Origin of the sequence: Aeromonas sp. s3 (assembly GCF_040907805.1) — a bacterium.
GTDB classification, from domain to species: Bacteria; Pseudomonadota; Gammaproteobacteria; order Enterobacterales; family Aeromonadaceae; genus Aeromonas; species Aeromonas dhakensis.
Map to the genome: position 1 here is coordinate 248289 of NZ_JBFOCQ010000028.1, position 115343 is coordinate 363631.

96 protein-coding genes, 1 other RNA gene and 2 pseudogenes (2 of these 99 cut by a window edge) are annotated in these 115343 nt (G+C 58.8%); 64 read left to right on the forward strand and 35 right to left on the reverse strand.

Translation table 11 applies throughout. The features are described 5' to 3' along the window. From malF to AB5Y98_RS16245, 3 genes are all read left to right on the forward strand, one after another. A protein-coding gene (gene malF / locus AB5Y98_RS16235) for a maltose ABC transporter permease MalF (RefSeq protein WP_368232280.1) crosses the window boundary here: on the forward strand, positions 1–243 show its 3' portion. The gene continues 1410 nt to the left of window position 1, outside the view; the window shows 243 of its 1653 coding nt (coding positions 1411–1653); its start codon lies beyond the left edge, outside the window; its stop codon occupies positions 241–243. A 12-nt stretch (positions 244–255) separates the two neighbouring features. Continuing rightward, positions 256–1146: a maltose ABC transporter permease MalG gene (malG, locus tag AB5Y98_RS16240; RefSeq protein ID WP_005299600.1), complete on the forward strand. Its 891-nt coding sequence runs from the start codon at positions 256–258 to the stop codon at positions 1144–1146. Between the two features lie 71 nt (positions 1147–1217). Further along, a complete protein-coding gene (locus tag AB5Y98_RS16245; protein WP_258116462.1) occupies positions 1218–2354 on the forward strand; it encodes an ABC transporter ATP-binding protein in 1137 nt (378 codons plus the stop codon). 115 nt (positions 2355–2469) lie between these two features. Here the strand turns inward: AB5Y98_RS16245 and ppk2 are convergent, their stop codons facing one another. Continuing rightward, complete coding sequence (gene ppk2, locus AB5Y98_RS16250; protein WP_319870677.1) at positions 2470–3285, reverse strand: polyphosphate kinase 2; 816 nt, start codon at positions 3283–3285, stop codon at positions 2470–2472. A 171-nt stretch (positions 3286–3456) separates the two neighbouring features. Here ppk2 and AB5Y98_RS16255 point away from each other — a divergent pair, with 171 nt between their 5' ends. Further along, on the forward strand, positions 3457–4257 hold the full coding sequence (locus tag AB5Y98_RS16255; protein ID WP_026459091.1) for an alpha/beta fold hydrolase: 801 nt from the start codon (positions 3457–3459) through the stop codon (positions 4255–4257). Between the two features lie 71 nt (positions 4258–4328). Here AB5Y98_RS16255 and AB5Y98_RS16260 read toward each other — a convergent pair whose 3' ends face one another. From AB5Y98_RS16260 to AB5Y98_RS16270, 3 genes are read right to left on the reverse strand one after another with little or no spacing between them, the layout of a single operon-like run. Next, positions 4329–5117, reverse strand: coding sequence for a MipA/OmpV family protein (locus tag AB5Y98_RS16260; RefSeq protein WP_368232318.1), 789 nt, complete (start codon positions 5115–5117; stop codon positions 4329–4331). 56 nt (positions 5118–5173) lie between these two features. Next, the gene (locus tag AB5Y98_RS16265) at positions 5174–6244 is read right to left on the reverse strand and encodes an AI-2E family transporter (RefSeq protein WP_017786655.1); all 1071 of its coding nucleotides are present in this window, start codon (positions 6242–6244) and stop codon (positions 5174–5176) included. A 16-nt stretch (positions 6245–6260) separates the two neighbouring features. Then, complete coding sequence (locus AB5Y98_RS16270) at positions 6261–6503, reverse strand: sulfurtransferase TusA family protein (protein ID WP_017779381.1); 243 nt, start codon at positions 6501–6503, stop codon at positions 6261–6263. A 129-nt stretch (positions 6504–6632) separates the two neighbouring features. Here AB5Y98_RS16270 and AB5Y98_RS16275 point away from each other — a divergent pair, with 129 nt between their 5' ends. After that, complete coding sequence (locus tag AB5Y98_RS16275) at positions 6633–8087, forward strand: M48 family metalloprotease (RefSeq protein WP_010634365.1); 1455 nt, start codon at positions 6633–6635, stop codon at positions 8085–8087. Positions 8088–8217: 130 nt separating this feature from the next. Here AB5Y98_RS16275 and AB5Y98_RS16280 read toward each other — a convergent pair whose 3' ends face one another. Continuing rightward, complete coding sequence (locus AB5Y98_RS16280) at positions 8218–8700, reverse strand: TlpA family protein disulfide reductase (RefSeq protein ID WP_368232281.1); 483 nt, start codon at positions 8698–8700, stop codon at positions 8218–8220. Positions 8701–8760: 60 nt separating this feature from the next. On the opposite strand from AB5Y98_RS16280, the gene arsC reads away from it, so the two are divergent. Then, positions 8761–9111 (forward strand): arsenate reductase (glutaredoxin), encoded by a 351-nt coding sequence (arsC, locus tag AB5Y98_RS16285; RefSeq protein WP_024942181.1) that lies wholly within the window; start codon positions 8761–8763, stop codon positions 9109–9111. Next, positions 9108–9491: a DUF2069 domain-containing protein gene (locus AB5Y98_RS16290; RefSeq protein ID WP_213343181.1), complete on the forward strand. Its 384-nt coding sequence runs from the start codon at positions 9108–9110 to the stop codon at positions 9489–9491. The genes arsC and AB5Y98_RS16290 overlap by 4 nt, the downstream gene beginning before the upstream one ends. Positions 9492–9635: 144 nt before the next feature. Here the strand turns inward: AB5Y98_RS16290 and AB5Y98_RS16295 are convergent, their stop codons facing one another. Then, the gene (locus AB5Y98_RS16295; protein WP_368232319.1) at positions 9636–11924 is read right to left on the reverse strand and encodes a hypothetical protein; all 2289 of its coding nucleotides are present in this window, start codon (positions 11922–11924) and stop codon (positions 9636–9638) included. A gap of 844 nt (positions 11925–12768) precedes the next feature. Further along, positions 12769–13383 (reverse strand): ACP phosphodiesterase, encoded by a 615-nt coding sequence (locus tag AB5Y98_RS16300; protein WP_368232282.1) that lies wholly within the window; start codon positions 13381–13383, stop codon positions 12769–12771. A 174-nt stretch (positions 13384–13557) separates the two neighbouring features. Here AB5Y98_RS16300 and AB5Y98_RS16305 point away from each other — a divergent pair. Continuing rightward, a pseudogene (locus tag AB5Y98_RS16305) lies at positions 13558–14608 on the forward strand (amidohydrolase family protein). A 111-nt stretch (positions 14609–14719) separates the two neighbouring features. Here the strand turns inward: AB5Y98_RS16305 and AB5Y98_RS16310 are convergent. Then, the gene (locus AB5Y98_RS16310; RefSeq protein WP_010634358.1) at positions 14720–15622 is read right to left on the reverse strand and encodes a lysine exporter LysO family protein; all 903 of its coding nucleotides are present in this window, start codon (positions 15620–15622) and stop codon (positions 14720–14722) included. A 533-nt stretch (positions 15623–16155) separates the two neighbouring features. Between AB5Y98_RS16310 and AB5Y98_RS16315 the strand changes: the two genes are divergently transcribed. The 4 genes from AB5Y98_RS16315 to AB5Y98_RS16330 all read left to right on the forward strand — a co-directional run bounded on the left by AB5Y98_RS16315 (position 16156) and on the right by AB5Y98_RS16330 (position 19340). Continuing rightward, positions 16156–16926: an ABC transporter ATP-binding protein gene (locus AB5Y98_RS16315; RefSeq protein WP_005299631.1), complete on the forward strand. Its 771-nt coding sequence runs from the start codon at positions 16156–16158 to the stop codon at positions 16924–16926. 64 nt (positions 16927–16990) lie between these two features. Next, complete coding sequence (locus AB5Y98_RS16320; RefSeq protein WP_017765964.1) at positions 16991–17764, forward strand: ABC transporter substrate-binding protein; 774 nt, start codon at positions 16991–16993, stop codon at positions 17762–17764. Positions 17765–17903: 139 nt separating this feature from the next. After that, on the forward strand, positions 17904–18644 hold the full coding sequence (locus AB5Y98_RS16325; protein WP_005299635.1) for an ABC transporter permease: 741 nt from the start codon (positions 17904–17906) through the stop codon (positions 18642–18644). 3 nt (positions 18645–18647) lie between these two features. Further along, the gene (locus tag AB5Y98_RS16330; RefSeq protein WP_005299639.1) at positions 18648–19340 is read left to right on the forward strand and encodes an ABC transporter permease; all 693 of its coding nucleotides are present in this window, start codon (positions 18648–18650) and stop codon (positions 19338–19340) included. Positions 19341–19391: 51 nt separating this feature from the next. Here the strand turns inward: AB5Y98_RS16330 and AB5Y98_RS16335 are convergent, their stop codons facing one another. The 3 genes from AB5Y98_RS16335 to AB5Y98_RS16345 form a co-directional block, all read right to left on the reverse strand. Further along, positions 19392–20033, reverse strand: coding sequence for an energy-coupling factor ABC transporter permease (locus tag AB5Y98_RS16335; RefSeq protein ID WP_368232283.1), 642 nt, complete (start codon positions 20031–20033; stop codon positions 19392–19394). A gap of 86 nt (positions 20034–20119) precedes the next feature. After that, the gene (gene pflA / locus AB5Y98_RS16340) at positions 20120–20938 is read right to left on the reverse strand and encodes a pyruvate formate lyase 1-activating protein (protein WP_017765948.1); all 819 of its coding nucleotides are present in this window, start codon (positions 20936–20938) and stop codon (positions 20120–20122) included. A gap of 65 nt (positions 20939–21003) precedes the next feature. Further along, entirely contained in the window at positions 21004–23943 is a 2940-nt protein-coding gene (locus AB5Y98_RS16345; protein WP_368232284.1) for an EAL domain-containing protein, read from the reverse strand. A 134-nt stretch (positions 23944–24077) separates the two neighbouring features. Between AB5Y98_RS16345 and AB5Y98_RS16350 the strand changes: the two genes are divergently transcribed. The 3 genes from AB5Y98_RS16350 (at position 24078) to pbpC (ending at position 33234) form a co-directional block, all read left to right on the forward strand. Beyond that, the gene (locus AB5Y98_RS16350) at positions 24078–25766 is read left to right on the forward strand and encodes an FAD-dependent oxidoreductase (protein ID WP_095592979.1); all 1689 of its coding nucleotides are present in this window, start codon (positions 24078–24080) and stop codon (positions 25764–25766) included. A 165-nt stretch (positions 25767–25931) separates the two neighbouring features. Next, complete coding sequence (locus tag AB5Y98_RS16355) at positions 25932–30824, forward strand: alpha-2-macroglobulin (protein ID WP_368232285.1); 4893 nt, start codon at positions 25932–25934, stop codon at positions 30822–30824. A gap of 10 nt (positions 30825–30834) precedes the next feature. Continuing rightward, the gene (gene pbpC, locus AB5Y98_RS16360; RefSeq protein WP_368232286.1) at positions 30835–33234 is read left to right on the forward strand and encodes a penicillin-binding protein 1C; all 2400 of its coding nucleotides are present in this window, start codon (positions 30835–30837) and stop codon (positions 33232–33234) included. A 103-nt stretch (positions 33235–33337) separates the two neighbouring features. On the opposite strand, the gene AB5Y98_RS16365 is transcribed toward pbpC, so the two are convergent. Continuing rightward, the gene (locus AB5Y98_RS16365; protein ID WP_019840379.1) at positions 33338–34297 is read right to left on the reverse strand and encodes a hypothetical protein; all 960 of its coding nucleotides are present in this window, start codon (positions 34295–34297) and stop codon (positions 33338–33340) included. A gap of 178 nt (positions 34298–34475) precedes the next feature. On the opposite strand from AB5Y98_RS16365, the gene thiI reads away from it, so the two are divergent. Further along, complete coding sequence (thiI, locus tag AB5Y98_RS16370) at positions 34476–35924, forward strand: tRNA uracil 4-sulfurtransferase ThiI (protein WP_005299656.1); 1449 nt, start codon at positions 34476–34478, stop codon at positions 35922–35924. 73 nt (positions 35925–35997) lie between these two features. On the opposite strand, the gene AB5Y98_RS16375 is transcribed toward thiI, so the two are convergent. Further along, the gene (locus AB5Y98_RS16375; RefSeq protein WP_005299659.1) at positions 35998–36390 is read right to left on the reverse strand and encodes a hypothetical protein; all 393 of its coding nucleotides are present in this window, start codon (positions 36388–36390) and stop codon (positions 35998–36000) included. Between the two features lie 100 nt (positions 36391–36490). Then, entirely contained in the window at positions 36491–37123 is a 633-nt protein-coding gene (locus tag AB5Y98_RS16380; protein ID WP_011705587.1) for a trimeric intracellular cation channel family protein, read from the reverse strand. 415 nt (positions 37124–37538) lie between these two features. On the opposite strand from AB5Y98_RS16380, the gene flaA reads away from it, so the two are divergent. From flaA to AB5Y98_RS16415, 7 genes are all read left to right on the forward strand, one after another. Next, positions 37539–38450 carry a flagellin A gene (flaA, locus tag AB5Y98_RS16385; RefSeq protein ID WP_010634334.1) on the forward strand — a complete coding sequence of 304 codons (912 nt, stop codon included), beginning with the start codon at positions 37539–37541 and terminating at the stop codon, positions 38448–38450. Between the two features lie 579 nt (positions 38451–39029). Continuing rightward, positions 39030–39935 carry a flagellin B gene (gene flaB, locus AB5Y98_RS16390; RefSeq protein ID WP_005299664.1) on the forward strand — a complete coding sequence of 302 codons (906 nt, stop codon included), beginning with the start codon at positions 39030–39032 and terminating at the stop codon, positions 39933–39935. 38 nt (positions 39936–39973) lie between these two features. Beyond that, on the forward strand, positions 39974–40417 hold the full coding sequence (locus AB5Y98_RS16395) for a flagellar protein FlaG (RefSeq protein ID WP_017786670.1): 444 nt from the start codon (positions 39974–39976) through the stop codon (positions 40415–40417). A gap of 27 nt (positions 40418–40444) precedes the next feature. Next, the gene (gene fliD / locus AB5Y98_RS16400; RefSeq protein WP_017765940.1) at positions 40445–41854 is read left to right on the forward strand and encodes a flagellar filament capping protein FliD; all 1410 of its coding nucleotides are present in this window, start codon (positions 40445–40447) and stop codon (positions 41852–41854) included. Between the two features lie 25 nt (positions 41855–41879). Further along, the gene (gene fliS, locus AB5Y98_RS16405) at positions 41880–42302 is read left to right on the forward strand and encodes a flagellar export chaperone FliS (protein WP_094697281.1); all 423 of its coding nucleotides are present in this window, start codon (positions 41880–41882) and stop codon (positions 42300–42302) included. Continuing rightward, a complete protein-coding gene (locus tag AB5Y98_RS16410) occupies positions 42299–42598 on the forward strand; it encodes a hypothetical protein (protein ID WP_010634330.1) in 300 nt (99 codons plus the stop codon). Before fliS ends, AB5Y98_RS16410 begins: the two co-directional genes overlap by 4 nt. 7 nt (positions 42599–42605) lie before the next feature. Beyond that, on the forward strand, positions 42606–44693 hold the full coding sequence (locus AB5Y98_RS16415) for a 6-hydroxymethylpterin diphosphokinase MptE-like protein (RefSeq protein WP_368232287.1): 2088 nt from the start codon (positions 42606–42608) through the stop codon (positions 44691–44693). A 99-nt stretch (positions 44694–44792) separates the two neighbouring features. On the opposite strand, the gene AB5Y98_RS16420 is transcribed toward AB5Y98_RS16415, so the two are convergent. The 5 genes from AB5Y98_RS16420 to AB5Y98_RS16440 all read right to left on the reverse strand — a co-directional run bounded on the left by AB5Y98_RS16420 (position 44793) and on the right by AB5Y98_RS16440 (position 49127). After that, positions 44793–45602, reverse strand: a complete 810-nt coding sequence (locus AB5Y98_RS16420; RefSeq protein WP_368232288.1) for a cobalamin-binding protein — start codon at positions 45600–45602, stop codon at positions 44793–44795. Beyond that, positions 45595–46545 carry a cobalamin biosynthesis protein gene (locus AB5Y98_RS16425; protein ID WP_162513163.1) on the reverse strand — a complete coding sequence of 317 codons (951 nt, stop codon included), beginning with the start codon at positions 46543–46545 and terminating at the stop codon, positions 45595–45597. Before AB5Y98_RS16425 ends, AB5Y98_RS16420 begins: the two co-directional genes overlap by 8 nt. Next, a complete protein-coding gene (mtnN, locus tag AB5Y98_RS16430) occupies positions 46542–47234 on the reverse strand; it encodes a 5'-methylthioadenosine/S-adenosylhomocysteine nucleosidase (protein WP_019840396.1) in 693 nt (230 codons plus the stop codon). The genes AB5Y98_RS16425 and mtnN overlap by 4 nt, the downstream gene beginning before the upstream one ends. A gap of 107 nt (positions 47235–47341) precedes the next feature. After that, on the reverse strand, positions 47342–48100 hold the full coding sequence (locus AB5Y98_RS16435; RefSeq protein WP_095592970.1) for an ABC transporter substrate-binding protein: 759 nt from the start codon (positions 48098–48100) through the stop codon (positions 47342–47344). 94 nt (positions 48101–48194) lie between these two features. After that, positions 48195–49127, reverse strand: coding sequence for a ZIP family metal transporter (locus AB5Y98_RS16440; protein ID WP_368232289.1), 933 nt, complete (start codon positions 49125–49127; stop codon positions 48195–48197). 377 nt (positions 49128–49504) lie between these two features. Between AB5Y98_RS16440 and AB5Y98_RS16445 the strand changes: the two genes are divergently transcribed. Further along, a complete protein-coding gene (locus tag AB5Y98_RS16445; protein WP_368232290.1) occupies positions 49505–51136 on the forward strand; it encodes a methyl-accepting chemotaxis protein in 1632 nt (543 codons plus the stop codon). 356 nt (positions 51137–51492) lie between these two features. Here AB5Y98_RS16445 and suhB read toward each other — a convergent pair whose 3' ends face one another. Then, on the reverse strand, positions 51493–52296 hold the full coding sequence (gene suhB / locus AB5Y98_RS16450; protein WP_005299686.1) for an inositol-1-monophosphatase: 804 nt from the start codon (positions 52294–52296) through the stop codon (positions 51493–51495). Between the two features lie 202 nt (positions 52297–52498). On the opposite strand from suhB, the gene AB5Y98_RS16455 reads away from it, so the two are divergent. From AB5Y98_RS16455 to emrD, 3 genes are all read left to right on the forward strand, one after another. Continuing rightward, positions 52499–52954 (forward strand): hypothetical protein, encoded by a 456-nt coding sequence (locus AB5Y98_RS16455; RefSeq protein ID WP_017765933.1) that lies wholly within the window; start codon positions 52499–52501, stop codon positions 52952–52954. A 186-nt stretch (positions 52955–53140) separates the two neighbouring features. Then, entirely contained in the window at positions 53141–53803 is a 663-nt protein-coding gene (locus AB5Y98_RS16460; RefSeq protein ID WP_368232320.1) for a glutathione S-transferase family protein, read from the forward strand. Positions 53804–54052: 249 nt separating this feature from the next. Then, positions 54053–55252, forward strand: coding sequence for a multidrug efflux MFS transporter EmrD (gene emrD, locus AB5Y98_RS16465; RefSeq protein WP_005299692.1), 1200 nt, complete (start codon positions 54053–54055; stop codon positions 55250–55252). 149 nt (positions 55253–55401) lie between these two features. On the opposite strand, the gene ssrS is transcribed toward emrD, so the two are convergent. After that, positions 55402–55584: non-coding RNA, 6S RNA (ssrS, locus tag AB5Y98_RS16470), on the reverse strand. Between the two features lie 16 nt (positions 55585–55600). Beyond that, positions 55601–55933 (reverse strand): cell division protein ZapA, encoded by a 333-nt coding sequence (zapA, locus tag AB5Y98_RS16475; protein ID WP_005299694.1) that lies wholly within the window; start codon positions 55931–55933, stop codon positions 55601–55603. A gap of 173 nt (positions 55934–56106) precedes the next feature. Here zapA and AB5Y98_RS16480 point away from each other — a divergent pair, with 173 nt between their 5' ends. From AB5Y98_RS16480 to AB5Y98_RS16520, 9 genes and pseudogenes are all read left to right on the forward strand, one after another. Then, positions 56107–56676, forward strand: coding sequence for a UPF0149 family protein (locus AB5Y98_RS16480; RefSeq protein ID WP_005299696.1), 570 nt, complete (start codon positions 56107–56109; stop codon positions 56674–56676). Positions 56677–56859: 183 nt separating this feature from the next. Further along, the gene (ubiH, locus tag AB5Y98_RS16485) at positions 56860–58077 is read left to right on the forward strand and encodes a 2-octaprenyl-6-methoxyphenyl hydroxylase (RefSeq protein ID WP_368232291.1); all 1218 of its coding nucleotides are present in this window, start codon (positions 56860–56862) and stop codon (positions 58075–58077) included. An 88-nt stretch (positions 58078–58165) separates the two neighbouring features. Further along, positions 58166–59401 carry an FAD-dependent 2-octaprenylphenol hydroxylase gene (locus AB5Y98_RS16490; RefSeq protein ID WP_025201845.1) on the forward strand — a complete coding sequence of 412 codons (1236 nt, stop codon included), beginning with the start codon at positions 58166–58168 and terminating at the stop codon, positions 59399–59401. A 479-nt stretch (positions 59402–59880) separates the two neighbouring features. Continuing rightward, positions 59881–60978: a glycine cleavage system aminomethyltransferase GcvT gene (gene gcvT / locus AB5Y98_RS16495; protein ID WP_017786684.1), complete on the forward strand. Its 1098-nt coding sequence runs from the start codon at positions 59881–59883 to the stop codon at positions 60976–60978. Positions 60979–61085: 107 nt separating this feature from the next. Continuing rightward, on the forward strand, positions 61086–61475 hold the full coding sequence (gene gcvH, locus AB5Y98_RS16500; protein ID WP_010634317.1) for a glycine cleavage system protein GcvH: 390 nt from the start codon (positions 61086–61088) through the stop codon (positions 61473–61475). 253 nt (positions 61476–61728) lie between these two features. After that, positions 61729–64605 carry an aminomethyl-transferring glycine dehydrogenase gene (gcvP, locus tag AB5Y98_RS16505; RefSeq protein ID WP_368232292.1) on the forward strand — a complete coding sequence of 959 codons (2877 nt, stop codon included), beginning with the start codon at positions 61729–61731 and terminating at the stop codon, positions 64603–64605. Positions 64606–64847: 242 nt separating this feature from the next. Beyond that, positions 64848–65109 (forward strand): annotated as a pseudogene (locus AB5Y98_RS16510) (transposase); the annotation flags it as partial. Between the two features lie 144 nt (positions 65110–65253). Beyond that, on the forward strand, positions 65254–69351 hold the full coding sequence (locus tag AB5Y98_RS16515) for a hypothetical protein (RefSeq protein WP_162628372.1): 4098 nt from the start codon (positions 65254–65256) through the stop codon (positions 69349–69351). Beyond that, positions 69344–71218 (forward strand): hypothetical protein, encoded by a 1875-nt coding sequence (locus tag AB5Y98_RS16520; protein ID WP_103251526.1) that lies wholly within the window; start codon positions 69344–69346, stop codon positions 71216–71218. The genes AB5Y98_RS16515 and AB5Y98_RS16520 overlap by 8 nt, the downstream gene beginning before the upstream one ends. Before the next feature lie 140 nt (positions 71219–71358). Here the strand turns inward: AB5Y98_RS16520 and AB5Y98_RS16525 are convergent, their stop codons facing one another. Then, on the reverse strand, positions 71359–72384 hold the full coding sequence (locus tag AB5Y98_RS16525) for an IS481 family transposase (RefSeq protein WP_103251527.1): 1026 nt from the start codon (positions 72382–72384) through the stop codon (positions 71359–71361). A 507-nt stretch (positions 72385–72891) separates the two neighbouring features. On the opposite strand from AB5Y98_RS16525, the gene AB5Y98_RS16530 reads away from it, so the two are divergent. The 6 genes from AB5Y98_RS16530 to AB5Y98_RS16555 are packed head-to-tail and all read left to right on the forward strand — an operon-like array spanning position 72892 to position 80294. Then, positions 72892–73764 carry a TnsA endonuclease N-terminal domain-containing protein gene (locus tag AB5Y98_RS16530; protein ID WP_103251528.1) on the forward strand — a complete coding sequence of 291 codons (873 nt, stop codon included), beginning with the start codon at positions 72892–72894 and terminating at the stop codon, positions 73762–73764. Continuing rightward, on the forward strand, positions 73754–75910 hold the full coding sequence (locus AB5Y98_RS16535; protein WP_103251529.1) for a transposase: 2157 nt from the start codon (positions 73754–73756) through the stop codon (positions 75908–75910). The genes AB5Y98_RS16530 and AB5Y98_RS16535 overlap by 11 nt, the downstream gene beginning before the upstream one ends. Positions 75911–75912: 2 nt before the next feature. Further along, positions 75913–77352 (forward strand): AAA family ATPase, encoded by a 1440-nt coding sequence (locus AB5Y98_RS16540; RefSeq protein ID WP_077097817.1) that lies wholly within the window; start codon positions 75913–75915, stop codon positions 77350–77352. Continuing rightward, on the forward strand, positions 77349–78308 hold the full coding sequence (locus AB5Y98_RS16545) for a TniQ family protein (protein WP_103251530.1): 960 nt from the start codon (positions 77349–77351) through the stop codon (positions 78306–78308). The genes AB5Y98_RS16540 and AB5Y98_RS16545 overlap by 4 nt, the downstream gene beginning before the upstream one ends. A gap of 3 nt (positions 78309–78311) precedes the next feature. Then, entirely contained in the window at positions 78312–79934 is a 1623-nt protein-coding gene (locus tag AB5Y98_RS16550) for a TnsD family Tn7-like transposition protein (protein ID WP_235655439.1), read from the forward strand. 60 nt (positions 79935–79994) lie between these two features. Continuing rightward, positions 79995–80294 carry a hypothetical protein gene (locus AB5Y98_RS16555; protein WP_024941359.1) on the forward strand — a complete coding sequence of 100 codons (300 nt, stop codon included), beginning with the start codon at positions 79995–79997 and terminating at the stop codon, positions 80292–80294. Between the two features lie 210 nt (positions 80295–80504). Here the strand turns inward: AB5Y98_RS16555 and AB5Y98_RS16560 are convergent, their stop codons facing one another. Further along, a complete protein-coding gene (locus AB5Y98_RS16560) occupies positions 80505–81002 on the reverse strand; it encodes an antitoxin Xre/MbcA/ParS toxin-binding domain-containing protein (protein ID WP_307772448.1) in 498 nt (165 codons plus the stop codon). 887 nt (positions 81003–81889) lie between these two features. Next, entirely contained in the window at positions 81890–83107 is a 1218-nt protein-coding gene (gene tet(E) / locus AB5Y98_RS16565) for a tetracycline efflux MFS transporter Tet(E) (RefSeq protein ID WP_011899270.1), read from the reverse strand. Between the two features lie 80 nt (positions 83108–83187). Here tet(E) and AB5Y98_RS16570 point away from each other — a divergent pair, with 80 nt between their 5' ends. Continuing rightward, positions 83188–83820: a tetracycline resistance transcriptional repressor TetR(E) gene (locus tag AB5Y98_RS16570; protein WP_011899269.1), complete on the forward strand. Its 633-nt coding sequence runs from the start codon at positions 83188–83190 to the stop codon at positions 83818–83820. Between the two features lie 610 nt (positions 83821–84430). Here AB5Y98_RS16570 and AB5Y98_RS16575 read toward each other — a convergent pair. Both AB5Y98_RS16575 and AB5Y98_RS16580 read right to left on the reverse strand, forming a co-directional pair. Then, positions 84431–85729 (reverse strand): anaerobic sulfatase maturase, encoded by a 1299-nt coding sequence (locus AB5Y98_RS16575; protein ID WP_368232293.1) that lies wholly within the window; start codon positions 85727–85729, stop codon positions 84431–84433. A 112-nt stretch (positions 85730–85841) separates the two neighbouring features. Continuing rightward, positions 85842–87383 carry an arylsulfatase gene (locus AB5Y98_RS16580; protein WP_117404154.1) on the reverse strand — a complete coding sequence of 514 codons (1542 nt, stop codon included), beginning with the start codon at positions 87381–87383 and terminating at the stop codon, positions 85842–85844. Positions 87384–87842: 459 nt separating this feature from the next. Between AB5Y98_RS16580 and AB5Y98_RS16585 the strand changes: the two genes are divergently transcribed. Continuing rightward, on the forward strand, positions 87843–88592 hold the full coding sequence (locus AB5Y98_RS16585; RefSeq protein WP_368232294.1) for a class I SAM-dependent methyltransferase: 750 nt from the start codon (positions 87843–87845) through the stop codon (positions 88590–88592). Between the two features lie 91 nt (positions 88593–88683). Here the strand turns inward: AB5Y98_RS16585 and AB5Y98_RS16590 are convergent, their stop codons facing one another. Further along, positions 88684–88929, reverse strand: a complete 246-nt coding sequence (locus AB5Y98_RS16590) for a hypothetical protein (RefSeq protein WP_005299713.1) — start codon at positions 88927–88929, stop codon at positions 88684–88686. Positions 88930–89039: 110 nt separating this feature from the next. Then, a complete protein-coding gene (locus tag AB5Y98_RS16595) occupies positions 89040–90371 on the reverse strand; it encodes an ATP-binding protein (RefSeq protein ID WP_368232295.1) in 1332 nt (443 codons plus the stop codon). Between the two features lie 171 nt (positions 90372–90542). Here AB5Y98_RS16595 and AB5Y98_RS16600 point away from each other — a divergent pair, with 171 nt between their 5' ends. Next, on the forward strand, positions 90543–91835 hold the full coding sequence (locus AB5Y98_RS16600; RefSeq protein WP_139751911.1) for an MFS transporter: 1293 nt from the start codon (positions 90543–90545) through the stop codon (positions 91833–91835). Positions 91836–91897: 62 nt separating this feature from the next. Here the strand turns inward: AB5Y98_RS16600 and ahpF are convergent, their stop codons facing one another. The 3 genes from ahpF to AB5Y98_RS16615 all read right to left on the reverse strand — a co-directional run bounded on the left by ahpF (position 91898) and on the right by AB5Y98_RS16615 (position 95284). After that, positions 91898–93484: an alkyl hydroperoxide reductase subunit F gene (gene ahpF / locus AB5Y98_RS16605; RefSeq protein WP_319909878.1), complete on the reverse strand. Its 1587-nt coding sequence runs from the start codon at positions 93482–93484 to the stop codon at positions 91898–91900. A gap of 125 nt (positions 93485–93609) precedes the next feature. Continuing rightward, positions 93610–94176, reverse strand: coding sequence for an alkyl hydroperoxide reductase subunit C (gene ahpC / locus AB5Y98_RS16610; RefSeq protein WP_005299724.1), 567 nt, complete (start codon positions 94174–94176; stop codon positions 93610–93612). A 661-nt stretch (positions 94177–94837) separates the two neighbouring features. Further along, positions 94838–95284 carry a CBS domain-containing protein gene (locus tag AB5Y98_RS16615; protein WP_017765922.1) on the reverse strand — a complete coding sequence of 149 codons (447 nt, stop codon included), beginning with the start codon at positions 95282–95284 and terminating at the stop codon, positions 94838–94840. A gap of 211 nt (positions 95285–95495) precedes the next feature. Between AB5Y98_RS16615 and queA the strand changes: the two genes are divergently transcribed. The 7 genes from queA (at position 95496) to nlpI (ending at position 102542) form a co-directional block, all read left to right on the forward strand. Continuing rightward, the gene (gene queA / locus AB5Y98_RS16620; RefSeq protein ID WP_368232296.1) at positions 95496–96563 is read left to right on the forward strand and encodes a tRNA preQ1(34) S-adenosylmethionine ribosyltransferase-isomerase QueA; all 1068 of its coding nucleotides are present in this window, start codon (positions 95496–95498) and stop codon (positions 96561–96563) included. A gap of 121 nt (positions 96564–96684) precedes the next feature. Next, positions 96685–97821: a tRNA guanosine(34) transglycosylase Tgt gene (gene tgt / locus AB5Y98_RS16625; protein WP_010634306.1), complete on the forward strand. Its 1137-nt coding sequence runs from the start codon at positions 96685–96687 to the stop codon at positions 97819–97821. A gap of 50 nt (positions 97822–97871) precedes the next feature. Further along, complete coding sequence (gene yajC, locus AB5Y98_RS16630; RefSeq protein ID WP_005299732.1) at positions 97872–98207, forward strand: preprotein translocase subunit YajC; 336 nt, start codon at positions 97872–97874, stop codon at positions 98205–98207. Positions 98208–98225: 18 nt separating this feature from the next. Further along, complete coding sequence (gene secD / locus AB5Y98_RS16635; protein WP_005299734.1) at positions 98226–100079, forward strand: protein translocase subunit SecD; 1854 nt, start codon at positions 98226–98228, stop codon at positions 100077–100079. A gap of 9 nt (positions 100080–100088) precedes the next feature. After that, positions 100089–101036 carry a protein translocase subunit SecF gene (gene secF / locus AB5Y98_RS16640; protein ID WP_010634305.1) on the forward strand — a complete coding sequence of 316 codons (948 nt, stop codon included), beginning with the start codon at positions 100089–100091 and terminating at the stop codon, positions 101034–101036. A 99-nt stretch (positions 101037–101135) separates the two neighbouring features. Then, the gene (locus AB5Y98_RS16645; RefSeq protein ID WP_017765920.1) at positions 101136–101504 is read left to right on the forward strand and encodes a rhodanese-like domain-containing protein; all 369 of its coding nucleotides are present in this window, start codon (positions 101136–101138) and stop codon (positions 101502–101504) included. A gap of 132 nt (positions 101505–101636) precedes the next feature. After that, entirely contained in the window at positions 101637–102542 is a 906-nt protein-coding gene (nlpI, locus tag AB5Y98_RS16650) for a lipoprotein NlpI (protein WP_017765919.1), read from the forward strand. 132 nt (positions 102543–102674) lie between these two features. On the opposite strand, the gene AB5Y98_RS16655 is transcribed toward nlpI, so the two are convergent. Together AB5Y98_RS16655 and AB5Y98_RS16660 are read right to left on the reverse strand one after the other, a co-directional pair. After that, entirely contained in the window at positions 102675–103547 is an 873-nt protein-coding gene (locus AB5Y98_RS16655) for a U32 family peptidase (protein ID WP_368232297.1), read from the reverse strand. 12 nt (positions 103548–103559) lie between these two features. Beyond that, positions 103560–104555, reverse strand: coding sequence for a peptidase U32 family protein (locus AB5Y98_RS16660; protein WP_368232298.1), 996 nt, complete (start codon positions 104553–104555; stop codon positions 103560–103562). A gap of 190 nt (positions 104556–104745) precedes the next feature. Here AB5Y98_RS16660 and AB5Y98_RS16665 point away from each other — a divergent pair, with 190 nt between their 5' ends. Next, on the forward strand, positions 104746–105285 hold the full coding sequence (locus AB5Y98_RS16665) for an SCP2 domain-containing protein (RefSeq protein WP_025201837.1): 540 nt from the start codon (positions 104746–104748) through the stop codon (positions 105283–105285). Here AB5Y98_RS16665 and AB5Y98_RS16670 read toward each other — a convergent pair. Further along, a complete protein-coding gene (locus AB5Y98_RS16670) occupies positions 105232–105648 on the reverse strand; it encodes a hypothetical protein (protein WP_017787219.1) in 417 nt (138 codons plus the stop codon). The two genes, AB5Y98_RS16665 and AB5Y98_RS16670, sit on opposite strands and share 54 nt — an antisense overlap. A gap of 180 nt (positions 105649–105828) precedes the next feature. On the opposite strand from AB5Y98_RS16670, the gene trmJ reads away from it, so the two are divergent. From trmJ to ndk, 11 genes are all read left to right on the forward strand, one after another. After that, the gene (trmJ, locus tag AB5Y98_RS16675; RefSeq protein WP_017765915.1) at positions 105829–106557 is read left to right on the forward strand and encodes a tRNA (cytosine(32)/uridine(32)-2'-O)-methyltransferase TrmJ; all 729 of its coding nucleotides are present in this window, start codon (positions 105829–105831) and stop codon (positions 106555–106557) included. A gap of 93 nt (positions 106558–106650) precedes the next feature. Continuing rightward, positions 106651–107154, forward strand: coding sequence for a Fe-S cluster assembly transcriptional regulator IscR (gene iscR, locus AB5Y98_RS16680; RefSeq protein ID WP_011705634.1), 504 nt, complete (start codon positions 106651–106653; stop codon positions 107152–107154). 57 nt (positions 107155–107211) lie between these two features. Continuing rightward, a complete protein-coding gene (locus AB5Y98_RS16685; RefSeq protein WP_368232299.1) occupies positions 107212–108426 on the forward strand; it encodes an IscS subfamily cysteine desulfurase in 1215 nt (404 codons plus the stop codon). Between the two features lie 54 nt (positions 108427–108480). Next, positions 108481–108864, forward strand: coding sequence for a Fe-S cluster assembly scaffold IscU (iscU, locus tag AB5Y98_RS16690; protein WP_005299770.1), 384 nt, complete (start codon positions 108481–108483; stop codon positions 108862–108864). A gap of 15 nt (positions 108865–108879) precedes the next feature. Next, positions 108880–109203, forward strand: coding sequence for an iron-sulfur cluster assembly protein IscA (gene iscA / locus AB5Y98_RS16695; protein WP_005299772.1), 324 nt, complete (start codon positions 108880–108882; stop codon positions 109201–109203). A gap of 121 nt (positions 109204–109324) precedes the next feature. Beyond that, positions 109325–109843 carry a co-chaperone HscB gene (gene hscB, locus AB5Y98_RS16700; RefSeq protein ID WP_368232300.1) on the forward strand — a complete coding sequence of 173 codons (519 nt, stop codon included), beginning with the start codon at positions 109325–109327 and terminating at the stop codon, positions 109841–109843. 28 nt (positions 109844–109871) lie between these two features. Then, positions 109872–111719, forward strand: a complete 1848-nt coding sequence (gene hscA, locus AB5Y98_RS16705) for a Fe-S protein assembly chaperone HscA (protein WP_368232301.1) — start codon at positions 109872–109874, stop codon at positions 111717–111719. Position 111720: 1 nt separating this feature from the next. Beyond that, complete coding sequence (fdx, locus tag AB5Y98_RS16710) at positions 111721–112059, forward strand: ISC system 2Fe-2S type ferredoxin (protein WP_005299781.1); 339 nt, start codon at positions 111721–111723, stop codon at positions 112057–112059. A 157-nt stretch (positions 112060–112216) separates the two neighbouring features. After that, positions 112217–113521 (forward strand): aminopeptidase PepB, encoded by a 1305-nt coding sequence (pepB, locus tag AB5Y98_RS16715; protein ID WP_368232302.1) that lies wholly within the window; start codon positions 112217–112219, stop codon positions 113519–113521. A gap of 103 nt (positions 113522–113624) precedes the next feature. After that, positions 113625–114908, forward strand: coding sequence for an aminopeptidase PepB (pepB, locus tag AB5Y98_RS16720; protein WP_065018563.1), 1284 nt, complete (start codon positions 113625–113627; stop codon positions 114906–114908). A 272-nt stretch (positions 114909–115180) separates the two neighbouring features. Next, positions 115181–115343, forward strand: the 5' portion of a protein-coding gene (gene ndk / locus AB5Y98_RS16725) for a nucleoside-diphosphate kinase (RefSeq protein WP_005299787.1). It continues 266 nt past the right edge of the window; only the first 163 of its 429 coding nucleotides appear in the window; its start codon is at positions 115181–115183; its stop codon lies off the right edge, out of view.

A 115343-nucleotide genomic window follows, 5' to 3' on the forward strand; every position in this document is an offset into this window, starting at 1 on the left:
TTCAACTTCAACAACTTCGTGCTCATCCAGTTGTTGACCAACGGCGCGCCGGACATCATTGGCGCCAGCACCCCGGCCGGGACCACCGACCTGCTGGTGAGCTACACCTACCGGATCGCGTTCCAGGGCTCGGGTGGTCAGGACTACGGTCTGGCCAGTGCCATCGCCACCGCCATCTTCCTCATCGTGGGTGCGCTGGCCTTGCTCAACCTGAAATTGTCCAAAGCCGACAAGCAACTGTAAGGAGGCTTCAACATGGCAATCGTACAACCCAAATCAGTCAAATACCGGGTGTGGGCAACCCACCTGGTGATGTGGGGCTTCCTGGCACTGATCATCTTCCCGCTGATCATGGTCATCGCCATCTCGTTTAGAAACGGCAACTTCGCGGTAGGGGAGATCATCCCCTCCAACCCGACCCTGGATCACTGGAAGCTGGCGCTGGGCATGTCCATCACCAACGCCGACGGCAGCATCACGCCGCCGCCATTCCCGGTGCTGACCTGGTTGTGGAACTCCATCAAGATCGCGGGCATCACCGCCCTGATGATCGTGGTGCTCTCCACCACCTGTGCCTACGCCTTCGCCCGCCTGCGGTTCCGTGGCAAGTCCACCATCCTGCAGGGCATGCTGATCTTCCAGATGTTCCCGGCGGTGCTGGCACTGGTGGCCATCTATGCGCTGTTCAACAAGATTGGTGACTACATCCCCTGGCTGGGTCTCAACACCCACGGCGGCCTGATCCTAGCCTACATGGGCGGCATCGCCCTGCATGTCTGGACCATCAAGGGCTACTTCGAGACCATCGACTCCTCCCTGGAGGAGGCGGCGGCCATCGACGGTGCCACCCCGTGGCAGGCATTCCGGTTGATCCTGCTGCCGCTGTCGGTGCCCATCCTGGCGGTGGTGTTCATCCTGGCCTTCATCGGTTCCATTACCGAGGTGCCCATGGCCTCTATCCTGCTGCAGGATGTGAACAATCTGACCCTGGCGGTCGGGGCCCAGCAGTACCTCTATCCGCAGAACTACCTGTGGGGTGACTTCGCCGCGGCCGCCGTGCTGTCGGGCTTCCCCATCACGGTCGTCTTCCTGCTCGCCCAGCGCTGGCTGGTGGGTGGTCTCACTGCCGGCGGCGTGAAAGGTTAACGGTTCATGGCCGGGGGGAGCCGACTCCCCCCGCCATCACGATTTGCAAAGATTCAAGAGCGGAGCTCGACATGGCTGAAGTAGTACTCAACAACGTTCGCAAAAATTACGACCCGGCTGTCCACAAGGACACCCTGCGCAATATCAACCTGGCCATCAAGGAAGGGGAGTTCATCGTCTTCGTCGGCCCGTCCGGTTGCGGCAAGTCCACCCTGCTGCGGATGATCGCCGGTCTGGAAGACATCACCAGCGGCGAGCTGACCATCGGCGGTCGCTACATGAACGACGTGCCGCCGGTAGAGCGCAACGTGGGCATGGTGTTCCAGTCCTACGCCCTCTACCCGCACATGAACATCTACGAGAACATGGCCTTCGGCCTCAAGCTCAAGAAGATGGACAAGGAGAACATCCACAAGCGGGTGATGCGCGCCGCCGAGATCCTGGGTCTCGAGCCGCTGCTGGACCGCAAGCCCAAGGCGCTCTCCGGCGGTCAACGCCAGCGGGTCGCCATCGGCCGCTCCATCGTCCAGCAGCCGCAGGTGTTCCTGTTTGACGAACCCCTGTCGAACCTCGACGCCGCCCTGCGGGTCAAGATGCGTATCGAGATCGCCAAGCTGCACAAGGAGCTCAACTCCACCATCATCTACGTGACCCACGACCAGGTGGAGGCCATGACCCTGGCCAACCGCATCGTGGTACTGAGCCCGCTCAAGGCGGATGCGACCACCAACCTGGAACAGTTCGGCACCCCGCTCGAGCTCTACCACAACCCGGACAACAAGTTCGTGGCGGGCTTCATCGGCTCCCCCAAGATGAACTTCCTGGCCGGCGAGCTGGTGGAGATTGGCGAGCAGGAGTGCCTGGTCAAGCTGACCACGGGCGACAGCGTGCGGGTGCGGGTCGATGCCCGCCGCGGCGCGGTTGGCGACAAGGTGGAGCTGGGGATTCGCCCCGAGCATTTGGTGCCGCTCGCTCACGCCCATGCCGACAGCCGCGTGAGCGGCGTGGTGCAGGTGGCTGAACACCTGGGGGCGGAATCCTTCGTCTACATGGACGTGGGCGGCCACGACTTCACCGTCAAGGCGAGCTCCGACGTGGACGTGGCCACCGGCCAGGAGTACAGCGTCGGCATCCCGGCCGAGGCGTGCTACCTGTTCGATGCCAAGGAGCAGGCGTTCCCGCGCACGGCCAAATACATCCGCACCTGACAAGGGGCGGCTGCCGAGGTTTCCTTTTCTTTATATTCAATGCCTTTTTGCCGGTCGCAAGACCGGCTTTTTATTGCCTGCCGTTTGGTGAGCACGGCAGGCGAGGTAGCAGAGATCAGGCCTCGAGCGCGGCTGTGATGTCCGGCACGAAGTGCTGGCTGGTGAGCGGCGGGCGCTCGTAACCTTCGGTGTTGATGGGGGGCAGGGTGATGGGCTCGTAGTGGATCGCCTCGTAGGGCACCTTGCCCAGCAGGTGTGAGATGCAGTTGAGGCGGGCGCGGCGCTTGTCGTCTGCCTCCACCACGAACCAGGGGCAGTCCTCGGTGTCGGTGTAGGTGAACATGTCGTCCTTGGCGCGGGAGTACTCCACCCAGCGCGAGCGGGACTGCAGATCCATCGGGCTGAACTTCCAGCGCTTGATGGGGGTGTTGATCCGCTCCTTGAAGCGCTTCTCCTGCTCCTCGTCGCTGACCGAGAACCAGTACTTGATGAGGGTGATGCCTGAGCGAGTCAGCATCCGCTCGAACTCGGGGCAGGCGCGCAGAAACTCGCGATACTCGTTGTCGCTGCAAAAGCCCATCACCCGCTCGACCCCGGCCCGGTTGTACCAAGAGCGGTCGAACAGCACCATCTCGCCGGCGGCGGGCAGGTGGGTCACGTAGCGCTGAAAGTACCACTGGGAGCGTTCCCGGTCAGAGGGAGCTGGCAGGGCGGTGACCCGGCAGACCCGGGGGTTGAGGGGCTCGGTGATCGCCTTGATGACGCCCCCCTTGCCGGCGGCGTCGCGGCCCTCGAACAGCACCACCACCTTCAGCCCCTCCTGCTTGACCCACTCCTGCAGCTTGACCAGCTCCTCCTGCAGATGGGACAGGTGGTGCTCGTAGGTCTTCTTGTCCAGGCGCGGGCGCTTCTTGCTCTTGTCCTTCGGCATGATTGTCTCCTTATTGAGTCCTTTCCAGATTGCACCAGGCGGGCGTCACTGCCAAGGGGGTCGTGTTACACTGCCGCCTCACGAGCCGCCGGCGGGCAATAAAAAACATGACGCCAGTGATGGCGATGTGCACTGCCGTCTCATCACCGGCTGTTGGCAACAGGAGAAAACATGAAGCAAGTTATGGAGATAGCGGGCCGCCAGATGGCCTATCTGGACGAGGGGCAGGGCCCGGTCGTGCTGTTTGGTCACAGCTACCTGTGGGACAGCGCCATGTGGGCGCCCCAGGTCGAAGCCCTCAAGGGGCAGTACCGTTGCATCGTGCCCGAACTGTGGGGCCACGGTGATTCCGATGCGCTGCCCGAGGGGGGCTGCACCCTGGCGACCCTGGCCCGCGATCACCTGGCCCTGCTCGATGCGCTCGGCATCGACGAGTTCGTACTGGTGGGTCTCTCCATCGGCGGCATGTGGGGCGTGGAGCTGGCGCGCATGGCGCCTGCGCGCCTCAAGGGTCTGGTGCTGATGGACAGCTTCGTCGGCCTCGAGCCCCAGATCACCTGCGAGCGCTATCTCGGCATGCTGGCCATGATCGAGCAGCTTGGCACCATCCCGGCTCCCATCGTCGAGCAGGTGGCGCCGCTGTTTTTTGCCGACCAGCCGGATGCCGCCCTGATGAGCGGTTTCAAGGCGCGCCTCGCCGCCTGGCCGGCCGACAAGGTGGCCGCCATGGTGGCGGTGGGTCGCAGCTTCGTGACCCGTGAAGATCGCATCGAGTGGCTGGAAGAGATGAGGCTGCCTGCGCTGGTGATGACCGGTTGCCAGGACAAGGCCCGCCCTGTGCTGGAGGGCTACCTGATGGCCGAGGTGCTGGGCTGCCCGTTCAAGGAGATCCCGGCGGCCGGCCACATTGCCTCGCTGGAGAACCCCGCCTTCGTCAACGACGCACTGGCCGAGTTTCTGGCCCGCCTGTGACAGTGTTCTCTGCCGGATAACAAGAAAAGGAGCCATAGGCTCCTTTTCTCTTTGGCGTGGTAGCCGGGGTGTTACCAGATATAGCCGAGCCCCAGCCCGGCATAGAGTTCCCCCGGATGCTGGACGAGGGGGCTGTCCGCGATGTCGCCGTCATAGCGTTCGTAGTTGATGCCAAAGCCGCCGATCCAGTTGGCGTTGAAGCGATAGCTGCCGATGAGGGAGACCATGGGGGAGAGGGTGGTGCCGGTGTTCCACGCCGGCCTGTCGGCCCTCGCTTCATCTTGCGAGACACCGCCGAAGTAGTAGTTGGCGAGGTTGTGGCTGCGCAGCATGACGCCGGCCCCCGGCATCAGCAGCAGCGGGCCGCGGATGATGGGGAAGTTGGCCCACAGCATCAGCTCCTGGCCATTGCTGGTGCCGGTCACGTCGCTGGTGGCCCGCACGCTCCAGAGGGCATAGGGGGTGATGAGATCGGCCCCGATCCCGGCCTCGAACTCACCCTTGCGCTTGTCGAGGCCGTGCAGGAAGGGATCATCGTCCGGATCCAGATTGCCAAAGCGCATCCGGCCGAAGGCGTAGGTGGAGAGGCCGCCATTGCGGCTCAGGTAGTAGCGGGCCCGATCCCCCAGGTACATGAGGTTGTCGCCAAAGTAGAGAGCACCCGGGATCGGCAGCAGGGTGTCATCCTGGTGCTGGTAACGGGCCTGACCGCCGATGACGGCCCCGCCCAGCACCAACCCCTTGGGAATGGGGCTGTCGGGGCTGTCGCTGGAGAAGGCGCTGAGCGCCCCGATATCGAGATCGGCCCGGGCCGGCAGGGTGGTCAGGAGCAGGGCCGCCAGCCCCGTCCGTGTGAGCATGTTCAATATCTTCATGGGCACTCCGTTGTCATCGATGGCCAGGCACGACTATCGCATTATTTGGGCACGGCGGGCAGCTCTTCGCGCTTGGGCCAGGCATTGAGCACCGCCTTGACCAGGGTGGCGAGGGGGATGGCGAAGAAGACCCCCCAGAAGCCCCACAGGCCGCCAAACACCAGCACGGCAACGATGATGGCCACCGGATGCAGGTTGACCGCCTCGGAGAAGAGCAGAGGTACCAGCAGATTGCCGTCGAGGGCCTGGATCACCAGATAGGCCACCATCAGCCAGGTGAACTCGGGGGTCAGCCCCCACTGGAACAGGGCCACCATGGCCACCGGCACCGTCACCGCGGCGGCGCCTATGTAGGGGATCAGCACCGAGAAGCCCACCGCTACCGCCAACAGCGCCGAGTAGCGCAGCCCCATCAGGGCGAATGGGATATAGGTCGCGACCCCGACGATGAGGATCTCGATCACCTTGCCACGGATGTAGTTGAGGATCTGCTCGTTCATCTCCACCCAGACCCGGTTGACCAGGGTGCGGTTGCGCGGCAGGAAGCGGCGCAGCCCCCCCATCAATATCTCTTTGTCCTTGAGCATGAAGAAGACCATCAAGGGCACCAGGATGGCGTAGATGAGGATGGCCACCACGTTGATGAGGGAGCCGAGGGAGGCGGTCACCAGCTGCTCGCCCCCGCTCAGGATACGCTGGCGCATGTTGTCGATGACGGTCTCCACCAGGCTGACATCGACCAGCTCGGGGTACTGCTCCGGCAGGGTGCGCACATAGTCCTGGGCATGGGAGAGCATGGCCGGGGACTCCTTGGCCAGGTTCAGCCCCTGGCTTGCCAGGGTCGGGATGAGGCCGAGAAACGCCATGGCGGTGAGGGCGATGAACAGCAGCAGGATGAGGCTGGTGGCCAGGGTGCGGGAGAGTCCGGCCCGCTGCAGCCGGCTCACCGGCCACTCCAGCAGGTAGGCCATCACCAGCGCGACCAACAGTGGCGCCAGCAGATCGCCAAACAACCAGAGCACGGCGAAACAGGCCGCCAGCAGCAGAAACAGGGTGACGGCATCGGGATCGGAGAAGCGGGTCTGATACCAGCGCTTGATGACTTCTAACATGGCGACATCCTTTACGTTACTGGGGCTGGCTGTGGTGCCTGGCCCCGACCACCAACTGCAAAGAGAGGGTATTGTCCGGCGCCTCCTGCAAGGTGAAGGGGTGACCCTGGCGCTGCAGATAGGCGGGAATGTCCTGCCGGGAGCCGGCATCGGCCAGCCGGATGGCGAGGGCTTGACCGGTTTTGGCCTGGCGCAACCAGAGCTTGAGCCGGATCAGCGGCTCGGGGCAACGCCAGGGGGTCAGGTCGAGGTATTCCATGGAGGCTCCATCGCGCGTGATGGCGGCTATTATGGCCGTGATGAGAGCGCGAAACAACGCTTGTAGCCCTTGATGGGCAAGGGTATTCTGCCGGTGTCCCGGTAGGGTCTGATTGGAGATAGAGATAACGTGGCACGCTTTTCCCCCCTGATGGCATCGCTCCCCCTGCTGGCTTCCCTGATGGGCGCCACTTTCCATGCCCAGGCCAGCAACCAGCTTCCCGATATCGGCACCGCCGGGGTGGCCGCTCTGCCCATCGAGCAGGAGGTGCGCTACGGCAACGCCTTCATGCGCTTTGCCCGGGCCGGTTTGCCGATCATCGATGATCCCGTGTTGAGCCAGTACATCGACGATCTGGGCCAGCGGCTGCTCTCCAACGCCGACGGGGTGCGCTTCCCCTTTACCTTTTTCCTCATCAACGACCCCAGCATCAACGCGGCCGCCTTCCTCGGCGGGCGGGTCAAGGTGCACACCGGCCTGTTTCTCTATGCCGACAGCGAGAGCGAGCTCGCCTCGGTACTGGCCCACGAAATCACCCACGTGACCCAGCGCCACATCGCCCGCTATATGGAAGCGCAGGCGAGCAGCTCCGCCATGACCCTGGCCGGCCTGGTGGGCTCCATTGCGCTGGCGGTGATCAACCCCACCGCAGGGATCGCTGCGCTGCAGACCACGCTGGGTCTCTCCATGCAGTCGGCCATCAACTACACCCGCGACAACGAATACGAAGCGGACCGGATCGGCATGAAGACGCTGTATGACGCCGGTTTCGATCCCATGGGCATGGCCAACTTCTTCCAGAAGCTGGCGGCCGAGTATCGCTACGCCAGCAAGCCCCCTGAGATGCTGCTGACTCACCCGCTGCCGGAGACCCGGATCAGCGAGGCGCGCGCCCGGGCGGGCAGTTATGGCCGTCGCAATCTGCCACCCAGCCTCGACTTCTGGCTGGCCAAGGTGCGCATTCAGGTGCGTTTTGGCACCGAGAGCCCGCAGGCCCTGCTCACCTATTTCGACAACCGGTTGCAGAAGGGGGACTACCCGCTCAAGGATGCGGCCATCTACGGCAAGGCGCTGGCGCTGCTGCAGCTCAAGCGCACCGACGAGGCCGACGCCCTGATGCAGGAGCTGGCGACTCGCCACCCGGAAGATCTGTTCGTGGTGGACGCCCTCACCGACATCGATCTGGCCAAGGGGCGCAGCGCCCAGGCCATCGCCCGGCTCGAGAAGTTCCGCACCCGCATGCCGGACAACGAAGTGGTGGTGGTGAACCTCGGCAACGCCTACCTGGAAGGGGGCAACTACAAGAAGTCCATCGCCATTCTCGACCCCTATGCCCGCGAGCACGAAGAGAACAACCTGGCCTGGAGCCTGCTCTCCGATGCTTATCGCAAGGCGGGCAGGATGACCGAGCTGCACATGGCACGGGCCGAGATGCTCTCCCTGCGCGGTGACTACCAGGCGGCCATCGACGAGCTGATCGTGGCGCGTGGCACCACCAACGACAAGTTGACCCTGGCAAGGCTTGAGGCGCGCATCACCGAGCTGGAGCGGGCCAAGAAGGACCTCGACAGCCTCAAGGGCTGACGGGCCAGCAGTTCTCACGCACGACAAGGGCGCACCAGGGTGCGCCCTTGTCGTTGATGCAGGTTGCCGATGGGCAACAACAGGGGGAAGGGCGGGGAAACAGAGCGGCCGGCGGCAAGGGGTCAGGCGTTCAGTGGCCAGCTGGCTTGAGGGAGGCCCTGAGGGCCTCTACCCGCGATGGGGTGAGCTCCCCCACCAGGGTCTGCTGGAGGTTCCCTTTGCCATCGAGCAGATAGCTGGTGGGCAGCCCGGTGGGGCGAGGGAAGGGGAGGCTCGCCTCCTGCCGGGGGACGAGCAGCGGCACCTTGATGTGGTACTGCCCGGCCAGTTCGCCGAGCTCGGCCGGCGTGGTCGGGTCGTAGTTGACCATCACAACGGCGATCTCTCCCTCCTGCGCCAGCGCCTCCAGCAGCGGCAGCTCCCGCAGGCAGGGGGCGCACCAGGGGGCGAAGTAGTTGACCAACAGCGGCTTGCCGGTAAAGTCAGCCAGGGCCACCGGCTGGTGCTGGCTGTCGGTGAACTGGGGGGCCGGGCTGCAGGCCGTCAGCAGGCCGGCCACAATCAGCCAACAAATTCGTTTCAATTCCTGCTCTCTCGCGCTTACCCTGACCATCAGTTTCCCCTACAATAGCGCCGTTTCTTGTCCCATCTTGCGATTAATCAGGGAGTTATCATGAGCGAGACCCAAATCTACCACAATCCGCGCTGCTCCAAGAGCCGTGAAACCCTGGCCTTGCTGGAACAACACGGGATCGCCCCGGCTGTGGTGCTCTATCTGGAGCAGGCCCCGAGCGAGGAAGAGATCCGCACCCTGCTGAGCCAGCTGGGGTTCAGCGATCCGCGCCAGCTGATGCGCACCAAGGAAGATCTCTACAAGGAGCTGGGGCTTGACGAGGTGAGCGGCGACGCCCTCATTCGCGCCATGCATCAGTATCCCAAACTGATCGAGCGCCCCATCGTCATCAAGAACGGCCAGGCCCGCATCGGCCGCCCGCCCGAGCAGGTGCTGGAGATCCTCAAGTGAGCACCCGCTTCGCCCGCCTGCTGACCCTGGTCGGCTTCTTCGGCCTGCTGATCTGGGTGCTGCTGTGGCACCTCTGGCTCTCGCCCCACCCGGACCTCAACCCCTGGCTGCTGCCGGTGATCTGGACGGTGCCGCTGCTGTTTCCGCTCAAGGGGATCGTGCAGGGCAACCCCTACACCCACGCCTGGGGCAACTTCGTGCTGATGCCTTACTTCCTGCACGCCCTGACCCTGATCACCACGGATGAGGGGGAGCGGTGGCTGGCGGTGGTGGAGCTGCTGTTCACCGTGCTCGCCTTCGTCGGCACCATCTACTATGCCCGCCTGCGCGGCCGCGAGCTGGGTTTAAGCATTCGCAAGAAAAAGGATGCCGACAGCTGACCCGCTGAGTTTCTACCCCGGCTTGCAGGGGAACACGGGCTGTCGCTGCGACCACAGTGCAGAGCGCGCCCCAAATAAAAAGTCCCTGCCTTGGCAGGGACTTTTTTTATGGCCTGAGGGGCCTTGGCTACGCTTGCCGTTCGCTTAGAAATTAATGGTCAGCTGGGGCGATTTGACCGGGGTTGCTTCAGAGGTATAGACATATTGATGGCCGGGAACATTATAACCAGTATCAAGCACGAAGCTTAATCTTGGCTGTTCATAGGTATCGCCATTCCCCGTTTTTGCCCTGTCCAGGGCGGCATTGAACAGGTTAGTCACATCAAGCCAGATCACCTGTTGATCCGTGTCGAAGGTGATTAGATCGCTGAACTTGGGCTGCATCTCTTTCCAGCCGTTTTGCCGCATCGCCCAGGTTGAGGCGTTGGCGCTGAAGAAGTAGTAACTCCAGTAACTGTAAATTCCAATGTTATCAGGAGTGTCTTTCTGTTCGAGTCGGAATGAAACCGAGCGCGGTTTTCTATTGCCATATTTGGCGACGTATTCACCCAAGTTGAAGGAGAGAAATCCCCAAGTCATGGCAGGATAATGACTCCCATCAGGCCCCATGTTCAGGTAAGTCTCTTGAACTTGGCTGACCTGTTTTGGCTCATAAGTGTAATAAGCCATGTCTTCATCGGCAAAGATGGCATAGGTGCCATCGCTTCTGACCTCATGGGGCTTGTTATATTCCCCTTCTGCAGCGCAATAGTTCTTTATGGTGACCTGACTTGATGGTGCACCGAGACGAATATCAAGACCTCGCTTAGGTGTCAGCGTCACATTGCCCAGTTGTCCTGAATTGATCAGGCGCTTGGCATCGCTATCCGGATCCAGCGCGTCCTTGGTATAGCTCAAGGTGGCGGGATACTCTTTCATGGTCAAATAATAGGGAACGAATTTGCCCTCGGCGTCCGTTTTATTCACCATGGCGATGTCTTTATTCAAGATATTGTCATGGAGGGTGGCGGAATTATTCTTCGCCGTGACGATCAGGGAGATGCTATCCACAACCCCTTTTCCCCCCTGGAATGAAATGCTCGGGCGCTTGCTGTTCAAGCGGTCGTACAAATACATCAAGGGCACATCATCGGTGACTACGGTATACAGCTTGGAACTGCTGCCATTGGTAGACATAGTGGCATAGGAGAAGCTGTCATTATTGCCGTCTATATCGTGAAGGTTGGTGAACTGCGGGGTGACATCAGCACTGACCAGATATTTGATCTTCAATCTCCCGGTGAGATTGACGCCGGTATTCTCGGTCGTGTTCCAGCCACTCATGGTCAAGCCCGACTTGGCATTGCTTGCCAGCACGACGTTGGAGGGGATGAAGGTGGTGACCAGCTTGTATCCCTGGGAGTCGGAGCGATCGCTATAGGTCTTGTCGACACGGACCTTCGGGGTGGTCAACAGGGTGAACAAGCCCATGGGCTCATCATAGAGCGGGAACGAGATATCGCTGGCGCCATTTTCGCCAAAATCTTGCCAGGCGGTGGACAAACTGCCCGGCATTTTCAGTTTGACCGTGATGCCAGGATCTGAGGAGGTCGCTTCACCTCGCAAATACACCTCCGAGAAGGAGATTTGTGGAATGATTGGGCTGTAGCCGGGCACGGCCGCCGCCTGTGTTCCGAAGATGGATCCCACGCCAGACAGGGTACCGGCCAGTGCCTTGAAACCTGCCGTTACTTTGCTTCCCTCCGGGGCCAGCTCCATCATGCCGCCCAGAAAGGCGCCAGCGGCACCCAGAGCATCGCTGGCCACGGCATTGGAGGTGGCGGAGTCGTTGATGCCGCTGAAAACATTCTGCAGGTCGGAGAGATTGCTGACGGTATAATTGCCGGCCTGTTCCAGGTTGTCGCTCAAGCTACCCGAGACATCCATCAGATAGGCCGCCGGATCGCCGATATCCTCGTCGGTGATATTCTGCGAGATGCCGATGGCATGCCCATACAGTTCAACATTGGCGATCGCTTTTGGACTGATCTTGATGTTCAAGTCAATCTCATCTGAACCGGCGGAACAGGGATCCAGATTCACATGAAAGTCGGTCACCCCCCAGCCACCATCCTGCGCGTTATTGATGGCGCCAAAGCCGGTCTTGCTGCTGGAGTAAAATCGGGCATCCGCGCTCTGGTTGCTGTCAAAGAGCTTGGATTTGCCAGTGGTGGAGAGCGTCACCGCAACGCCGGTGCCTATGGTGTAGCCAGGGAAATATCCCATCACCCGCAGTTTTGCCGTCATCCGGTTGTAGAGAATGAGGTAGGGGTATTGGTTGGTCGAGAATGCATCATCCCCATCGGCTGACCAAGCGGACTTCGCATTGGCATAATGCTGCATCTTGTAGCCAAGATTGAATTTGAGGAGCTCCCAACCGCTATTGGGGTCCATGTCGGGTATTTTATCTGCGATGGATCTGGCTGCCTGCCTGGTGCAGCCTGTGGCGGGAGGAAGCTGATTACCCGGGCCCATGATATCCGAGGTGATGACTGCGCCACCCGGAATATTGTAGAGCGATTCTATTTCGCAGATATAAAATGGGCTGATCATCAGCTCATCTTCTCCGCTTATCGAAGACATACCAACTTGCAGGTGTTGGGTGCGCCAGTCGAAAATATTTTTGCGCTGTTGTTGAATTGCCGCTGCCGTATTTGGGTAGCGCGCATGATCCGGGTGGGTAATGACGGCTTCCTGTTTCCAGCGAGCATCTATATCCAGCGGGGTGGCTGCATGCACCATCAATGGAAGCATGGCACTGACGGCCATCCATAATGTTGAATGCCTGATCTCCATTATCATAATTCTCCAGGTTTTAATCGCTATTGTAAAATCTTACAATTGACAGATATTGAGAATATTATTCTCGTAATGAATATGTCAGCGGGTTTTAAATGAAACATATCCATTACCGTGAGGGTAATAATTAATGCTGGCTAGTCAATGACTTTTTTATTATTCTGGAAGTCATGGATAATAGCGGTGGCATTCGACAGGCGTTTTTATATGAAAATAATGTCAGTCAGAACTGGTGTGGCATCATTTATGTGGAGCCTTCATTGATGTTGATTTTTTTGCAGCCAGAACGATATATGAAAATATATATTCAATGAATGAAATCTTTTCCATCAAGGGTCATTGCCAAGCAAATATTCCTTACCCCAGTTCAACCGGAGATACGCTCCCGTGAAGTACGGGGAGCGAAAGAGAGTGCGTTTGCCGTCATTTCGCGGGGTATTCATGGCCGCGGCCGTTCATCCCCGCCGCGATAGTGGACCAGCTGCTGCACGCTGAACTGCATCAGCTGAGGATAGAAGCGCAGAAAGCCCGCCTCGCACTGCTGCCAGCGGGTCGCGTCTAGGGTCGTGAGCGCTTCTCCCAGAGGCTGCGGGCGGCGCAGCCGGCGACCGATGCCGTTGAGGGCCTGCGCCAGTCCCTCTTTGCGCTGATAGGAGGCGATCCAGTCCTGCTCTGCCATCCGCTTGAGGGGTAGGGGCAGACCCTCCGGCAGCTGGGGGGCATCCGCCAGCAGGCGCCCGTAACTCTGCTGCAGGAAGCGGGGCAGGGCCTCGTCATGAAACTGCGGCCAGTGCAGGCTGAGCCAGTGGTCGTAGAGCATGTCCACCAGGATCCCGCCAAAGCGGCGCCAGGGGGCCTCGAAGCAGGCCACCGCCGCCCTGTGTTCGGGGTGGCCGTCGGTGAAGGCGTCTATCTTGCGGTGCAGCCAGATCCCCTCGTCAAATTGCGCGGCGAGGCCGGTGGGCAGGGCGCCCTTGACGAAATCCCCCAGCAGGTTGCCGGTGAGGGAGCTGTGGGTATGGGCTGCCAGATGCAGGTGAGCCAGATAGTTCATGAAGGGGGAACCAGCCAAAGGGATTGCCGCTGAGCCTAGCGGATCCGGCGGCCCTTGCCTATGAAAACGGCCACCTGGCCGCGAGGAAGTGCTTCCCACCATGACCGCCGGCTGGGTAGAGTGCAGCATGGTTGGCGCTTTGTGGCGCCCATCATCATCACGAGGAGCATGCACATGTTGACCCTGATCGAAGGGGCCGAACTCTATGGTCCGACCCCGCTTGGCCGCCAGGATCTGCTGGTGGCCGATGGCCGCATCGCCTGGCTCGGGCAGGGATTGTCTGTCCCCGCCGACTGGCCGCTGACGCGGGTGGACGGTCGCGGCCGCTATCTGGTGCCCGGGTTGGTGGATCCGCTGGCCCACATCACCGGCGGTGGCGGCGCTTGGTACCGACAGCCTGACGCGCAGCCCGGCCCAGGTGCTCGGCAAGGTGCGCGAGTTTCTCGCCGCCGGGGTGAGAGCCTTCATGTATACCGGCTCCTACCATCTGCCGGTCAAGACCCTCACCGGTACGGTGGAGTCCGACATCATGCTCATCCCTGAGGTGCTGGGGGTGGGGGAGGTGGCCATCAGCGATCACAGATCCAGCGCGCCGACCCACCACGAGCTGGCCCGCCTGGTGAGCGAGGCGCGGGTGGCCGGGTTGCTTGCCGGCAAGAGCGGGGTCAGCTTCTTTCATCTGGGGGACGGGCGCGGGACGCTGGCACCGCTGCGGGCCCTGCGCGATGGCACCGACATCCCGCTGCGCCAGCTCTACCCCACCCACTGCAACCGCAATCCCTGGCTGTTTGCCGAGGCCATCGAGTGGGGCCGGGCCGGCGGCTGGGTCGATCTCACCACCTCGAGCTTCCCGGACCTGCTGGACGATGGTGAGTTGCTGGCGTCCGACGCCCTGGTGGCGCTGCTGGCGGCCGGGGGGCCTGCCGAGCGTATCAGCTTCAGCTCGGACGCCAACGCCAGCCTGCCGCGCTTCGACGGCGAGGGGCGTCTCATCGAGCTGCGCTGCGGCCAGATCGGCAGCTTGTGGCAGGCGCTGGTGGAAGCGTGCAGCAAGGGGATCGCGCTGGAGGTAGCGCTGGCGGTGGTGACGGCCAATCCGGCCAGGGCGTTGGGGTTGGCGGCCAAGGGCACGCTGGCGGTGGGGCAGGATGCGGATCTGCTGCTGATCGACCCCGACACGCTCACCATCGAGCGGGTGATGAGCGGCGGCCGCTGGCGCAGCTGAATATCGGAGTTAATGGGGAATCTGTGAGGTCAGGCCACCCCTCTTTTAAACAACAAGCCCGGCAGCAGTGCCGGGCTTGTTGTTGACCGTGGGCCAGTCAGCGGGTCGAGATCAGATGGCCAGGAAGCCCAGGATCAGGATGGGGCCGAGCAGGCTCAGGATAAAGCCGGAGACGATGGCCACCGGCACCACCTGGATGCCGCCGGATTTCTGGATCACCGGCAGGGTGAAGTCGAGTGCGGTGGCGCCGCCATAACCGATGGCGGCGGAGGGGTGACGGCGCATCAGCACCGGAATGATCAGGATGGCGATGAGCTCGCGCCCCAGATCGTTGATGAAGGCGGCAGAGCCCAGCACCGGCCCCAGCTTGTCGGCCACCAGGATGCCGGAGAGCGAATACCAGCCGAAGCTGGAGCTGAGGGCCAGGCCGTGGGCCAGCGGCATGCCGAGCAACTGGGCGGCCAGCAGGCTGCCGAGCCAGCTGCTGACGATGACGGTGGCGGCGATCTTCATGCCCCAGGGGTTGAGCAGGATCTGGCGCAGCCGCATGCCGGAGTTGCGCATCTGCACCCCGATGAGAAACAGCAGCAACATCAGGGCCCACTCGCTCCACTTGTCGATGGGCAGGGCGCGCAGGTCCACCAGCAGCCCCAGCAAGACGCCGCCCAGCACCACGAAGCAGAGCTGCAGCGACTCCCACAACAGGTGCAGCTTGCTCGGCATCTGGCCGTCGCTGGCTTCATGCGTAGGAGGGGAGCGCCGGTCCAGCCACCAGAGGGCCAGCAGGTTGCACAGGGTAATGGCGGCGAGCATGACGCCAGCCACCTTGAAGATCACCGCCAGGTTGCTGCCCAGGTTCTCCACGTAGGCGAGCCCCAGCCCCATCAGGAACAAGATGAGATAGACCATCTTGCCCAGCGATTGATTGACCAGCTTGATCAAACGGGCGGAGGAGAGGGGTACCAGATAGCCGATCACCAGCGGCAGCAGGATCAGCAACACATTGAGCAACATCGGGGCCTCGATCACAAAAACTGACAAAAATGACACCTTATCATCACTTATTGGCCCTGTGTCACATATTTGTGTGTTTGCCTGCCTCATCCGGAACTTTTTTATCGATTTGTTATGTTTCTGGTATGAAATGAGGCCCCGTTTCGGGGCATCTACCCACCCTGGTGCAATCCAAAAACGGCGCGAGCCGGCGATTTTTCAACGGGATGCGAGGGCGGGGCGGGTGAATAAAGCCACTTCGGCTGCCTTATGGCATGATGGGCGGAATTTTCTTGCCAGTAGTGCGCTGCGGGTATAAAAAGGCGGTGTCATCGAACCGGGGTTATTAGCATTTTATGCAGACAAAGTGCTGAAAAATACCTATTTGGCCAATAAAAATACAGACAAAACACCAAAGACCTCGGTTCTGTATTGTTTTTTGACTATCCGAGTGATATTTTCGCTGAAGGTTGCCATCGGTTAACTTTTTGTTAAATAAGCGATGGCGTGAGTCACGCCCCAGCGGCGTCTAGGGACAGACAAGGTTGTAATGGATGAGCGACGTTGCCGCACTGGAAGTTCGTGATCTGCACAAGTATTTCGGCACCCACGAAGTGCTCAAGGGCATCGATATGACCGCCCACAAGGGGGATGTCATCTCCCTTATCGGCTCCTCCGGTTCGGGGAAGTCGACCTTTCTTCGCTGTATCAATCTGCTGGAAACACCCTCTTCCGGCACGGTTTCCCTCCATGGCGAGCTTATTCGCATGAAAACCAACCGCACCGGTGAACGTCTGCCGGAAGACATGCGGCAGGTGGAGCGCATTCGCAGCCGGCTGGCCATGGTGTTTCAAAGCTTCAACCTCTGGTCGCACATGACCATCATGCAGAACATCATCGAAGTGCCGATCCAGGTTCTCAAGGTGCCCCGCGCCGAGGCCATTGCCAAGGCGGAACACCTGCTCAACCGGGTAGGGCTGTGGGAGCGGCGCGACTACTACCCGGGTCACCTCTCTGGCGGCCAGCAGCAGCGGGCGGCCATCGCCCGGGCCCTGGCGGTGGAACCCGAGGTGATGCTGTTTGACGAACCCACTTCGGCGCTCGACCCCGAGCTGGTGGGCGAAGTACTCGGCCTGATGCGCGAGCTGGCCGAAGAGGGGCGCACCATGCTGGTGGTGACCCATGAGATGTCGTTTGCCCGCGATGTGTCGAACAAGGTAATGTTTTTGCACCAGGGCCGCGTGGAGGAGGAGGGCAATCCCAAGGAGATCTTCGCCCATCCCAAGTCCGAACGGTTCAAGCAATTCATCTCCTCCATCTATTGATGGCCGGAGCTGAGCCCAACAATCTGCAATTGCAACAGTCGATGACTTTATCAAGGAGAGATACATGAACAAGCTGATGCTGGCGACTGCCATGGTTACTGCCCTGTCCTCCGGCAGCCTGATGGCCAAGGAGTGGAAAGAGGTGCGGATCGGTGTCGAAGGTGCCTACCCCCCCTTCTCCTGGACCGAGCCGAGCGGCGAGGTGAAAGGCTTTGACATCGACATCGCCAACGCCCTGTGCGAGGAGATGAAGGTGAAGTGCACCCTGGTCAAGCAGGACTGGGACGGCATCATTCCGGCGCTGCTGTCGCGCAAATATGACGCCATCATCGCCACCATGGACATCACCGAAGAGCGCAAGAAGAAGGTGGACTTCACCCAGAAGTACCAGCACATTCCGGCCCGCTTCGCCGCCAAGAAAGGCACTGAGGTGAAACTGGAGAAGGCCTTCATGGATGGCAAGACAGTGGCCGTGCAGCGTGCCACCTCCATGGACACCTTTATTACCGACAACTTCCCCAACGCCACCATCAAGCGTTACGGCACCGCCGATGAGGCCTATCTCGACCTGAAATCTGGCCGCGTCGACTACGTGCTGGCCGACTCCGCCGCCATTAGCGACGGTCTGCTCAAGAAAGAGGGCGGCGATGCGTTCGAGTTCGTGGGCCCGAAACTGACCGATCCCAAGTGGTTTGGTGAAGGCGCCGGCATCGCGGTGCGCAAGGCCGACAAGGATCTGAAAGAGAAATTCAACGCCGCCATCCTGGCGCTGCGTGCCAACGGCAAGTACAAGGCGATCAACGACAAGTACTTCGACTTCGACGTCTACGGCGAATAACTCCCAAGGCTCGCTGCTAGAGGCAGGAGCAAGGGCGTGACACGCACAATAGCGACAGGTTGACCCTCGTCTGTAGTCATCGGGCCCGTCGTCTCTCGCCAGGGAGTGATGGGCCCGCTTAGTTGCGATGGAACTGCATATGTTTGATTTGAAAGGATACGAAACCTCCCTGCTGGAGGGGGCCTGGGTCACCCTGGAGGTGGCGCTGGCCTCCCTGCTGCTGGCGCTGGTGCTCGGCATGTTGGGGGCGCTGGCCAAGCTCTCCCCCTACAAGTGGGCCCGCGGCTTTGCCACCGCCTACACCACCGTCATCCGCGGCATTCCCGATCTGGTGCTGATGATGCTGCTGTTTTTCGGCGGTCAGGTGCTCATCAACAACCTCTGTACCTGGGTCAACGAGACCTACAACAACTACCTGCTGGCGAGCAACCCCAACCAGGAGTGGGTCTCCCTGCTGCCCGATTACATCGACATCAGCCCGTTCGCGGCCGGGGTGGCCACCATCGGCTTCATCTTCGGCGCCTACATGACCGAGACCTTCCGCGGCGCCATCCTGGCGGTGGACAAGGGCGAGCTGGAAGCGGCCCGCGCCTTCGGCATGCGGGCAACCCAGGTGTTTCGTCGTATCCTGTTTCCCCAGATGATGCGCCACGCCCTGCCGGGGTTTGGCAACAACTGGCTAGTCTTGCTGAAAACCACGGCGCTGGTCTCCATCATCGGGCTCGATGACATGGTGCGCAAAGCGTCCCTGGCGGCGGGCTCGACCCAGCTGCCCTTCACCTTCTACATGGCGGTGGCCCTGATCTTCCTGATCTTCACTGCGGTCTCCACCTCGGCACTGAAATGGGCCGAGCGTCACTATGCGATAAAGACGAGGTAAGCCATGGATTTCTCAATCATTCTCAGCGAATGGCCCACCTATTGGCAGGGCCTCTACACCACGGTACTGCTGGTGGCCGCCTCCCTGATCCTCGGACTGATGCTGGCGGTGCCGCTCGGTATCCTGCGCAACAGTCGCAACTGGCTGATCAAGGGGCCGATCTGGGCCTACATCTACTTCTTTCGCGGCACCCCGCTCTTGGTGCAGCTGTTCATCATCTACTACGGCGCCGCCCAGTGGGAGTGGCTGAAAAACAGCGTCGCCTGGGATCTGTTTGCCGAAGCCTGGTTCTGCGCCCTGCTGGCGTTCACCCTGAACACCGGGGCCTACACCGCCGAGATCGTGCGCGGGGCCGTGCTCAACATGCCCAAGGGGCAGATTGAAGCGGCCAACGCCTTCGGCATGACCCGCTGGCAGACTCTGACACGGATCATTTTGCCCAACTCGTTTCGCCGGGCACTACCGGCCTACAGCAACGAGGTGATCTTCATGCTGCAGGGCTCGGCGGTGGCGGGCATCATCACCATCGTCGATCTGACCGGCGCAGCGCGGATCATCAACTCCCGCTACTACAGCCCGTTCGAGGCGTTCCTGACCGCCGGTCTGCTCTACATGCTGCTGACTTTCGTCATCGTCTGGCTGTTCAAGAAGTGGGAAGCCCGCTGGCACGCCCACCTGCGCCCCCGCACCGTGTAACGCCCATAAAAAAAGCCCGCAATTGCGGGCTTTTTTGTCGCTGCGTGTCCCTCAGCGGCCCAGGTATTCCCGGTCGAAGAAGGTGTTGACCCAGTGAGGGCGGTAGATGGCGAGCAGGGTCATGGTCATGCCGTTGAGCAGGGCTTCGGGGAAGAGCAGCAGCGGCCAGATGGAGAGGTAGTCGGCACTGATGGTATACCAGGGATAGGTGTCGCTAAGACCCATCAGCAGGGCGCTGGCCACCACCTTGACCGAGATGGAGAGGGCGCCGCCAAGAAAGGCCACCACGAACAGGTAGACGAACAGGTGGCGTGGCAGCCAGGCCCAGCTGGCCAAAAACAGCAGCCAGGTGGTGGCGACCGGCAAGGCCACGCCGATGAGGGCCTGCCAGCCTATCTCGGCCAGCGGGATGACGCCAAAATAGCTGAGCACCAGCAGGGTGAGGCAGGGGGCAAGCAGGGCGAGGCGCCAGCCCAGCAGCAGGGTCAGGCTGGTAAGGCCGAGAAAGTGCACCTCCAGTCCCTCGTGCAGGCCGGCCCGCAGGGTCCAGAGCGGCACCAGCACGATGGCGCCGCCAAGGCAGAGGTGCTGGTAGAGCGGATTGTGGTAGAGGGTGCGCAGCAAGGTGCCACGCAGGCTGAATGTGAGCAGCAGTACCCAGAGCAGCAGGGCGGCGGCTTGTCCTTCACTCATGGCAGATCCTTGTCCGGTGACGGCATGCGGGTGGGCGAGGCCCGATGTGAAAGGGGCCGGCGTTTTCCCGGCCAGCCCCTGAGCTATCAGTATTTGACGTTGTTGTGGTACTTGGCGAGGATGCCCTGGACGCGGTCCATGGTCTCCTTGCTGGGGGGCTTGATACCGGTGAGATCATAGGTATCGCCCAGTACGTCCCACTTGTGCTTGCCGAGTTCGTGATAGGGCAGCAGCTCCACCTTCTCGACGCACTCTCCCAGCTCGGCGATGAACTGGCCAAGCCCTTCGGCGCTCTCGTCATCGTCCGACCAGGTCGGCACCACCACGTAGCGGATCCACATGGTCTTGCCCTTGGCAGCCAGGTAGCGGGCAAACTCCAGGGTGTACTTGTTGCTGACGTGGGTCAGCGGAATGTGCTTGTCGTCGTTGATCTGCTTGATGTCGAGCAGCACCAGATCGGTATTGTCGAGCACCTTGTCGAGCTGTTCGTCGTAGTGACGGACGAAGCCATTGGTATCGAGGCAGGTGTGGATGCCCTTCTCCTTGCAGGCGGCGAACAGTTCGGCGATGAAATTTTGCTGCAGCATGGCTTCGCCACCGGAGGCGGTGACGCCGCCACCCGAGGCATTCATGAAGTGGCGATAGCTGGTGATGTCGCTCATCAACTCCGGCACTGTCACCTCGCGGCCGCCCTGGGTGTCCCAGGTGTCGCGGTTGTGGCAGTACTTGCAGCGCATCAGGCAACCCTGCATGAACACGATGAAGCGTATTCCGGGGCCATCGACGGTGCCGCAGGTTTCAACGGAATGGATCCGGCCAATGACCCCGGATGTATCGGTGGTCACACTGGTTTCAGCGGCGGTGCCGCTGACTTCGACAGCAGGGATCCGATTAATGACAGACATAGACGACTCCAATGATTCGAGCAGGCCGTTATTTTATTACATAAAGCCCTATAAATCCTACATGTTTAGCCCGCCACCGGGGCACCCAGCAGGCTCTCGAGGGCTTTGGCGGTGAGCGGTCTGCTGGTCAGGAAGCCTTGATAATGCTGGCAGCCTAGGGCTTTGAGGATGGCGAGCTGCTCTTCGTCCTCCACCCCTTCGGCGGTGACGGTAAAACGAAAAACCTTGGCCAGTTCCAGGATCGCCTTGACGATGGCCTTGTCCTGTTCGCTCTGCACCAGGGTCTGGATGAAGCTTCTGTCGAGCTTCACCTCGTCCGCCGGCAGATCGCGCAGATAGGCGAGCGACGAGTAGCCGGTGCCGAAATCATCGATGGAGAGCAGGATGCCGAGCTCCTTGAGCTGGCGCATCCTGGCGATGCTCTCCAGCCGGTTCTCCAGCACCACGGATTCTGTCACCTCCAGCAGCAGGCGGGAGGGGGGCACCCCGGTATCGCGCAATATGTATTCCACCTGCTGCACGAAGCCTGCGGTGTGGAACTGGCGGGCGCTGACGTTGACCGACAGATGGGGAATGGCCAGCCCGCGGTTGAGCCAGAAGCTGTACTGGGCGCAGGCGGTCTTCATCACCCAGTAGCCGATGTCCTGGATGAGGCTGGTCTCTTCGGCGATGGGGATGAACTCTGCCGGCGGCACCATGCTGCCGTCGCTGCGCTGCCAGCGCAGCAGCGCCTCGATGCCGGAGAGCGCGCCGTTGTCGACCCGGTATTGCGGCTGATAGTGCAGTTGCAGCTCGTGGTGGCGCAGGGCATCGCGCAGCTGGTTGTTGAGCGCCAGCTTGCTCTTCTCCTTCTCCGCCATGGCCTCGCTGAAGAACACATAGTTGCCCTGGCCGGATCGCTTGGCCATGTGGGTAGCGGTGTCGGCCTGCTGCATCAGCACCAGGTGATCCTTGTCCTCGCTCGAGAAGAGGCTGATCCCCACCGAGGCGCTGCAGTGCAGCTTGTGATCCTCGATGTCGAACGGGATGCGAAACAGCCCCATCAGCTCGCGGGCGAAGTGTTCTGCCAGGATCTTGGCTGTGACATAACCCTGGCCCAGGGCGCTGAACAGCAGGGCGAACTCGTCCCCCGAGATGCGGGCCAGCACAAGGTTGTCCTGGGGCAGGGTCTTGAGCCGCTCCACCACCGCCTGCAGCAGCCGATCGCCGCAGGCATGGCCGAGGGAGTCGTTGATCGACTTGAAGTTGTCCAGATCCACCAGCAGCAGGGCGCCCCACTGGCCGCTGGCCTCCTGCAGGGTGCGCTGTATGATGTCGTTGAGGCTGCGGCGGTTGTAGAGGCCGCACAGATCGTCGTAGTAGGCGAGCTGCTCGATGTGGCGCGCCGCCTCCTTTTCCTGGCTGATGTCGTAGAAGCTGCAGACATAGTGGCTGAGCTCGCCGTGCTCATCCTGCACCCCGCTCACCATCAAGCGGACCGGGAACAGGTGGCCATCCTTATGCAGGCAGCGCTCTTCGCCCATCCAGAACTCCTGGGCCGCCACCGCCTCGCGCACGTCCTGCGCCAGGTGATCGCCATAGTAGGTGGGCCTGAGCCGGACGATATGCTGGCCGATCATCTCATCGTCGGCAAAGCCGGTGATGCGGCCAAAGGAGCGGTTGACCTTGAGGATGATCCCCTTGTGATCCATCACCAGCAGACCGTCGTGGGTGTTGAAGGCCACCTCGGCCAGCCGCAGCGCATCGTCGGCGGCCAATCGTTGCAACTCGACGGCGGCCCGCTCGTGCTGGCTGCTGAGGGCGTCGAGCAGCGGCATGGGGTCGGCCAGCGGCGCATCGAGCAGCAGGGTGAGCTGGCCGATGGGGGCGCCCTGCGAGCCGTGCAGCGGAATGCCGACATAGACGGGGGCATTGAGAGCCAACAGTTGGCTGGCCTGGGGATAGCGCAGGGGCAGGTCTTCCACATAGACAGCCTGGCCGTGCTGGAACAGCTCCTGGCCGGGCCCCGGGTCCATCTGGATGGGCTTGAGCACCGAGAAGGTCTCCCCCTCCAGCACGCAGCGCGGGATCATCCAGAGATCCTGGCCGCGGGGCTGGTACTCGCCAATCCAGCCGATGCGCGCGCCGCTGATGCCCATGGCCCAGCTCACCAGGGCGCGGCAGTAAGCGATGCCGGTCAGCAGGGTGAGCTCGGCAGGCAGCGTCAGCACGGCGGGCTGGACCGGCTCCTGCACCGGTTGCCAGTGGCCGAGCAGCTGGGCGCTGTGACGCACCAGTTGCAGCATCTCTTCGCTCAGCGGGGTGGCGTTGAGGTATTCGAGGCTCAGCACGCCGATGAGTTTTTCCTGCTCCAGCAAGGCACCGTCCAGACGCGAGCTCACACCGGCATTGGCCAGATAGTAGTGCTGACTCAGCATGGGCTGGTGCGCGGCTTCCGAAAAGCTCAGGGACTTGCGGGTGCGCAGGGCGCGGATGTAGCGACTGTCGCCGCGAATGGCGGCTACCTCGTCGGCCCCCAGGGTAAAGACCGGGGTCAGCTGCTCGCTGCCGAGGGGGCCGTTGGCCTGATAGTGCCAGAGGATGAGGCGATCGGCCCCCAGGCTCTCCTTGAGGGCCTCCAGCATGGCGGCAAACTGCTGCTGGCTCGCCATCTGGCTCAGGCGCGGCAGGTGCAGCGCCAGGTCGGCCACCGGCTCCTGGCGCAGGGTCTGCAGGCAGATGAGCCAGAAGGCGTCTTGTTCGTGGGAGAGGGCAATGTGCCACTGCTGGCCAGCAAAGCGCAGCACCAGCTTGCCGCCTTGGCCGTTGCTGAGGGCCTGTTCGATGGGCAGGCGCAGTGCATCCGGCAGCTGGGCCGGCCAGGGGCCCCTTGGCTCATCGAGCCAGTAGAGCGGGGTTTGCATCACATCGGTCAACGCGACCAGCCGTTGGCTGCGCACGTCCAGACGAAAGAACAGCGGTGTCTGGTTGGCAGAAGAGAGATGACTGAGCGCGGTTGACGACATGAACTGATAACATCCTGTTGAACGACTGTCGGGTGGCAAGAATACTGCAAAATTGGTGCAAACAAAATTTCATTGAATTCTAAATTAGAAAATACTAATTTAATGTCAATTTGTCGTTGACTGGAGTCTTGCTGATGAAACGGATCCTGATTGTAGGCGGGGTAGCGGGGGGCGCGTCTGCCGCCGCCAGAGCCCGCCGTCTGAGCGAAGAGGCGGAAATTGTGATGTTCGAGCGGGGCGAGTTCGTCAGCTTCGCCAACTGCGGGCTGCCTTATCACATCGGTGGTGACATCCCCAACCGGGATGCCCTGCTGTTGCAGACCCCCCAAAGCTTCAAACGCCGCTTCAACGTGGATGTGCGGGTCTTTCACGATGTCATCGAGATAGACAAGGCCGGCAAGAGCCTGCTGGTGCGCAACCTGCTGACCGGTGAAGAGCGGCGCGAAGCCTACGACGTGCTGCTGCTTAGCCCGGGCGCGGCCCCCATCCGGCCTCCCTTCCCCGGCATCGACAGCCCGGGTGTGCACACCTTGCGCAATATTCCCGACATGGATCGCATTCTGGCGGCGCTGGCGCACGATCAGCCGCGCCATGTCACCGTGGTGGGGGGCGGCTTCATCGGGCTGGAGATGATGGAAGCGCTGCACCAGCGCAAGCTGGACGTCACTTTGCTGGAGCTCTCCGATCAGGTGATGGCACCGGTGGATAAGGAGATGGCCAACATGCTCCATGCCCGCATCCGGGAGGAGGGGATAGACCTGCGCCTGCGCACCGGCCTCTCCGCCATCGAGAGTCTGGATGTGCTAGCGGAAAAAACTGCTGCCGTGGCCACTGAACAACGGGGCGGGCTGCGACTGACCCTGAGCGATGGCTCCCGGCTCGATACCGGCCTGCTGATCCTGGCCATCGGCGTCAAGCCCGAGACCCTGCTCGCCGCCAAGGCGGGGCTGGAGCTGGGGCCCCGCGGCGGCATCAAGGTGGATGCCGCCATGCGCACCTCGGATCCCTTCATCTATGCGGTGGGGGATGCGGTGGAGGAGACCGACTTCGTCACCGGCGAGTCGGTGCTGATCCCGCTGGCGGGGCCTGCCAACCGGCAGGGGCGTATCGCCGCCGACAACATGCTGGGCCGCGCCGAAACCTACAAGAAGACCCAGGGTACCGCCATCTGCAAGTTGTTCGATCTGGCGGTGGCCAGCACTGGCCTGAGCGAGAAGCGGCTGCTGCAGCTGGGGCTGCCGTTCGAGAAGGCCTATGTCCACCCGGGCAGCCACGCCGGTTACTACCCAGGCGCTCACCCGGTCAGCCTCAAGCTGCTGTTTGCCCCGGATGGCAAGATTTATGGCGCCCAGGCCATCGGCAAGGACGGGGTCGACAAGCGCATCGACGTGCTGGCGGTGGCCCAGCGCGCCGGTCTCACCGTGTTCGATCTGCAGGATCTGGAGCTCACCTATGCACCGCCCTTCGGCTCGGCCAAGGACGTGATCAACATGGCGGGCTTCGTGGCCAGCAACCACTTGAAGGGGGATACCCTGCTCTGCCACGCAGCGGAGGTAGAGGCCCGTCACCCACATCAGCAGGTGCTGGACGTGCGCAATGGCCCCGAGCTCGACAAGCTGGGTCGCATTCCGGGGGCGATGCACATTCCGCTGGATGAGCTGCGCAGCCGCCTTCATGAACTGCCCAGGGACAAAGAGCTGCTCATCAGCTGCCAGGTGGGCTTGCGCGGCCACGTGGCCTGTCGTCTGCTGAGCCAGCACGGCTTCAAGGTCAAGAACCTTTCCGGCGGTTTCAAGACCTGGCAGATGGCGGTGATGGAGTAACCCGCCCCAGCCGCAAGCGAGCGCCGACCCCAGGGTCGGCGCTGTTGCATCTGGCGGGGGCCGGCGGCGTTTTAATGCAATGAGTTTTGTGTCAAGCGAGCCTGATCCCTTATCCTGTTGGCTATTGCGCTGCACTGGCAGCGAGCCAATCAGGGATGACATTGTATGCGCCGCGTTGACTCTCACCCTCGCTTCTCTTGTTCCTCACCACAACAGGTGGCCGTCCCCGGATGCCGCTGGCCGGCCCTGCTGCTGGCGGGGCTCACGGCGCTGCTGCTGAGCGGCTGCGGCCCCGACAAGCCTGTCGCCAATGAGCCGACCACGCAAGCGGCTGCCACGCAGCAGGAAGCGGGCACACCAAGCGCCGTAGTGCAGGCGAATGCCCGCCAATACCGCGATGCCCCGGCGCTGGCGCTGGTCTTCTCCGGCCCTCTGACCCCCAAGGCCAACTGGCAGAGCTGGCTCGGGGTCAGCGAAGGGGGCAAGCAGGTGCAGGGGGAGTGGATCCTGGCCGACGATGGCCGCACCCTCTATTTCCCGAACGTCCAGCCCGATAAAAGTTACGAGGTGAGCCTCAAGGCGGGGCTGGGCCCATCCCCCCAGCGCTGGACCCTCAAGACCCGGCCGCTGGAGGCGGGAGCTTCGTTTACCGCCAGCGGCATGGTATTGCCGCTGCGCGACGAGCTGCGCCTGCCCATCAGCGCGGTCAACGTGGATGAGGTCAATATCGACTTCTTTCGGGTCGATGCCGCCTATCTGCCGCGCTTTCTGGCCGAGTATCGCCCCGGTGCCGGCATGGGCAACTGGGAGCTCGAGCAGATCACCAAGCGGGCCAAGCGGGTGTTCAGCGGCCGCTACGCCCTGGAACTCGATGCCAACCGGCGCGAGACCCGCCTCATCAATGTGAAGGAGCCGCAGCTGGCGGAGGCTGGCGTCTACTTTGCGGTGATGTCGCCTCTTGGCAACTACGACTGGCGCAAGGAGACCACCTATTTCGCGGTGAGTGACATGGGGCTCAGTGCCCGCCGTTATCGCGATCAGCTGGAGGTGTTCGTGAGCTCCCTGGCCAGCGCCGACCCGCTCAAGGATGTGCAACTCTCTCTGCTCGATCAGAAGGGCAACCGGCTGCAGGTGCAAACCACCGATCCACAGGGCCATCGCCGCTTCGATCAGGTGCAGGGGGCGCGTCTGCTGCTGGCCGAGCAGGGCAACCATCTGGCGGTGCTGCGCCTCGATGGGGCGGCGCTCGATCTCTCCACCTTCGATCTCGGCACCCAACCCTGGCAGGCCCAGCAGCTCTATCTGTTCAGCGGGCGCGATCTCTATCGCCCCGGCGAACGGCTCGACAGCGAGATCCTGCTAAAAGGGCAGGATGGCCAGCTGCTGCCGGGGATGGCGGTGGAGCTGGAGGTGAAACAGCCGGACGGCCAGCTGCTCGAGCAGAAACGGCTGCTGCCCGATAGCCTTGGCGCCGCTCACTACGGCCTGCGTTTGCCGGATGATGCGCCGTTGGGGCGCTGGACCATCAACCTCAAGACCGCCGCCGGCAGTCGCTTCGAGTGGCCTTTTCTGGTGGAGGAGTTCTTGCCGGAGCGGCTGAAACTGCAGCTTGGCAAGGGGCCGGATGGGGAAGTCACAGATCTGGACGCCGCCCTCACTCTGCCGCTGCAAGGGGACTATCTCTACGGCGCGCCAGCCAGTGCCACCAAGGCGAAGGCGGAGGTGAAGATCAGCCGTGCCACCATGCCCTTTACCCAGTGGCAGGAGTTCACCTTGGGTGACGTGCTGCTCGCCGAGCAGGGCAAGGATCTTGAACCGCTCAATATCACCCTCGATGCGCAGGGGCAGGGGACCTTCTCGCTGGCTGATGAATTCGATGGGGTGCGCGCCCTCGGGCCGCTGGAGGTGGCCTATCGGGTGTCGCTCTCCGAGCCCGGTGGCCGCGCCGTCAATCGCAGCCGCACCCAGTATGGCTGGCCCGTGGACAGCCAGTGGCCGGCGCTCAAGGCCGATTTTGTGGCAGATCGGGTGGAGGGGGGCAAGCCGCTCCCCTTCCAGATCCTCAACCTCGATGACAAGGGCCAACCGGTGGCGGGGGCGGTGAAAGTGCGCCTCATCAACGAGTACCGCGACTACTACTGGAACTATGCCGATGGCGAGGGGTGGAAGTACGAGTTCAACAGCCAGCCCTATCTGGAGCAGGAGCAGACCCTGCAGCTGAATGGCAAGGGGCCGACCCCGCTCACGCTGCAACTGGCGGCGGGCTGGTATCGGGTGGAGGTGGAGAACAGTCAGGGCCATCAATCGAGCCTGCGGGTGGAGATCGGCAGTTACGCCTGGGGCGGCGGTGGCGAGCAGGCACGGCCCGACAAGATTGCCATCACCCTCGACAAGCGCGCCTATCAGGCGGGCGACAAGGCCAAAGTGACCCTGGTGGCGCCGCGCCCCGGCAAGGGGTTGTTGCTGGTGGAGGATGGTGACGGCCTGCGCTGGTGGCAGCGTATCGAGCTCAAGGGCGCCGGTGGCGATGCCAAAGATGCCCGTGGCGAGTTCGAGATCCCGGTCAGCCCCGAGTGGGAGCGTCATGACCTGCATATCTCGGCCCAGATCGCCGCGCCAGACAGCGCCTCCAAACCGGTCGGCAAGCAGCAGGGGCAGAGCCTGCGCTCGGTCGGTCTGGTGCCGCTCACCCTGGATCGGGAAGCGCGCCGTCTGCCGCTTACCCTGAGCGCGCCGGACAAAGCGGTGCCGCTCACCCGGCTGGAGGTGACCGCCACCTCCACCCCCAACAGTCAGGGCCGCGTGGTGCTGGCCGCGGTCGATCGGGGCGTGCTCAACATCAGCGATTACCAGCCCCTCGACCCGTTCGAGATCTTCTTTGGTCGCAAGCGCTTCGCCCAGGATTTGTTCGACAACTACGGCCAGGTGATCCCGCCGCAGGATGGCAAGCTGGCTCGCCTCAACTACGGGGGCGACCGTGCGCCACTGAAAAAGGGCGGCGCGCTGGAGAGCCGGGTCGAGATCGCCGCACTGTGGAGCGGCGAGGTGAGTTTTGATGAGAGCGGCAAGGCGGTGATCCCGCTCGATCTGCCCAACTTCAACGGTGAGCTGGCGCTGATGGCGCTGGCCTGGAACGAACAACAAGTGGGCGAGGCCGAACGCGCCGTCAAGGTGGTGGCGCCCCTGGTAGCAGAGATCGGCTGGCCGCGCTTTGGCGCCAGAGGGGATGAGACCCGGGCGCTGGTGCAACTGCGCAACATGAGCGGCGAGGATCAGACCCTCTCCCTTGCCTGGACCCTCAATGGTGGGCTGAAAGCAAACGGCGAGCTGCCCCGCACCTTGGCCCTGAAAAATGGCGAAGAGCAGTGGCTGACCCTGCCGCTCACCGTGACCGGGGCAAGCGGCGTGGCAAGCCTGCAGTTGGCGGCCAGCGGCAAGGATTTTGCCATCAGTCGCGACTGGTCTCTGCCGCTGCGCTCCCCCTGGCCGGCCGAGACTCGCCAGCGCTACCAGATGCTGGCTCCCGGTCAGCAGATGAGTTTTGCGCCAGCTGAGCTGGCCGGGCTGGATCGCAGCAATCTGCAGGGGCTGCTCAGCCTCTCCGGCACTCCCCCCTGGGATCCGGCAGCCCAGTGGCAGGCACTGGCCGACTACCCCTACGCCTGTCTGGAGCAGACCCTGTCCCGTGCCTGGCCTTACTTGCTGACCACGGCGGATGAGCGCGCCGCCTGGAACAAACCGGCAGCGGGCAAGAAAGCGGCGAGTGAGGCGGATGTGCAACGCGCCCTGCTGCAGCGGCTGCAGCGGTTGCAACTGCCAAGCGGCGGTTTTGGCCTCTGGGATGGCCGCTCCGACGAGGAGCAGTGGCTCACCGCCTACGCCGCCGACTACCTGCTGGCGCGCAAGGAGACGGGCGACGCAGTGCCTGAGGCGATGCTCAATCAGGCGCTGAACCGGCTGCAGAGCTATCTCACCGACAGTCAGTATGGTGAGCGCTGGAGCAGTGCCCCCGAGCACAGCCGGTTGGCCTATCAGGCTTACAGCTCCTATGTGCTGGCCCGAGTGGGCAAGGCGCCGCTCGCTACCCTGCGCCTTATCTGGGAGCAGCAGGCTGATCACGCTCGCTCCGGCTTGCCGCTCTTGCACCTCTCGCTGGCCCTCTCGGCCATGGGGGATGAACAGAACGCCGCCAAGGCCCTCAGCCGGGCATTGGCGACCGAGCGCGGTGACGACTATCTCGGGGATTACGGCTCGCCGCTGCGCGATCAGGCCCTTGAGCTCTCCTTGCTGCGCCAGCACAAGCTGGCTGCGGAGCGCTGGCCTGATCTCAGCGCCAAGGTGGCCGATACCCTGGCCCATCGTCAGTGGCTCAGCACTCAGGAGCGGCTCGCCCTGTTGCGACTCGCCCGTTTCGATCCGGCCGTCGACTGGCAGGCCAGGGTAACTTCCTCTCTTGGCAGTGGATCCCTGAGCGGTTCGGCTCCGCTGCAGCAGGGTACCCCAGAGGCGCTGGCAGCCAGTACGGTTACCAATGAGGGCAAGGGATCCCTCTATGTGCAGCGCACTCTGGTCGGTTACCCCGAACAGGCTCCTACCAGGTTGAGTCAGGGGATAAGCGTGACCCGCAGCTGGTTCAACAGCGATGGTCAGCCGTTTGATCCCGCCAAGGTGAAGGTGGGTGATCTGGTGGTGGTGCGGCTCAACGTCAGCAGTGAATCGGCGGTGCCCGATGCCCTGCTGGTGGAGATGGTGCCCGCTGGCTTCGAGCTGGAGAACCCGGCCCTTGGCAACAGCATCAAGCTGGAAGAGCTCTCCATTGAGGGGAAACCTGCGTGGCAGATCGAATGGAACGACTATCTCAAGCATCAGGAGTTTCGCGATGACCGCTACACGGCAGCGCTGGATCTGAGCGAGGGGAGCAACCAGCAGCTGGTCTACCTGATGCGGGCGGTGACGCCGGGCCGCTATCAGGTGCCGCCGACCCAGGTGGAAGATATGTACCGGCCAGAGCTGAGGGCTGTGGGTGAGGATATCCACGAGGTAACTATCTCTGAGTAGCTGGCGCTTGATGGGTCGCAGACGCCCTCTGAGTAACGTCCCCTCCCTTGAGCGGGTTCGCCCGCTCACCCTCTGGCTGCGTGGTTGGCTGAAATTAGGTCGCAGTGGCCGCGCTGGCTGGTGCTGGCTTGGTCGCCTGCCACGCTGGCTGCGTTTCTCAGTATTGGGGATCATCACCCTATGCCTGTCGCTGCTGGCGCTGGATCGACTCTTCCCGCCGCCGCCACTCGACCCCGCCTACGCACGGGTGGTGCTCGACATGAAGGGGCGACCGCTGCGCGCCTTTGCCGATACCAGCGGTGTGTGGCGCTATCCCGTGACCCTGGAGCAGGTCTCTCCCCGCTATATCGAGGCGCTGCTGGGCTACGAGGATCGCCATTTCTGGCGCCATCCCGGAGTCAATCCGGTGGCCATGGTGCGCGGGGTCTGGCAGTGGCTGCGCTACGGGCGGGCCGTGTCGGGCGGCTCGACTCTCACCATGCAGGTGGCACGCCTCATCGAGCCCTACCACAGGAGCGTGCCCGGCAAGTTGCGCCAGATGGCTCGTGCGTTGCAACTGGAGTGGCACTATGACAAGCGCACCCTGCTCACCGTTTATCTGAACCGGGCGCCGTTTGGCGGCAATCTGGAGGGGGTGCAGGCGGCAAGTTTTGCCTATCTCGGCAAGAGCGCCGCCAAGCTGACTTATGCCGAGGCGGCGCTGTTGGCGGTGCTGCCGCAGGCTCCCAGCCGCAACCGGCCGGACCGGCATCCCGAGCGGGCTCGCGCCGCCCGCGACAAGGTGATGCAGCGGCTGGTGGCGCAGGGTGTCTGGCCCGAACAGGCGTGGCTGGAGGGGCGTATCGAGCCGGTGCTGGCCCGCGGTCACTTCACGCCGATGGAGGCGCCGCTGTTTGCTCGCCTCGCCGCCGACAATCAGGCCGGGGCGCTGGTGCACACCACCATAGACGGCGATCTGCAGCGCTGGCTGGAGGGGCGGGTGGCGAGCTATATCCGCCGTTTCCCCGAGCAGACCTCCGCCGCCCTGCTGCTGGTAGACAACAAAACCATGGCGGTGCGCGCCTATGTGGGCAGCGCCGAGTATGGCAATTTGCGCCGCCACGGTTATCTGGACATGGTGCAGGCGATCCGCTCTCCCGGCTCCACCCTCAAGCCCTTCATCTACGGTCTGGCCATGGACGAAGGATTGGTGCACTCGGCCTCCCTGCTCTCCGACGCGCCAAGGCTGGGATCTGACTATCGCCCCGCTAACTTTTCCGGTGCCTTTCAGGGGCCGGTGACCCTCGCCCAGGCGCTGCAGCAATCCCTCAACGTGCCGGCGGTGCAGGTGCTGGAGGCGCTGGGGGCCGATAAGCTGGTCAGCCGTCTCGACAATGCCGGGGTGAGGCTGGCCCTCTCCGACAAGCCCAATCCGGCCATTGCGCTCGGGGCGGCGGGCATTCGGCTAGAGCAGCTGGTGGCGCTCTACAGCTCGCTGACCCGGCAGGGGCAGGTGGCGATGCCGGTCTGGCTGGCGGGGCAGCGGGCGATGTCGCGTCCCCTGCTGAGCCCGGGAGCGGCCTGGATCATCTGGCAGATATTGAGCGCCCAGGGGCGGGCTGATCAGCCCTTTGCCAGCGAGGCGACCGGCCGGGTCAATCGGCTGGCCTGGAAGACCGGTACCAGCTATGGCTATCGCGACAGCTGGGCGATGGGGGTCTCCGGTCGCTGGACCATAGGCGTCTGGCTGGGGCGCCCCGACGGCACCCCCATGCCCGGTTTTTACGGCCAGAGCGCGGCGGTGCCGCTGCTGCTCTCGGTCTACTCGCGGTTGGCTGACAGCAGCCCCCTGCCGGCACAACCCAACACGGTGAGCGAGGCCGAAGTTTGCTGGCCGCTGGGGCGCAAGGCGAGCGCGACCCTGCCTGAGGCCTGTCTGCAGCGCCAGAGCGCCTGGCTGCTGGAAGGGCGCGATCCCCCCACCTTGCCGGATCCCATGGATTGGCCTTCGCCGCTGCGGCAAGTTGCGTTGACCGTTCAGGGAAAACCCACTCTGAGCCGCTGCCACGATGCGGCACAATCCGGTTTTCGGGCGCTCTGGCCGCTGTCGCTGGAGCCGTGGCGCTCACCCGGCGAGCGGCGCCAGGCGCAGCTGGCCAGCGGCTGTGCAGGGGAAGGGCAGAGCACCGAGCTGCAGGCCCCCATCCGCATCCTGGCGCTGGGGGAGGGCAACCTTGTTCGCAGCCAGCGTTATCGGCTGCAGCCCAAGGTGCTGGGCGGCGTCGGCAAGCCGGCCTGGTTTCTCAACGGTCAGCGGCTGCGCTGGGACGGGGATCAGGTGCTGAGCGAGGCGGGTCGCTATCAGCTGGTGGTAGTAGACGAGGCGGGCAACAGCGATCGCATCGAGTTTCGGCTGGAGAATCCCTCCTGAGGGGAGAGGCGGTGCCTAATTGGCGTGTCAGAATATTGACGATATCGGGGGATAGCCCCGATGCCGTCAGCGGATTGTCGATCCCCGGCAGGGCGTCGCGGAGTCAGGGCTTGACCTGACCCAGCCGGGTGAAGAAGTGTTGACTCTTGCGCTGGTGGAAGTGGCTCTTCTTGATGGAGTGAAACACCAGCTTGCTGTCCGGGTGGCTCGCCTTGAGGCGATGGATCATCGCCATGGCGGGCAGTCCGGTACTGACGAGCGTAGTGAGCGGCAGACTCTGGGTCTGCGGCCCCAGCAGCTGGTTGAGCCCCTGCTGCGCCTGCTCGAAGCGGGTCAGTACAGCTGGCTCGGCGTAGCCGCTGCCCAGCATGGCGAGCAGGGCATCGAGCGCCTGATTGAACTCGGCCAGCTGCTGGCGAAAGCCGCTGCGACTGCGCAGGGCGATCAGCTCTGCAAACGGGATGTCGGCCAGGTGAGTGGGTACTTGCAGCGGGATCTCCAGATGGAAGCAATCCTGGCCACCGCGGTTGTGATAGCGCGATTCGAGCAGGTGGAGCAGCCGGTCCAGATAGTCGTGATCGGTGATGAGGGCCCCCTCATTGGCGAGTGCCCACTCGCGGGCGAGCCGCATGGAGAGCAGGTTGGCAAAGCGCCGTGCCATCCTGAACCCGCCCTCCTCCCGGCTGGCGAAACCGTGAGCCAGGCAAAAGCCGTGCAGCCGCTCCAGCCCCGCCTGGGCCGGGCAGAAGCAGTCGTGGTTGGCCGGCGAGCGCCAGCGACCGATCAACTCCTTGTTGCCAAACACCTTGTGACGCACGAAGTCGGGGGCGAGCAGGCTGCTCAGCTGACTCTCCAGCTGGGGGGTGATGGCGGCAAAGAAGGCGGCATCCGGCCGCTCGGCCAGCAGATCCGTCTCCTGCTCGAGGGTTTGCAGCAGGGCGGTGAGGCCGCTCTTCTCACTGACGGTGAAGACGAAGGCGAGCCGTTCCAGATAGAGCAGGGCAAACTTGAGCCACAACTCGTCGCGTACCTCCATGCCGGGATAATAGATATAAGTCTTCATCGAATGGGTCTGTGGTCAGGAATGTTGCCGGGACGCAGGTTCGGGAATATACGCAAGATTGCCTCGCTGCGGCAAACATTGCGTGGGGGAATGTGAGCAAACGCTCATCCAGTAGGCGCTGGCCACAAAGTTCTGATATAATTCGCGCCCTTAAATCAAGGTCACCCGAGTCATTACCATGAAGTTCATTATCAAGCTGTTCCCGGAAATCACCATCAAGAGCAAGTCGGTTCGCCAGCGCTTTATCAAGATCCTGCAGGGCAATATCCGCAATGTCCTGCGCCGCTTCGACGACGATGCCCGGGTGCGGATGGATTGGGACAAGCTGATCGTGAGCTCCCGCAATGACCAGTTCCGTGAACAGGCCATCGAAGCCCTGGCCTGCATTCCCGGCATTCAGGCCTTCCTCGAGGTGCAAGCCAGCAAGTTTACCGACCTGCACGACATCTTCGAGCAGGTGAAAGCCGTATGGGGTGACCAGCTCGAGGGCAAGACCTTCTGCGTGCGCGCCAAACGCCACGGCAAGCACGAGTTCTCCTCACTCGAAGTGGAGCGTTACGTGGGCGGTGGCCTGAACCAGCACTGCGTGAGCAACGGCGTGCGCCTCAAGAACCCGGATGTGAAGATCAACCTCGAGATCGACGGCGAAGAGCTGTTCATCGTCAGCGCCATCCATCAGGGCTTGAGCGGCATGCCCATCGCCACCCAGGAAGATGTGCTGAGCCTCATCTCCGGCGGTTTTGACTCGGGCGTGGCCTCCTTCCAATTCATCAAGCGCGGCTGCCGGGTGCACTACTGCTTCTTCAATCTGGGTGGTGCCGCTCACGAGATCGGTGTCAAGCAGGTGGCCTATCACCTGTGGAACCGCTTCGGCTCTTCCCACCGGGTGCGTTTCACCGCAGTGGACTTCGAGCCTGTGGTGGCCGAGATCCTCGAGAAGATCGACAACGGTCAGATGGGCGTGGTGCTCAAGCGGATGATGATGCGCGCCGCCGCCAAGGTGGCCGACGAGTTCCAGATCCCGGCGCTGGTGACCGGTGAGTGCGTGGGTCAGGTCTCCAGCCAGACCCTCACCAACCTGAACGTCATCGACCGGGTGACCGACAAGGTGATCCTGCGCCCGCTCATCACCTGGGACAAGCCGGACATCATCAGCGAAGCGCGCCGCATCGGTACCCTGGAGTTCGCTGAGACCATGCCGGAGTATTGCGGTGTCATCTCCAAGAAGCCGACCGTGAAGGCCGATCTGGCCCGCATTGAAGAGGAAGAGGGCAACTTCGACTTCGCCATTCTGGACAAGGTGGTGGCCGAGGCACGTTACCTCGACATTCGTCGTATCGGTGAAGAGACTGCTGCCGAAGTGCAGGAAGTGGAGACTACCGCCGAGAGCGGTGACAACGAGGTGATCCTCGATATCCGCTCCATGGATGAGCACGACGAGAAGCCGTTGCTGGTGGAAGGGCGTGAGGTCATGCATATCCCCTTCTTCAAGCTGGCCACCGCCTTTGGCGATCTGCCGAAAGAGAAGACCTACCTGCTCTACTGCGATCGCGGCGTGATGAGCAAGCTGCAGGCGCTCTACCTGAAAGAGAAGGGTTTTGCCAACGTCAAGGTGTACCGTCCGTAAGGTGACGTTCAAGCGTGCATAAAAAAATCCGGCCAATGTGCCGGATTTTTTTATTTCACTTGCAGGTTGAGGCTCAAGGGCAGGGGACTGGGGTAAAGGTGGACTGCCCCTGGCAACGCCATCCCATCTCCGCCTGGCGCATCTGCCACAGGTTGTTGCTGCGAAACAGGGTCAGGATGTAGATCATGTCGCTTTTGGTGCCATCGAGGGCGACCGAGAGCACCAGATCGTTGTCCAGCTGTTGCGCCTGGATGCGACTGGGTATGTCGCTGTGGCCGACGAAGCGCAGGGCCACTTCACGATAGTCATTGACCCAGCTTTGCTGGGCGGTGCTTGCCTGACGGATCTGCTGGTTGAACTGCTGCACCGGGGTGGACGCGAGCCGACCAAACAGTACCTGAGCTTCAGCCTGCGCCGTTGCCACATTCATCAGTAACAGTGATGCGATGAGTCCAAGTTTTTGCATGAGGGATTCCGGCTTACAACACTGCATCCTATGACAACAGAAAAGCCTGCTTGGTTCAACGCAACCGGGCAGAGAGTGCGACCTGACGCCGGTTGTGAGGTCAATTGCGCTGCAGCGAGAAGGTAGGCAGTGACAGATGCCAGTAGATGGCGGCCACCCGCAAACCAAACACCGCCGTCATGCAGATGAGCATGGCGGTCACCCGATCCACGTTTATCTCCAGCGCCAGGGTATAGAGGATGCCCCCCAGGATGCAGGCGGTGGCGTAGATCTCTTTTTGCAAGACCATGGGCACCTCCCGGGCCAGCACGTCACGGATCATGCCGCCGGCCACCCCTGTCATGGTGCCCATCAATACGGCGATCAGTCCCGATGTACCAAAGTTGAGGGCTTTTTGTGCTCCGATCACGGTAAAGAGCGCCAGCCCGAAGGCGTCGGCGACCGGCAACACGTACCAGGGCATGCGACGGGGCAGCTTGACCATCCACATGCCGATGAGTGCCGTGGCGATCACCACCCAGATGTAGAGGGGGTCACGTACCCAGAATACCGGGGTAGCCCCCAGGATCATGTCGCGGATGGTGCCGCCGCCGATGGCGGTGACCGCCGCCAACACCATGACGCCAAAACCGTCCATCCTGAGACGGCCCGCCACCAGTACGCCCGAAAACGCGAATACCGCAGTACCAAACATGTCGCTGATGTAAACAATCTGCTCAACCAGTGTCTGCATGGAGAACAACTCACGTCCAATTGTTGATGGGGCCGCGATTTTAGGGGGGATTGCGGTGTCTGACCAATGGCTGCCTGCAAGAAGTGGGAGCCAGACCAAGTTTTTCTCGGCTGCGCTGTCGCCAGCCAGCGCGATGCATCTGAGCGGCGTCATGTCGCAGGGGAGGTGGATGTAGACCTGCGCCCGGCCCGTTGTCGCAAGCCTGATGAATTCAATGAGCAAAACAGGGCACTTTTTTCCTCAAGTTCAGCCGGAACATGCCGATATATAGGGTAAGCGGCGTTAATGCGATGAAGCGTTGAAAATAATGCTAAAGACATCGAAAAAGAGGCCGTTAAATAAGAAGCATCGAACAGGAAAGACAATAAAGTTCGAGCAAATTAAATAGTAAATTTAATAGCTTAGGAGAATAGTCATGGGTCTTTATATCAATACGAACGTTTCATCGCTTAACGCCCAGCGTAACCTGATGAACACCAACAAATCTCTGGATACATCCTACACCCGTCTGGCATCCGGTCTGCGCATCAACAGCGCCAAAGACGATGCCGCCGGTCTGCAGATTTCCAACCGTTTGACCTCCCAGATCAATGGTCTGGATCAGGGCAACCGCAACGCCAACGACGGTATCTCCGTCGCCCAGACCGCCGAAGGCGCCATGGATGAAATTACTTCCATGCTGCAACGGATGCGTACCCTGGCCCAGCAGTCTGCCAACGGCTCCAACAACACGGATGACCGTACCGCGTTGCAGCAAGAGTACACTCAGCTGATGACTGAAATCGACCGGGTAGCCAAAGACACCACCTTCGGTGGCCAGAATCTGCTCAAGGGCGGTTATGTGGGCTCCTTCCAGGTCGGTGCCGATGCCGGTCAGACCATCACGTTCCGGATGACCACTGCCTTCAGCATCTCTGGTATGGCGTCCGCGACCAGCGGCAGTGCGGCAGTGACGACCACTACTTCGGGCGAGCCTTATAAAATCACAAAAACTGCAGGTACGCCGGTGAGTTCTACCAGCATGTCGACCATTACGGCGGCAAGCTCTGCCCAGTCGGCCATGGCCAACCTGGATTACATGATTAAAGTGGTGGATAGCAAGCGTGCCGAACTGGGTGCGGTGCAGAACCGGTTCGATTCGACCATTCGCAACCAGGCGAACGTCTCTGAAAACGTCAGTGCCGCCCGTTCACGGATCCGCGACGCAGACTTCGCGACCGAGACCGCCAACCTGACCAAGCAGAACATTCTGCAACAGGCAGCCTCGACCATACTGTCTCAGGCAAACCAGCGTCCGCAGTCAGCACTCTCCCTGCTGCAGGGCTGATAAAAGAAAACAGGGCGGTTGTTCAGGCCGCCCTGGTCAAGAGATGGAACAAAGGGGTGTTCGGTTCGCACTCTGTTCTATCGGGAGAGAATCTATTCTCTACTAGTAAAGCCAAGTGTTGTACAGCTGTTCAGTTCTGTCACGCTTGGTCATATTCTCCTGAGCGTATGCTCGTTTTAGGCCGGATCTTCCGGCCTCTTTTTATTGTGCCGTCAAATTGACGCCACTCCCCCATATCAAAGCACAAACTGTGCCAACCCTCAGAGTTCATCTCTGTCACGCCGGCTTTAGGCCCTGCTCCCGATAACAGGAGACTGCTCGCCGTCATTTTGCCGCTTGCCGGATAAAACTTGCCGCCTTCGGCAATTATTTTCCTAAAGCTTGTCGCTGCGCTGCCGTTAAATAAAGTGAAGCAATCGAGGGGTGTTCGGAATCCAACGTTTGCACTACTGCGGGTGACCTGTCCGTTCAAACAGACACCCGCCAGAAGAATCAGGCTCGTTCAACCTGTTCTTCTAACGGTGGGACGCCGCTTTGGCGGTGCAACCCGCAGTCGCATGTTCTTCGGGAGAATATTTTATGGCCATGTACATCAACACGAATACTTCATCACTGAACGCCCAGCGTAACCTGATGAACACCAACAAGTCCCTGGATACGTCCTATACCAGACTGGCTTCCGGTCTGCGTATCAACACCGCCAAGGACGATGCTGCCGGTTTGCAGATCTCCAACCGTTTGACCTCTCAGATCAACGGCCTGGACCAAGGTAACCGCAACGCCAACGACGGTATTTCCGTCGCGCAAACGGCTGAAGGGGCCATGGATGAAGTGACCAGCATGCTGCAACGCATGCGCACGCTGGCACAACAGTCCGCCAACGGCTCCAACAACACCGATGACCGTACTGCACTGCAGCAAGAATTTGACCAGCTGACCACCGAGATCAACCGGATCTCCAACGACACCACCTTTGGTGGCCAAAAACTGCTGGATGGGAACTACAAGGGGTCATTCCAGGTAGGGGCTGACGCCGGTCAGACCATCACCTTCAAGATGACCTCCGCGTTCACCATCAGCGGGATTGCGGCGTCAACCAAGGGCAGCGCGACCGTTGCGACCAGCGCCACTGGCGAGCCTTACAAAGTGACCAAGGGTACGTCAGCGGTGACTTCTACCAGCGTCAGCAGCATCAAGGCAGCAAGTTCGGCTCAGCTGGCCATGGCCAACCTTGACTTCATGATCAAGGCGGTTGACAGCAAGCGGGCGGAGCTGGGTGCGGTACAGAACCGGTTTGACTCCACCATCCGCAACCAGTCCAACGTCTCTGAAAACCTGAGCGCCGCACGTTCTCGTATCCGTGACGCAGACTTTGCGACCGAGACGGCCAACCTGACCAAGCAGAACATTCTGCAACAGGCAGCGTCCAGCATCCTGGCGCAAGCCAACCAAAGACCGCAATCTGCTCTGTCCCTGCTGGGCTAACAGAACAGCAGTGATGAGATAGGAAAAGGAGCGACGATATGGCCAATGAAATTGGGATCCCGTCATCGGTCACTCCTTCTTCTCTTCAGTCAAGTAGCAAGAGCGGCCAATCGGCCGCTCAAGTGCTATCTGGCACGACGGAAGAGCAGCGGGTGACGGCACAACAGGATGTGAAAAAACAGCAGGATGCTCTGGCTGGTGATAAAACCGCCAAACAGGACGTATCCAATGCCGATATTGAAAATGAGGTGCAAAACTTGCAAGAGTTCAGCAAGTTGCAAGGCTGGACTGTCAACTTCAGTGTTGAGAAGGATCTGGATCAGGTGGTCATCAAGGTGGTGGATGCCGAGACCAAGTCAATGATCCGGCAGATCCCGAGCGAGGAGCTGCTGGCCATCAGCAAGCGGATCAAGGATCTGCGTGAGGGCGATGTATCCGGCGGTGGTTCGCGGGTCGGATTGCTGCTCGATAACGAGATCTGATACGAAAAAATTAAGAGGAGAGAGAGTATGCCCACCATTACGTCTGCCGGTGCCGGCTCCGGACTCGATTTGGAGTCAGTGATTGCTGCCAGTGTCGATGCCAAAAAGGCACAACTGATGCAGCCCATCACCACCAAGAAGACCAACACTCAAATCACTCTCTCCGGAGTGGGGCAGCTGAAGTCTGCCATCGCCTCGTTCGTGACCACTCTGCAGGCCATGGCGAAGGATGATGCGTTCAACAAGCGCTCCATCAACATTACCCAGGACAAGGACAAACCCGTGCTCAAGGTGGAGAGCAAGGCGGGGGCCTCCAACGGTCAATATGACATCAGCGTCGAACAATTGGCGAAGTCCAGTAAATTTGACGGTACCTTCGACTCGTCGACGACCCCCCTCATCACTCAGGACGGGAAACTGACGTTCAAGGCTGGCGACAAGACCTTCGATGTGGATGTCAAAGCGGGTGACTCGCTGCAGTCCATTCGCAAACGGATCAACAATGACGCCGACAACTTCGGTCTGAGCGTCAACATCATGAATACCTCAGATGGCAAATCCAAGCTGATGATCGACTCAGGGGTCAGCGGCGACGGCAAGGATCTGCAGATCACCGGCAGCACCACTGAGTTGACCGACAACCTTGTGTCCAAGTTGACCAAGAGCCAGAGCGCTCAGGATGCCAAGATCAAGGTAGATGGCAACACCCTGACCAGTGCGACCAATACCTTCGACGGCACCATAGTTGGGCTCAAACTGACCGTGCTCAGAGAGTCGGATAGCACGACCACCACCGATACCAATGGTAATCCGGTCAAGACCTACAGCTCGAACAAGGTCGATGTGACAACCGACAAGGCCGGTATCAAGGACATGGTCAAGAGCTTTGTCGACGGTTACAACGCGCTGGTGAAGAAGAGCAATGATCTTGGCAAGCGCAACTCGATCGTGGCAGGGAAAAGCCAGAATGATGGCGGTGCATTGGCAGGAGATGCGACCACGCGTGCCGTGGTCAACATGATGAACGGCCTCATCACCGAACCCTCCAAAAAATCGTCTACCTATTCAACGATTTTCCAGATGGGTATCAAGATGGACAACAAGGGGGTATTGTCCATCGACGATACCAAGTTCAGCGAGGCCATCGACAAGAACTTTGATCAGGTGGTTGCGGTGTTTGGCGGCAAGGATGGGGTCGCAGGCAAGCTGGCCAGCCAGCTGGAAACCTACTCCAAGACCGGCGGCCTGCTGGCCAAGCGGGAAGATTCGCTCAATTCCGATCTGCGCGAAGTAAGCCGCAAGGAGTCGGATGTTACCGCCCAGCTGACCAAGTATCAGGAGACCTTGCGGGCCCGTTATGGCAGCCTGGACAGCATGCTGGCCAAGATGAACAAGTCGGCCTCTTATCTGAATCTGCTCAATACCAAAACGAATTAATACGTAGTCAGGAGCCGTGCCTCTTATGTATCGGAAAAATATCAAGGCTTACACCACCCAGAATCTGCAGTCCGAGCTGGCGGTGGCGGATCCCTACCGGGTGATCCAGCTGTTGATGCAAGGTTGCCTCGAGCGTCTTGCCCAGGCCCGTGGTGCCATCGAACGTCGTGATTTCGAAGGCAAGTCCCAGTCCATCTCCAAAACCATGGCCATTATCAACGGTTTGCAGGACTCGCTGGACCTCTCCTATGGCAAGGTGCCGGAAGATCTGTTTGCGCTCTACGACTACATGAAGGTGCGCATGATGGATGCCAGTCGTGATATGGACATGGCCGCCATCGACGAGGTGATGAACCTGATGCTGACAGTCAAGAGTGGCTGGGATGCGATTCCGGTCGAAGAGCGCGACAAGGCCATTGCCCAGCAAAAAGCAGGTCGTGCGGAATGAATGATGCCAAGCTGTCCGGCTTGATGAACCACGGCAGCCGTTTGCGGTTGCTGTTGGAGCAAAATGAGCTGGCGGCAGCGGAAGTGCAAATGGAGCACTATCTCGCTGCCCTGAACGAGGTTTTCGAGCATATTCCCGCTGACAGTCATCTTAATGCAGAGCAGCAGCAAGCCCTGTCTCAGTTTCACATGATCCATGCGCTGATAACGAATGCGAGACACTTGGCAGAGGATGAATTGCGCCAATTTTCCAAGGCTGGTCGCGTGGCGGGCCTTTACAAGATGAATGCGGGTTGAGTACCGAATGGATTTTAACAAGAACATCAAAGATGCCGAGCATGAGCTCTCCCGTCTAGCCAGGCAGAAAGAGCAGGAAGCCGCCATGCTGGAGGTGCTGCCCGTTCGCCATGAACTCAATATGGCTGCCTTTGAAAAATATATGCCCGGAATACATGCATTTTTCAAAGAGTATCAGCCGGTCAGACCCTTCCGCTTTTTCTGCAACGAGAACGGCGTTCCTAATGTTCTTTGGCTGGACGATGACGTCTCCCTCTATGGCGATGATCCCTTTGCCGAAGCACAGGCCCAGATTGCCGAGGTGATCGAACATAGCGTATTGCAATGTATCGACTTCGTACCTCAGTGGTATCTGGAAGGCCAGATCCATATCGCCTACAACAATGCCATCTCCGAGCTCAAGGAGAATGTGTCGCTGGAAGGCTTGCCGCTTCGCAAGGCGCTGGATGCCGACATTCCCTTGTCCTTCATGTACGGGATCGGACTGGGTTATCAGCTGGGCTACCTGTATGAGCGGTGCCGGGTTCGGAATCTGTTTGCCTTCGAGCCCGACCTCGATATGTTCTACGCCTCGCTCTATTGCTTCGATTGGCACAAGTTGCTCGAATACATGGAGCAGGAGTCGCTGAGTCTGCACCTGTTCATCGGTGTCGATGAACAGCTGCTGGTTGCCGACATGATGGAGGCGCTGCATCGTAAAGGAGCATTCTGGTCGGCGAGCTATTTCTCGTTTTGTCATTACCACTCACCCAAGCTGCATGCCTTGATCGACAAAGCCGAGGGTGAGCTGTATCTGCTCAAAACGGGCTGGGGCTTTTTCGATGACAATATTTATGCGCTGGCCCACAGTCACACCCATCTGCAGGATGGCACGCCTTTCCTGAAGCGAGAGCGGGATACCTCGCAGGTCGAGCAGGTGCCGGTATTCGTGGTCGGTAACGGACCGTCGCTGGATCAGAGCATCGAATTCATCCGGCAGCATCAACGGCAAGCCATCATCATTGCCTGCGGCACGGCCGTCAGTGCGCTGCACAAGGCGGGTATCAAACCGGACATCTATGTGGCGGTGGAGCGCACCAAGAGCTCGGCGGATTTCCTGCGCATCCTCAATGCGGATGATTTCCTCAAGGATGCGGTCTTCCTCAGCGTTGACGTGATCCACCCCGAGTGCAAGACCTTCTTCCGCAAGACGGGGTTGACCTTCAAGCCCAACGAGCCCATGTTTGCCATGCTGGTCAGCCGGTTTGGTCAGGCTTTCGAGTATGAGTCCATTGAATTCTCCAACCCCTTCGTTGGCAACACCGGCCTCAATTATGCGGCGTTGCTCGGGTTCAAACAGGTATACCTGTTCGGAATAGACAATGGCTACAAGTACGCAGACAAGCATCACTCCACTCTGAGTCTCTATTACAACGAGAAGAGAGAAGCCAAGTACAACGAGAATCTGAAAGATACTTTCCCGGCACCGGGCAATTTGGGCGGGGAAGTGCGGATCAATCATCTATTTGGCCTGGCAATCCATAACATGACGCGCGTGCTGACAAGCCATCCGGATATGCGCTGTCTGAATTGCAGTGATGGGGCCTACATTGAAGGCGCCATCCCTCAACGGGTGGATGCCCTGCAAGTCAACAGCCCGGAGCTGGACAAGATCGCCTTGCTTGATGAGTTGATGGCGCGCAGCTTCCAGCCGTTCGACATGGCCAGTGTTGACTTCAATGCCGCGCTCAATGTGACGCTGTTTGACGATCTGCTGGAGAAGTTGCGTACCGACTGGCGGACAGTCAAATACGAACATAATGACATACTGGCCATGATGCAGCGTCACCACGACTATCTGCTCTATTTGCTGATGAGCCGTGATTGCCATCTCTACCGTGTCTTGATCGGCTCGATGAACTATTTCTACGCCAACATCATCGGCTTGATGATGACCCTGATTGACGCAGCGCCTGACAAGTTCGAAGCCAAGGTGAAAGAGGCCGAGGTGATACTCGAGCGGTTCTTCGACGATGCGAAGCCGATTTATGCCGATGCCTTCCAGCGACACGATTCCGTCTACTTCGTGGGACTGGATATCTTCAAGAAGAAGTGACGGCTATCTCTCATCACGTCTCTGCCAAATAAAAAACACCGGCCTACGCCGGTGTTTTTTTGGTGTACGAGTGATGAGCTGCGGGCTTTACAGGCGCGGTTACTGTACGTCTGCGATGGCCCGGCATATCTGCTCCACCGCATTGAGTGCTCTTGGGGTGAAACGGTGCAGCTCATCCGAGTTGATGAGTTGCAGACGCTGATGGCGAACGGCATCCACCATGGGCCACTGTTGCCAGTGGCGCAGGGCGTCAGCGTCTTGACTCCCTGCCAGGAGCAACGCCGGATTGGCCTTGATCACCTGCTCCAGGCTGACCTGTGGATAGGGCGTGCGGGCCGCTGCCATCACGTTTTCCCCACCGCACAACTCGATGGCCTGGGCGGGCCAGGCGTTGCCGCTGACGCTGGTGAGCGGTGGATACCAGAGCTGGTAGAACACCTTGATATGCTTGGGTTTGCCGTAGCGCTGGCCAAGGGCGGCCAGGCGGGCGAGATAGGCGTCGGCCTCGGCATTGGCGGTTTGTTCCACCCCCAATGTTTTTCCCAAGGCCCGCATCTCGGTGGCGAGGGAGGCAAAGTCGGTCGGCTCTGAATAGAACACCGGGATCCCCAGCTGTTCGATGGGGGCCAGCATGCGGGATTGGGCGGAGCGCCAGGCGACGATCAGGTCGGGCTTCTGGGCCAGCAGGGCTTCCAGATTGATGCTGCGGTAGTTGGCTACCTGGGGCAGGCGTTTGACCTCGGGCGGATAATCGGAGGCATCGTCGGTGGCCACGATGCGATCCCCTGCGCCGATGGCAAACAGCAGTTCGGTCAGGTGGGGGGTGAGGCTGACGATGCGTGCGGGCGTGCCAGCCAGCAGGACGGGTGACATGCACAACAGGCAGAGCAGGATGAGCCATCTAGCCATGCAGGTGCTCCAGCACAGTGAGCAGCAATGCCAGCGCCAGCCAGCCCCAACCGGCTTGTTGCAGACGGTTGAGCAGGCGCAGGGCCGTGCCGGCCTCCGGCTCGGCGGCGGCATCAAACACGGGAAAACGGAACAAGCTGCCCTGATAGTAACGGGGGCCACCGAGCTTGCAGCCCAGCGAGCCGGAGAGCAGCGCCAGCAGTATTCCCATGGCGGGGTAGGGCCAGAGCATGGCTGTACGCAATCGGCTGGCCAGCTTGCGCAGCTGGGTCAGGCACAAGGGCAGCGCCAGCAACAAGATGGCAGGGGTACACAGGGCCTGGTAGAGCACGGCGGCGGCCCGGCCAAAGTGGGCAAAGGCTGGCAGTTTCGGGCTCCAGCCCTGATTCATCAACTGGGCGAGGCGCCACAGCAGGGCGCCTTGCACACCTGCCAGGGCAAATCCCAGCAGAGGGCCGGCCCACTGCCCTATCAGGCGCAGGGTGCAGCTTTCGCTGACCGCCTTGGCAAGCCCCATCAGAGATAGCTTGCCGGTATCGCGTCTGAGCCAGGGGGCCGCCTGCAACCGGGCCACCACCAAGGTATCCTGGTCTGTCAGTGCGCGAGTGGCACGGGCCAGCTCCCGCAGCGGGCGCGATTCCAGCATCAGCAGCAGAAACAGCAGATCGAACAGCGGCTCCGAGAGCGAGAGATTGCGCACCGCCCAGAGTCCGGCGGCGCACGGCAGCCAGACAATCAGCATGGCCAGCAGGCCGGCCTGCAGTTGCTGCCCGGGGGCGCCATCGGGACGACACACCTTGTGACCCAGCCGGGTCAGCAGGGGCACGACGGCGGAGAGCCGATAGTGGGCCGGCCAGGGGACGATGGCCTCCAGCAGCGCGGCCCCGAGCAAAATGGCCGCCGGAGTGGCGGCCATCTGTTCCAGTGTGGTGAGTGTGATCACAGCTTGCCGAGCATCTTGATGATCACTTCGGCAGAGTGCTTGCCGGCCACCTCGATGAAGGCATCGAAGGATTCAACCTGTTCCTTGCCGGCGATGTCGGACATGGCACGCACCACCAGATAGGGCACCTTGAACATGTGACATACCTGACCGATGGCCGCCCCTTCCATCTCGACCGCCAGCATCTGCGGGAAGTCGGTGCGAGCCTTGGCGATGGCGTCGGGCTTGCACATGAACTGATCGCCGGTGCAGATGAGGCCGACCTTGGTCTGATGCTTGCCTTGCTCGGCAATGCAGGCCTGGGCGACGGCGATGAGCTGCTCGTCGCAGGGGAAGGCGGCAGGCTGCTGCGCCATCTGGCCCATCTCGTAGCCAAAGGCGGTCACGTCGACATCGTGGAAGCGCATCTCGCTGGCGATCACCACGTCACCGATGTGCAGGTCCTGGGCAAAGCCGCCGGCAGAGCCGGTGTTGATGACGCAGTCGGGGGCGAATTTTTCCAACAGCAGGCTGGTGGCGACGCTGGCGGCGACTTTACCGATGCCGGAGCGGGTCAGGATCACCTCTTTGCCTGCCAGGGTGCCCTGATAGAACTCGCAGCCGCCCAGTTGCAGGGTGGTCGGGTTGCTCATCTGGCTGCGCAGCAGGGCCACTTCCTGTTCCATGGCGCCGATAATACCTACTTTCATCACTCACCTCGTCTTGATGGCCAGTTGGCCGAATAAGTTGTTGTGGATCATAACAAAAGTTGGCGATGGCGCCGAGCATTCCGATGCTGGCGGGTGGGAAGGTCCACTCAAGGGTAGCGCTCGGCCAATCTGGCGAGCTCGCCGCGGTCCGCCAACCGTTGCAGGGTGCTGGTAAACAGGGCCAGGCGGGCAGGGGAGGTGCGCTGGTAAAACAGGATGTAGAAGGGGATGGTCTCCATGGCGACGGGGAGGATGCGGATCTGGTCGCTCAGGTGATGGCGCTGCAGATCGGCTTCGATACCGGGTGAGCGATAGTAGACGAAGCGTCCGCGCTTCATCAGCAGCTTGTCGTAGTTGGCGGCGCTGCTGCCCCCGCCGCTGTCGATGATGAGCCCCTGTATGGCCTGCAGCCGTTCGATGGCGCCACTGCCGTGATTGACGAGGATGATCCCCGCATTACCCAGGGCCCTGACGTCGTCCCAGTGGCGGATCTCGATCGGGTCGTCGCTGCGCACCGCCAGGTGGTAGCGTACGGTGAAGATGGGGGGCTGCAGATAGAGGAAGTGGTTGCGGCGGACCGGGTTGTCACCCACGCCGCAGAGGAAGTCGAGCTGGCCGAAGCGCACCCGTTTTTCCAGCCGCTTGAGGGGGATAAAGTGCTGATCCCCCTCGATGCGCAGGGCAGGCTCCTGTTGCTCCATCAATCGAAACAGTTCGACGCAGAGCCCCCCGATGCGGCCATCCGCCATCAGGGTGTATTTGGGAGCTGACTCTGGCTGCGCCGCCGTGCGATAAATCTCGGTGGCGTTGACGGCCCGGTGAGTGACTGCCAGCAGACAACCCAGCACCATCACCCGGAATATCATGTCATGCTGGCCCTCGATGTGTGGGGAAATGCGGCGGTGCCTGCGGATGTCGCGGCGCTAGTGCTGAAACATTACGCCATATATCAGAACCTTATCAACCAAGTGCCGTATCCAGGGTCATCATCAGCGCAAACCCGGCCATCAGGCCCAGGGTGGCGTGGGTCTGGTGGCCGTTGCGGTGAGTCTCGGGGATCACCTCGTGGGAGACCACGAACAGCATGGCGCCGGCGGCCAGCCCGAGGCCGATGGGATAGGCGATGGCCATCCCGCTGGAGAGACCGACGCCGAGCAGGGCCCCGAGCGGTTCGAGCAGGCCGCGGCCGATGGCAACCAGCACGGCCATGCCGGGGCGAAAACCGGCAGCGCACATGGCGAGCGCCACCGCCAGCCCTTCCGGAATGTCCTGCAAAGCGATGGCGGTGGTGAGCGGCAGGCCCACCGACATGTCACCCTGCGAGAAGCTCACCCCGATGGCCATTCCCTCCGGCAGGTTGTGCAGGGCGATGGCAAACACGAACAGCCAGACCCGGGAGCAGCTCTCGTGACCGGGGCCGCAGGGGCCTGTCTTGTCGTGTTCATGGGGGGTGAATTGATCGAGCCCCAACATCAGGAGTACCCCGAGGGTCATGCCTGTCACCACCACGGCGGCGGCGAGAAAGCCGTTGCCAGTGATCCCCTCTGCCGCCTCGAGCCCCGGCAGCAGCAGGGAGAAGGCGCTGGCCGCCAGCATCATGCCGGCGGCAAAGCCCAGCATGCTGTCTTCTACCCGTTGCGGAACCGAGCGCAGAAAAAGGGCGGGCAGGGCGCCAAGTGCGGTGGCGGCAAAGCCGGCCAAGCCACCGATAAGGCCATAGCGAACGCCGGGGCTGATGTCGCCGGCGGCCAGCATCACCAGGCTTTGCAGCAGCAACAGCACGACGGCCGCCAAAGCAACGAACAGGCCGATGGCGATCACCGGGCGTGCCCGCAGCTGCTCGCGCAGCTGGGCTGACCAAGAGGAAAGGGGCAGGGCTGACGCGTTATCCATGAAGATCACCTCTTTTGCTTGACGGCAGGGATGGCGCGGCGCCATCCGGGGACTCTTGCATTACAGCGAGCCGGGCCTCACTTGTCCATGCCGGGGCATCGATTGCATTCATCGGCTAACTATTTGAAATGATTCGGTCGTCTTGAATAGTTTGTGACGAAGATCTGGTTGTATGGAAAAACAACTTGCTTTGTTGCGGCGAAAGCTGGTGAAGGAGTAGGCAGGTTTGTGGTAAAGTGCCGCCCTCGCGAAACCCACCCTTCCCTTGGTCTTTCGCAACGTCCCATCTCCCGTCAGGAAAGCCCGGGTTACCAGTTCATACGGATGTGATCGCCACTGTGCACCTGCTTGTCAGCAGTCGAGGATCACCAGCCACCATGTTTTACAAAAATCTGTCTATCGGCAAAAAGATTGCCGTGGTCTTTGCGGTCATTGCCGCCGTCAACGTGATATTCGGTATTTTTCTCTCCAGCGAACTGCGCGGCGTGCGCGATCGCGTGTTGAATTTTACCGATTCCACCCTGCCTAGCGTGCTCTCGGTCGAGAACCTGCTCTACGACGTATCCTACGTGCGCCGCGCCCAGTTTGCCCTGCTGATGGTGGATGACGCCACCGATCTGCAGGCGCGTCGCGGCCGGATCCAGGCCAGTGTCCAGAAAGTCGAGCAGGCCTTCCGGGGCTATGAGGCCACGGTCGGTGCCGCCCATGAGCGTCAGGTGTTCAACGGCGCCAAGCAGGCGTGGCAACGCTACCTGAACTCGGTCAATCTAGTGGATCAACTGCTGGCACAGGGCCAGCTGGAGCAGGCCAAGGTGCAGCTGTTCCAGTCCAACCCCATTTATGGCGAGCTGGAACAGGCGGTCAACGGCCTGGTGGAAGTGAACCTCGGCTTCGTCAAAGAGAACCGCGGCAGCCTGCTTGACAGCGTCAACATGGTGACCAGTTTTGCCATGGTGAGCATCGGCAGCCTGCTGCTGTTCATGGTGGCTATGACCTGGTTCCTGACCCGCCAGATCTGCCTGCCGCTGCAGGCCGTGGTGGCCCAGGCCAACGCCATCGCCGCCGGCGATCTGACCCATCAGCTGGATCGCCAGCACATCGGTCGTGACGAGCTGGGCATGCTGGCTAAGGCGTCTCTCAAGATGCAGGACAACCTACGCGGTCTGATTGAAGAGGTTGTGGCGGCCGTGACCCAACTCGGCGCTGCCATCGAAGAGGTGAGTGCGGTCTCCGAGCAGTCGGCACAGGGGATCCAGAGCCAGCAGCAGGAGATCTCGCTGGTCGCCACCGCCATGGCCCAGATGAAGGCTACCGTGGCCGATGTGGCAGGCAACACCGAGACGGCGTCTGAATCGGCCAGCTCCGCCAATGCCCTGGCGCGCCGCGGCAATCAGGATGTGCAGAGCTCGCTGATGGCCATCACCCGGGTTGCCGAAGAGATTGAACAGGCCGGTACCCTGGTCACCGAACTGGAGCGCGAATCCGCCCAGATCAACGTGGTGGTGGATGTGATCCGCGGCATCGCCGATCAGACCAACCTGCTGGCGCTCAACGCCGCCATCGAGGCGGCTCGCGCCGGCGAGCAGGGCCGTGGCTTTGCGGTGGTGGCCGATGAGGTGCGTACCCTAGCGGGTCGCACCCAGGCGTCCACCGGCGAGATCGTCGCCATCATCGAAACCCTGCAGACCCGTGCCAACCAGGCCAAAGAGGTGACCGGCCAGAGCTGCGAGATGATCCGCCAGTGCGTGGAGCAGAGCGAGCAGACCAGCGACGGCATCCAGCAAATCGAGGAGGCGGTCGCCCAGATTGCCGACATGGCCATTCAGATCGCCAGTGCCTGCGGCGAGCAGGACGCGGTCTCCGATGAGCTGGGTCGCAACGTGGAGCGGATCAACGAATCCTCCAACGAGGTCGCTGTTGGGGCCGATCATACCGCCCGTGCCTGCCTGGAGCTGAGCCAGCTGGCTGCCGGTCTGCGTCAGACCATAGGCCGCTTCCGCTTGGCGTAATAGCTGTATCGGCACCAGACAGGGTGCCGTGTCATAGCCTGTTGCTGCAGGCAAACAGTCAACCCGGCTTCGGCCGGGTTGACTGTTTTTGTTGGTCCGTCATTTCAAGGCATGAGCACAGGGATGGTTCACGACTCTTGGCCTGCTGCTGGGATCGGGGATTGACGCCGCACAAGGCGACAGTGACGTTCAGCGAGCTCGCCAGTCGGGACAGCGCTGGCCATGAGGGGCAGAGGAGCGATGGCAATGCGCATTGGCAGGGATTTGCTTGTCAGCGTCGATGGGCTGATGGTCATGAAAAGGTCATAAAAAAACCCGGCCTGAGCCGGGTTTTGATGAGTGCGGGTAGTGCTGGCTTACTTGGCCAGGGATTCCGGCAGCTCTTCGCGGATCTTGCCCAGCATCTCTTTCAGGACACGCGGGTTGGCCACCACGATGTTGCCGGAGTTCTCGTAGTTGTGACCACCGACGAAGTCGGTGACGATGGCGCCAGCCTCTTTGGCCAGCAGCTCACCGGCAGCGGTGTCCCAGGGCTTGAGGCCGATTTCCCAGAAACCATCGACGCGACCGGCAGCCACATAGGCCAGATCCAGCGCGGCGGAGCCGGCACGACGGATGTCAGCACACTCGATGAACATGCTTTGGAACATCTTCAGGTACGGCTCGATGTGGTGCTTCTGCTTGAACGGGAAACCGGTGGCCAGGATGGTGCCTGCCAGCTCTTTGGCCTTGCCGACACGGATGCGGTAGCCGTTCAGCTGGGCGCCGCTGCCACGGGTAGCAGTGAACAGCTCGTCACGGATCGGGTCGTAGATCACGGCCTGTTCGGTTTTGCCCTTGACGCGCAGGGCGATGGAGACGGCAAAGTGCGGAATGCCTTTGACCAGGTTGGTCGTGCCATCCAGTGGGTCAATGATCCATTGGTAGTCCGGATTGGTACCGGCAATCTCACCAGACTCTTCAGCCACGATGCTGTGTTCCGGGTAAGATTTTTTGATGGTGTGAATGATGGCCGCTTCGGCTTCACGGTCAACGTTGGTCACGAAGTCATTGCTGCCCTTCTGGATAACCTCGATGTTCTCGGGTTGAGAAAAGGCTTTTACTACTACTTGACCGGCGTTGCGCGCAGCGCGCACGGCGATATTCAGCATCGGATGCATAGGTTCACCACTGGATGTTAAAGAACGGGGGAATAAAAGGACGCGGTATCATACCAGTCTTTTTGACAATGGCAACTGTTATACGTTATCGCTCTTGCCTTGGCGACTGCCAGATCTGACGGCTCCAATATAGGCTCTTTTTGGTCTAGTCTTATGGGCAGCAGCCGAATAACAGGCTGCCTTGAGCATAGGGACGTGGATCATGAATTTGTCATTAGTGAGTCAAAAACCGTCGGCAACCTCCACTCAGGGTTTGCTGGCCGCCTTGCGGAACTCGACCGGATACGGCGACTACTTCAACGAGCTAACCATTACCCAGCCATCTCACTGGCAACCCGGCAAGGAAGAGGCGGCTATCCTGCTGCTGGACGGGGATGCGGCCTGGCCCGAGTTTGCCTGGCAGCGCAACAGCGACACCTTCGGGTTGCCGGTGTTGCCGCTGCTGATGCGCAAGGGAGACGGTACTCTCACCATTCAGGGGCCGGATGTGCGGGACCCACGCTTCTATTTCGTCTCCAACGGCATCGTGCTGGAAGAGTCTGAACTTGCCGATCCCGCCTGCAGCCGGGTGCTGCTGAACAAGCTGGAGTCCTACTTCCCGCTGCTTTCCCGCCTCATTCTGCTGCGCCAGCGTCAACCCATGGGGCTGTGCAACTAGTCTCTTCCTTCCCTGCGCTGGGCTGTTCAAGCGGCACAATATTTGTCATAACTGACCGGTATTGTGCCGCTTCGTCATGTTCAGGCCGGGGGATGTCCATGTTGTCCATCCCGCTGCGTTTCTCTGGCCGACATGGGCGAGGCCCTATCCGTCCTGTGCCAATGTGTGAATCACAAGGAGTCCATGATGATCGATTTTTATACCGCCGCCACGCCCAACGGCTTCAAGGTGGCGATTGCCCTTGAAGAGCTGGGCTTGCCCTACCGTGTCATTGCGCTCGACCTGTCGGCGCTGGATCAGAAGAAACCCGAGTTTCTGGCCATCAACCCCAACGGCCGCATTCCAGCCATCGTCGATCGGGACAACGGGGACTTCGCGGTGTTCGAGTCGGGTGCGATTCTTCTCTATCTGTCCGAGAAGGCAGGCAAGCTGCTGCCGGCGGATCCCAAGCGCCGCTCCCAGGCCATTCAGTGGCTGATGTTCCAGATGGGTGGGGTCGGGCCCATGATGGGGCAGGCCAACGTCTTCTATCGCTACTTCCCGGAGAAGATCCCGGCCGCCATCGAACGCTATCAGAAGGAGGGACGCCGCCTGTTCGAGGTGCTCGACAGCCATCTGGCCCAGCACGAGTATCTGGCCGACGAGTACAGCATCGCCGACATTGCTACCTGGCCCTGGGTGCGTATCTATGACTGGAGCGGTATCTCCATCGAGGGGCTGCCCCATCTGCAGGCCTGGATGGACCGGATGGCTGACAAGCCGGCCTGCCAGAAGGGGATCACCATACCGCCGCGCAACGAGAAGCCGGAAGATCTGGTCAAGCAGGCCCAGCAGATGGTAACGCGTTGATTTTTATCGTTGACGGGGCCTAAAACCCCGTCACATTAGAAAAACTAAGGAAAGCTGATTATAAAGATTCGTTCGTTTTTCGTGATCTGAATCACTAAGATGACGGCAAGCCATGGGAGTGTCCTGCTCCCGGCCGGTGCGGGTTCTCCGCCTTGAGTTTTCACCTTTGATTGACCCTGTTTGTTGGATCCCCTCTGCGGTTTTCTGCCAGAGGCGGGCAGCTTTTCGATGATTTTTCGGGACTGAGATATGTATCGGCACAGTTTTTATCCGCTGTTTTTTCTGACCATTCTGATGGTCGCTGTGGGCCAGATGACCCAGACCCTCTACGTGCCCTCCATTCCCATGATGGCGGGGGACTTCAACGTGGCCTCCGGCCAGCTGCAGGCGGTGATGGCTTGCTACCTGATCCCGTACGGCCTCTCCCAGTTTGTCTACGGCCCCTTGTCGGATCGCATCGGGCGTCGTCCCATCATCATCATCGGCATGATGGTGTTCCTGGTGGGTACCCTGACCATCCAGCTGATCCCGAGTTTCATGGCGCTGCTGGCGGGCAGCTTCATCCAGGGGCTGGGGACCGGGGCCGGCGGCGCCATGAGCCGCACCCTGATGCGCGACCGCTACACCGGCGCCGAGCTCAACCGGGCCAACAGCCTGGTCAGCATGGGGGTGATCTTCTCCCCGCTGCTGGCCCCCGTGCTGGGTGGCTGGCTGACCGAGTTGTTCAACTGGCGTGCGGGCTACTGGTTCCTGTTCGGCTTTGGCGCCGTGGCGACCCTGGCCATACTGGCCTGGTTCGTCGAAACCTTGCCAGAGGAGGCCCGTCAGCAGCCGCTGCGAGTAGGTGCCGCCTATCGCCACGTGCTCGGCAACCCGCGTTTTCAGGGCAACCTGCTCTGCCTGATGGCGACCTTCGCCGGTCTGGCGGTGTTTGAAGCGGCCGCCGGCGTGCTGCTGGGCGACGTGCTCAAGCTGAGTGCCCGTACCGTCAGCGTGCTGTTCGTGCTGCCGCTGCCCGGCTATCTGTTCGGTGCCTGGCTCTCCGCCAAGCTGAGTTTTCGCCTGAGCCAGGGCAAGCTGATGCGCCTTGGCATCGCCTTCCTGGCGCTGGGGTCACTCATCATCCTGCTGCCCGGTCTGTTCGGGATAGTGAGTGCCGCTTCCCTGGTGGGTGGGGCTGCCGTTTACTTCATCGGTAGCGGCATCCTCTATCCGACTGCCACCTCCTGCGCCATCGAGCCCTTCCCGGGCCAGGCGGGCACCGCCGGTGCCATCCTCGGTGGCATGCAGAACCTGGGGGCCGGCATCGTGACCCTGCTGGCGGCCTGCTTCCCGATGGAGGGGCAGGTGACCCTGGGCGCCATCATGACACTGATGGTGCTGATCGTGGCGCTGAGCTTCCTCTGGTTGCGTCACCACGGTTCGCCCCACGAGCAGATGGCCGTGTGAGCCTAATGATGTGAAAAGACCCGCCCGAGTTGGCGGGTTTTTTATGGGCCGCCGCTGGGGGCTGATATGCCGGGTGACGGAAGCGGGGGAGGGGACTGCCGCGCAGACAAAGAAAAAGCCCGTCACGCTGGTGACGGGCTTTTTGCTGTTGGTACCCCGGAGATGCCGTTGCCGGTTTGGGCCCTTGAACCGTCGGTTCAAGGCGGGGATCGGATCTGACCGCAGGCTTCTCGGTCGTGCCGAGCATGCGCAATAGCCAGAAGGCAGATCCCCTGTTTGGTATGAATATCGGCTCGGGGACTTGAACCGGCTGACAAACACCCCAGGGAATTTCAAAAACGTTGCGAGTTAGGGTTGCACGCCTTCGTCGCTGGATTCGCCATATTGTCCGTGCTCGATCAAGGCCGCTTCGATGGTGCGTTGCAGCATCTTGATCCGCTTGTCCATGGTCTCAGAGTATTGGTGATTCTTGTCTTTTTCAAGACAGAGCTCATGGCAGAAATTGAGTGCTGCCATCACCGCCAGCTGTTCATTGCTGGAGACCTTGGAGCGTTGACGCAGCTCGATGAGTTTATCAGTCAGCTGGTCGGCGGCCTGGCGCAGGGCATCCTGCTGTCCCAGGGGACAGGATACCTTGTAGGGACGTCCCAAAATGACGATTTCTACGGCCTCTGTGCTCATGCCTTCCTCAATACGGCGGAGTGTCATTCCGCCTTTATCCACGTGGACAACTGGGCGGGACTATATAGCGCAGATGCAGAAGTTTCAAGGCCTTGCTGGCTCTGGAAGGGGGAGAATGCTAGGATCCTGACCATTAATTCTGCATATTTGCCTGAACTTTGAGCGGATCTTCGATGAGCAAAACGAACCCCCTGAAATACGCGGCCGTGGCCGACCTGATGGAACAGCACGAGCTGATGGCAACGGCTGTAGAGGCCCATGGCGTGATCTGCGGTCTGGTGTGCGGTGGTGTGGCTCTGGACGACAAGAGCTGGCTGCCCCATTTCAACGATCTGGTCAACGACGGTTTCGGTCTGCCGGCCCCGGTGCGCCAGGTGATGACCGACCTCTATCATGAGGTCATCGAGAGCCTGATGGCCCAGAAAGGGGTCGAGCTGCTGTTGCCAAGCGACGAAGCGCCCCTCGACGAGCGCATCGATTCGCTGGTGGACTGGTCCCAGGCCTTTCTGGCCGGTTTCGGTGTGGTGCAGCAGGAGCTCTCCAAGGCCTCCGAAGAGCTGCAGGAGATGATCCAGGACATCGCCAGCATCACCCAGGTCTCCGCCGAGTTCGATCAGGAAGATGAAGAGAACGAAGCCTCCTTCCTGGTGCTCTACGAGCACGTGCGCCTCGGGGTCATGATGGCGTTCGAGGAGTTTGGCAAGCGGCCGGATGCCCCGAGCACCCCGCCGACCCTGCACTGAGTCGAGCAAGTTCGAAAAAGAGCGCCTGGTGGCGCTCTTTTTACATCTGGATGTTGCCCGCGCCGGCCGGCCGTGATGAGGCAAGTAACGACAGGGACTGCGCTTTTTTGCCCGTGGCTTCGCATCCCGACCCCACGCTTTGTGTTAGCATGACCCCACGTTTTCAGCTTTTCCCCTGATCTCATGTCTCAATCTGATCTGAACCACGTCGATGTGGCCATCGTCGGTGGTGGAATGAGCGGCGCCGTGCTGGCGCTCTCCCTCGCGGCCCTGCCAGGGCCCAAGCCCCTGCGGATCCTGCTGCTGGAGGCGAGCGCCCCCGAGCTCAATGCACACCCCGGCTTCGATGCCCGCGCCATCGCGCTCTCCGCCGGCACCTGCGAGGCGCTGGCCCGGCACGGGCTCTGGCCCCGTTTTGCCCCCCATTGCAGCTCCATCACCCGCATTCATGTGTCGGATCGGGGCCACTTCGGCCAGGCCGGATTGACGGCTGCCGAGTATGGCCTGTCTGCCCTCGGCCAGGTGATCGAGCTGTCGGCGGCGGGCATCGAGTTGCAACAGGCGATTGCTGCCTGCCCGCAGATCCGCATGCTGTGCCCGGCTCAGCTCGAACGGGTGGAGCCGCTGACAGAGGGGGTGAACTTGACCTTGGCCAGTGGCGAGCGTTATCAGACCCGTCTGCTGGTGGCGGCCGATGGCGGCAACTCCTTCGTGCGTCAGCAGTGCAAGCTGGCGGTGAGCCGTCACGACTACGGCCAGAGCGCCATCATCGCCACCGTCAAGACGGCCGAGGATCCGGCCGGCCAGGCATTCGAGCGTTTTACCCAAGGGGGGCCGCTGGCGCTGCTGCCGATGCAGGGGGGGCTCTCCTCCCTGGTCTGGAGCGTGGCGCGGGATGAGGCGCCGGCCTTGATGGCGCTCGATGACGCCGCCTTTCTGGCCCGCCTGCAGCAGGCCTTCGGCTGGCGCCTCGGTCGCTTCCTGCAAACCGGCCAGCGCCACGTCTATCCGCTGGTGCTGACGGTGGCTGACTACCCGCTGGCCCAGCGCACCGTGCTGGTGGGCAATGCCGCCCATCTGCTGCACCCCATCGCCGGCCAGGGCTTCAACCTTGGCATGCGCGATCTGGACCTGCTCACCCGCGCCGTCAGTCAGGCCCTGGCGGCGGGGGAGGATATCGGCAGCTTCAAGGTGCTAAACGGTTACTGGCAGCAGCGCAAGGGGGATCAGGCGCAGACGGTCTGGCTTACCTCCTCGCTGGCCCAGCTCTTCTCCAATGATCACGACCCGCTGGTGGCGGGCCGCAACCTGGCGCTCTCCCTGATGGGGCGGCTGGCTTGCCTCAAGGCGCCGCTGGCCTCCCGCACCCTGGGCTTTGTTGCCGACCTGTGCCGCCCCTGAGGCGGGTCACAGCTTGCGTATTGAAGGGGTCTGCCTGCGGGCGTGCCCTCGCTGATCCCGGCGATCAGCCCTGAAAGGATATAAAACGATGCAGATGCAAAACGTGGATGTGGTGATTGTGGGAGGTGGCATGGTGGGCCTGGGGCTCGCCGCCGCGCTCAAGGGGAGTGCGCTCAAGGTGGCCGTGGTTGAGGGCCAGTTGCCGGCCCCCGCGCTTGACGAGGCGCCGGACAACCGGGTCAGCGCCCTGAGTCTGGCCAGCCAGCGCATCCTGCAGCAGGTGGGGGCCTGGCGCGGCATTGAGGCCCGCCGCCTGCAGCCCTACGTGCAGATGGAGGTGTGGGAGCAGGACAGCTTTGGCCGGATTGCCTTCGATGCCGCCAGCCTGCGTCAGCCCGAGCTCGGCCACATCGCCGAGAACCGGGTCATCCAGCTGGCGCTGCTGGACGCTATCGAGGGGGCCAACAACATCCAGCTGCTGAGCCCAGCCCGGGCGAGCAGCCTGCAAAGCGGCGAGGCGGGCTCCCTGCTGCTGCTGGAAGATGGCCGCGCGCTGTCGGCCAAACTGGTGGTGGCGGCCGATGGCGCCCACTCCTGGGTGCGCCGACAGGCCGACATTCCGCTCACCAGCTGGGATTACGGCCACCATGCCCTGGTGGCGACGGTGCGTTGTGCCGAGCCCCACGAAGCGGTGGCGCGTCAGATCTTCACCCCCGAGGGGCCGCTCGCCTTCCTGCCCCTGTGGCAACCGGATCTCTGCTCCATCGTCTGGTCGCTGCCGGCCGCTCGTGCCGAGGCACTCTGTCAGTGCGACGACGAGCAGTTCAACCGCCAGCTCACCACCGCGTTCGACGGCCGCCTCGGCCTGTGCCAGGTGGAAGGGGCGCGCAGCGCCATCCCGCTCACCGCCCGCTATGCCCGCGACTTTGCCCGCGAGCGGCTGGTGCTGGTAGGGGATGCCGCCCACACCATACACCCGCTGGCGGGGCAGGGGGTCAACCTGGGGCTGCTGGACGCCGCTGCCCTGGCCGAGCAGATCCTGCGCAATCAGGCGGCGGGCAAGGATATCGGTCTGCTCGCCAACCTGCGCGGCTACGAGCGCTGGCGCAAGAGCGAGGCGGCCAGCATGCTGGCGGCGATGGAGGGGCTCAAGCGGCTGTTTGCCGGTGCCAACCCGCTCAAGAAGCTGGTGCGCGGGGCGGGCCTGTGCGCCTTCGACCTGTTGACGCCGCTCAAGCAAAGCGTGATCCGGGCCGCCATGGGGTTAGAGGGTGAGTTACCGGCCTTGGCCAAGGGGAACAATTTGCCGACCCGGCCGAAGTAAGAGGGTGATCCGGGCCGCCATGGGGCTGGAGGGAGAGCTGCCCGCGCTGGCAAAGGGTGAAAAAATCTAATAATACTCGGGTGTTTTCACAACAAAACTAATGTGAGGAGGCTGATGACCCGGTTTGGGCATCAGCCTTTAATCTGGGCTGGCGGCGAAACGTTTTTCTCCAAATTGTGACGAAACGGTAAAAATCGAAATTTAATATCGTCATTACCGAGCTTGGTCTGTTTTTATCACTGTTTTTACCTTAGTGTCTGGAGTCTGTTGACTGGCGGTGGATTAGTTTTTTTTGAGCGGCATGCGCGTCCGCTTGGCATATAATCCGCTGCGTTCAAGGAATCACTCCGGCCTTGCGGGCCGGAACGAGCACAGACTCAGGCACTCTCTGCTCTTGCTGCGACCCCGGTGAACCGCCGGAGGGCGGCCGGGCGGGGCGGATCGTGAGTGTTGTCGCGAACGCTTAAGGAAACACAGCGATGATCCAGACTACAGTACTGCATCCCAAGCACCTGGAAGCCGGCGCCAAGATGGTGGACTTTCACGGTTGGGAAATGCCCATCAACTACGGCTCACAGCTGGAAGAGCACCATCAGGTGCGCACCGATGCCGGCATGTTCGACGTCTCCCACATGACCATCGTCGATTTGACCGGCGAGCGGGTCAAAGCCTTCCTGCAACACCTGCTGGCCAACGACGTGGCCAAGCTCACCCTCTTTGGCAAGGCCCTCTACAGCGGCATGCTGACTCCGGAAGGCGGCGTCATCGACGACCTCATCACCTATTACCTTGGCGAGACCTTCTACCGCCTGGTGGTCAACTCCGCCACCCGCGAGAAGGATCTGGCCTGGATCCGCCACCATGCCCAGGACTTCGGGGTGACCGTGACCGAGCGCCCAGAGCTCGCCATGATCGCGGTGCAGGGGCCCAACGCCAAGGCCAAGGCGGCCAAGGTGTTCAGCGCCGAGCAAAATGCTGCCGTGGAAGGCATGAAGCCCTTCTTCGGTGTGCAGGCCGGCGAGCTCTTCATCGCCACCACCGGCTATACCGGTGAAGACGGCTACGAGATCGTGGTGCCGCAAGAGCAGGCGTGCGATCTGTGGCAGGCGCTGCTGGACAACGGCGTGGCCCCTTGCGGCCTGGGTGCCCGTGACACCCTGCGCCTCGAGGCCGGCATGAACCTCTACGGCCAGGACATGGACGAAACCGTCTCTCCGCTGGCCGCCAACATGGCCTGGACCATCGCCTGGGAACCGAGCGATCGCCAGTTCATCGGCCGCGCCGCGCTGGAAGCCCAGAAAGCCGCCGGCAGCCAGCCCAAGCTGGTGGGCCTGGTGATGGAAGAGAAGGGCGTGCTGCGCAGCGGCATGCCGGTCACCTTCACCACCGCCGGTGGAGAAGAGCGGGAAGGTGTGATCACCTCCGGCTCTTTCTCGCCCACTCTGGGCTACAGTATTGCCCTGGCGCGGGTGCCCCGTGATATCGGCGAGCAGGCCTCGGTGGAGATCCGCAAGAAGCTGGTCACCGTGAAAGTGACCAAGCCGGCTTTCGTGCGCAACGGCCAGAAGCTGGTGTAACGACCCCATTGCGGCGAAGGGGCTGCCCTTCGCCAGACCCCCTTGCCCCGGCAACGCCTGTCGAACCCGCCGGGGACAAGTGATCCAAGTGAATAAAGGAAGCACAAATGAGCCATATCCCGAGCGAACTGAAATATGCCACCTCCCACGAGTGGATCCGTGTCGAAGCCAACGGCGAGGCCGTGGTCGGTATCACCGAGCACGCCCAGGAGCTGCTGGGTGACATGGTGTTCGTCGATCTGCCGGAAGTGGGCAAGCAGGTCGGTGCCGGTGATGACTGCGCCGTGGCCGAGTCGGTCAAGGCCGCCTCTGACATCTACAGCCCGGTGAGCGGCGAGATCCTGGCCGTCAACGAAGAGCTGGAAGGCAGCCCCGAGCTGGTCAACTCCGACCCCTACGGTGCCGGCTGGCTGTTCCGCATCAAGCTGGATGACGCGGGCGAGCTCGCCAACCTGCTGGATGCAGAAGGCTACCAGAACGTGGTGGACGAAGAGTAATGCCCCCGGGCCCTGCCAATCGCGCAGGGCCCGTTTGTATGCATGCCCGTCGGCCAGGAGGCCGGCCGGTGAGGGTGAAGTCGTCCGTCCCGGTTTGCCCACGGCAAACCGGGCGGCCACAAGACGACCCCCTGTCGCTATGAGCGACACCCGGTGCCGGCAGGGGCCACCCTGCCACCCGAACATGAGTGAAGCCGGCCGAGGCCGGCTGTCAGGCACTTAGTTATCAGGACTTTTTATCAGGAATAGGGAAATGACCCAGTCACTGTTTGAACTCGAGCAAAAAACCGATTTCATCCGCCGTCACATCGGGCCGGGTGAGGAAGATCTGCGAGCCCTGCTGGCCGTGGTGGGCGCCGAGAGCCTGGACGATCTGATTGAGCAGACGGTCCCGGCCGCCATTCGCCGGCCGGGCCCGCTCGGCATCGGTGCTTCCATGACCGAAGTGGAAGCGCTGGCCAAGCTCAAGGGCTATGCCGCCCAGAACAAGGTGGCCAAGAGCTACATCGGCATGGGCTATCACGACACCCACGTGCCCCACGTCATCCTGCGCAACGTGCTGGAAAATCCGGGCTGGTACACCGCCTACACCCCGTACCAGCCCGAGCTGGCACAGGGTCGTCTCGAAGCCCTGCTCAACTTCCAGCAGCTGACCCTGGACCTGACCGGCATGGATCTGGCCAGTGCCTCCCTGCTGGATGAGGCGACCGCCGCCGCCGAGGCGATGGCGCTGGCCAAGCGGATGGCCAAGTCCAAATCCCACCTCTTCTTCGTGGCCGACGACGTGCACCCTCAGGTGATCGACGTGGTCAAGGAGCGGGCTGTCCACTTCGGTTTTGACGTGGCAGTCGGCCCGGCCGAGCAGGCCTGCGCCGAAGAGGTGTTCGGTGCCCTGTTCCAGTACCCCACCACCACGGGGGAAGTGAAAGATCTGCGAGCACTTATCGCCGCGGTACAGGCCCAGAAAGGGCTGGCCTGCGTCAGCGCCGACATCTTGTCGCTCCTGCTGCTCAAATCCCCGGGCGAGCTGGGAGCCGACGTGGTGCTGGGCTCGGCCCAGCGCTTCGGCGTGCCCATGGGCTACGGTGGCCCCCATGCCGCCTTCTTCGCCACCCGCGATGCCTACAAACGCTCCATGCCGGGTCGCATCATCGGCGTCTCCAAGGATGCCCGCGGCAAGGCCGCCCTGCGCATGGCGATGCAGACCCGCGAGCAACACATCCGCCGCGAGAAGGCCAACTCCAACATCTGTACCGCCCAGGTGCTGCTGGCCAACATGGCGAGCTTCTACGCCGTCTACCACGGCCCGGTGGGGCTGAAAACCATCGCCTCCCGCGTGCACCGTCTGACCACCATTCTGGCGCTCGGTCTGAAGGCCAAGGGCGTGGCTCTCAAGCATGCCAGCTGGTTCGATACCCTGACCGTACAGACCGCCGAGAAGGCTGCGCTGATCGCCAAGGCCGAGGGGCTCGGCATCAACCTGCGCGCGGATCTGGATGGTGCGGTTGGTGTCTCCCTCTCCGAGACCACCACCCGTGACGATGTAGCCGAGCTGTTTGAACTGTTCCTGGGCACAGGCCACGGCCTGGACATCGAGGCCCTCGACAAGGCAGCCCAGGCCCATCATGCCATCCCGCAGGATCTGCTGCGTACCGACGCCGTGCTGACCCACGAGGTGTTCAACAAGTACCACTCCGAGACCGAGATGCTGCGTTACATCCACCGTCTCGAAGCCAAAGATCTGGCGCTCAACTACGCCATGATTTCGCTCGGCTCTTGCACCATGAAGCTCAACGCCACCGCCGAGATGATCCCGGTGACCTGGCCCGAGTTCGGCAAGCTGCACCCGTTCGCCCCGCTCGAGCAGGCCAGGGGTTACCAGCTGCTGCTGGCAGACCTTGAAGACTGGTTGGTGAAAGTGACCGGCTACGATGCGGTCTGCATGCAGCCCAACTCCGGTGCCCAGGGCGAATACGCCGGCCTGCTCGCCATCAAGAAGTACCACGAGTCTCGCGGCGAGGGGCATCGCGACATCTGCCTCATTCCGGCTTCTGCCCACGGGACCAACCCGGCGTCTGCCCAGATGGCGGGCCTCAAGGTGATCGTCACCGCCTGTGACAAGGCCGGCAACGTGGATCTTGATGACCTGCGCGCCAAGGCGGCCGAGGCGGGGGAGAAGCTTAGCTGTCTGATGGTGACCTACCCCTCCACCCACGGGGTGTACGAGGAGACCATCAAGGAGGTGTGCGACATCGTCCACCAGTACGGTGGTCAGGTCTATCTGGACGGCGCCAACATGAACGCGCAGGTGGGCCTCACTGCGCCTGGTTTTATCGGGGCGGATGTTTCCCACCTCAACCTGCACAAGACCTTCGCCATTCCTCATGGCGGTGGCGGCCCGGGCATGGGCCCCATCGGCGTGAAGAAACACCTGGCGCCGTTCGTGGCTGGTCACGCCGTGGTCAAGACCGACAAGGAGAGCCGCAACAACGGCGCCGTGTCGGCGGCACCGTTCGGCTCGGCCAGCATCCTGCCCATCAGCTGGATGTACATCGCCATGCTGGGGGACGAGGGGCTGAAGAAATCCACTCAGGTGGCCATCCTCAACGCCAACTACCTGGCCAAGAAGCTGGGTGAATCCTTCCCCGTGCTCTACTCCGGGCGCAACGGTCGGGTGGCTCACGAGTGCATCCTGGATATCCGCCCGCTCAAAGAAGCGTCCGGCATCAGCGAGATGGATGTGGCCAAGCGGTTGATGGACTACGGCTTCCACGCGCCGACCATGAGCTTCCCGGTAGCGGGCACCCTGATGGTCGAGCCGACCGAGTCGGAGTCCAAGCGAGAGCTGGACCGCTTCGTGGAGGCGATGACCGCCATTCGTGCCGAGATCGCCAAGGTGCAGGACGGCCACTGGAGCCTCGCCGACAACCCGCTGGTGCATGCCCCCCATACCCAGGATGACGTGATGGACGGTGAGTGGAATCGTGGCTACAGCCGCGCCGAGGCGGTGTTCCCGTCGGACGCCGTGCGCGCCGCCAAGCTGTGGCCGTCGGTCAACCGCATCGACGATGTCTACGGCGATCGCAACTTGTTCTGCTCCTGCATCCCGACCGAGGACTACGCCAAGTAAGCGCAGGTGCTGATCACGGCCATTTAAGTTGGAAACCGTGACATTGAAGTTGGAAACCGACCATTCAAGTTGGAAACTCAAAGGCCCTGCAACAGCAGGGCCTTTTTATTATTCCGTGGACTGAGAGTCATTAAATTATAAAAATGATCGCATTTTGATCTTTCAGCCGTGTTGGGGAAGGTGCGAACAAGTCTCTGGTGTGAGACTATCAGTCTCACTTGGTATCAGGGATGAGGTTCAGCATGGTCCAACAGTTTACTTTCGCGGATAGCAAGTTCAATGGTAAACGCCGCAAAACCCGCAAAGAGACATTCCTAGCCCGCATGGACGCTTTGCTCCCATGGGCCAGAATGCTCAGTGTCATTGAACCGGTCTACCCGAAAGCTGACAACGGCAGCCGTTCCTATCCACTCGACACCATGCTGCGAATTCACTACATGCAGCAGTGGAATAACCATCTGCGATGGCGCCATGGAATATGAGCTCTACGAGATTACTTCTCTGTGCGGTAGATGGGCATACAGATGACCGAGTTGATAAGAGAAGAGCCCACCAAAAGAGGTGACGCTACCAACCAATACCGAAACGGCGCAGATATCCAAGCCATTTGATAAGGAAACTCCACCTTCAGAGAGGGTTTAGAACAACATGAATATTGATTGGGATGTTGTGCGAAAAAACATAAAATTTTTAGTTGCACTATATAGACCTTCATTAGCGAAAGCACTAAGTGTACCGTTGTTGTTGGCAGGAGTAGGCATTCTCAACACTCCTTTATGGCTAGATATTTTAAATTGGCTTTTGAGTAACCAAAAATTCTTCCCAGAATATAGTGGGCCAATATCAACTCCAATGTTTATAACCGGGTGGGTGTTAATTGGTCTAAGTATTTTTATTTATTTTATTGAAGTGTGGCTTCAAATTAAATCAATGCGCCAGGAAAGTGAAAAAAAGCTACTGGATACCGTTAAAAATCATCCAAAACAAACAGCGGATTTGATAGTTGATCAGATGAGGGGGGCCGGATTTACCGCTCAGCATCTTCAAGACGAAAGAATAGAAAAACTTGCCCACGAAATTACCTTGCTGAGATTTTTCGGTTCTTTTCCTAAGGAAGAGAAATCGATTGCTTTAGCAGAAAGCATTATTGATGGAGAGCTGTCCGGCGGCACCCCTCAAGTAAAAGCTAGGGCGCTAGCGCTAATTGCAAGATACTTATGTGTAGGAGAAAGGGCTCAGCTAGCGAAAAAATGGCTATCATGTTCTAAAAAATTGTGTCAAACGGAGGAGGCTGCGATAGCACAGGCCTTTATCGATGCTATTGAATTGAACAGAGTAGATGCGGCGTCTGGTTTGCTTGCAGGGGGGGCTTCAAATTATTCTGCCTTTTTTATGATTAAAAAAATAGTAGAAGGAAACGACGCTGCTTTGCTCTGGTTAGAAAGTGCAGGATTAAGCTCTCAAGATTTAGACAATGATGGCAAAGTCTTTTTGGTTTCTACATTGTTGATAGAGCATCAATGGGAAAAGGCTTTAGATTCGGCGCAGACGATAGGCGACGCATCATTTTATATTTCACCAGCACTGGCGCAGATTTCTGCGTTTGCATTCTTGGTAAATGCAATTAAGGCTGTTGAACTCCGCGAGAGCGTGTTGGCTTTTATTCCTTTAGCAGCAGATAAGTTTCCACTTGCAGATGATTCTGAATCGACAGCGCTTAGAAATAGAGCTGTCGAACTATTCAAATGTTGTTCAGGTCAGGCAAGGCACCTCGGTGCTGAAGATGTCGCTAATATATCAGATAAATATGTGCTGTGGTTACAGCTTAGAAACAGTGAAACACACGAACAAGCAATTTTAGAACTTGAGAGCTACTTTGTTAGTTACACTCAGAAAACACTTGAGAATTTGTCATTGGCATTTGCTTTTGGAATTGAAATCGATTTTGATGCGATAGAAAAGGAAGTAAATAGACAAACAGCACTAAGTCCAGAGAATGATGCAACTCTTGGTTTAGCCAGATTTGTATTGGCACAGGTACAAAAGCCAATATCGGCAGCAGTGGATTATATTAACCGCCACAGAACTCAAATGGAAGCCGCCGTTAATTCCAGTGCAATTAGTATGCTAGAGATAGAGGCATTAGCGAAGTCAGGGTTGGTCGATGATGCACAACAGCTTTTACAGAAGGTCGGGAATTCTGGAGCGTCAGATGCTGATGTCAGAAAGTTGCAAAATATCATCGAATCAGTTAAGGGGGCTGACCCAGTTGCATTAGCTATAAGTCAATATCAACAAAGTGAAGATACAAGTGATCTTGCTCATTTGGTAAATTTGTTAGAAAGGACAAATCGAGGTAGTAAATACTACTCATACTGCCGAGATCTTTTTTACCGTACAGGCCAGGAAACTGATGCTATCAGAGTCTGTAATGCGGCCTGTTTATTGGGGCGGTTTGCTGAACTTCATCAGTTTTTATTAGATAAGATAGATCTTGTAAAAAGAAGCGAGAGGCTGCAAGCCCATTGGGCTTGGTCTCTTTTTAGAAAAGGAGACTTAATCGGTGCTCATGAACAGATTGTTCGATTGAAGCAGTATAAGTCGCAACAGACTGATCTTAAAACTCTTGAGATCAATCTATCTATATTTGGTGGTGACTGGGAGTCTCTTAGCATTTTTGTGGAAGATTGCTGGAATAATCGGGATGAGTTAAAGGCCAATGACCTTTTACAAGCTGCCCAGTTAGCTAAAGCAATTTCTCCACGGAGAGCAAGGCAAATTTTAGATTTCTGTACAGGAAAATATATGGATGATCCTCAAGTGCTAGCATCATCATACTTCATCGCTACAACAATGGGCACGGAGGACAATCAAGAAACATCAGCATGGCTCAATAAGGCAATAGATCTCTCTAATGACAACGGTCCATTGCGAAGGGCTTCATTCGAAGATGTAAGGGAGATGGTGTCCGAGGCTAGAGAGAAAAATGAGAGGGTCTATAAAGCCTATTTAGATGGCGATGCACCCATTTTTACAGTGGCGGAACTATTGAATAAGACAATGTCTGATTTTTATCTGATCCAGCCATTTGAAAATAAAAAGGCTAAAGATATAAGGCGGAAAAATGTAATTCCGCTATTTCATGGTGTAAGGTTGGATCAGGTCATTGTTGGTAATACAATTGTAGTCGATGCTTCCAGTGCTTTGGTGATGGAAAATATTGGGATATTAACCCATCTGTTTGATTGTTTTGAAAAAATAGTTATCCCGCATTCTTTTATGCGATGGCTTTTTGAAGAGAAGCAGAAAGTTGCTTTTCATCAGCCGAGCCAAATTGAAAAGGCAAAGTATTTTGAGCGGCTTGTTACTGATGGCAAAATTTCCGTTTTTCATCCTAAGAAAATTAATAATCCTGAGCTGGCACTAGATGTAGGTGAAGAGCTTGCGTTTATGCTAGAAGAGGTGCGTGAGAATCCTGCGAATGAGTCGCAATCTGTGGTCGTGTGTTCCTACCCTGTATATAAGGCAGGAGGCACCTTTAGAGAGGTGGAAGCTGACCTTTCTTTATTTCATCACAGTCTGACTTCATGTTCCCAATTAATAAAAAAACTCAAAGATCTAGCCGTAATCACTGAATTTCAGTGTGTTAAAGCCTTAAATTATCTTAGCCAGCACGAAAAAGAATGGCCTGTCGATCTTGAAGTGGTCAGTGGAGCACGATTATTTCTCGATTCACTGTCAATTACCTACCTGATTACCGTTGATATGCTTGATAGACTTAGCGAAGCCGGATTCGAAGTGTATGTATTTAAGGGCGAGCGTGATAGATATAGAACGCTGATAAACTACGGTTCAGTTGTCGAGCAGGCAGATTCGAAAATAGAAAGTATAAGAAAGTTGTTTTTTAATGGGCTTACATCTGGGAAAGTTACACTCGCTGAAATACCTTTAAAAAAAGACCAAGTAGCTGCTTCTGAGAACAATTATGCCAAGCCAACAGAAGAGCTTTTTGAGGCGCTAAAAATATGCGATGCAGCTTTGATAGATGATCGATTTATGAATAAGCATCGAAATATTGCATTTGATGAAAGAACAGTACCAATCTATACATCATTAGACTTTATCGAGACGCTACACCATAAAGGACTTATTTCTAAAGCTCAGAAGCTTGAATTCAGAACATTACTTCGGGAGTTTGGGTTAGAGATTGTTAGCATTTCCAGTGAAGAGCTTGAATATCACCTAAATCACTCCGTTATGTCTGATGGTGAGTTTAAACCAACTAAACAGCTAAGAATGATAAGAGAAAATCTGTTTTTGATCAGGATTAGTGGTCTGGTTCAGCTCCCAAGAGATGCCCAGTGGCTACATGAGACGATGAAGACTATTGCAAAAGCAATAAAAACTCAGTGGACCGCCGATATCTCACCTGAACTAAGTCGCGCTAGCTCCTGCTGGCTATATGAGCTTATGGGTTATAGGGAGTGGGCCCAAGCTCATAAAATAAGAGGGGATGAAGGTATGGCCTATTTAGGCGAGGTTATTAAAGTGAATTCAGTGTTGATTCCGCCGGAGTCTTTATCAGACGAGCAAAAGAAAGGCTACAAAGCATGGTTGGATGAGTTTGTTTTGGGGCCGCTAAAGGATAATGACCCGTGGAGCTTTAAGACTGTAATTGATTCGATGAAGTCGGAGGTTAAAAGTATCGCTCAGAAATCGATACTGGAGGAAGAGGTTTATGACTAACTCATATTCAGTGCGAGCTTATATGGTTTCGCACACTCTCAATTTATTCCCCAGTTTGGTGAGAGAGGAACTATTATCTGATAGTAAGTTGTTGGAAGAACTAGAGCTAGTAACAGATGTCACGATTAGTTTTGGTGATAAAGAAGTCGCATTTTCCAGAACCGCTCTCTTTAAAGCTATTCGCAGTACTTTTGACAATGTCGAGGAAGAGTCCTCCTTAGAGGATATTAATCGCAATGTTTGGTTTCTACGAAATATTCCAGAAGAAAGTTCAGCATTTTCTTTAACCAAAGGTGATGTGCAGATACTTAATAATAGTTTTTGGCCGCTTTTGGGAGATATCGACAGACGGTTAAGTATATTTGAGACAGTAGCGAAGAAGAGTTGCCTTTCGAAAGAGGAGTTTGAGTACTGGAGAGCAGTTCTCTCAATGGAGGCAGTAAGTGATGATGATGTATCTGACTTGTTGCTTGATTTGGATTTATCACCAGCCCACATTAAAGGTGTGTTAAAGAATGAGTTTCAAGGACCATCAAATAGTGTTTCAACACTGGTCCCAAATGAAATTTGTTATTATGAACGGCTTGTGGGTAAGTACAGCGGGAGTAAAAACATTGAGGAGTTCTGTAATAATGAACTCAAGCAGTACCTCGAAGGTAGAATAGAAGGTGGAGTAACTGAAAATAATTTATTGCTTTGTATGCATAAGTCAATATCAAAAGTCATTTCAACTAGGCTCGTTGACGAAGATTCGTATCAGTCAATAGCAAAGCGAGCAATTGAAAGCAGTCATCCGATACTTTTGATATCTTGCCTTGAAATCGGTATTTTGAAATTCGCAAATTCATTAGATGCGACTCTTAAAGCTCTTTTTGAGAGTGTGTCGGCTGTAAAAACATTAGAAAATCTACGTCTTTTTTGCTCGATGGCTGTTTTCGTCGATGGTGAACTGGCGCGACTTCAGATATTTCGCAGTATGCCACCATTCTACCGGCGTCTCGCTTCACTTGCCCAGTCAGCCTTAATTGTTGAAGCTGCACTGGAAGAAAATGTTACCTTTGACAAAGTAGAGCAATGGGCGGCTCAACAGAGAGGGCTTTATTTTTACTGTCAAAATTTTATTGATCTACTAGAGGAGCCAAGATGGTTACCAACGTACTTGACAGCAGATCAATTCATTAATGAGATTTATGGGCGGGTATATAATGTATGTCAAGAAGTTGGTGAATTCGAGATCGCTGAATGTCTGCAAGAAGAGCTTATGACTGGTTCTCGACTCAATATGAATTCGTTTTTACCTGGACCGTTGGAAGGTAACTCTATTCCAGCTGATGTGCCGAGAGAAATATTTAATTTGCTTGATAAGCAAGTCGGCGCTAATGTTTCATTAGCATCGTTCAAAGTTTTGATGAATTCAGCGCCTTTCTGGAAAATTGATGAAAAATATTTGGAACATACAGTTTCGCTATTAGAAAGCGCACAGCATAAGTTATCCTCGGTAAACGATAAAGATTCAGTCTATCAGGTGCTGAACGGGTTAGCGCAAGTTTCTTGTCTGACTAGAAGCAGAAAACTTTCTGCGTCGGTAGTGATTTTAAGTCGTCTATATCGGGACTATATTGATGTGGACTCTGAGCCCGAAAACTATCTTTCATTAGGTTTAGTCGCAGGAGCTGCCTTTGAGGATAAGAATGACTGGGCTGAATATATAGGGCAATGGTGTACAGAATTAGCATATCTGCCAATCAGTGATGATGCAATTTTTAGAATAGAGGCAATGCTCGAAAGGCTTTGCATCTTGGAACCTTATTTGTATCACACCTGTTCAAAGGCTCTAGACATATTTAAGATGCTGAGTAGAAAATAATTTGTATTATCAACTGGTGTCCTGACATTAAGGGAAGGTTAGGGAAAGAGCGAATAAGTCCTTGATGTGAGATCATAAGCCTCTATTGGTATGTACAGATCTAGTTATCACCTGACACCGGCCTCAAACCGGTGTCTTGTTTACGCTATTTTAGTGCGCACTTCCTTCGGTATCAATTTCAGACTCTTCTTGAACATGTTGTAGGGGGGTTGACCCTCCATCATCCTGCCTTGATGTGACCGCTGGGTGTTGTAGTGCTCCAGGTAGCTATCCTGGTCTGCCTGCATCTGTTCTACCGACTCATACCAGGTCGTCCTCCCCTTGATACGGAAGTGTTCATCCAGCAGTGTGCGATGCAGTCGCTCGATAAAGCCGTTGCGCTGCGGCCTGCGTACCTTGGTTGTCCGGTGCTCAATCCCCTCCAGTTGCAGGAACAGCTCGTAGGGATGGTGGTCAGGTCGTCCACAGAACTCACGCCCGTTGTCCGACAAGATGGTATAGATCAGTGCCTCGTGGGCTTCGAAAAACGGCAGTACCGTTTCATTGAGCACATGGACCGAGGTCACCGGCAGCTTGCTGGTGTAGAGCCCCCAGGCGTGGCGACTGTAGCAGTCCAGCACTGTTTGCAGATACACCTTACCAACCCCCTTGAGCGCGCCGACGAAGAAGGTATCGACCGCCACCAGTTCCCCGGTGTAGTGGACCTCAATCTGACGTTCGCGAAACTCGGGGCTGAAGCGCTCTAACAGGCGAATTTGCTCGTCATTGAGCTCAATGGTCTGCTCACGGTGCGTTTTCTCAAGGCGCAGCAAGCGGTCGTGTTTGGAGAGCAAGTCGTGCCGTTGCCACACGCCACGCACTCCACCGGCACTGACGTTGATACCATGCAGAGCCAGTTCTTGGGCGACCCGCAGTGGGCCATGGGTTGGTCTGGTGAGGGAGTAATCGAGGATGGCCTGTTCAATCTCGGGAGCGACCCGATTGGGATGAACCCCTTTGCAGCCGGGCAATTTGTCGAGCAATCCCTCGGCACCATAGGTCTGGTAATTACGGCGAATTTCGTAGAACTGCTGACGGCTGTAGCCGATGAGCTTGCAGGCTTTGCTGACGTTATTGAGCTCTTTGGCGAGCTCTAACAGGCTGAGTTTTACCGGTTGATGAGTCAGGTGATGCCCGGTTGGGAAAAGACCAAAGCGAAGCTGGATGGCATGTCTAATCGCTTGTTGACGTGAGTTATCCGCTCGTCAGTCACCCACAGCCCGGCAGGCCACCCTTGCCGGGCTGAATTTTTTGGTATGGATGCATTGATTGCTCTTCGCATGGAGCCTTTTGTAGCCCAAAATGGACATTTTTTCTGAGCGGAATCACCAATCGCCTCAGAATAATGTTCTATATCCGCCACCCTCTTATGTCAAAAAAGGAATAAAAAATATTTGCTTATTATTTATAAAAATAAATATTCGTGATTATGTATGCTTATGTGATTTTTTATAACTCTATGTTTTTTAAGATAAAAAATGAAATTTTGTTGAGTGTGGCATTTTTGCCATGATAGCGTCGATAGTTATTATTTATAAAAATAAATAAGTAAAAACAACGTCTTACGTGCGCCATTGCGGTTGACGACTCCCTGCCCAGTTACTAGGTTGTATGCAAGTCAGGTAGGAGTAGTCATGCAGCAAAAAACGGTTCAGCAGCCCATCGTCACCGATGCGGAGATCGCAAAAACAGAACGGTACAACCGCAGTATCCAGGCTCGGGGGTATCGGCCCTGGGTCACGGTGCGGCAGTCCCATACCTATGGTCAGGGGCAGATTGTGTATAGTCACAAAACTCGGCGTGAGCATCATCTGCTGAGTCGTGGCGAGAGGGCACCATTTTTCTATTTCGAACGCGATCCAACTGTTATCGACATTCTCGAACAGTATCCGTTACCACTGCATGAAACGCTCAAAATTGCGGCATCTCTGCACATTGTCCATCCTGGTAATTACAAAGAGCGGGCGAATTATGGTGGCCGCATCCCAGCCAAAACTATGACTCAGGATTTTGTCATTATTCGGCAAACGGAGGCAGGGAAGCATATATTGAGTCCATATAGCTTCAAATATTCTGATGCGCTGGATCCAGAAATAACATCCCCCCGTGTTGTTAATCGTACAAGGGCAAAGGAGAAAATTGCCATTGAATATTGGCGTACTCAAAATATTGACCATGTGCTGTTAACGGAAAAAAGCTTCGATAAAGTACATATATATAATCTGGAGTTCCTACGTGAGTGTTTTGATACGCCTGAGTATATTCAGGTATCTGAGGCCATATACCTCATTATATTGGGACGAATCAAACATCACCTGATTGCCCGTCCCTCAAATACCTTGTTAGTGTTGATCCAGCTGGTGGCCAAGGAGTTGAATATTTCTGACGTGCAGGTGAAATGTGTATTTCAATATGCAGTTTACCATGGTGTTATAATCGTTGATCTTACACAACGTTTAGAGTTGTATAGGCCTGTGCCATTCAACGAGGTGGTCCATGCGAGTTAACCAGAAACTGATCACTAATACAAATGGTGGTTCAGAGTTTCTGATTGTCTCTATTTGTTATGACATGGGGTTGTTAGCTGTAAGTGAATTATTAGATGGGCCACCAAAACGGCCGACTAATCTATTAATCGAGAATGTCGAGTCTAATATTGAAAGTGGTGAGTGGACTCTGGCTGAACATCAATTTCCAAAAGTTTTATTTTCCTCTGATAGTGAGCTAGAACCTCAATGGATCAAGATTCGCAATGAGAGGTTGGCTGTAATTAGTCCGTTGCTTAGTCAGCCTGAATTGTTACATCGCTATTTATATGGTGATGCAAGTGGTATATTGAAAACATTGATTGAACATTCCGGCCGAAGTAGGAAATACATTTGCGCTCAATTGAATAGTTATTTCTTTTTTGGAGCTTTTCCAAATTCATTGCTTCCACACTATTTTAATTGTGGCAGCAACTTTCAACTACCAGATGTGCCATTGGGTCAGAAAGCAACCAAGAGTGGCCCAATTACTCGATATGGTACACCATATCGTGGCATTACTCAGCGAGATATTATACAAATTGAGCGTTTTTCAAAATCTATTAAATCTGGCTCTGAAGTGAGGTTGTCAGAGCTATACTTTGACTATTGTTTGAAATATGAATGTGTCAATGTTTTACCGAAGGGCATTGAGGATTGTGACATAGCAGAACCAATTAAAATGTTACTTCATAGGGAATATTTAATATCACCAAGAATATTTAAATATCATCTGAAAAAGTTCGTCAGTGATCTCACGTTCCTGAAAAAGCGAGTAGGCAGTATTAATTATTCCCGTGACCATGCAGGAAAACCAGGTCTTGCCCGTGCCGGCCTGCGGGGGCCAACGTCACGATATGAAATAGACAGTACTATTGCCGATGTTTACATCCGTTACCCGTACAGTAACGATGAGCTACTGAGTACTGGAAGACCGGTTATATATTTTGTCGTTGATACCGCCAGCAGTATGATTGTTGGATTGCATGTCGGTTTCGACTCGCCTTGTTGGCATGGAGCAAGTCAAGCATTATTCAATGCGATGAGTAGTAAGCGAGAGTTTTGTCGGCAGTATGGTGTGGAGATCGAAGAGGCTGACTGGCCCTGCAATTTACCATGTCGTGAATTAACGTTCGACCGGGGCTCTGAGAATACTGATACCAATATTTGCAGCCTGCTGCGCGGACTCATTGGTATCACAGTCGGTAATTTTAATGCCTATCATCGCGGGGATATGAAAGGCCAAGTGGAGAAAACTTTCGACATTATTCAGACTTTAGCGATCCCGTTCGAGGCAGGCAAGGTGGTTAAGTATCCACATAAGGAGGATCAGCACGCATCTCGTCGCCCCCTGTTGACGTATGAACAGTTCATGTATCGACTCATTAATATCATTATCTATTCAAATAATCATCGTCAGCGCGTGACCTCGCACAACCTAGAAATGTCACGTGATGGGGTTGGTTTTACTCCTCGTGATGTATGGAACTGGGGTCTGAAAAATTCAGTGATGGTGAGGCCTGTTCCCATAGACCGCCTGCGATTTGCGCTGTTGCCAGAGGATGAGGCTACGGTGCGTGCTGATGGGATATTTTTTCGAGGCCTTTACTATAGCAGTAATGAAATTGTTCGAATGCAGTGGCTGGATCAGGCGAAAAATCTCGGACGTTTCAAAATCAAAGTCAGGTACATAGATACATGTACTAATCATCTTTGGTTTAAAACTGAGGATAGTGATGAGGTCTATCAGGTTGAGCTGACAGATCGCAGTGAGGCATATCGGAATCAGGTTTGGGCAAATGTCATGCATCGCCTGTATATTGTTAAACAACAATTGGCTGCGTTGGATGAGAAGAGATTCAATGCTCGCGCAGTGTTAGAAATGGACTTTCGCGAATGTGATGAGGTAATTCGAAAAACTAATCGTGGACTGAAAAAATCCACTGCAAAAAATATACAGTCAGGAATGAAAAGCCATAAACAGGTCGAAGGGAACTTGCAACGTCATCATGAGGAAATGGCTATTGCTGCTGATTTAAGAAATACATGTCAGCAAGATAATTATATTAAAAAAACACCCAGTCAGAACCTTGCTGATCCGACAATATTTACAGTTCAGGAGAAATAGTCATGGCCGCACCTCAATATTACCCACATCCCAATTCAAAATATCGGGGAAACCCCTATATCGAGGGGCTTGGCTTGCCGCTCTCAACGGCACAATTTTATGCGAACTGTGAGATCCCTTTTCAGTGTGATCTGGATCTTGCAGGGGTGGATGAATCGCTGCATTCATATTTTATCCGCACAGCCATAGATCAACTGGCGGACGTGTATACCTCTCCAGATGAGGCGTACCGTTTATATGACCAAATACGACGAATGATCGAGGCCGGGTATACTCGACGCAATCCAGTGGGGGCAGATGTGCGCCGGATATTAGCTGCAATTGATCGTGACAAAGCCGAGCCATGGAAAGCCTCTCATGTACTGAGTCTTGGCTTGTCTGTTCAGTATAGCCTGTTACTGCTAGGGCTCAGCGGACGTGGGAAGAGCACGATGGTTAGGCAAATTTGCCAACAGATACCACAAACGATAGAGCATGATCGCTATACGGACCTGCATGGTCACGAAATTATTGTGAGTCGAGTGCAGGTGACCTATCTGTACATTGAAATTCATGATCGCCGTGGCCAAAAAGCACTTTTGCTGAACTTGTTAGAATCACTCGACGCTGTCACTGGTGAGAGTTATAGCCATACCCATAGGAACCGCTCTGTTAATGAGTTGATTTCGGTAGTGCAAAAATCGTTTATCGGCCATGGGGTTGGTTTGCTGATCCTTGATGAAGCGCAGAACCTGGCCAGGTCTGCCAAGAATGAAGTGATCAGTAACAACGAGAAAACGACCATGAAATTCCTAGAGGAACTATTAAATCGAGTGGGGATCCCGTTGATGTTTGTCGGAACATTGGCCACGATGAAATTGTTTGATAGCGAAATGACGCTAACCCGCCGAGCAACTAAAAATGGATTTATGCAGTTGGTAAGCTGCGATATAAATAGCTCATTTTGGCTGCGTTTTATCCGCCTGATATGTCAAACCAGATTTCTGAAAAACCAGAAAACATCAGAGGATGTGTTACGCCAACATATACATTATTTGAGTGCCGGTATCCCGGCTATTGCAACCAGTCTAGTTCGCGCCACGCTATCATATCTAACCCTGCTGAAACCAACAGATCAAGATCTCTCGATCGCAGCATTGGACCTATGTTTCAATCGCGAATTTAAAATCCTCCAGCCTGCGTTGAGTGCTCTGCGTAAAGGTGATTACTACCAATTTGAGGACTTATCGCCGATGTTACTGCTCGAATCAGTGGGAAATAGTCAGGTTGTTGATGGAGACGCATATTCAGCAGAAGGAGAAATCCTGCTGCAAGGCGAGGTTAAAATCACCAAAAAGCTGCCAAAAACAGAGGAAAAGAAGCTAAAAACTTTAGAGCAATTATCCCCGGATTCATTGCTGGGGCAACTCGGTTACTCTGTAGATAAGGGGTCGTGGAAATGATCCTCCATCGGCTGGAGTTGCTACCTGGTGAGCATTTAGGGGCGGTAGTTGGCCGGATGCATGTGCTGAGCACGCACGGGACGTTTACTGCAACGGCCCAGGTGCTGGGGCTGAGCAGCCCACAAATCCGTCCCCATCGTTTATGTCATCCCGACGATCCTGTCCTCGATACCCAATTTCGGGCCCGACACGTTCAACGTGCGTGGCAGGATCACTCTGTCGGCAATTATTTAGCTTCTTTTTTGACTCCGGATGAGCAGAGGATAGTGGCATCAGCATTGGCGGGCCGTTCTCAGCTTCGGTTACGGGTGACTGGCCTGCACAATGTACAACACCAATATTGGCGCTGGTGCGCAGACTGTATTGCCGAGGATTATGAGCTCCATGGTATGCCCTACTACCACCGAGATCATCAACTACCAGGAGTGTTCCATTGTTATCGGCATCAATGCGGTTTGTCTGGTCACTGCGCAGGCTGTGGTTTTTCTGCCAAATTATTGTCGGAACAACTGATCCCACCATACGAGGGCCTCTGCCCCCATTGTGGGCACTGGATGGGGGGATACGATGGTCATTTTTCCGAGCGGATGAAAGAGATTGAGTTGGCGTCGCTGGCATTAGCCCAGTCCGCGAGTGCTCTCACCCTGTGTGCGCTAACTCAGCTGGTGACTGATTCGATGGGCATCTCGGGCGAGGAGATGCGCACGGTCAAAAGTATCAAAACGATCAATGCGTGGTTTCAGCAGATGGACTCGCAATGTGATCCCCTGGCACTTACTGCGTATTTCACCAATAGTGGGGGGCCAGGTCAGGTATGGCAATTACCCCCACAGCTGCGCAATGCACGGGGCTACCATGAGAAGTCAGCCCGAGATCCGTTGCACCCTCTGGCCCATCTAATGATGTTGCAGCATGCAGGCGTCGATCTGGTGGGGCTCTTGGGATCTGAGGGGTGATCGGTGTTGACCTCGGTGATCCCCACCTATATTCCTGGCGAGTCGGCCTACAGCTGGGTCAGCCAGTATTTTGTTCATTCGGCCTACAGTGATCGAAACCATTTTTGTAACCAGCTATTCCACTGTCCTGCTGTTCGGTTGCATCCGGCATTACCAGGGCATATTGAGGCGGCTGCCCAGGCGGCGGGGGTGGATCCGCAATACCTGCTGCACCATGGCACGGGTTTCCCATTGTTCGCCCTGACGCTGAACAATAAGCACCAAGTCCACGCCCTGGCTGCCGCCATGCTGGGTGAGGGGAGGGGAATAATGGCCCTGTCAGGACAAGCCGCCAGCAAACTCGCCTTTGGTGTAGTTTGCCTGAAATGGTGTCCTAGTTGCCTGCTGGAGGATGAACAGACGTTTGGGGCCGGATATTGGCATACAGAGCATCAACTGTATGGAGTGACCGCCTGTATCAGGCATACGCTGCGTTTGCAAACCCTGGCGGCCAGCGCGGGAGGTATCGATCGGCGACTGCTCTTGCCCGATCCCGCCATGCGCTATGAGCAATCGTTGCCGTCCGAGCAAGAAATCTACCTTTCTTCATTTATCACCGAGCTGCATCGGTATCTGTGCGTCCAGTCGCCAGTGGCATCACCAGCTGAGTATTATCGGCGATGGCTGGGACAGCAGGGCTATTTGACAGCCCAAGGTCATCTCCGCAGTCAGGCCCTGTTGAAGGCTCTGAGTGCGTTCTGGCGGAGCCTGTTTACCGGCTCTGCCCCCATGGTGCCAGTGGGCCTGGCCAGTTATCAGTACATCTCGGCTCTGGTTCACGGAAATCGTAACCACCACTACCTAAAACACGCGGTATTGATGGCGTTTGTGAGCCGCAGCCCAGCAGAATTCTTTTCCATCGAGGAGCCACACGTGATGCCGGAGCCTGCCTCTTCTCCGAGTGACAGGCAAGCCGCCGAGCAAGCGGTGTTAAGGCTGCTGGCAGAACAGACCCCCATGCGGCAGATCGCCCGCCAGACTGGATACAGTGTCGGCTATATCAAGCAACTCGCGCTGCGACACCACCAACCTGTTGACCACCGTGCCAAGCGCATCACTGTGGAGGTTGAGCGGGGAATATGGCGTCAGGCGTTCATGGGGGGAGCACGGCAGCAGATCGCGCACAGTCATGGCGTTTCTGTCGGGGCGGTCGAAGCCATTATTCAGAGCCACCAAGGGCTTTCTGACTGGCGACGGCATTTGAAAAGGGTCAACCGTCTACGTGAGCACCGTGTAACGGTGGCTGCATATTTGGCACAGCATGCCGATGTCAGTCGAGGCTGTGTCGAACAGGTGTGTAGAACCGCATTTACTTGGCTCTATAAACATGATCGTGCTTGGTTGTATCAACAGTTACCTGCCGCCAAGCGAGCAGTTCACCATCCCAGTGTGGATTGGGAAGAACGGGATAGGAAACTGGCTGAGCAACTGGGGCTGCTGGCCGAGCAGGCAAGTTCGCTATCTGCATTGGAACGGGCAGTCGATAGGCCAGACTGCCTGAGGAAATACAAAACACGTCTACCGCTCAGTTACGCATTGGCTGTGCGGCTGGTTGCGGCGTATGCCGCTCAACATCCTATGCCCTGATGCTCGCCGTCGATACCTATACAGGTTCTGATATCAGGCATCACAACGAGGAGTATTGCCATGAAGGTCGAAGCAATCGTTCCTACCACACAGGTCGTCGATATTTTGTGCGATGTCTGTGGTGCTAGTACTACTAAATCGCTCGGTACGCAGGAATTCGGCACGCTGGAAGCTTGCTGGGGTTATGGTTCGCAGCACGATGGTGAACGATATCAGGTACACCTATGTGAAGGCTGCTTTTTTGGGGCGCTGGCCAACCTGAGACAGGAGCATCGGTTGATGAATATGTTTTCGGATGATTATCAACCCGCAGACCCTGATCAATTTGGGAAAATTGAAGGCAATCGAGAGCTTATCTAACCACGATTTGAGTGGTTGTGTTGATCGGCTCATCAAGTGAGTCGATTGGTCGAGGTCATCGGCTCATCAAGTGAGTCGGTTGGTCGAGGTGATCGGCTCATCAAGTGAACCGATTGGTCGAGGTTATCGGCTCATCAAATGAGCCGATTGGTCGGGGTGATCGGCTCACCAAATGAGCCTATTGTTTGTTCTTTATGGTATGACCCTTAATCAGCAGGGGATGCCATGCCTAATCCGGCCGACAAGATCGATAACTGCCTGCGCTCCCATAGGCGTAGTAATCACATCGGCCGGTTTTTCACCACCCAATCCCCACGCAGAGCGGGTGAGCCAGCTCATCGTTTTAGCAGTATCTCCCCGGTGTAGGGATATGGCTGCGTCCACTGCTAAGGCAACCCAGTAGACGCGATCTCCCTGAGCTGTCGATAAGCGATTGCCCCGTTTGATTTGGCGATTCAGTGTGTCTCGGCTAATGCCAATCATCTGGCAAATTGTTCGGGTATTAGACCCCAATAGCGAGCTCAGTTTGACGACGATCTCAGGAGATACACCAGACACTATGTGCTGATGGGCGGCTAGCCAGTTACGTGGTAGACCGAGCGACTCCAGAACAGATAGATTGCTGGTTGTGGGAGATTGCTCTACATGAGTCATTATGAGTCTGCGCCTCCGTCTGGGGGTTGTTGATGGCAGCCCAATGCGAATCATCACTCAGGAGTTCATTGGGTCATCATCTAGTTTGGGGCATTTCGCAAGCCGTTGGCTACAAAATTGACATCATGATGTAATTATATATAAATCAATACTTTAAGTTGGCCAACCCCGATTGGCTCAGTTATCGTTCAACACAAGTGTGCACCAATCAGTTGATGGTATCCATATGACAACCATTGTGCGCTCAATCTGTTCCCTTTCTGGCGACTATTGCTGCGAATAGAATCAGTCTATGCGCGGCCCTACAACCTATAAACATTCAATCCTCCAGAGCTGCCATGGCCCCAGGGGTAGAGAGGCCGCACAGGCGTGTGCCAACCTATGAGAGGTGTCATCTGATGACGAAAGTTTTCGTCTAGTTTCCGCTTTGCCGCCTGGCATCTCGCCCGAGCAGGACTATCGTCTGCCGGTGGCGAGTGGGTCATTGCGCTAAACCGATCAAAATGCCCGCTTGGCGGCCTTTCTTGTGGCAAACCAGAGCGGCCACCTCGCTGAGTCAAACTCACCAGCGATTTGTCTTAAACTTTCATCCCGATCAGGCCCTACCGAGCTTCGACAGAGGGTGTAAAAGTGGCGCTACATTACTATTTGGCTGCGAAGCGACCATTTTGCTAAGCGAACTCTGCCATTCAACATAATGGGCATTATGCGCTGACAGATTGGCATGGTGGCTTGCAATTGTGGAGGACAGTTCTTTATTCTGTTTACCATACTTTCAGTATGGCGACAGTCGTTATGGAGTAGCGTTAATACTACTCAAATAATATGGCTTGCATTGTAGGTTCTCGTAGTAGTCCAATGTGTTACATTCACAATTTCTGATGCTGTGCAACGGTCGGTTTCACGTCTAGGAATTGGGGGCATTCAGTTACCATTACCATTTAAAGAAATGGCTGTGAATTGCTCTGATTTTTCGGGTGGACTGCCCTGCCGGGATAGAAAAACCTCAGTATAGTCAGTGCAACTACATACAATCCGCATCCAACTATCCACACCCAACCATTCCAAGATTCGTGGGTTGCACTATACAAAAATGCAAAAATAAGTGGACCGATTACACCCGTGAGGTGTGTCAAACTGGTCAGCAACCCTTGCAATTGTCCCTGTGCTACCTGACCGACACGAACAGATATAATTCCCTGCAAAGCGGGAAGAGTTATGCCACCACAAGCGAGTAACAGCACAACTGGCCAAACCATCCAGCTTTGCGTAATGACTGCCAATAAAAGTAGGCCACAGCCATCAGCCAAGATGCCAACCACGATAGCTCTCTGTTCTCCCAAATGTTTAGCGATAAAACCAGCAGCAAGTCCTTGAAACAGAGCGTGTGTAAGCCCAAACACAGCCAATGAAACACCGACCATTACGCCATCCCATGCGAAGCGCTCTTCTCCGAATAAAACCCATAATGTTGCAGGGATTTGGCCAATCAATTGAATGATGAAAAAGACAACTAGCAATCCCGATAATGGGGAGATCATCTCGCGTATGGAGGATGTGGTTTCATTGATTGTTTCATTCTTTATCTCGTCACTAACCTGATTAGCATTATGGGTCTCATGTAAAATGAATAGGGAGACCAGAAATGCCAGCCCGTTAATGGCAGCAGCGAACATAAACGGTGCCTGTACCGAAAGTTGACCTGCAAAACCACCAATGACTGGTCCAGCAATCATACCGCCACCAAAACAGGCACCCATCATACCAAACCAATGTGTCCTGGATTCCTCAGGTGTGACATCGGCAATTGTTGAGGCTGCAACAGCTCCAGTCGCACCGGTAATACCAGCAATTAAGCGTCCCAGATACAACACCCACACTACGCTGGCTGTTGCCATTAATGCGTAGTCCAGTGTTGCACCTAAAAGTGAAAGTAATAATACAGGGCGACGACCTATGCGATCTGACCAGCGGCCGAGAAGAGGGGCAAAAATCACTTGCATCATTGCATACAGCGCCAATAAAACACCGTAGTTCTCCGCAACATTAGCCTTTCCAACAAACTCCCGTAATAACGCCGGTAAGACAGGCATAATTATGCCAATCCCTATGGCATCTAAAAAAATGATGACCAGTGCCATCATCACAGTGCGGTTCATAGTTAACGCTCTCTATCGGTGATAGGGTTTGAAAAGTAACTCTATCAGTGATAGATTGTCAACAGCGAAAGGAGATAGTGATGGCACGACTAAGCTTGGACGACGTAATTTCAATGGCGCTCACCCTGCTGGACAGAGAAGGGCTAGAGGGCCTGACTACGCGTAAGCTGGCGCAGTCCCTCAAAATTGAGCAACCGACTCTGTATTGGCACGTGCGCAACAAGCAGACCCTTATGAACATGCTTTCAGAGGCAATACTGGCGAAGCATCACACCCGTTCAGTACCGTTACCGACTGAGAGTTGGCAGCAGTTTCTCCAGGAAAATGCTCTGAGTTTCCGTAAAGCATTATTGGTCCATCGTGATGGAGCCCGATTGCACATAGGGACCTCTCCTACGCCCCCCCAGTTTGAACAAGCAGAGGCGCAACTACGCTGTCTATGCGATGCAGGGTTTTCGGTCGAGGAGGCTCTTTTCATTCTGCAATCTATCAGCCATTTTACGCTGGGTGCAGTATTGGAAGAGCAAGCCACAAACCCGACAGAATACAATACAGTGATGGACGCTGTGCCACCATTATTACAGGAGGCATTTAATGTTCAGACGAGAACCACTGCTGAAACGGCCTTCCATTTCGGGCTGAAATCATTAATAGTTGGATTCTCTGCACAATTAGATGAAAAATATATGTCCATCCAGGGTAATAATAAATGATGCTGTCTATGGGGCAGTGCTAACGGTAGTAATTTTAAATCTATCGCCAGTGATTTTTATTTTTCACGCGACAAGTATTCTTGAAAATGTGTATGTGCATAGCCTTTGATAAATTAGGGAGATCCGAACAAAAGGGGGATTTCTTTGCGGGTCTGGCGGTGTTTGCCATTGAACTCGTAGTCAGCGAAGGTCAGTTGATGGCTCACGTTGGTTCTCATCCATGGTACTAAGAAAATCTGATGATCTCGTGTCAAGGATTTGTTCGCACCCTCCCCATCACGTCAAATAGAGCCTGTTTTCCAACTTAAATGTCCTGTTTGCTCACGGAGCAGATGTAGTATTACTTTTGAGTTTCCAACTTAAATGTCACATTTGGTATCGTTAACTCATTGAATACTTTGATCTGCCAGTTTCCAACTTAAATGGTTGTGATCAGGTGCTCAGCATGACCTGGCAAACAATGACCTGGTAAAAAAGGCCCTGTATCGGCAGGGCCTGGTCGGGCAATAGGGCTGAGCAGAGCTATCAAGGTGTCAAAATCCGAAACCCGTTGGCGGGTTTCGGATTTTTTTATGGGCATTTGGCAGACCCGGAACCGGGGCCTGCCGGCTTATCTGCCCTGCTGCTGCGTCGTCAACACCTGGGCTATGCCTGCCAGTATGGGGGCGGCGTAGTCGAAGAAGTGCTTGATCCCGGGGCAGAGGTAGTTCAGGCCAAGCTCGCCATCCGGGGCCCTGATCAGACGATTCTTGGGGCATTCGCCCCAGCAGAGCGTCAGGTAGGGGCATTGGCGGCAATATTCGGGCAGGCTGTCCCGCTTGGACATGCCAAAGGCCTCCTGGCGGGTGGAGAAGGCCATATGGCTCAAGGGGCGTTGTTTGATATCCCCCAGCCGGTACTCCGGATAGACGAAGTGATCGCAGGAGAAGACGCTGCCATCGTGCTCGATGGCCAGCGCCTTGCCGCAAAACTCGGCGGTGACGCAGAGCTGGGAGGGGTATCCCATGGTCTGGGCCACGGCGGTTTCGAACAGATTGACCAGTACGCGCCCCAGGTCGTTGTTGACCCACTCCTCGAACACGGTTGCCAGAAAGGTGCCCCAGTCATCGGGATCCACCGACCAGTCCGTGACGATCGACATGGGGTGGCCGGGTTTGCTCATCTCACTGCCGACCAGGGGCAGCATGCTGTCGTTCCAGAATTGCGGGGCCGTGCGTTTGAAGTCGCTGGCCTCGACGCAGGGGGTGAACTGGATGTAGCTGGCCCCCAGCTCCCGGGTCAGAAAGCGATACACCTCAAGGGGATATTTTGCATTGTGCCGGTTGATGACGGTCAGGGCATTGAAGGGAACCTGATGCTGGCGCAGCAGCGCGGCCGCCGCCATCACCAGATCGAAGGTGGGTTTGCCGCTGCGGGTCACCCGGTATTTGTCGTGCAGTGCGCGGGGCCCGTCGATGGAGAGGCCGACCAGAAAGCCGTGCTCCTTGAGAAACCGGCACCACTCGTCATTGAGCAGGATGCCGTTGGTCTGCAGGTCGTTGCGGATGCTGACCCCGGGCGGGCAATGCTGTTGCTGCAGCACCACTATCCGGCGAAAGTAGTCGATGCCGAGCAGGGTCGGTTCACCGCCCTGCCAGGAGAAGACGATCTCGTCGCCATCCTGCCCCTCTATGTAGCTGCGGATGAAGGTAGCCAGCGTCTCTTCATCCATCCTGGGTTGTCTCGGTTGATGGAGCAGCTCTTCCTTGTGCAGGTAGAAGCAATATTGGCAATCGATGTTGCACTTGGAGCCCCCCGGTTTTGCCATGACGTGGAAGCGGCGGGCATAGGCGCCGCTGCTGTCACGGCTGGCGGTTTTGAGCGGGGTGACGTCCAGGTGCGTGGTGTCACGGGTCCGGATCTTGTTCATCGTTACTCTGCTGGTGGCGGCGGGCGAGGTCGGTCCGGGGTGGGTGCCTGACGAGGTGCCCAGCTCTGCCGCATGAAGAAGATGGCGGAGGGATAACCCTCCGCCGCGTGGTTTACTGCTGAGTTTTCTGCATGGCTTCCTGAATGACCTTGGCCATGTCGAAGGTGGTACTCCCCTGAACCGGCGGATACTTGACCAGGGTGTTGACGTGCTCGCCGACCATCTCGCTGACCGGTGCCAGCATCCAGGACATCTTCTGCAACAAGTGGCCGTTGGCATCGACGGAGTCGTAACTCTCGAACGGATCGGCTCTCAGGTTGTAGAGCTTGGGCTTGGAGAGCGGGGTGAGGTTGTCATAGTAGTTTTCGGCCACCGCGAAGTGGAACTTCCAGGGGCCGACTCGCACCGCAGAGAGCTTGTCCTCGAAGTAGTAGAAGATGGAGTCGCGAGCCGACTCCTTGCTCTTGCCTTCCCAGTAGGCGAGGTTGTTGACGCCATCTATGTACTGTTTCTTCTCGTCCATCATCTTCTTGCTGACGTCAGGAACGCCAGCAGCCGCCGCCAGGGTGGTAAAGAGATCCTGGTGACCCTGGATACCGTTGAGCACGCCACCCGCCGGGATCTGGGCCGGCCAGCGCGCCATCATGGGCACCCGGACGCCCCCTTCATAGGTGGTCATCTTCTCGCCGCGAAACGGCGTGGTGGCGCCATAAGGCCAGGAGGAGTGTTCCGGACCGTTGTCGGTGGTATAGATGACGATGGTGTTCTCTTTCAGCCCCCGTTTTTCCAGCTCGTCGAGCAGATAGCCGATGTCGCTGTCGTGCTGCATCATGCCGCTGCCATGGTAGTCGTATTCGCTGGTGTACTGCTCGGCTGCGTAGCGCCACTTGTCGTTGAGACGGGTATAGAGATGCATGCGGCTGGTGTTGACCCAGGTGAAGAAGGGCTTGTCTTCCTTGATCGAGCCGTCGATGAACTTGAGGGCGGCCGGGATCATCTCGGCGCGGTCGAACTCCTTCATCCGCTCCTGACCCAGCGGGCCGGTATCGGTGCACTTCTGTTTGCCGACTTCGCCGAAACGTGGGTCGACCGTCTTGTCTTCGGTCTCGGTGGCATAGCAGTGCAGGACGCCGCGGGTACCGAACTTCTTGCTGTACGCCTCGAGCGAGCCTGAATACTGCTTGGCAAAATTCTGGTAATCCCGTTGCTCGTGTTCTTCCTGGGTATTGAGGTGATAGAGGTTGCCAAAGAATTCGTCGAAGCCGTGGACGGTCGGCAGGGCAAAGTTGTGATCCCCCAGGTGGTTCTTGCCGAACTGGCCGGTCTTGTAGCCGACGGCTTTGAGCACTTCGGCCAGAGACGGGGACTCTTTCTTCAGGCCCAGGGCGCCACCTGGCATGGCCACCGTCGTCATGCCGGAACGAATGGGGTACTGGCCGGTCAGGAAGGCGGCGCGGCCCGCCGTCGAACTCGGCTGGGCGTAGTGATCGGTGAACTTGATCCCCTCCTTGGCGATCCGGTCGATGTTGGGGGTGGTGTAACCCATGGTGCCCATGCCATAGGCGCTGACGTTCTGCCAGCCGATGTCGTCACCGAAGATGACCACTATGTTCGGTTTATCCGTTTTTGCCATGACGCCGGCAGAGAGGATCATGCTCACCGCCGCCGATATTTTCCCTAGTTGCATCTTTTCGCTCCGTGTAGGCTCAGAAAAAAACCTCGTTGGCCGAACGACTTGAGCATTCATGACACGGCGGCCCGTTGAGCCCGGGGGCCCCATGCGAAGAATGACGCGGCAAGCCCCCAGCTTATTACTTAACCGCCGACTAATAACCTGAATGTCAGTTGTGTCGTGTGCAGAGTGTGATGGCGATCTCATGTCGCCGAGCAGACCTGCGCGATCGAACAGTGCGTGACAGGGAAAGGGTGAGAGGCCTCTTTATTCCGGTGCCATGACAGGTCAATCTGGTCAGATAGATGATGTGCCGCCCGCTCAGAAGGGGGGCATGGGTCTGTGCCCGCGGCGACCGGATGACCACGAGGTGCATAGGTATGGAGGCGCTGGCGAGCAGCGCAGCAACGCCATCAGGTGGCGACATGGCAGGAGAGAGGAATGGACAATACCGAACGATTTTCAGCTCGCGTTGAGGCTTATGTGAAATACCGCCCCGGCTACCCGCCGGCCATGCTGGACTTTCTGGCCGATGAACTGGCCATGGGACCCGCTAGCCAGGTGGCCGACATAGGAGCGGGCACCGGCATTCTGACGGCGCTGCTGGCCCCCCGGGTGGAGCGGGTCTGGGCAGTGGAGCCGAATCAGGAGATGCGCGGGGCGGCGCAGCAGTTGCTGGCCGGGGTTGCCAATGTCGGCTGGTCTGACGGCCGGGCCGAGGTCACCGGTCTGCCGGATGGCTGTGTGGATCTGGTCACGGTGGCCCAGGCGTTTCACTGGTTCGATCGTCCCGCCTTCAAGCAGGAGTGTCGGCGGCTGCTAAAGCCAGGTGGCAGAGTGGCCCTTATCTGGAACGACAGGCTGACTGACACCCCGTTTCTCAAGGCCTACGAGGCGGGGCTGCGCACCTATTCGGGGGATTATGAGGAGGTCAATCATCGCAACCTGGGGGAGGCGGATTTTGCCGCCTTCTTCGAGGGAGATTACCGGCTCGAGCGCTTCGCCAACCGTCAGCTGTTCGATCTCGACGGGGTGCTGGGGCGGCTCAACTCCTCCTCCTATGCCCCGGTGGCCGGTTCGCAGGCCCATACCGAGTTGACAGCGCTGATTGCCCGGGAATTTGAGCGCCACGCCGTCAACGGTGTGATTGCCTTCAATTACAACACCCTGCTCTACAGCGGTCGGGTGTAGCCGGGTCAGATAAAAGCGGCCCCTCGCATCAGGGACGAGGGGCCGCAAGGGGGCAGTGCAATCGGCTCGCTGCCAGTGGGTTGCCGCCGGGCTAACCCTTGTTCAGGCCCAACATGGCCATCGCCTTGGCCAGGGTATCGACGGATTCCTGATGCTTGCCCGCATTGTGCAGCGCTTCGCCTTCGGCACGCAGTTTCTTCACCTGTGCCAGTTGCTCGGTGCTCAGAGGCGGGGACTTGGCCAGGGCATCGTCAATCTTCTTCATGTCGGCGGGACAGTGAAAGGCGAGCACACTGCCGGTAAAGAGCAGGGTTAACAGAAACAGGGCTGGTTTCATCTTGATTACCTCGCTGGTGGACATCAGCAAGGATAGACCTCACCGCCGCCCTTGTGTTGGCCGGCATCGCAACTCGATTCACTCTGCGAGAGGGGGCTGAGCTCTGCCCCTCAGACGCGGCCAGGGGCGATGCGGGGAAAGGAGAGGGTAAAGCAGCTGCCTTTGCCCGGCGCCGAGCGAGCCGTCAGGCCACCACCCAGCACCGAGGTGGCGATGCGGCGGCAGATGGAGAGCCCCAGTCCGGAGCCCCCCTTGCCCAGGGTGGTGGTAAAGAAGGGATCGAAGATGTGGGCCAGTACGTTGGGCGCCATGCCGCGACCGTTGTCCAGCACCTCCAGGTGGATGGACTGTTGGTCCTGATGGGCCCGGATCTCGATGCGTCCATCCTGGCGATCCCCGATGCCATGGAGGAGGGCGTTGTGGAGCAGGTTGAGCAGCACCTGGCTGAGGGGGCCCGGGTAGCTGTCGCAGAGCAGCTCCTCGTCGATGAGATTGTGCAGTACGACCTGATCAAACCCGGGGCCGGCCTTGAGGCTGGCCAGGTTGTCGTCGATGAGACGCCTGAGATCGAAGCTGCGCCGGCTCTCCGAGGTCTGCTCGATGGCCACCTGCTTGAAGCTGCTGATCAGCTTGGCCGACTGGGTGATGGCCTGCAGGGCCAGCTCGCTCATCTCCTGGCTGGCGTGCACAAACTCCTCCAGCGTGGTGCGACGGATAGTCTGAGCCCCCAGCTGGGCGGCCAGCTGCCGGGTTTGCTCCTGCAGGGCCGTGGTGGCGATCAGGGCGTTGCCGATGGGGGTGTTCAGCTCATGGGAGATGCCGGCCACCATGGCCCCCAGCGCCGCCAGGGTTTCGGTGTGGATGAGCTCCTCCTGGGTTTTTTTCAGACTGTCTAGGGTGTGGGTCAACTGCGACTTGTGCTGCTCCAGCTCTTCTTGCGTCTCCTGCAGACGAATATTGTCGTAGAGGGTGTGCATGCCCTGCTGCACCGAATCACGAAACTGCAGGAGCAGTTGCCGGTAGAGGCCGCCGTAGTCGTTCTCCTCCCGGCTCAGCACGCAGATGGTGCCGAAGAGTCTGCCATCGGGCCAGCAGAGCGGCAGACCGCAATAGGAGATCATGCCGACTTTGATGTCCGGATTGTGCTGCCATTCGGGATCTTTGAAGGCATTGGGCACCAGAAGCTCCTGGCGGGTATCCATGACCCGCTCGCAATAGAGGCCGGAGTCGAGGTGTTCGCGGGCACCGGCCGGATAGCAGTTGTCCGGCGTCTGGCTGGTGATGAACACTTCTATCTCGCGAGGGTGTACCCGCATGATGAGCCCGGCCGGCACGTGAAACAGCTCAGCCATCAGGTTGACGGTCTTCTGCCAGGAGAGACGCAGGGAGTCCGGGATCTCGAACTCGGGGGCGATCGGGTACTTGGATAGGCTCGCAGACATGAAGGCGTTCCTGTTTGCTGGGGCTGGGGTGAGTGGACTGTATTCCCATTCTAGTTGTCCGGCGCGGGCCCTGCGTGTCATGAGTTGACTGATCCCGCGGGGTTGAAGCGAGCGGGAAGCAAACGGTACCATGACTGTTTTGCTCACAATTGCGCCAACCAGGGAGACCCCATGACACTCGCAAGGTTCCTCTCACCCCTGACCAGCCTGGTGATCTTCATTCTGGGTCACGGCATGTTCAACACCCTGCTGACGGTGCGCCTCTCTGCCGAGCAGGTATCGGCCCAGGCCATCGGCCTGGTCTCGGCCGCCTATTTCGGCGGTCTGGTGCTGGGGGCCTTCGTCAACGCCCACCTCATCATCCGGGTGGGCCACATCCGGGCCTATGCGGCCTATGCCTCCCTGCTCTGCTTTCTGTTTCTGCTGCACGGCATGGTTGTGGAGCCGCTCAGCTGGGCGGCGCTGCGGCTGGTGGGGGGCTTTGCCACCGGCGGCCTGTTCGTGGTGCTGGAGTCCTGGATGCTGGTCTCCAGCACCCCGGCCAACCGGGGCCGGCTGATGTCCCTCTACATGATCCTGCTCTACGGCTCCCTGGCGCTGGGACAGCTGCTGCTCAAGTGGGTGGATCCCATGGTGCTGACCCCGTTCGCCCTGTGCGCCATGGCGGCGACCCTGTCGGTGATCCCGCTGGCGGTTTCCCGGGTGGCAACCCCGGCCATGGTGGCGCCCCAGCCGGTCGGCGTCTTGGAGCTGGTGCGGCTCACTCCGGCGGGGATGGGCAGCAGCTTTACCTCCGGTCTGGTGCTGGGGGCCATCTATGGCCTGTTGCCGCTCTATTTCACCGACAGCGGCTCGTCCCTCTCCCAGGTGGCGGAGATGATGGCGCTGGTGATCCTGGGGGGCATGTGCCTGCAGTACCCCATCGGTCGCCTCTCCGATCGCTACGACAGGCGAGGGGTTATCCTGCTGCTCGGCGCCGTCTTGGCGCTGCTGGCCCTGTTGATGGTGCTGCTGCCGGATGCCTGGCGCGGCCCCGCCGAGGGGGGGCTGGTGTTCCTGCTGGGAGGGATGGCGTTCTCCATCTATCCCCTGAGCCTCAGCCACGCCTGCGACGAGCTGCGCCCGGATCAGGTGCTGGGGGCCAATCAGGGGTTGCTGCTCGCCTACAGTCTGGGGGCCATGACCGGGCCGCTGCTGGCGCCGTTTGTCATGACGCAGTTCGGGCCAGAGGGGCTGTTCGTCTACTTTGCCCTCTGCGGTCTGCTGCTGGCAGGTTATCTCGGCTGGCGCAGGCGGCAGCGGGCACCCATCCCCTTGGCCGAGCACCAGGTCTTCATCCCGGTGCCGCCCAATACCCCCATGACGGCTGAGCTGGAGCCGAGAACGGATCTGGACGGGGAGGCGGTGCCCGCCAGCTATGCCACGCCCGAGCCGGATGAGGTCCAACCGTCGAAAGCCGGCTGAGCCTTTTCGCACCAATAAAAAAGCCGACTCTGTGAGTCGGCTTTTTGTCCATCTGGTCGCTATCAGGCGGTCACGGCGTCGGCCTTGGTCGCAGCTGCTTCTGGCGCCGGGTTGCGAATGAGGTAATCAAACGCCCCCAGCGCGGCGGTCGCCCCGGCGCCCATGGAGATGATGATCTGCTTGAACGGCACTGTGGTGGCATCCCCTGCGGCGTAGACGCCGGGCAGGGAGGTGGCGCCCTTGGTGTCGATCTCTATTTCGCCAAAGCGGGTCAGGGCCACTTCGCTCCCTTTCAGGAACTCGGTGTTCGGCACCAGGCCTATCTGGACGAAGATACCCGCCACCGCCAGGTGCTTGATCTCGCCTGTGGTGCGATCTTCGTAATCCATGCCCACCACCTTGCTGCCGTCACCGATCACTTCGGTGGTGCGGGCGCTCATGATGATGTCGATGTTGCCCATGGAGCGGGCCTTCTTCTGCAGCACCTCGTCGGCACGCAGGGTGTCGGCAAACTCCACCACGGTGACGTGCTCGACGATGCCGGCCAAGTCGATGGCCGCCTCGATGCCGGAGTTGCCGCCACCGATCACCGCCACTCGCTTGCCCTTGAAGAAGGGGCCGTCACAGTGCGGGCAGTAAGCCACGCCCTTGGTGCGGTACTCGAGCTCGCCCGGCACGTTCAGATCGCGCCAGCGGGCACCGGTCGCCAGGATCACGGCGCGGCTCTTCAAGGTGGCGCCAGAGGCGAGATCCACGTTGACGTAGCCATCCTTGCTGATGGCGGCGGCGCGCTGCTCGGTGATCACTTCCACGCCGTACTGCTTGACGTGCTGCTCCAGGCTGGCGGCCAGCTTGGGGCCTTCGGTGTAGGGCACGGAGATGAAGTTCTCGATGCCGACGGTGTCCATCACCTGGCCACCGAAACGCTCGGCGACGATGGCGGTGCGAATGCCTTTGCGAGCGGCATAGATGGCCGCTGCGGCGCCGGCCGGGCCACCACCCACGACCAGCACGTCGTAGGGGGCCTTTTCGCTCAGCTCTTGCGCCTTGCGTTCGGCTGCGCCGGTGTCGAGCTTGGCGACGATCTCTTCGAGCGAGATACGGCCCTGGCTGAACGGCTGGCCATTCAGGTAGACGTTCGGTACCGCCATGATCTGACGCTCGTTGACCTCGTCCTGGAACAGGGCGCCGTCGATCATGGTGTGAGTGATGCCGGGGTTCAGGGTCGCCATCAGGTTGAGGGCCTGCACCACGTCCGGGCAGTTGTGGCAGGAGAGCGAAATATAAGTCTCGAAGTGGAACTCGCCCTTCAGATTCTTGATCTGCTCCTGCACGGCCGCATCGGCCTTGGAGGGGTGACCGCCGCTTTGCAGCAGGGCAAGCACCAGGGAGGTAAATTCATGACCCATGGGGATGCCGGCAAAATGAACGCGCGGGGCCTGGCCCTTCGGCGTGACGCTCATGGAAGGCTTGCGGGCATTGGTGCCAGAGGTCTGGGTAATCTTGGGGGACATCTCGGCGATCTCGCTGGCCAATGCCAGCAGTTCGGCGGATTTGTCGCTGTCGTTGCCGGACACGCTGATCTCGATGGGATTGACGATGTACTGCAAGTAACCGTTGAGTTGTTGTTTGAGGTTGGTATCTAACATGGTCGAATTCCTTCTTGTTGAATGCGGGTCGGCGTTTTGTCAGGCCAGAAAGCAGACCGGCGCCTTTTCTGAGGTCCGTAAACAAAACCGGCCCTTGAACGGGCCGGTCTTCAGAGCGGGGAGGCTTAGATTTTGCCTACCAGATCCAGGGACGGGGCCAGGGTGGCGTCGCCTTCTTTCCACTTGGCCGGGCACACTTCACCCGGGTGAGCGGCAACGTACTGGGCAGCCTTGACCTTGCGCAGCAGCTCCAGGGCGTCACGGCCGATGCCGCCAGCGTTGATTTCAACGATCTGGATGATGCCCTGCGGGTCGATGACGAAGGTACCGCGGTCAGCCAGACCAGCTTCTTCGATCATCACGCCGAAGTTGCGGGTGATGGTGCCGGTGGGGTCGCCGATCATCGGGTACTGGATCTTCTGGATGGTGTCAGAAGTGTCGTGCCAGGCCTTGTGGGTGAAGTGGGTGTCGGTGGAGACGGCGTAGATCTCGACGCCCAGCTTCTGGAATTCGGCGTAGTTGTCAGCCAGGTCGCCCAGCTCGGTCGGGCAGACGAAGGTGAAATCAGCCGGGTAGAAGAACACCACGGACCACTTGCCTTTCAGGTCAGCGTCAGACACCTGAACGAATTTGCCATTGTGGTAGGCGGTGGCGTTGAACGGCTTGATTTCAGTGTTGATGTAGGTAGACATGTATTTGCTCCTTGGTGATGTACATGTGCCCGTCCGGTAGTGAAGAGTCGTGCCAGACGAGGCGTTTAACTTTCGATGGGTTCATCATAGGGGCTTTTCCTAATCGGTCAAAGCCGCAATTTTGAATCACTTAAATCGACTTATTAGATAAAACACCTCTGCTGTACCTAACATGAATATCGCCAGCATGCAGAGATAACTCATTGTCGAGATTCAACATCTGTGCGCGACCTCGGCTTTTCAAGGGGAGAGGGGAGAGGGCCGTCAAGTCGTGGCGCAGAGGGGCGTCGGGGGTGAGCGAACGGGCGGCGCGAGCGTGCCAGGTGAAGGGGAGGGGTAAAACGCGGATAAAAAAATCCCGGCGTCGTCGCAAGGACAAGGCCGGGTCATCAAACAAGGAATGGCTATATAAACAAAAGCTTTACAGCAAAGACTAACTACGGGGTGTGCAAACTTGCAGACAAATGAGAGGAAGAGGATGGGTGCACAATCCCTCGTCTCCCCCTCGGCAACTATTGCATGGGGGTTATGATAGTGTGATGCAGATCACAAAGCAAGATATTGGTGTAATTTTTCAGTCAAAATGAAAGTGTTTCACCATTTATGCCGATAATTCAGGCTGAAAACGCTTTTATTGTAATTTAATTACATTATACGCAGATCAAAAGTCATCAGATGGCTCCTGCTCTTCCATCAGCTCCAGCAGATTGATGGCCACGGCAATGAAGTCCGACTCTGTGACTATGCCTACCAGCTTGTGCCCTTTGAGTACCGGCAGGCAGCCATATTTGTGGCGCTGCAGATAGAGGGCCGCCTCCTTGATGCCGGCATGGGGATCCACGCTCGCCACCTGGCGGGTCATGATCTCGTCGAGCTGCACACTGTCGGTGAACTCCGCCTCCCGCTCCGGATTGATCAGCAGCAGCTTGGATTCGCGGGTGGCCAGGATATCGGAGAGGGTGACCAAGCCCAGCAGATGATGGTGGTCGTCAACGATGGGAATATGGCGGATCCGCTCCTGCTGCATCAGGTCCATCGCCTGTTTGACGCTGTTTTCCGGACCCAGGGTGAAGGGGTGTTCAGTCATGATCTCGGATAGGGTCATCATGGTGGGCCTCCTTGTGTATCTGCTTTCACCCTAGCCCAGCCCCCTTCGGCAAAACATGATCAGGGTCAATACAAAACCTTAAAGGTTTCTTAACTGGCCCTGCTTCACATAATTGCTCGCTATCCCTTGTCTCTCTTGGGTTTTTGGTCTTTTGGGTTGCCTTGCAAGAGGGGGATAACTAGACTAGCCGCCGATTCCCCCGAGGTGAAAGATGCAAGTATCCGATTTTCATTTTGATCTGCCAGACGAGCTGATTGCCCGCTATCCGATGGCGGAGCGTACCGCCAGTCGTCTGCTGCAGCTCGACGGTCAAACCGGCGCCCTGCGCCACGGTCAATTTGTCGATGTGCTGGACCAGCTCAACCCCGGCGATCTGCTGGTGTTCAACAATACCCGGGTCATCCCCGCACGTATGTTTGGCCAGAAAGCCAGCGGCGGCAAGCTGGAGGTGCTGGTGGAGCGGATGCTGGACGAGCACAGCGTGCTGGCGCACGTGCGCTCATCCAAGTCGCCCAAGCCAGGCACCCGCCTGATCCTGGATGCCGGTGCCGACGGCGTGCCCGTCGAGGCCGAGATGCGCGCCCGTCACGACGCCCTGTTCGAGATCCACTTCCTCGATCCGCGCCCGGTGCTGGAGATCCTGGAAGCCATCGGCCACATGCCGCTGCCCCCCTATATCGATCGTCCCGACGAGGATGCCGACAAGGAGCGCTACCAGACCGTCTACAACCAGAAGCCGGGCGCCGTGGCGGCGCCGACCGCCGGCCTGCACTTCGACGAGCCGCTGCTGGAGAAAATTCGTGCCAAGGGCGTGGAAACGGCCTTCGTCACCCTGCACGTGGGGGCGGGCACCTTCCAGCCGGTACGGGTGGACAAGATTGAAGATCACCACATGCACTCGGAATACGCCGAAGTGCCGCAGGAGGTGGTGGACGCCATCGCGGCGACCCGTGCCCGCGGCGGCCGGGTGATTGCGGTGGGGACCACCTCGGTACGTTCGCTCGAGAGCGCGGCCAAGGTGACCCTGGCCCAGGGCAAGCCGCTGGCGCCGTTTTTCAGCGACACCGACATCTTCATCTTCCCGGGTTACCAGTTCCAGGTGGTCGATGCCATGGTCACCAACTTCCATCTGCCCGAGTCGACCCTGATCATGCTGGTCAGCGCCTTTGCCGGCTATGACAACGTGATGGCCGCCTACCAGGCCGCCGTGGCCGAGCAGTATCGTTTCTTCAGCTACGGGGACGCCATGTTTGTCACCCGTCGCCGGGCAGCGGCGTAAGCGGCTGCCCTTCAGAAGCCGTTCAGGACCTGATCGTCAGGATCCCGGCCGGCTTCTTGTACCGGGCCGGTGCGGCCCTACTATTTGTCAGACTGTTTCTCTGACTGAAACCGAGGTAGCAATGAAATTTGAACTGAAAACCACCGACGGCCGTGCCCGTCGCGGTCAGCTGGTATTCGAGCGCGGCACCGTGCAGACCCCGGCCTTCATGCCGGTTGGCACCTACGGCACCGTCAAGGGGATGACCCCGGAAGAGGTACGTGAAACTGGCGCCCAGATCCTGCTTGGCAACACCTTCCACCTCTGGCTGCGCCCGGGGCAGGAAGTGATGCGCGCCCACGGCGATCTGCATGACTTCATGAACTGGCAGGGCCCGATCCTGACCGACTCCGGCGGTTTCCAGGTGTTCAGCCTGGGGCACATCCGCAAGATCACCGAGGCGGGGGTGCACTTCCGTCACCCCATCAACGGCGAGAAGATCTTCCTCGACCCCGAGAAGTCCATGGAGATCCAGTACGATCTGGGCTCCGACATCGTGATGATCTTCGACGAGTGCACGCCGTACCCGGCCACTTACGAAGAGGCGCGCAAGTCGATGGAGATGTCCCTGCGCTGGGGCAAGCGCTCCCGCGACAAGTTCGATGCGCTGGGCAACAAGAACGCCCTGTTCGGCATCATCCAGGGCTCCGTGTACGAAGATCTGCGGGATGTGTCGCTGGACGGTCTCTTGGAGATCGGTTTCGACGGCTACGCGGTCGGCGGTCTGGCGGTGGGTGAGCCCAAAGAGGACATGCATCGCATCCTCGAGCACGTCTGCCCAAAAATTCCGGCCGACAAGCCACGCTACCTGATGGGGGTGGGCAAGCCGGAAGATCTGGTGGAAGGGGTGCGCCGCGGCATCGACATGTTCGACTGCGTGATGCCGACCCGCAACGCCCGCAACGGTCACCTGTTCACCACCGACGGGGTGGTCAAGATCCGCAACGCCAAGTATCGCGAGGACACCAGCACCCTGGATGCGGACTGCGACTGCTACACCTGCAAGAACTACACCCGCAGTTATCTGTACCATCTGGACAAGTGCAACGAGATCCTCGGTGCCCGTCTGAACACCATTCACAACCTGCGTTATTACCAGCGTGTGATGCAGGGTTTGCGGGACGCGATCGAGCAGGGTAAATTAGACGACTTTGTAACTGAGTTTTACCGTCGGCAAGGGAAGCCCGTGCCTCCGTTAGCTGAAAATGACGTGAAATAACAACGATTTATAAGCTAGTTATCAAATTTACATCAATAAGAGGTTGTTAAATGAGCATTATCTCCAAGGCATATGCAGAAGGCGCGGCTCCGGCGGCACAGGGTGGTGGCATGGAAATGATCATCATGCTGGCCGTGTTCGGTCTCATCTTCTACTTCATGATCTATCGTCCCCAGGCCAAGCGTGCCAAGGATCACCGCAATCTGATGAGTTCCCTCTCCAAGGGTGACGAAGTGCTCACTTCCGGCGGCCTGGTCGGCAAGATCGCCAAGGTTTCCGCCGACAGCGAATACATTGTGCTGTCCCTGAACGATCAGACCCAGGTCACCATCAAGCGTGATTTCGTCTCTGCCGTTCTGCCCAAGGGTTCTATCCAGTCCCTCTAATCTCCCGAGGAGCACAGCGTGTTAAATCGCTATCCGCTGTGGAAATACCTGATGGTGATCGTGGTGATCGCCATCGGTTTTCTATATGCAGCCCCCAATCTTTACGGCGAAGACCCGGCCTTGCAGATCTCTGCCAGCCGGGGTGCCGAAGTCAAGCTTGATACCCTTGACCTGGTGAAAGCGACCCTCGACGAGGCGAAGATCCCGGTCAAGCATGCGGCGTTCGAACACGGCTTCATTCTGATTCGTTTCAAGAACACCGAAGAGCAGCTCAAGGCGCGCGATCTGGTCGCCAACAAGCTGGGTGACAACTTCATCACCGCGCTCAACCTGGCGCCTTCCACCCCTGCCTGGCTCGAAGCCATTGGTGCCAACCCGCTCAAGCTGGGTCTGGACCTGCGTGGCGGCGTGCACTTCCTGATGGAAGTGGACATGGCCGAAGCGCTGGCCAAGCAGCAGGAGCAGATGGTGCAGGATTTCCGCTCCGAGCTGCGTACCCAGAAGATCCGTTACTCCGGCGTGCGCCGGGTCGGTGATCAGGTACAGGTGGTCTTCCGCGACGAAGCCGACCAGAGCAAGGCGGTCTCCTTCCTGCGTCGTCAGAACCCGGATCTCACCTTTACCACCGAGCAGAAGGGGGACGAGTTCGTCCTGCTGGCCTCCTTAAGTGAAGCCAAGGTCAAGGAGGTGAAGAAGTACGCCCTCGAGCAGAACATCACCATCATCCGCAACCGGGTGAACGAACTGGGTGTCGCCGAGCCGCTGGTACAACAGCAGGGTGCCGAGCGCATCGTGGTGGAACTGCCTGGTATCCAGGACACCGCCCGTGCCAAGGAGATCCTGGGCGCGACCGCGACCCTGGAATTCCACATGGTCGATGAGACCGCCGACATCCAGGCTGCGGCCGACGGTCGCGTACCGCCGAGCTCCAAGGTCTACAACGATCGCAACGGTCGTCCGGTGGTGCTGCAAAAGCGCATCATCCTGACCGGTGACCACATCGTGGGTGCCCAGTCCGGTTTCGACGAATACAGCCGTCCCCAGGTCAACATCAAGCTCGATGGCCAGGGTGGCAACAAGATGGCCAACTTTACCAAGGACAACGTCGGTAAGGGCATGGCCACCGTATTCATCGAATACAAGCCGGTCGGTCAGCCGGGTCCGGACGGCAAGCGCAAGTTCCGCAAGCAGGAGGAGGTGATCAACGTCGCCACCATCCAGTCGCGCCTTGGCAGCCAGTTCCGCATCACCGGCATCGACAACGCCAACGAAGCCCACAACCTTGCGCTGCTGCTGCGTGCCGGTGCGCTGATCGCCCCGATCCAGATCGTGGAAGAGCGCACCATTGGCCCGAGCCTGGGTCAGCAGAACATCGACAGCGGTATGGAAGCCATCGGCTGGGCCATGCTGGTGATCGTGCTGTTCATGGGGATCTACTACCGTGCCTTCGGTTGGGTGGCCAACATTGCTCTCTCCATGAACCTGGTGCTGATCGTCGGCATCATGTCGATGATCCCGGGGGCCACCATGACCCTGCCGGGCATCGCCGGTATCGTGCTGACGCTGGGCATGGCGGTGGACGCCAACGTGCTGATCTACGAGCGCATTCGTGAAGAGATCCGCAACGGCCGCGGCGTGCAGCAGGCGATCCACCTGGGCTTTGATCGGGCATTCTCGACCATCGCCGACTCCAACATCACCTCGCTCATCACCTGTGTGATCCTGTTCGGTATCGGTACCGGCGCCATCAAGGGCTTCGCCCTGACGCTGGGGATTGGTCTGAGTGCGTCCATGTTTACCGCCATCACGGTATCCCGCGCCATCATCAACCTGGCCTGGGGTGGTCGGCGCCTCGACAAGCTGCCGATCTAAGGAAGAGACATGTTTCAGATTCTACATTTTGAAAAGCCCATCCCCTTCATGCGCTTTGCCAAGCCGGGTGTGGTCTTCTCTACCCTGCTGATGGTGATCTCCCTGTTCTTCCTGTTCGATCGGGGTCTGAACTGGGGTCTGGACTTTACCGGCGGCACCACCATCGAGGTGGGCTTCCAGCAGTCGGTGAGCCTGGAGAAGATGCATGAGGTGCTGGACGAGCAGAAGATTGAAGGGGCGACCCTGCAACACTTCGGCTCCAGCCGTGACGTGCTGGTGCGCCTGACCCCGAAAGAGGGGGTCAAGGTGGAGCAGCAGGGCAACGAGGTGCTGGCGGCCGCCAAGGTGATCGACCAAGATGCCGTGCTCAAGCGCGTGGAGTTCGTCGGCCCCTCCGTGGGTGACGAGCTGGCGACGGACGGTGCGCTGGCCATGCTGGCCTCCATCATCTGCATCATGATCTACGTGGCGGTACGCTTCGAGTGGCGTCTGGCCATGGGCGGCATCCTCTCCCTGGTGCACGACGTGGTGATCACCCTGGGCGTCTTCGCCTACTTCCAGTACGAGTTCGACCTGACCGTGCTGGCGGCCTTGATGACGCTCGTGGGTTACTCCCTGAACGACACCATAGTGGTGTTCGACCGCCTGCGGGAGAACTTTCGCAAGGTGCGCAAGGGGGATACCGAGTACATCCTGGATCTCTCCATGACCGAGACTCTGAGCCGGACCATCATCACCTCCGGCCTGACCTTCGTGGTGGTGCTGGCGCTGCTGCTCAAGGGCGGTCCGCTGATCCACGGTTTCTCGGTGGCCATGGTGATCGGTGTGGCGTTTGGTACCTACTCCTCCATCTATGTGGCGAGCTCGTTCGCCATGTTCTTCGGGGTCAAGCGGGAGCACATGCTGCCGACCCAGGTGGAAAAAGAGGGGGCGGATCAGCAAGAGATCCTGCCGTAAATGACAAGGGCGCCACGAGGCGCCCTTTCTCTTATCATCTGGGTGAGCCATTATGACGGTTTCACCCACGGCCATTGGCCAAGAGGCAAGGAGCAAGCCATGCAACACAATCCCCGTTTTCTGGCGCTGGTAGAGGCCATTCGCCCCCATGTGCAGGAAACCGACGTGCACCAGATCAAGCGCTGGCAGGAGGAGGGGCGTACCTTTCACCTGGTCGACGTGCGGGAAGAGAGCGAGTGGGCCAGGGGCCATCTGCCGGGCGCGACCTACCTCGGGCGCGGGGTGATCGAGCGGGATATCGAGACTCGTTATCCGGATCCCGACACCGAGCTCTACCTCTATTGTGGTGGCGGTTTTCGCTCCATTCTGGTGGCGGAGAACCTGCAGAAGATGGGCTACGGCCGGGTGGTCAGCGTGGATGGTGGCTTTCGGGGCTGGTGTGATGCCGGATACCCTGTCGAATCCTGATTTATTTGAGGGAGAGAGGCTCAGCCACATGACAAAGTGTCGGCTGACCTTTACCATATGCCGGGTCAAGCGTAAGCGTCGGAGTGTTCATTGAACGTCAGGAAAGGGATTGGATACCTCCTTGGTATCCTGTTGCTGCTCCCCATGTGGGGTTGCAGCAGTAGCAGTCAGGTTCAAACGCCTCAAGTTCCCAAGCCACAACCCGCTTCACTGGTATTGGCGACCCCCCTGCAGGTCTCTTACCAGAGCGAGTTGGCGTTGGCGCGACTCGGGCAGATGCTCAGTGAGATGGAATTGACCACCGAGCAACGGGCCGAACTGTTTTATGAGCGTGCTGTCGTGTTTGACCGGGTAGGCTTGCGCTCTCTGGCGCGGCTGGATTTCAACCGTGCCCTGCGGGAGAAGCCGGATTTCGCCGAAGCCTACAACTTCATCGGCGTCTATCTGGTGCAACAGCAGAATTATGACGAAGCCTACGAGGCATTTGATTCCGCCCTCGAGCTGGCTCCCGATTATGACTATGCCTATCTGAACCGTGGTATTGCGCTCTATTACGGCAATCGCCCCGAGCTGGCCGCGGCCGATATGAAGCGCTTCTACGAGGCGCAGCCGGAAGATCCCTACCGGGTGATCTGGCTCTATCTGGCCGAGCAGAAGCTCAATGCGCCGGCCGCCATGAGCCGGATGCGCGAGCGGCTCAACAAGTATGACGACGACGCCTGGAACTGGGATCTGGTGCGCCTCTATACCGGCGAGCTCAACGCTACCCAGTTGATGGGCAATGTGGTGAAAGGGGTGAAGGACAACCGGGAGCTCGCCGAGCGCCTGTGCGAGACCTACTTCTACCTTGGCAAGTTCGAGCTGGCCAGGGGCAACCGCAAGGAGGCCATCAGCTACTTCAAGCTGGCGCTGGCCAACAACGTGTATGACTTCATCGAGCACAGATATGCCCTGCTCGAGCTGGAGCTGATGGCGCGCAAACCCCTGCCGCCCGGCGCCCAGAGTGCTCAGGGCAAGAGCAGCAAGCAGGCATCCTGATCCTGCTGGTTGTCGCTGCTTTGAACGATATGGAAAAGGCCTCATAGCGAGGCCTTTTTGCTGTTTGGGTGTCAGGCTTTACGGTGCCATTGCATCGGCAAGTGACCACCGTGCCCGCCAGTAAGGGCGCAATCACTGCGCCAGCATCATGCCGGGGATCTGGCGCCAGTAGCCGTTGCAGTCCCGCTCTTGTTGCAGGGGCAGGGGGGCCAGGCCCCGTTCGTTGGCCTTGAAGCGCTCCAGCATCGTCAGAGTATCCAACCCCTCGGGGGAGAGCCGTACCACATCCACCAGCCCCTCCATGCCGGCCAGATCGTTGCCCAGGTTGTAGCAGTAACCGGACTGGGTCTGGATGCCGTTGAGGTTGAACACCTTCTGCCCCTCGCGGCTGCTGGCGAGCCGGCCGGTGGGGTAGTCGATGCAGGCCAGTTCACAGTTGTCCTTGGGCCGATCGAGGGAGCGGGCGGTGAAGCAGCGCGCCGAATAGGCGAGCGGCAGGTGGCCGTAGGCGAACACCTCCACCTCGAACTGCTGGCGGACGCGGCCGAGATCCTGATTGAGCTGCACCAGCCAGTCGCGCGACAGCTCCACCGGCATCACCCAGCGCTGCATCCCCTGTTTGAGCAGCATGCGCAGCACATCGGCGTTGTAGGCGTTGATGGCGGGGCCGCAGACGAACGGCAACCCGGCCTCACTGGCGAGCTGGACCGCGCCCAGATCGTTGGCCTCGATCATCAGCTCGCCGTTGTCGACCAGCCGCTTCACCTCCTTGAGTTCGGAAGGGGCGGAGATGAGCGCCAGGGTGGAGAGCACCGCCTGCTTGCCTGAGTCGGCCACCTGACGGGCGAGGGCAATCCAGTCATCCACTTTCAGTTCGCGGCGCTTGCTGCAGACGGTTTCCCCCAGATAGACGATGTCGGCCTGGCTTTGGGCGGCCGCCTGATAGAAGCCATGGGTGTCGGCCTTGGGCCAGTAGAAGAGCAGGGGGCCGAGAGAGAATTTCATGAACAGGGCTCCTTATTGCCACTGGCGATGATAGGCACCGAGGGTGGTCTGGCTCCCCTCGGAGACGCGGGCGAGCTGGGCATCCCACTCGGCCTTGACCCGATAGGCCTCTGGGTTGGCCTGATAGGCGTCGATGGCGGCGCGCCAGACCCGGGTCACCTGCTCCACGTAGGCGGGGCTGCGTTGGCGCCCCTCGATCTTGACCGACTGGATGCCGGTCTGGAACAGCTCGGGCAACAGGCCCAGGGTGTTGAGGCTGGTGGGCTCCTCCAGCGCGTGGTAGGTCTGACCGTCCACCTCGAAGCGCCCCTTGCACAGGGTCGGGTAGCCGGCGTTCTCCCCCGGGCCGTAACGGTCGATCAGCACCTCGTTGAGGCGAGACTCGAGGCCGCTTGGGGTCTCTTCCCAGCGCACGAACTTGGCCGGTGAACAGGCACCGACGGTGTTGGGGCTCTCGCCGGTCATGTAGGAGGAGAGGTAGCAGCGCCCCTCCGCCATGATGCAGAGGCTGCCGAAGGCGAAGACTTCGAGGCCGACGTCGGTCTCGCGGGCCAGCTGTTTCACCTGGTGCATGGAGAGCACGCGCGGTAGCACCACTCGTCCGACGTTGAAATGCTGCTGGTAGAAGCAGATGGCGGCGGCATTGGTGGCGCTGGCCTGCACCGAGAGGTGCAGCTCCAGATCCGGGTAGCGGCGGCTGGCATAATCGAGCACGGCGAGATCGGCGATGATCAGAGCATCGGCTCCCAGTGCGGCGCCCTTGTCCACCGCCTGCTGCCAGCGGGCATCGGAGCCCGGGTGGGCGAAGGTGTTGATGGCTATGTGCAGCTTGCGGCCATGTTGATGCACGTAGTCGACCGCTTTCTCCAGCTTGCTGTCGGTGAAGTTGAGCCCGGCGAAATGGCGGGCGTTGGTGTCATCCTTGAAGCCGATATAGACGGCATCGGCCCCGTTATCCACGGCTGTTTTCAGTGCCGGCAGACTGCCTGCCGGACAGAGTAATTCCATCGGTACGCTCCGAGAGGGCAAAAATGCAAAAAAGTGGCCCGATTGTATTCACCGGCGTCCTTCCACTTTTTGACCTGAGGCAGCTTTGTGTGGCTTTACCCTTCTTGAGGTAAGTGGGCACAAGTTTGATTTCCAACAGGATCATGGCGCCGACCCTGTGTTTGAATGCGTAAAAAACTGGGAGTTCATCGTGTTCAAACAACTGCAGCATCGCCTGGTCGAACAGGCCCCCCGCTTCTTGCGCCACCCTCTCAAGCTGGTGCCCTTTGCCCTGCAACAGCATCTGATGGAGCGCCTGCTGGCCAGCGTCTTCAAGGAGGCCATCGCCGATGGCGACTTTGCATTTCTGGCCGGCAAGTGGCTCAAGGTCGAGGTATCGGATCTCGAGCTGTGCTGGTTTATCAGTGAACAGGAGGGCAAGCTGGTGGTGGCCCGTCACTGTGAACAGGCCGATGTCTGCTTTAGCGGCAGCAGCAACGATCTCATCCTGATCGCCGGTCGCAAGGAAGACCCCGATTCCCTCTTCTTCCAGCGCAAGCTGAAGATTGAAGGCAATACCGAGCTGGGACTGGAGGTGAAAAACCTGATGGACAGCCTGGATCTGGACGGGTTGCCGAGCCTGGTGCGCTATCCGCTGATGGATCTCGCCACCTTTATCGAGCAGGCCAGGGCCAGCTCAGCGCAAGAGGCGCATTCTGCGCCGGCGGGTGGGGTGGCGTCTCAGCTGTGAGGCTAGCCCCTCGGCATGATGGCGATAGTGGTTGCGGGCCCACAGGCAGCGCAGGGCCCAGAGGCAGGGCAGCAGCGCCAGCAGGGCACCGGCGCCTTGCTGGCGTGACAGCAGCAGCCCCAGCACCAGCCAGAGGAAAGGTTGGGCCTCGTAGAACCACTCCGGCTGCAGCCAGACCTTGTTTGGGAAGATGACCAGATCGGTGCGCCGATAGCTGGAGCGCATCATCCAGCTGGCGGCCCCAGCGACAAACAGCAGGCCCCCCGCCAGCCAGAGCAGCGGGGAGTGGCTGAGTGCGATGATGCCGATGGCTGCCAGCAGATAGCAGGCCGGCAGCTTCTCATAAAGCCAGCGCGGGCACATGTGGTCTCCCCTCTTTCACCTTCCCATCCTCCAAGTTTAGCCCGCCCTTGTGCCCGCCTCATGCCGCTTTGTTCTACAAACCGGCGCGATAGTTGTGAAATGGAGCGCCATTTACGGTGCCAAAATAGCGATTGGCTATGTTACAATTGCGCGCCATTTTTGACTGAAGATTGACTGGGCATGTTGGATCAGATTCGTATCGTGTTGGTAAACACCTCTCACACCGGCAACATGGGGTCTGCGGCACGCGCCATGAAGACCATGGGCTTGAGTCAGATGGTGCTGGTTGATCCGCAAGCCCTGCCCGATGGCAATGCCAATGCATTGGCTGCCGGTGCCAGCGACATCCTGGCCAATGCCCGTGTCGTGGCGACGCTGGATGAAGCCATCGCCGATTGCGGCCTGGTGATCGGTACCAGTGCCCGTTCCCGCACCCTGAGCTGGCCCATGCTGGATCCCCGCGAAGCGGGCGAGAAGTTGGTGGCTGAAGGTATGCAGCATCCGGTGGCGCTGGTGTTTGGCCGTGAACGTACCGGCCTCACCAACGACGAGCTGCAAAAGTGCCACTACCACGTGGCCATCCCGGCCAATCCCGAGTACAGCTCCCTCAATCTGGCCATGGCGGTGCAGACCCTCTGTTATGAGGTGCGCATGCACTGGCTGCAGCAGCAAGAGCAAGCAGGCGACAGCGGGATGGCAGTGGAGTATCCCAGTGCCGATCAACTGGAAGGTTTTTATCAGCATCTGGAACAGACGCTGCTCAAGACCGGTTTCATCACCGATGACCACCCGGGGCAGGTGATGAACAAGTTGCGTCGACTGTTCAACCGGGCGCGTCCGGAGGCGGTGGAGCTCAACATTCTGCGCGGCATTCTGACCTCGGTACAAAAACCCAGGCCGCAGGATTAAACCCGACTGAATTACTCAACCATATACTTGACTGTTTTAGTCGGGTATGTGACCATATGCCCATATTGATTGGTTCGCAAGATGGTAAGGCATATGAGACTGACCTCAAAAGGACGTTACGCTGTGACTGCCATGCTCGACGTGGCGTTGCATGCAGAGCAGGGGCCCGTGCCCCTGGCTGATATTTCAGAGCGCCAGGGCATCTCCTTGTCCTATCTGGAGCAACTGTTTGCCCGCCTGCGCAAGCATGGCCTGGTAAGCAGCGTGCGTGGCCCCGGTGGCGGCTATCGCCTCGGTCTGGCCCCGAATGCCATCTCGGTCGGTCAGGTGATCACTGCGGTGGATGAATCGGTGGATGCCACCAAGTGCCTCGGCAAGGGCGGCTGCCACGGCGGCACCCAGTGTCTTACTCACTCCTTGTGGCGTGACCTGAGCGAGCGGATCTCCAGCTTCCTGGGGGATATCACCCTGGCCGAGCTGGTTGATCAGGCGGATGTGCGCCGCATTGCCGGCAAGCAAGACGAACAGATGAAAACCGTGTTGTCCCTGGTTGATCGGGCAGAACGCGGCGATGTGAGCTTGAAAGTCCAACTATAAACAAACGTGCTTTCCACAGCCGGTCGATGTATGACCCAGGCTGTAACGGAGAAAAACATGAAACTGCCTATTTACCTTGATTATTCGGCAACCTGTCCGGTGGACCCGCGTGTCGCAGAAAAAATGATGCAGTGTCTCACCATGGATGGCCTGTTCGGCAATCCAGCTTCCCGTTCCCACCGTTTCGGCTGGCAAGCCGAAGAGGCGGTCGACCTGGCCCGTAATCAAGTGGCAGAGCTGATCGGTGCCGACCCGCGCGAGATCGTCTTCACCTCCGGCGCCACCGAGTCCAACAACCTGGCCATCAAGGGCGTCGCCCACTTCTACGCCGGCAAGGGCAAGCACATCGTTACCTCCAAGACCGAGCACAAGGCGGTACTGGATACCTGCCGCCAGCTGGAGCGCGAAGGCTATGAGGTGACCTACCTCGAGCCGATGCCCAACGGCCTGTTTACTCTGGAGCAGATCGAAGGCGCCCTGCGCGATGACACCATCCTGGTCAGCATCATGCACGTCAACAACGAGATCGGCGTGGTGCAGAACATCGCCGCCATCGGCGAGCTGTGTCGCTCCCGCAAGATCCTGCTGCACGTGGATGCAGTACAGAGCGTGGGTAAAATTCCGGTGGACGTGGAAGCGCTCAAGGTTGACCTACTCTCCATATCCGCCCACAAGGTATATGGCCCGAAAGGCATTGGTGCTCTCTACGTGCGCCGCAAGCCCCGTGTGCGCCTGGAAGCCCAGATGCACGGTGGTGGCCACGAGCGCGGCATGCGTTCCGGCACCCTGCCGACCCACCAGATCGTCGGCATGGGCGAAGCTTTCCGTATTGCCAAGGAAGAGATGGCGAGCGAGGGTGAGCGCATCATGGCACTGCGTCAGCGTCTGTGGGACGGCATCAAGGATATCGAAGAGGTCTACATCAACGGTGACCTGGAACAGCGCGTGCCGGGCAACCTCAACGTCAGCTTCGCCTATGTGGAAGGGGAATCCCTGATCATGGCGCTCAAGGATCTGGCGGTCTCTTCCGGTTCTGCCTGTACCTCGGCCAGCCTGGAGCCTTCCTACGTGCTGCGCGCCCTGGGCCTGAACGACGAGCTGGCGCACAGCTCCATCCGTTTCAGCATGGGTCGCTTCACCACCGAAGAAGAGATTGATTACGCAATCAAGCTTATCCGTGACTCCATCGGTCGTCTGCGCGAGATGTCTCCCCTGTGGGAGATGTACAAGGACGGCGTCGATCTGAACACGGTCGAATGGGCTCATCACTGATCCTTGCCAAGAGAGCAAGTATTTGGTGAACAACGGAATTAGCAGGAGTTAGATATGGCTTACAGTGAAAAAGTAATCGACCACTACGAGAACCCCCGTAACGTAGGTGGCTTCGACAAGAACGATCCCAGCATCGCTACCGGCATGGTCGGTGCACCGGCCTGTGGTGACGTGATGAAGCTGCAGCTGAAGATCAGCGACGACGGTATCATCGAAGATGCCAAGTTCAAGACCTATGGTTGTGGCTCCGCCATCGCCTCCAGCTCCCTGGTGACCGAGTGGGTCAAGGGCAAGACCCTGGACGAAGCCGCCGGCATCAAGAACACCGACATCGCCGAAGAGCTGGCGCTGCCGCCGGTGAAGATCCACTGCTCCATTCTGGCCGAGGATGCCATCAAGGCCGCCATCGCCGATTACAAGCAGAAGAAAGGTCTCTAAGGTCAGGAGCGCAGTATGGCCATTACCATGACAGATGCCGCAGCGGCACGGGTTTCCTCTTTTCTGGCCAACCGGGGCAAGGGCATCGGCCTGCGCCTCGGCGTCAAGACCACCGGCTGTTCCGGTCTTGCCTACGTGCTCGAATTTGTCGACGAGCTGGCGGATGAAGATCAGGTATTCGAGCAGGACGGCGTCAAGATCATCGTCGATGCCAAGAGCCTGATACACCTGGATGGTACCCAGCTGGACTTCGTCAAGGAGGGCCTCAACGAGGGCTTCCAGTTCAACAACCCCAACGCCAAGGGCGAGTGTGGTTGCGGCGAAAGCTTCAGTGTCTGAGATGTTTGCTACACCTGATTGCGCATGTGTTGAACCGGCCGGCCACGGCCAGTTCAACCACGCCGTCCCGTTTGCCGAGGGCGAGCAGGACGGCGGTCGCATCAGGGTCTAAGAGGTCTGCATGAATCATTTCGAGCTGTTTGGGCTGGTGGAAGGCTTCGAGCTCGATACCCGTCAGTTGGCGGATACCTACCGTCAGTTGCAAACCCAGTTCCATCCCGATCGTTTTGCCACGGCTCCCGAGCGGGAACAGCTGGCCGCGGTGCAACGTGCCGCCCAGATCAACGATGCCTTCACTACCCTCAAGGCGCCCCTGCGCCGAGCCGAGTACCTGCTCTCCCTGCGTGGTACCGATATCCGCGGCGAGCAACAGACGCTGCAAGATCCCGCTTTCCTGATGCAGCAACTGGAGTGGCGCGAGCGGCTGGCCGATCTGAAAGGCGAAGCCGACCCTGAGCGGACCATCAAGGATTTTCGCCAGGAGATCAGGCATGATCACCAGTTGTTGATGCAGCAGCTGACCCAGGCCCTCACCACAGGCGAGGATCCGCGAGCGGCTGATTGTGTTCGCAAACTCAAGTTTGTCGACAAGCTCCTCGAGGAGCTGGAACGATTCGAAGACTCCCTGTTCGAGTCTTGATCCTTTAACGCTGGAAGTTTGATTACCCATGGCATTACTGCAAATCGCCGAGCCCGGCCAGAGCGCCGCACCTCATCAGCACAAGCGTGCCGTCGGCATCGACCTTGGCACCACCAACTCGCTGGTCGCCGCCGTGCGCAGCGGTCAGGCCGACACCCTCTGTGACGAGCAGGGGCGTGATCTACTGCCCTCCGTCGTGCATTACCAGGCCGACACCATCCGGGTCGGCTTCGATGCCAAGCGCGAGGCCGCCCTCGATCCCCACAACACCATCGTCTCGGCCAAGCGGATGATGGGCAAGGCGCTGGCCGACATCGATACCCGCCAGCAGCCCTACGAGTTCGTGGCGGCCGACAACGGCATGCCGCAGCTGCAGACCCGTCAGGGGTTGGTCAACCCGGTGCAGGTCTCGGCTGAGATCCTGAAAAAACTGGCCGAGCGGGGCGCCGCCGCCCTGGGTGGCGATCTCGACGGTGTGGTGATCACAGTGCCCGCCTATTTCGACGACGCCCAGCGCCAGGGCACCAAGGATGCGGCCAGACTGGCCGGTCTGCACGTGCTGCGCCTGCTCAATGAACCGACCGCCGCCGCCATCGCCTATGGCCTCGACTCCGGTCAGGAAGGGGTGATCGCCGTCTACGACCTGGGTGGCGGTACCTTCGACATCTCCATTCTGCGTCTGCATCGCGGGGTGTTTGAGGTGATGGCCACCGGCGGCGACTCGGCCCTCGGTGGCGATGATTTCGATCACCTGCTGGCGGACTGGCTGAAAGAGCAAGCTGGGTTGTCCGGTCAGCTCGATGCCCGTACCCAGCGCGAGCTGCTGGACGCCGCCGCCGCCGTCAAGCATGGTCTCACCGATGCCGATACCGTTGCCTGCGCCTTTGCCGGTTGGCAGGGCTCTGTCACCCGCAGCCAGTTTGACCAGCTGATCCAGCCACTGGTCAAACGCACCCTGCTGGCCTGTCGCCGCGCCCTGCGCGATGCGGGTCTCGAACAGGAAGAGGTGCTGGAAGTGGTGATGGTCGGTGGCTCGACCCGGGTGCCGCTGGTGCGCGAGCTGGTGGGGGAGTTCTTCCAGCGCACGCCACTGACCAGTATCGACCCCGACAAGGTGGTGGCCATCGGTGCCGCCATCCAGGCCGACATCCTGGTGGGCAACAAGCCCGATGCCGAGATGCTGCTGCTGGACGTCATTCCGCTCTCTCTGGGCCTTGAGACCATGGGCGGCCTCGCCGAGAAGGTGATCCCGCGCAACACCACCATTCCGGTGGCCCGCGCTCAGGAGTTCACCACCTTCAAGGACGGCCAGACTGCGATGGCGATCCACGTGGTGCAGGGGGAGCGCGAGCTGGTGGCCGATTGCCGATCCTTGGCCCGCTTCACCCTGACCGGCATTCCACCCATGGCGGCGGGGGCGGCCCACATTCGCGTCACCTTCCAGGTGGATGCGGACGGTCTGCTGTCGGTCAGCGCCATGGAGAAATCCTCCGGCGTGCAGGCCGAGATCCAGGTCAAGCCCTCCTACGGGCTGGGGGAAGACGACATCCTCAACATGCTGAGCGCCTCCATCGCCAATGCCCAGCAGGACATGGACGCCCGCATGCTGGCGGAGCAGCAGGTCGAGGCCGACCGGGTGGTCGAGAGCCTCAACGCCGCGCTGGCCGCCGATGGCGAAGCGCTGTTGAGCGCCGCCGAGCGGGCCGAGCTGGATGCTGCGATCAATCATCTGCTGACCATGCGCAGCACGGGTACCACCAACCAGATCAAAGAGGCCATCGAGGCGGCGGACGCTGCCAGTGGTGAATTTGCAGCCCGCCGGATGGATGCCTCCATCCGCAAGGTGCTGACCGGACAAAACGTCAACAAGGTGTAATATGCCAAAACTGATTATTCTGCCCCATCCCGAGCTCTGTCCGGACGGCGCGGCCCTCGAAGGCGCGACCGGTGAAACCATTCTGGACATCGCGCTGCGCAACGGCATCGAGATCGAGCACGCCTGCGAGAAGTCCTGCGCCTGCACCACCTGCCACTGTGTGGTGCGGGAAGGGTTCGACTCCCTCGAGCCGAGCGACGAGCTGGAAGACGACATGCTGGACAAGGCGTGGGGACTGGAGCCGGAATCCCGTCTCAGCTGCCAGGCCAGACTGGCGGATGAGGATCTGGTGGTGGAACTGCCCAAGTACACCCTGAATCTGGCGTCTGAGCGCCACTGATGACCCCTTAATTACACATGAGTGAATTGCGCGTGCAGCATCTCGTGGTGCAGTAATGATATGGTGAAGGCCGTGACCCTTGAGGGCGCGGCCTTTTTTGTGCCCGCGATCTCCCTATTCGTTGATGAAAGTGCCAATAAAAAGGAAGCAAGAGAACATGGCTGACATGATGAACGTACGGTTGTCTTCCCAGGTTGCTGCCGCCCACTGGGGCGAGGGTGCCCTGCTCAGTTTCAACGGCGACGAAGCCCATCTCCATCTGGGCAGCGGCGGCCAGGAGAAGGAGGCGCTGCGCGCCATCCAGCGCGGGGCCAGACGCCTCGAGTCGAGCGGCATCAAGCGCGTCAAGCTGGTGGGTGAGGGCTGGGATCGGGAGCGTCGCTACGCCTTCGCCCAGGGCTTCTATGCCGCCAAGGGTGTGCGCGAGCTCGACTTTGGTGAGCAGTCAGCACAGGAGGCCCGTGAGCTGGAAGCCCTGCTCAAAGCGGCTCGCTGGGTGCGCGAGGTGACCAACGGCTGCCCGCAGGAGATCTATCCCATGAGCCTGGCGGAGTCCGCCCTGTTGCTCATTCGCAGCCTCGCCGGTGACAAGGTGACTGCCCGCATTACCGCCGGGGAGGCGCTGCAGGAGGCCGGTCACATCGGGATCTGGTCGGTGGGCCGTGGCAGCGAGCGCGAGCCGGTGCTGCTCGAGCTCGACTACAACCCGACCGGGGATGCCAACGCTCCCGTGCTGGCAGCGCTGGTGGGCAAGGGGATCACCTTCGATTCCGGTGGCTACTCCATGAAGTCCTCCGACAACATGCTGCCGATGAAATCCGACATGGGTGGCGCCGCCATGGTGACCGGCGCGCTGGCGCTGGCCATCAGCCGTGGCCTCGACAAACGGGTCAAGCTGATCCTCTGCTGCGCCGAGAACCTGGTCTCCGGCCACGCCTTCAAGCTCGGCGACATCCTCACCTATCGCAACGGCATCTCGGTCGAGATCCAGAACACCGACGCGGAAGGCCGTCTGGTGCTGGCCGATGGCCTGCTGGCCGCCAGCGAAAGCGGGGCAGCCTACATCCTCGACGCCGCTACCCTGACCGGCGCCGCCAAGACTGCGCTGGGTCGCGACTACAACGCCGTGTTTGCCCTCGATGAGGCCGAACAGGCGCGCGCGCTGGCGGCCGCCAAAGCCGAAAACGAGCAGGCCTGGGCGCTGCCGCTGGAGCCATGGCACGCGGGCCAGCTCACCTCTGCCTTTGCCGAGCTGGGCAACGTGGCATCCGCCGAAGGCACCGCTGGTGCCACCACGGCAGCCGCCTTCCTGTCGCGCTTCGTGCGTGACGAAGGCAAGGGCTGGGTACACCTGGACTTGGCCGCCTCCTATCAAAAATCGGGCAACGATCTGTGGGCGACCGGTGCCAAGGGCCACGGTCTGCGTACCATCGCTCGCTGGTTGCAGGAGGTGAGTGAATGAGAGTCTGGCTGAATCAAGCATTTGGTGAAGGCTTTGGACAATCGGCGAACAGCGCCACGGCCTGCGTATTATCTGTCACCCGCTGGTTGCAGGAGGTGGGCGCATGAACGTCTGGTTGAGCCGAGAGTTTGCACCGGCCGAGTGGGGGGAGGGGGCTCTGCTCTCTCACCGCGCCGATGGCATGGTGATCCATCTGGTAACCGCCACCCCCTTGCTGGACATCCAGCAGGCGGCGCGACGCCTGTGCAGCCAGGGGATCCAGCAGGTGGTGCTGGCCGGTCACTGGGAGCGTGAGCAGCAATGGGCCTTTGCCCAGGGGCTGCAGACACCCAAGGCGGAAGTGGCGCTGCAGTGGGCCACCTCGTCCGAGGAGGACAGGGAGGAGCTGGAGGCGCGCTGGCTGTGCGGGCGCTGGGTGCGAGAGATGACCAATGCCACCCCCGAGCAGCTGGGGCCGCTGGAGCTGGCGGTCGAAGCTGCCGCCTTCCTCACCGAGCTGGCCCCCGACAAGATCAGCCATCGCATCCTCAAGGGGGAGGCGCTGCAACAGGCGGGCTGGGTCGGTCTCTACCAGGTCGGTCGTGGCAGCGAGCGCGAGCCCGTGCTGCTGGAGTTGGACTTCAATCCAGGCCGGGATCCCAAGGCCCCGGTGGCCGCGGCCCTGGTGGGCAAGGGGATCACCTTTGACTCCGGCGGCTACTCCATGAAGACCTCCCAGGGCATGCTGACCATGAAGCACGACATGGGCGGCGCCGCCATCGTCACCGGCGCGCTGGCGCTGGCCATCCTGCGCGGCCTCGACAAGCGGGTGAAGCTCATCCTCTGCTGCGCCGAGAACCTGGTCTCGGGTCACGCCTACAAGCTGGGTGACATCCTCACCTACAAAAACGGCACCACGGTGGAGATAGTCAACACCGACGCCGAGGGGCGCCTGGTGCTGGCCGACGGTCTGCAACTGGCCGGCGAATCCGGCGCGCCGCTGGTCATCGACGCCGCCACTCTGACCGGGGCGGCTGTGATGGCGCTGGGTGGACGCTACAACGCGCTGTTTGGCCTCGACAAGGGGCTGGTGAGCCGCGCCATGGCCTATGCGGATGCGGAGCAAGAGCCTGCCTGGCCATTGCCGTTGGAGCCCTGGCACAGCCAGCAGTGTCCGTCCCACTATGCTGACACCGCCAACAGCCGCCCCGTGCCGGGCGGTGGCCCGGGCGGCGCCTCCAATGCGGCCGGATTCCTCTCCCGCTTCGTGGGCAACGAAGGGCGAGGCTGGTTGCACGTGGATCTCGCTGCCTGCTTCAGCGACAACGGCGACAATCTGTGGGCACCGGGGGCCAATACCCTGGGAATGCGCACCATCGCCCACACCCTGCTGGCGGAAACCCGCTGAGAGGACCACATCAAGGGCACCTGCGGGTGCCCTTTCCCATATTGCAGAAGATGGGCAATAGCCAATGTTTCAGGGGGTTAGCATGGTGATCGTGCGCAAGCGCACATTTTTTCCTGCCGGCCTGGGCCAAGATGAGTGGTGATGTTGTTTTAGGGATGGAATTGTTTAATAAAAAGTTGCTTTTCTGTGTGTTATTTCGGTTTTTGTTTACGTATAATCGCCGCCGAACATGGATTCTAACAATAAATCTCTGTAGTTAAGGAAAGATCTCAATGGCCATCGAACGTACCTTCTCCATCATCAAGCCGGACGCCGTCAGCAAGAACCTGATCGGTGCCATCTACAACCGTTTCGAGAGCGCTGGCCTGAAAGTCATCGCCGCCAAGATGCTGCACATGAGCAGCGAACAAGCCGCCGGTTTCTACGCCGAGCACC

Excerpts from the sequence above, each read along its gene's own strand:
- AB5Y98_RS16535 (WP_103251529.1), top strand. The coding sequence starts at position 73,754 with ATGCGAGTTAACCAGAAACTGATCACTAATACAAATGGTGGTTCAGAG.
- gcvP (WP_368232292.1), top strand. The coding sequence starts at position 61,729 with ATGACCCAGTCACTGTTTGAACTCGAGCAAAAAACCGATTTCATCCGC.
- AB5Y98_RS16445 (WP_368232290.1), top strand. The coding sequence starts at position 49,505 with ATGTTTTACAAAAATCTGTCTATCGGCAAAAAGATTGCCGTGGTCTTT.
- ubiH (WP_368232291.1), top strand. The coding sequence starts at position 56,860 with ATGTCTCAATCTGATCTGAACCACGTCGATGTGGCCATCGTCGGTGGT.
- AB5Y98_RS16330 (WP_005299639.1), top strand. The coding sequence starts at position 18,648 with ATGGATTTCTCAATCATTCTCAGCGAATGGCCCACCTATTGGCAGGGC.
- AB5Y98_RS16545 (WP_103251530.1), top strand. The coding sequence starts at position 77,349 with ATGATCCTCCATCGGCTGGAGTTGCTACCTGGTGAGCATTTAGGGGCG.
- AB5Y98_RS16570 (WP_011899269.1), top strand. The coding sequence starts at position 83,188 with ATGGCACGACTAAGCTTGGACGACGTAATTTCAATGGCGCTCACCCTG.
- AB5Y98_RS16590 (WP_005299713.1), bottom strand. The coding sequence starts at position 88,929 with ATGAAACCAGCCCTGTTTCTGTTAACCCTGCTCTTTACCGGCAGTGTG.
- flaB (WP_005299664.1), top strand. The coding sequence starts at position 39,030 with ATGGCCATGTACATCAACACGAATACTTCATCACTGAACGCCCAGCGT.
- AB5Y98_RS16490 (WP_025201845.1), top strand. The coding sequence starts at position 58,166 with ATGCAGATGCAAAACGTGGATGTGGTGATTGTGGGAGGTGGCATGGTG.
- AB5Y98_RS16325 (WP_005299635.1), top strand. The coding sequence starts at position 17,904 with ATGTTTGATTTGAAAGGATACGAAACCTCCCTGCTGGAGGGGGCCTGG.
- fdx (WP_005299781.1), top strand. The coding sequence starts at position 111,721 with ATGCCAAAACTGATTATTCTGCCCCATCCCGAGCTCTGTCCGGACGGC.
- mtnN (WP_019840396.1), bottom strand. The coding sequence starts at position 47,234 with ATGAAAGTAGGTATTATCGGCGCCATGGAACAGGAAGTGGCCCTGCTG.
- pbpC (WP_368232286.1), top strand. The coding sequence starts at position 30,835 with ATGGGTCGCAGACGCCCTCTGAGTAACGTCCCCTCCCTTGAGCGGGTT.
- AB5Y98_RS16420 (WP_368232288.1), bottom strand. The coding sequence starts at position 45,602 with ATGGCTAGATGGCTCATCCTGCTCTGCCTGTTGTGCATGTCACCCGTC.
- pepB (WP_368232302.1), top strand. The coding sequence starts at position 112,217 with ATGGCTGACATGATGAACGTACGGTTGTCTTCCCAGGTTGCTGCCGCC.
- AB5Y98_RS16260 (WP_368232318.1), bottom strand. The coding sequence starts at position 5,117 with ATGCTCACACGGACGGGGCTGGCGGCCCTGCTCCTGACCACCCTGCCG.
- yajC (WP_005299732.1), top strand. The coding sequence starts at position 97,872 with ATGAGCATTATCTCCAAGGCATATGCAGAAGGCGCGGCTCCGGCGGCA.
- ppk2 (WP_319870677.1), bottom strand. The coding sequence starts at position 3,285 with ATGCCGAAGGACAAGAGCAAGAAGCGCCCGCGCCTGGACAAGAAGACC.
- arsC (WP_024942181.1), top strand. The coding sequence starts at position 8,761 with ATGAGCGAGACCCAAATCTACCACAATCCGCGCTGCTCCAAGAGCCGT.
- AB5Y98_RS16355 (WP_368232285.1), top strand. The coding sequence starts at position 25,932 with ATGCGCCGCGTTGACTCTCACCCTCGCTTCTCTTGTTCCTCACCACAA.
- AB5Y98_RS16615 (WP_017765922.1), bottom strand. The coding sequence starts at position 95,284 with ATGATGACCCTATCCGAGATCATGACTGAACACCCCTTCACCCTGGGT.
- AB5Y98_RS16415 (WP_368232287.1), top strand. The coding sequence starts at position 42,606 with ATGGATTTTAACAAGAACATCAAAGATGCCGAGCATGAGCTCTCCCGT.
- thiI (WP_005299656.1), top strand. The coding sequence starts at position 34,476 with ATGAAGTTCATTATCAAGCTGTTCCCGGAAATCACCATCAAGAGCAAG.
- AB5Y98_RS16660 (WP_368232298.1), bottom strand. The coding sequence starts at position 104,555 with ATGGAATTACTCTGTCCGGCAGGCAGTCTGCCGGCACTGAAAACAGCC.
- trmJ (WP_017765915.1), top strand. The coding sequence starts at position 105,829 with ATGTTGGATCAGATTCGTATCGTGTTGGTAAACACCTCTCACACCGGC.
- ahpF (WP_319909878.1), bottom strand. The coding sequence starts at position 93,484 with ATGTTAGATACCAACCTCAAACAACAACTCAACGGTTACTTGCAGTAC.
- AB5Y98_RS16585 (WP_368232294.1), top strand. The coding sequence starts at position 87,843 with ATGGACAATACCGAACGATTTTCAGCTCGCGTTGAGGCTTATGTGAAA.
- hscB (WP_368232300.1), top strand. The coding sequence starts at position 109,325 with ATGAATCATTTCGAGCTGTTTGGGCTGGTGGAAGGCTTCGAGCTCGAT.
- AB5Y98_RS16655 (WP_368232297.1), bottom strand. The coding sequence starts at position 103,547 with ATGAAATTCTCTCTCGGCCCCCTGCTCTTCTACTGGCCCAAGGCCGAC.
- AB5Y98_RS16280 (WP_368232281.1), bottom strand. The coding sequence starts at position 8,700 with ATGGTCAGGGTAAGCGCGAGAGAGCAGGAATTGAAACGAATTTGTTGG.
- gcvT (WP_017786684.1), top strand. The coding sequence starts at position 59,881 with ATGATCCAGACTACAGTACTGCATCCCAAGCACCTGGAAGCCGGCGCC.
- AB5Y98_RS16645 (WP_017765920.1), top strand. The coding sequence starts at position 101,136 with ATGCAACACAATCCCCGTTTTCTGGCGCTGGTAGAGGCCATTCGCCCC.
- AB5Y98_RS16410 (WP_010634330.1), top strand. The coding sequence starts at position 42,299 with ATGAATGATGCCAAGCTGTCCGGCTTGATGAACCACGGCAGCCGTTTG.
- secF (WP_010634305.1), top strand. The coding sequence starts at position 100,089 with ATGTTTCAGATTCTACATTTTGAAAAGCCCATCCCCTTCATGCGCTTT.
- AB5Y98_RS16455 (WP_017765933.1), top strand. The coding sequence starts at position 52,499 with ATGAATTTGTCATTAGTGAGTCAAAAACCGTCGGCAACCTCCACTCAG.
- iscR (WP_011705634.1), top strand. The coding sequence starts at position 106,651 with ATGAGACTGACCTCAAAAGGACGTTACGCTGTGACTGCCATGCTCGAC.
- AB5Y98_RS16685 (WP_368232299.1), top strand. The coding sequence starts at position 107,212 with ATGAAACTGCCTATTTACCTTGATTATTCGGCAACCTGTCCGGTGGAC.
- AB5Y98_RS16540 (WP_077097817.1), top strand. The coding sequence starts at position 75,913 with ATGGCCGCACCTCAATATTACCCACATCCCAATTCAAAATATCGGGGA.
- AB5Y98_RS16380 (WP_011705587.1), bottom strand. The coding sequence starts at position 37,123 with ATGCAGACACTGGTTGAGCAGATTGTTTACATCAGCGACATGTTTGGT.
- malG (WP_005299600.1), top strand. The coding sequence starts at position 256 with ATGGCAATCGTACAACCCAAATCAGTCAAATACCGGGTGTGGGCAACC.
- suhB (WP_005299686.1), bottom strand. The coding sequence starts at position 52,296 with ATGCATCCGATGCTGAATATCGCCGTGCGCGCTGCGCGCAACGCCGGT.
- AB5Y98_RS16335 (WP_368232283.1), bottom strand. The coding sequence starts at position 20,033 with ATGAGTGAAGGACAAGCCGCCGCCCTGCTGCTCTGGGTACTGCTGCTC.
- AB5Y98_RS16560 (WP_307772448.1), bottom strand. The coding sequence starts at position 81,002 with ATGATTCGCATTGGGCTGCCATCAACAACCCCCAGACGGAGGCGCAGA.
- AB5Y98_RS16375 (WP_005299659.1), bottom strand. The coding sequence starts at position 36,390 with ATGCAAAAACTTGGACTCATCGCATCACTGTTACTGATGAATGTGGCA.
- AB5Y98_RS16460 (WP_368232320.1), top strand. The coding sequence starts at position 53,141 with ATGATCGATTTTTATACCGCCGCCACGCCCAACGGCTTCAAGGTGGCG.
- AB5Y98_RS16435 (WP_095592970.1), bottom strand. The coding sequence starts at position 48,100 with ATGATATTCCGGGTGATGGTGCTGGGTTGTCTGCTGGCAGTCACTCAC.
- AB5Y98_RS16520 (WP_103251526.1), top strand. The coding sequence starts at position 69,344 with ATGACTAACTCATATTCAGTGCGAGCTTATATGGTTTCGCACACTCTC.
- AB5Y98_RS16595 (WP_368232295.1), bottom strand. The coding sequence starts at position 90,371 with ATGTCTGCGAGCCTATCCAAGTACCCGATCGCCCCCGAGTTCGAGATC.
- AB5Y98_RS16440 (WP_368232289.1), bottom strand. The coding sequence starts at position 49,127 with ATGGATAACGCGTCAGCCCTGCCCCTTTCCTCTTGGTCAGCCCAGCTG.
- AB5Y98_RS16255 (WP_026459091.1), top strand. The coding sequence starts at position 3,457 with ATGAAGCAAGTTATGGAGATAGCGGGCCGCCAGATGGCCTATCTGGAC.
- AB5Y98_RS16315 (WP_005299631.1), top strand. The coding sequence starts at position 16,156 with ATGAGCGACGTTGCCGCACTGGAAGTTCGTGATCTGCACAAGTATTTC.
- fliD (WP_017765940.1), top strand. The coding sequence starts at position 40,445 with ATGCCCACCATTACGTCTGCCGGTGCCGGCTCCGGACTCGATTTGGAG.
- AB5Y98_RS16575 (WP_368232293.1), bottom strand. The coding sequence starts at position 85,729 with ATGAACAAGATCCGGACCCGTGACACCACGCACCTGGACGTCACCCCG.
- iscU (WP_005299770.1), top strand. The coding sequence starts at position 108,481 with ATGGCTTACAGTGAAAAAGTAATCGACCACTACGAGAACCCCCGTAAC.
- AB5Y98_RS16580 (WP_117404154.1), bottom strand. The coding sequence starts at position 87,383 with ATGATCCTCTCTGCCGGCGTCATGGCAAAAACGGATAAACCGAACATA.
- AB5Y98_RS16345 (WP_368232284.1), bottom strand. The coding sequence starts at position 23,943 with ATGTCGTCAACCGCGCTCAGTCATCTCTCTTCTGCCAACCAGACACCG.
- AB5Y98_RS16270 (WP_017779381.1), bottom strand. The coding sequence starts at position 6,503 with ATGGAATACCTCGACCTGACCCCCTGGCGTTGCCCCGAGCCGCTGATC.
- AB5Y98_RS16245 (WP_258116462.1), top strand. The coding sequence starts at position 1,218 with ATGGCTGAAGTAGTACTCAACAACGTTCGCAAAAATTACGACCCGGCT.
- AB5Y98_RS16300 (WP_368232282.1), bottom strand. The coding sequence starts at position 13,383 with ATGAACTATCTGGCTCACCTGCATCTGGCAGCCCATACCCACAGCTCC.
- zapA (WP_005299694.1), bottom strand. The coding sequence starts at position 55,933 with ATGAGCACAGAGGCCGTAGAAATCGTCATTTTGGGACGTCCCTACAAG.
- iscA (WP_005299772.1), top strand. The coding sequence starts at position 108,880 with ATGGCCATTACCATGACAGATGCCGCAGCGGCACGGGTTTCCTCTTTT.
- AB5Y98_RS16555 (WP_024941359.1), top strand. The coding sequence starts at position 79,995 with ATGAAGGTCGAAGCAATCGTTCCTACCACACAGGTCGTCGATATTTTG.
- flaA (WP_010634334.1), top strand. The coding sequence starts at position 37,539 with ATGGGTCTTTATATCAATACGAACGTTTCATCGCTTAACGCCCAGCGT.
- AB5Y98_RS16515 (WP_162628372.1), top strand. The coding sequence starts at position 65,254 with ATGAATATTGATTGGGATGTTGTGCGAAAAAACATAAAATTTTTAGTT.
- AB5Y98_RS16265 (WP_017786655.1), bottom strand. The coding sequence starts at position 6,244 with ATGTTAGAAGTCATCAAGCGCTGGTATCAGACCCGCTTCTCCGATCCC.
- AB5Y98_RS16295 (WP_368232319.1), bottom strand. The coding sequence starts at position 11,924 with ATGGACCCCAATAGCGGTTGGGAGCTCCTCAAATTCAATCTTGGCTAC.
- hscA (WP_368232301.1), top strand. The coding sequence starts at position 109,872 with ATGGCATTACTGCAAATCGCCGAGCCCGGCCAGAGCGCCGCACCTCAT.
- pflA (WP_017765948.1), bottom strand. The coding sequence starts at position 20,938 with ATGTCTGTCATTAATCGGATCCCTGCTGTCGAAGTCAGCGGCACCGCC.
- AB5Y98_RS16310 (WP_010634358.1), bottom strand. The coding sequence starts at position 15,622 with ATGTTGCTCAATGTGTTGCTGATCCTGCTGCCGCTGGTGATCGGCTAT.
- AB5Y98_RS16670 (WP_017787219.1), bottom strand. The coding sequence starts at position 105,648 with ATGTGCCCGCGCTGGCTTTATGAGAAGCTGCCGGCCTGCTATCTGCTG.
- tgt (WP_010634306.1), top strand. The coding sequence starts at position 96,685 with ATGAAATTTGAACTGAAAACCACCGACGGCCGTGCCCGTCGCGGTCAG.
- emrD (WP_005299692.1), top strand. The coding sequence starts at position 54,053 with ATGTATCGGCACAGTTTTTATCCGCTGTTTTTTCTGACCATTCTGATG.
- AB5Y98_RS16365 (WP_019840379.1), bottom strand. The coding sequence starts at position 34,297 with ATGAAGACTTATATCTATTATCCCGGCATGGAGGTACGCGACGAGTTG.
- AB5Y98_RS16395 (WP_017786670.1), top strand. The coding sequence starts at position 39,974 with ATGGCCAATGAAATTGGGATCCCGTCATCGGTCACTCCTTCTTCTCTT.
- gcvH (WP_010634317.1), top strand. The coding sequence starts at position 61,086 with ATGAGCCATATCCCGAGCGAACTGAAATATGCCACCTCCCACGAGTGG.
- AB5Y98_RS16350 (WP_095592979.1), top strand. The coding sequence starts at position 24,078 with ATGAAACGGATCCTGATTGTAGGCGGGGTAGCGGGGGGCGCGTCTGCC.
- pepB (WP_065018563.1), top strand. The coding sequence starts at position 113,625 with ATGAACGTCTGGTTGAGCCGAGAGTTTGCACCGGCCGAGTGGGGGGAG.
- fliS (WP_094697281.1), top strand. The coding sequence starts at position 41,880 with ATGTATCGGAAAAATATCAAGGCTTACACCACCCAGAATCTGCAGTCC.
- ahpC (WP_005299724.1), bottom strand. The coding sequence starts at position 94,176 with ATGTCTACCTACATCAACACTGAAATCAAGCCGTTCAACGCCACCGCC.
- AB5Y98_RS16480 (WP_005299696.1), top strand. The coding sequence starts at position 56,107 with ATGAGCAAAACGAACCCCCTGAAATACGCGGCCGTGGCCGACCTGATG.
- AB5Y98_RS16320 (WP_017765964.1), top strand. The coding sequence starts at position 16,991 with ATGAACAAGCTGATGCTGGCGACTGCCATGGTTACTGCCCTGTCCTCC.
- AB5Y98_RS16600 (WP_139751911.1), top strand. The coding sequence starts at position 90,543 with ATGACACTCGCAAGGTTCCTCTCACCCCTGACCAGCCTGGTGATCTTC.
- AB5Y98_RS16530 (WP_103251528.1), top strand. The coding sequence starts at position 72,892 with ATGCAGCAAAAAACGGTTCAGCAGCCCATCGTCACCGATGCGGAGATC.
- queA (WP_368232296.1), top strand. The coding sequence starts at position 95,496 with ATGCAAGTATCCGATTTTCATTTTGATCTGCCAGACGAGCTGATTGCC.